Annotated in this window: 102 protein-coding genes, 1 tRNA gene and 4 pseudogenes (1 of these 107 cut by a window edge); 55 read left to right on the forward strand and 52 right to left on the reverse strand. The window is 58.8% G+C overall.

Annotation, left to right across the window (positions count from 1 at the left end):
• Positions 1-2 precede the first annotated feature (2 nt).
• From ACYZT9_RS01635 to ACYZT9_RS01645, 3 genes are all read right to left on the reverse strand, one after another.
• Positions 3-236, reverse strand: a complete 234-nt coding sequence (locus ACYZT9_RS01635) for a DUF7683 domain-containing protein (protein WP_462008265.1) — start codon at positions 234-236, stop codon at positions 3-5.
• Positions 233-1,516 (reverse strand): colicin E3/pyocin S6 family cytotoxin, encoded by a 1,284-nt coding sequence (locus tag ACYZT9_RS01640; protein WP_462008266.1) that lies wholly within the window; start codon positions 1,514-1,516, stop codon positions 233-235. Before ACYZT9_RS01640 ends, ACYZT9_RS01635 begins: the two co-directional genes overlap by 4 nt.
• A gap of 176 nt (positions 1,517-1,692) precedes the next feature.
• Positions 1,693-1,769: transfer RNA gene (locus ACYZT9_RS01645), tRNA-Arg, on the reverse strand.
• A 348-nt stretch (positions 1,770-2,117) separates the two neighbouring features.
• On the opposite strand from ACYZT9_RS01645, the gene gabD reads away from it, so the two are divergent.
• The 3 genes from gabD (at position 2,118) to ACYZT9_RS01660 (ending at position 6,391) form a co-directional block, all read left to right on the forward strand.
• On the forward strand, positions 2,118-3,560 hold the full coding sequence (gabD, locus tag ACYZT9_RS01650) for an NADP-dependent succinate-semialdehyde dehydrogenase (RefSeq protein ID WP_462008267.1): 1,443 nt from the start codon (positions 2,118-2,120) through the stop codon (positions 3,558-3,560).
• A gap of 199 nt (positions 3,561-3,759) precedes the next feature.
• Positions 3,760-5,037, forward strand: a complete 1,278-nt coding sequence (gabT, locus tag ACYZT9_RS01655; protein WP_462008268.1) for a 4-aminobutyrate--2-oxoglutarate transaminase — start codon at positions 3,760-3,762, stop codon at positions 5,035-5,037.
• A 139-nt stretch (positions 5,038-5,176) separates the two neighbouring features.
• Positions 5,177-6,391 (forward strand): HDOD domain-containing protein, encoded by a 1,215-nt coding sequence (locus ACYZT9_RS01660; RefSeq protein WP_462008269.1) that lies wholly within the window; start codon positions 5,177-5,179, stop codon positions 6,389-6,391.
• Positions 6,392-6,514: 123 nt separating this feature from the next.
• On the opposite strand, the gene ACYZT9_RS01665 is transcribed toward ACYZT9_RS01660, so the two are convergent.
• Together ACYZT9_RS01665 and desA are read right to left on the reverse strand one after the other, a co-directional pair.
• Positions 6,515-7,504, reverse strand: coding sequence for a GGDEF domain-containing protein (locus tag ACYZT9_RS01665; RefSeq protein ID WP_462008270.1), 990 nt, complete (start codon positions 7,502-7,504; stop codon positions 6,515-6,517).
• Between the two features lie 245 nt (positions 7,505-7,749).
• On the reverse strand, positions 7,750-8,937 hold the full coding sequence (gene desA, locus ACYZT9_RS01670) for a delta-9 fatty acid desaturase DesA (protein WP_462008271.1): 1,188 nt from the start codon (positions 8,935-8,937) through the stop codon (positions 7,750-7,752).
• Positions 8,938-9,086: 149 nt separating this feature from the next.
• Here desA and dibA point away from each other — a divergent pair, with 149 nt between their 5' ends.
• The 6 genes from dibA to ACYZT9_RS01700 all read left to right on the forward strand — a co-directional run bounded on the left by dibA (position 9,087) and on the right by ACYZT9_RS01700 (position 15,390).
• Positions 9,087-11,006, forward strand: a complete 1,920-nt coding sequence (dibA, locus tag ACYZT9_RS01675; protein ID WP_462008272.1) for a phosphodiesterase DibA — start codon at positions 9,087-9,089, stop codon at positions 11,004-11,006.
• A gap of 288 nt (positions 11,007-11,294) precedes the next feature.
• A complete protein-coding gene (oscA, locus tag ACYZT9_RS01680; RefSeq protein WP_413696102.1) occupies positions 11,295-11,477 on the forward strand; it encodes a sulfur starvation response protein OscA in 183 nt (60 codons plus the stop codon).
• A gap of 69 nt (positions 11,478-11,546) precedes the next feature.
• A complete protein-coding gene (locus ACYZT9_RS01685; protein WP_462008273.1) occupies positions 11,547-12,560 on the forward strand; it encodes a sulfate ABC transporter substrate-binding protein in 1,014 nt (337 codons plus the stop codon).
• 136 nt (positions 12,561-12,696) lie between these two features.
• Positions 12,697-13,515 carry a sulfate ABC transporter permease subunit CysT gene (gene cysT, locus ACYZT9_RS01690; protein ID WP_109627246.1) on the forward strand — a complete coding sequence of 273 codons (819 nt, stop codon included), beginning with the start codon at positions 12,697-12,699 and terminating at the stop codon, positions 13,513-13,515.
• A 12-nt stretch (positions 13,516-13,527) separates the two neighbouring features.
• Positions 13,528-14,397, forward strand: coding sequence for a sulfate ABC transporter permease subunit CysW (gene cysW, locus ACYZT9_RS01695; protein WP_462008274.1), 870 nt, complete (start codon positions 13,528-13,530; stop codon positions 14,395-14,397).
• Between the two features lie 3 nt (positions 14,398-14,400).
• Complete coding sequence (locus ACYZT9_RS01700) at positions 14,401-15,390, forward strand: sulfate/molybdate ABC transporter ATP-binding protein (protein ID WP_462008275.1); 990 nt, start codon at positions 14,401-14,403, stop codon at positions 15,388-15,390.
• 123 nt (positions 15,391-15,513) lie between these two features.
• Here the strand turns inward: ACYZT9_RS01700 and ACYZT9_RS01705 are convergent, their stop codons facing one another.
• Positions 15,514-16,032 carry an Mpo1 family 2-hydroxy fatty acid dioxygenase gene (locus ACYZT9_RS01705; protein ID WP_462008276.1) on the reverse strand — a complete coding sequence of 173 codons (519 nt, stop codon included), beginning with the start codon at positions 16,030-16,032 and terminating at the stop codon, positions 15,514-15,516.
• Positions 16,033-16,116: 84 nt separating this feature from the next.
• On the opposite strand from ACYZT9_RS01705, the gene ACYZT9_RS01710 reads away from it, so the two are divergent.
• From ACYZT9_RS01710 to ACYZT9_RS01725, 4 genes are all read left to right on the forward strand, one after another.
• Positions 16,117-16,803, forward strand: coding sequence for a Crp/Fnr family transcriptional regulator (locus tag ACYZT9_RS01710; RefSeq protein ID WP_462008277.1), 687 nt, complete (start codon positions 16,117-16,119; stop codon positions 16,801-16,803).
• Positions 16,804-16,873: 70 nt separating this feature from the next.
• Positions 16,874-17,239 carry a response regulator gene (locus tag ACYZT9_RS01715; protein WP_462008278.1) on the forward strand — a complete coding sequence of 122 codons (366 nt, stop codon included), beginning with the start codon at positions 16,874-16,876 and terminating at the stop codon, positions 17,237-17,239.
• A 112-nt stretch (positions 17,240-17,351) separates the two neighbouring features.
• Complete coding sequence (locus tag ACYZT9_RS01720) at positions 17,352-17,600, forward strand: helix-turn-helix domain-containing protein (protein ID WP_462008279.1); 249 nt, start codon at positions 17,352-17,354, stop codon at positions 17,598-17,600.
• On the forward strand, positions 17,593-18,822 hold the full coding sequence (locus ACYZT9_RS01725; RefSeq protein WP_462008280.1) for a type II toxin-antitoxin system HipA family toxin: 1,230 nt from the start codon (positions 17,593-17,595) through the stop codon (positions 18,820-18,822). Before ACYZT9_RS01720 ends, ACYZT9_RS01725 begins: the two co-directional genes overlap by 8 nt.
• Here ACYZT9_RS01725 and ACYZT9_RS01730 read toward each other — a convergent pair whose 3' ends face one another.
• Positions 18,823-19,827 (reverse strand): AraC family transcriptional regulator, encoded by a 1,005-nt coding sequence (locus ACYZT9_RS01730; protein ID WP_462008281.1) that lies wholly within the window; start codon positions 19,825-19,827, stop codon positions 18,823-18,825.
• Between the two features lie 101 nt (positions 19,828-19,928).
• On the opposite strand from ACYZT9_RS01730, the gene ACYZT9_RS01735 reads away from it, so the two are divergent.
• The 8 genes from ACYZT9_RS01735 to ACYZT9_RS01770 all read left to right on the forward strand — a co-directional run bounded on the left by ACYZT9_RS01735 (position 19,929) and on the right by ACYZT9_RS01770 (position 27,591).
• Positions 19,929-21,002: a fatty acid desaturase gene (locus ACYZT9_RS01735; RefSeq protein WP_462008282.1), complete on the forward strand. Its 1,074-nt coding sequence runs from the start codon at positions 19,929-19,931 to the stop codon at positions 21,000-21,002.
• A gap of 437 nt (positions 21,003-21,439) precedes the next feature.
• Positions 21,440-22,021: an alpha/beta hydrolase gene (locus ACYZT9_RS01740; RefSeq protein WP_462008283.1), complete on the forward strand. Its 582-nt coding sequence runs from the start codon at positions 21,440-21,442 to the stop codon at positions 22,019-22,021.
• 59 nt (positions 22,022-22,080) lie between these two features.
• A complete protein-coding gene (locus tag ACYZT9_RS01745; protein ID WP_462008284.1) occupies positions 22,081-23,010 on the forward strand; it encodes a sigma 54-interacting transcriptional regulator in 930 nt (309 codons plus the stop codon).
• Between the two features lie 273 nt (positions 23,011-23,283).
• Complete coding sequence (locus tag ACYZT9_RS01750) at positions 23,284-24,066, forward strand: MetQ/NlpA family ABC transporter substrate-binding protein (RefSeq protein WP_008032521.1); 783 nt, start codon at positions 23,284-23,286, stop codon at positions 24,064-24,066.
• Positions 24,067-24,628: 562 nt separating this feature from the next.
• The gene (locus ACYZT9_RS01755) at positions 24,629-25,294 is read left to right on the forward strand and encodes an amino acid ABC transporter permease (RefSeq protein ID WP_462008286.1); all 666 of its coding nucleotides are present in this window, start codon (positions 24,629-24,631) and stop codon (positions 25,292-25,294) included.
• Positions 25,275-25,934, forward strand: a complete 660-nt coding sequence (locus ACYZT9_RS01760; RefSeq protein ID WP_462008287.1) for an amino acid ABC transporter permease — start codon at positions 25,275-25,277, stop codon at positions 25,932-25,934. Before ACYZT9_RS01755 ends, ACYZT9_RS01760 begins: the two co-directional genes overlap by 20 nt.
• Complete coding sequence (locus ACYZT9_RS01765; RefSeq protein ID WP_462008288.1) at positions 25,931-26,713, forward strand: amino acid ABC transporter ATP-binding protein; 783 nt, start codon at positions 25,931-25,933, stop codon at positions 26,711-26,713. The genes ACYZT9_RS01760 and ACYZT9_RS01765 overlap by 4 nt, the downstream gene beginning before the upstream one ends.
• Positions 26,710-27,591: a transporter substrate-binding domain-containing protein gene (locus ACYZT9_RS01770; RefSeq protein WP_462008289.1), complete on the forward strand. Its 882-nt coding sequence runs from the start codon at positions 26,710-26,712 to the stop codon at positions 27,589-27,591. The genes ACYZT9_RS01765 and ACYZT9_RS01770 overlap by 4 nt, the downstream gene beginning before the upstream one ends.
• A gap of 118 nt (positions 27,592-27,709) precedes the next feature.
• Here the strand turns inward: ACYZT9_RS01770 and ACYZT9_RS01775 are convergent, their stop codons facing one another.
• Entirely contained in the window at positions 27,710-28,906 is a 1,197-nt protein-coding gene (locus ACYZT9_RS01775) for an AAA family ATPase (protein WP_462008290.1), read from the reverse strand.
• Positions 28,907-29,209: 303 nt separating this feature from the next.
• On the opposite strand from ACYZT9_RS01775, the gene ACYZT9_RS01780 reads away from it, so the two are divergent.
• Genes ACYZT9_RS01780 through ACYZT9_RS01790 form a run of 3 tightly spaced genes read left to right on the forward strand, consistent with a single transcriptional unit; the run spans position 29,210 to position 34,427 of the window.
• Entirely contained in the window at positions 29,210-30,313 is a 1,104-nt protein-coding gene (locus ACYZT9_RS01780; protein WP_462008291.1) for an efflux RND transporter periplasmic adaptor subunit, read from the forward strand.
• Positions 30,310-31,377, forward strand: a complete 1,068-nt coding sequence (locus ACYZT9_RS01785) for an efflux RND transporter periplasmic adaptor subunit (protein ID WP_462008292.1) — start codon at positions 30,310-30,312, stop codon at positions 31,375-31,377. The genes ACYZT9_RS01780 and ACYZT9_RS01785 overlap by 4 nt, the downstream gene beginning before the upstream one ends.
• A complete protein-coding gene (locus ACYZT9_RS01790) occupies positions 31,374-34,427 on the forward strand; it encodes an efflux RND transporter permease subunit (RefSeq protein ID WP_462008293.1) in 3,054 nt (1,017 codons plus the stop codon). Before ACYZT9_RS01785 ends, ACYZT9_RS01790 begins: the two co-directional genes overlap by 4 nt.
• A gap of 135 nt (positions 34,428-34,562) precedes the next feature.
• Here ACYZT9_RS01790 and ACYZT9_RS01795 read toward each other — a convergent pair whose 3' ends face one another.
• The 12 genes from ACYZT9_RS01795 to ACYZT9_RS01850 all read right to left on the reverse strand — a co-directional run bounded on the left by ACYZT9_RS01795 (position 34,563) and on the right by ACYZT9_RS01850 (position 46,845).
• The gene (locus ACYZT9_RS01795) at positions 34,563-35,189 is read right to left on the reverse strand and encodes a class I SAM-dependent methyltransferase (protein ID WP_462008294.1); all 627 of its coding nucleotides are present in this window, start codon (positions 35,187-35,189) and stop codon (positions 34,563-34,565) included.
• Between the two features lie 195 nt (positions 35,190-35,384).
• Positions 35,385-36,029 (reverse strand): methionine ABC transporter permease, encoded by a 645-nt coding sequence (locus ACYZT9_RS01800; RefSeq protein ID WP_462008295.1) that lies wholly within the window; start codon positions 36,027-36,029, stop codon positions 35,385-35,387.
• Complete coding sequence (locus ACYZT9_RS01805) at positions 36,019-37,140, reverse strand: methionine ABC transporter ATP-binding protein (protein WP_462008296.1); 1,122 nt, start codon at positions 37,138-37,140, stop codon at positions 36,019-36,021. Before ACYZT9_RS01805 ends, ACYZT9_RS01800 begins: the two co-directional genes overlap by 11 nt.
• Before the next feature lie 2 nt (positions 37,141-37,142).
• On the reverse strand, positions 37,143-37,952 hold the full coding sequence (locus tag ACYZT9_RS01810) for a MetQ/NlpA family ABC transporter substrate-binding protein (protein WP_462008297.1): 810 nt from the start codon (positions 37,950-37,952) through the stop codon (positions 37,143-37,145).
• A 47-nt stretch (positions 37,953-37,999) separates the two neighbouring features.
• Positions 38,000-39,358 carry an LLM class flavin-dependent oxidoreductase gene (locus ACYZT9_RS01815; protein ID WP_462008298.1) on the reverse strand — a complete coding sequence of 453 codons (1,359 nt, stop codon included), beginning with the start codon at positions 39,356-39,358 and terminating at the stop codon, positions 38,000-38,002.
• Positions 39,358-40,551 carry an SfnB family sulfur acquisition oxidoreductase gene (locus ACYZT9_RS01820; protein ID WP_462008299.1) on the reverse strand — a complete coding sequence of 398 codons (1,194 nt, stop codon included), beginning with the start codon at positions 40,549-40,551 and terminating at the stop codon, positions 39,358-39,360. Before ACYZT9_RS01820 ends, ACYZT9_RS01815 begins: the two co-directional genes overlap by 1 nt.
• 23 nt (positions 40,552-40,574) lie before the next feature.
• Positions 40,575-41,816 carry an SfnB family sulfur acquisition oxidoreductase gene (locus tag ACYZT9_RS01825; protein ID WP_462008300.1) on the reverse strand — a complete coding sequence of 414 codons (1,242 nt, stop codon included), beginning with the start codon at positions 41,814-41,816 and terminating at the stop codon, positions 40,575-40,577.
• Between the two features lie 331 nt (positions 41,817-42,147).
• A complete protein-coding gene (locus ACYZT9_RS01830; protein ID WP_462008301.1) occupies positions 42,148-42,912 on the reverse strand; it encodes a hypothetical protein in 765 nt (254 codons plus the stop codon).
• 466 nt (positions 42,913-43,378) lie between these two features.
• Positions 43,379-44,134: an L-cystine ABC transporter ATP-binding protein TcyN gene (tcyN, locus tag ACYZT9_RS01835; RefSeq protein WP_462008302.1), complete on the reverse strand. Its 756-nt coding sequence runs from the start codon at positions 44,132-44,134 to the stop codon at positions 43,379-43,381.
• Between the two features lie 4 nt (positions 44,135-44,138).
• On the reverse strand, positions 44,139-44,804 hold the full coding sequence (gene tcyL, locus ACYZT9_RS01840; protein ID WP_462008303.1) for a cystine ABC transporter permease: 666 nt from the start codon (positions 44,802-44,804) through the stop codon (positions 44,139-44,141).
• Positions 44,804-45,598 carry a cystine ABC transporter substrate-binding protein gene (gene tcyJ / locus ACYZT9_RS01845; RefSeq protein WP_462008304.1) on the reverse strand — a complete coding sequence of 265 codons (795 nt, stop codon included), beginning with the start codon at positions 45,596-45,598 and terminating at the stop codon, positions 44,804-44,806. Before tcyJ ends, tcyL begins: the two co-directional genes overlap by 1 nt.
• Positions 45,599-45,846: 248 nt before the next feature.
• Positions 45,847-46,845 carry a D-cysteine desulfhydrase gene (locus ACYZT9_RS01850; protein WP_462008305.1) on the reverse strand — a complete coding sequence of 333 codons (999 nt, stop codon included), beginning with the start codon at positions 46,843-46,845 and terminating at the stop codon, positions 45,847-45,849.
• 190 nt (positions 46,846-47,035) lie between these two features.
• Between ACYZT9_RS01850 and epsC the strand changes: the two genes are divergently transcribed.
• Both epsC and betT read left to right on the forward strand, forming a co-directional pair.
• Complete coding sequence (gene epsC / locus ACYZT9_RS01855) at positions 47,036-47,962, forward strand: serine O-acetyltransferase EpsC (protein WP_462008306.1); 927 nt, start codon at positions 47,036-47,038, stop codon at positions 47,960-47,962.
• Positions 47,963-48,379: 417 nt separating this feature from the next.
• Entirely contained in the window at positions 48,380-50,335 is a 1,956-nt protein-coding gene (betT, locus tag ACYZT9_RS01860; RefSeq protein ID WP_462010139.1) for a choline transporter BetT, read from the forward strand.
• A gap of 2 nt (positions 50,336-50,337) precedes the next feature.
• Here betT and ACYZT9_RS01865 read toward each other — a convergent pair whose 3' ends face one another.
• A complete protein-coding gene (locus tag ACYZT9_RS01865; RefSeq protein WP_462008307.1) occupies positions 50,338-50,598 on the reverse strand; it encodes a hypothetical protein in 261 nt (86 codons plus the stop codon).
• Positions 50,599-50,907: 309 nt separating this feature from the next.
• On the opposite strand from ACYZT9_RS01865, the gene mgrA reads away from it, so the two are divergent.
• The gene (gene mgrA, locus ACYZT9_RS01870) at positions 50,908-51,945 is read left to right on the forward strand and encodes an L-glyceraldehyde 3-phosphate reductase (protein WP_462008308.1); all 1,038 of its coding nucleotides are present in this window, start codon (positions 50,908-50,910) and stop codon (positions 51,943-51,945) included.
• A gap of 145 nt (positions 51,946-52,090) precedes the next feature.
• On the opposite strand, the gene tauD is transcribed toward mgrA, so the two are convergent.
• The 7 genes from tauD to ACYZT9_RS01905 all read right to left on the reverse strand — a co-directional run bounded on the left by tauD (position 52,091) and on the right by ACYZT9_RS01905 (position 60,555).
• On the reverse strand, positions 52,091-52,933 hold the full coding sequence (gene tauD / locus ACYZT9_RS01875; protein ID WP_462008309.1) for a taurine dioxygenase: 843 nt from the start codon (positions 52,931-52,933) through the stop codon (positions 52,091-52,093).
• A gap of 137 nt (positions 52,934-53,070) precedes the next feature.
• Complete coding sequence (tauC, locus tag ACYZT9_RS01880) at positions 53,071-53,904, reverse strand: taurine ABC transporter permease TauC (RefSeq protein WP_462008310.1); 834 nt, start codon at positions 53,902-53,904, stop codon at positions 53,071-53,073.
• Positions 53,901-54,695, reverse strand: coding sequence for a taurine ABC transporter ATP-binding subunit (gene tauB, locus ACYZT9_RS01885; protein ID WP_462008311.1), 795 nt, complete (start codon positions 54,693-54,695; stop codon positions 53,901-53,903). Before tauB ends, tauC begins: the two co-directional genes overlap by 4 nt.
• A gap of 16 nt (positions 54,696-54,711) precedes the next feature.
• Entirely contained in the window at positions 54,712-55,689 is a 978-nt protein-coding gene (gene tauA / locus ACYZT9_RS01890) for a taurine ABC transporter substrate-binding protein (protein ID WP_462008312.1), read from the reverse strand.
• Positions 55,690-55,986: 297 nt separating this feature from the next.
• Positions 55,987-57,570: a glutamate--cysteine ligase gene (gene gshA, locus ACYZT9_RS01895; protein WP_462008313.1), complete on the reverse strand. Its 1,584-nt coding sequence runs from the start codon at positions 57,568-57,570 to the stop codon at positions 55,987-55,989.
• Positions 57,571-57,847: 277 nt separating this feature from the next.
• Positions 57,848-58,231 (reverse strand): PaaI family thioesterase, encoded by a 384-nt coding sequence (locus ACYZT9_RS01900; RefSeq protein ID WP_052193636.1) that lies wholly within the window; start codon positions 58,229-58,231, stop codon positions 57,848-57,850.
• A complete protein-coding gene (locus ACYZT9_RS01905) occupies positions 58,231-60,555 on the reverse strand; it encodes a Tex family protein (protein WP_462008314.1) in 2,325 nt (774 codons plus the stop codon). The genes ACYZT9_RS01900 and ACYZT9_RS01905 overlap by 1 nt, the downstream gene beginning before the upstream one ends.
• Before the next feature lie 360 nt (positions 60,556-60,915).
• Here ACYZT9_RS01905 and ompR point away from each other — a divergent pair, with 360 nt between their 5' ends.
• Entirely contained in the window at positions 60,916-61,656 is a 741-nt protein-coding gene (gene ompR / locus ACYZT9_RS01910; RefSeq protein ID WP_008032260.1) for an osmolarity response regulator transcription factor OmpR, read from the forward strand.
• Between the two features lie 103 nt (positions 61,657-61,759).
• Positions 61,760-63,073: an ATP-binding protein gene (locus ACYZT9_RS01915; RefSeq protein WP_462008315.1), complete on the forward strand. Its 1,314-nt coding sequence runs from the start codon at positions 61,760-61,762 to the stop codon at positions 63,071-63,073.
• Between the two features lie 158 nt (positions 63,074-63,231).
• Here the strand turns inward: ACYZT9_RS01915 and rimK are convergent, their stop codons facing one another.
• The 3 genes from rimK to rimA are packed head-to-tail and all read right to left on the reverse strand — an operon-like array spanning position 63,232 to position 65,409.
• Positions 63,232-64,137, reverse strand: coding sequence for a 30S ribosomal protein S6--L-glutamate ligase (rimK, locus tag ACYZT9_RS01920; protein ID WP_007949201.1), 906 nt, complete (start codon positions 64,135-64,137; stop codon positions 63,232-63,234).
• Positions 64,134-64,613, reverse strand: coding sequence for a retropepsin-like aspartic endopeptidase RimB (gene rimB / locus ACYZT9_RS01925; RefSeq protein ID WP_462008316.1), 480 nt, complete (start codon positions 64,611-64,613; stop codon positions 64,134-64,136). The genes rimK and rimB overlap by 4 nt, the downstream gene beginning before the upstream one ends.
• 16 nt (positions 64,614-64,629) lie before the next feature.
• On the reverse strand, positions 64,630-65,409 hold the full coding sequence (rimA, locus tag ACYZT9_RS01930; RefSeq protein WP_462008317.1) for a S6 modification regulatory phosphodiesterase RimA: 780 nt from the start codon (positions 65,407-65,409) through the stop codon (positions 64,630-64,632).
• Positions 65,410-65,525: 116 nt separating this feature from the next.
• On the opposite strand from rimA, the gene ACYZT9_RS01935 reads away from it, so the two are divergent.
• From ACYZT9_RS01935 to ACYZT9_RS01945, 3 genes are all read left to right on the forward strand, one after another.
• The gene (locus ACYZT9_RS01935) at positions 65,526-65,933 is read left to right on the forward strand and encodes an RNA-binding S4 domain-containing protein (RefSeq protein ID WP_462008318.1); all 408 of its coding nucleotides are present in this window, start codon (positions 65,526-65,528) and stop codon (positions 65,931-65,933) included.
• A gap of 383 nt (positions 65,934-66,316) precedes the next feature.
• Positions 66,317-67,219, forward strand: a complete 903-nt coding sequence (gene hslO / locus ACYZT9_RS01940) for an Hsp33 family molecular chaperone HslO (RefSeq protein WP_462008319.1) — start codon at positions 66,317-66,319, stop codon at positions 67,217-67,219.
• Between the two features lie 179 nt (positions 67,220-67,398).
• Positions 67,399-68,940 carry a phosphoenolpyruvate carboxykinase gene (locus ACYZT9_RS01945; RefSeq protein ID WP_462008320.1) on the forward strand — a complete coding sequence of 514 codons (1,542 nt, stop codon included), beginning with the start codon at positions 67,399-67,401 and terminating at the stop codon, positions 68,938-68,940.
• A 70-nt stretch (positions 68,941-69,010) separates the two neighbouring features.
• Here the strand turns inward: ACYZT9_RS01945 and ACYZT9_RS01950 are convergent, their stop codons facing one another.
• The 6 genes from ACYZT9_RS01950 to ACYZT9_RS01975 form a co-directional block, all read right to left on the reverse strand.
• Entirely contained in the window at positions 69,011-70,282 is a 1,272-nt protein-coding gene (locus ACYZT9_RS01950) for a type II toxin-antitoxin system HipA family toxin (protein ID WP_462008321.1), read from the reverse strand.
• Positions 70,279-70,773 (reverse strand): helix-turn-helix domain-containing protein, encoded by a 495-nt coding sequence (locus ACYZT9_RS01955; RefSeq protein WP_462008322.1) that lies wholly within the window; start codon positions 70,771-70,773, stop codon positions 70,279-70,281. The genes ACYZT9_RS01950 and ACYZT9_RS01955 overlap by 4 nt, the downstream gene beginning before the upstream one ends.
• A gap of 410 nt (positions 70,774-71,183) precedes the next feature.
• Entirely contained in the window at positions 71,184-71,396 is a 213-nt protein-coding gene (locus ACYZT9_RS01960; RefSeq protein ID WP_462008323.1) for a type II toxin-antitoxin system RelE/ParE family toxin, read from the reverse strand.
• Positions 71,397-71,454: 58 nt separating this feature from the next.
• Complete coding sequence (locus ACYZT9_RS01965) at positions 71,455-71,958, reverse strand: antitoxin PaaA2 family protein (RefSeq protein WP_462008324.1); 504 nt, start codon at positions 71,956-71,958, stop codon at positions 71,455-71,457.
• 92 nt (positions 71,959-72,050) lie between these two features.
• Positions 72,051-72,347 (reverse strand): hypothetical protein, encoded by a 297-nt coding sequence (locus ACYZT9_RS01970; protein WP_462008325.1) that lies wholly within the window; start codon positions 72,345-72,347, stop codon positions 72,051-72,053.
• 434 nt (positions 72,348-72,781) lie between these two features.
• Complete coding sequence (locus tag ACYZT9_RS01975; protein ID WP_462008326.1) at positions 72,782-73,057, reverse strand: hypothetical protein; 276 nt, start codon at positions 73,055-73,057, stop codon at positions 72,782-72,784.
• Positions 73,058-73,354: 297 nt separating this feature from the next.
• On the opposite strand from ACYZT9_RS01975, the gene ACYZT9_RS01980 reads away from it, so the two are divergent.
• From ACYZT9_RS01980 to ACYZT9_RS01995, 4 genes are all read left to right on the forward strand, one after another.
• Positions 73,355-73,858, forward strand: coding sequence for a polysaccharide deacetylase (locus ACYZT9_RS01980; protein ID WP_462008327.1), 504 nt, complete (start codon positions 73,355-73,357; stop codon positions 73,856-73,858).
• Between the two features lie 285 nt (positions 73,859-74,143).
• Positions 74,144-76,078, forward strand: coding sequence for a RecQ family ATP-dependent DNA helicase (locus ACYZT9_RS01985; protein ID WP_462008328.1), 1,935 nt, complete (start codon positions 74,144-74,146; stop codon positions 76,076-76,078).
• Between the two features lie 231 nt (positions 76,079-76,309).
• A complete protein-coding gene (locus ACYZT9_RS01990) occupies positions 76,310-77,536 on the forward strand; it encodes a 3-hydroxyacyl-CoA dehydrogenase (RefSeq protein WP_462008329.1) in 1,227 nt (408 codons plus the stop codon).
• A gap of 174 nt (positions 77,537-77,710) precedes the next feature.
• Positions 77,711-78,142 (forward strand): acyl-CoA thioesterase, encoded by a 432-nt coding sequence (locus ACYZT9_RS01995; RefSeq protein WP_462008330.1) that lies wholly within the window; start codon positions 77,711-77,713, stop codon positions 78,140-78,142.
• Positions 78,143-78,211: 69 nt separating this feature from the next.
• Here the strand turns inward: ACYZT9_RS01995 and ACYZT9_RS02000 are convergent, their stop codons facing one another.
• The 4 genes from ACYZT9_RS02000 to ACYZT9_RS02015 form a co-directional block, all read right to left on the reverse strand.
• A complete protein-coding gene (locus ACYZT9_RS02000) occupies positions 78,212-78,691 on the reverse strand; it encodes a glycine zipper domain-containing protein (RefSeq protein ID WP_462008331.1) in 480 nt (159 codons plus the stop codon).
• A gap of 337 nt (positions 78,692-79,028) precedes the next feature.
• Positions 79,029-81,377 (reverse strand): FdhF/YdeP family oxidoreductase, encoded by a 2,349-nt coding sequence (locus ACYZT9_RS02005; RefSeq protein WP_462008332.1) that lies wholly within the window; start codon positions 81,375-81,377, stop codon positions 79,029-79,031.
• On the reverse strand, positions 81,374-82,213 hold the full coding sequence (gene fdhD / locus ACYZT9_RS02010) for a formate dehydrogenase accessory sulfurtransferase FdhD (protein ID WP_462008333.1): 840 nt from the start codon (positions 82,211-82,213) through the stop codon (positions 81,374-81,376). Before fdhD ends, ACYZT9_RS02005 begins: the two co-directional genes overlap by 4 nt.
• Positions 82,214-82,307: 94 nt before the next feature.
• Positions 82,308-83,195, reverse strand: a complete 888-nt coding sequence (locus tag ACYZT9_RS02015; protein ID WP_462008334.1) for a LysR family transcriptional regulator — start codon at positions 83,193-83,195, stop codon at positions 82,308-82,310.
• A gap of 136 nt (positions 83,196-83,331) precedes the next feature.
• On the opposite strand from ACYZT9_RS02015, the gene lysM reads away from it, so the two are divergent.
• The gene (lysM, locus tag ACYZT9_RS02020; RefSeq protein WP_462008335.1) at positions 83,332-83,772 is read left to right on the forward strand and encodes a peptidoglycan-binding protein LysM; all 441 of its coding nucleotides are present in this window, start codon (positions 83,332-83,334) and stop codon (positions 83,770-83,772) included.
• A 101-nt stretch (positions 83,773-83,873) separates the two neighbouring features.
• Here the strand turns inward: lysM and yrfG are convergent, their stop codons facing one another.
• Positions 83,874-84,536 (reverse strand): GMP/IMP nucleotidase, encoded by a 663-nt coding sequence (gene yrfG / locus ACYZT9_RS02025; protein ID WP_462008336.1) that lies wholly within the window; start codon positions 84,534-84,536, stop codon positions 83,874-83,876.
• Positions 84,537-84,626: 90 nt separating this feature from the next.
• Between yrfG and nudE the strand changes: the two genes are divergently transcribed.
• From nudE to ACYZT9_RS02040, 3 genes are all read left to right on the forward strand, one after another.
• A complete protein-coding gene (gene nudE / locus ACYZT9_RS02030) occupies positions 84,627-85,193 on the forward strand; it encodes an ADP compounds hydrolase NudE (RefSeq protein WP_462008337.1) in 567 nt (188 codons plus the stop codon).
• Positions 85,190-86,017, forward strand: coding sequence for a 3'(2'),5'-bisphosphate nucleotidase CysQ (cysQ, locus tag ACYZT9_RS02035; RefSeq protein ID WP_462008338.1), 828 nt, complete (start codon positions 85,190-85,192; stop codon positions 86,015-86,017). Before nudE ends, cysQ begins: the two co-directional genes overlap by 4 nt.
• Positions 86,018-86,238: 221 nt before the next feature.
• Positions 86,239-86,679, forward strand: coding sequence for a hypothetical protein (locus ACYZT9_RS02040; protein ID WP_462008339.1), 441 nt, complete (start codon positions 86,239-86,241; stop codon positions 86,677-86,679).
• 87 nt (positions 86,680-86,766) lie between these two features.
• Here ACYZT9_RS02040 and ACYZT9_RS02045 read toward each other — a convergent pair whose 3' ends face one another.
• From ACYZT9_RS02045 to rfbB, 7 genes are read right to left on the reverse strand one after another with little or no spacing between them, the layout of a single operon-like run.
• Positions 86,767-87,222 carry a thioesterase domain-containing protein gene (locus ACYZT9_RS02045; RefSeq protein WP_462008340.1) on the reverse strand — a complete coding sequence of 152 codons (456 nt, stop codon included), beginning with the start codon at positions 87,220-87,222 and terminating at the stop codon, positions 86,767-86,769.
• Between the two features lie 28 nt (positions 87,223-87,250).
• A complete protein-coding gene (locus tag ACYZT9_RS02050; protein WP_462008341.1) occupies positions 87,251-88,645 on the reverse strand; it encodes a sigma-54-dependent transcriptional regulator in 1,395 nt (464 codons plus the stop codon).
• Positions 88,642-90,450, reverse strand: a complete 1,809-nt coding sequence (locus tag ACYZT9_RS02055; protein ID WP_462008342.1) for a sensor histidine kinase — start codon at positions 90,448-90,450, stop codon at positions 88,642-88,644. Before ACYZT9_RS02055 ends, ACYZT9_RS02050 begins: the two co-directional genes overlap by 4 nt.
• A 36-nt stretch (positions 90,451-90,486) precedes the next feature.
• The gene (gene rfbD / locus ACYZT9_RS02060; RefSeq protein ID WP_462008343.1) at positions 90,487-91,356 is read right to left on the reverse strand and encodes a dTDP-4-dehydrorhamnose reductase; all 870 of its coding nucleotides are present in this window, start codon (positions 91,354-91,356) and stop codon (positions 90,487-90,489) included.
• Complete coding sequence (gene rfbC / locus ACYZT9_RS02065; protein ID WP_462008344.1) at positions 91,353-91,898, reverse strand: dTDP-4-dehydrorhamnose 3,5-epimerase; 546 nt, start codon at positions 91,896-91,898, stop codon at positions 91,353-91,355. Before rfbC ends, rfbD begins: the two co-directional genes overlap by 4 nt.
• The gene (gene rfbA / locus ACYZT9_RS02070; RefSeq protein WP_462008345.1) at positions 91,895-92,770 is read right to left on the reverse strand and encodes a glucose-1-phosphate thymidylyltransferase RfbA; all 876 of its coding nucleotides are present in this window, start codon (positions 92,768-92,770) and stop codon (positions 91,895-91,897) included. The genes rfbC and rfbA overlap by 4 nt, the downstream gene beginning before the upstream one ends.
• Positions 92,767-93,849, reverse strand: coding sequence for a dTDP-glucose 4,6-dehydratase (rfbB, locus tag ACYZT9_RS02075; protein ID WP_462008346.1), 1,083 nt, complete (start codon positions 93,847-93,849; stop codon positions 92,767-92,769). Before rfbB ends, rfbA begins: the two co-directional genes overlap by 4 nt.
• Positions 93,850-94,026: 177 nt before the next feature.
• Between rfbB and ACYZT9_RS02080 the strand changes: the two genes are divergently transcribed.
• From ACYZT9_RS02080 to ACYZT9_RS02095, 4 genes are all read left to right on the forward strand, one after another.
• Positions 94,027-96,939, forward strand: a complete 2,913-nt coding sequence (locus tag ACYZT9_RS02080) for an aminotransferase (protein WP_462008347.1) — start codon at positions 94,027-94,029, stop codon at positions 96,937-96,939.
• Between the two features lie 318 nt (positions 96,940-97,257).
• Positions 97,258-98,136 (forward strand): N-carbamoylputrescine amidase, encoded by an 879-nt coding sequence (gene aguB / locus ACYZT9_RS02085; protein WP_462008348.1) that lies wholly within the window; start codon positions 97,258-97,260, stop codon positions 98,134-98,136.
• A 4-nt stretch (positions 98,137-98,140) separates the two neighbouring features.
• Positions 98,141-99,247: an agmatine deiminase gene (gene aguA / locus ACYZT9_RS02090; RefSeq protein ID WP_462008349.1), complete on the forward strand. Its 1,107-nt coding sequence runs from the start codon at positions 98,141-98,143 to the stop codon at positions 99,245-99,247.
• 244 nt (positions 99,248-99,491) lie between these two features.
• Positions 99,492-99,704, forward strand: a complete 213-nt coding sequence (locus ACYZT9_RS02095; protein ID WP_462008350.1) for a hypothetical protein — start codon at positions 99,492-99,494, stop codon at positions 99,702-99,704.
• 213 nt (positions 99,705-99,917) lie between these two features.
• Here ACYZT9_RS02095 and ACYZT9_RS02100 read toward each other — a convergent pair whose 3' ends face one another.
• Positions 99,918-102,017 (reverse strand): TonB-dependent receptor, encoded by a 2,100-nt coding sequence (locus tag ACYZT9_RS02100; RefSeq protein ID WP_462008351.1) that lies wholly within the window; start codon positions 102,015-102,017, stop codon positions 99,918-99,920.
• A gap of 373 nt (positions 102,018-102,390) precedes the next feature.
• Between ACYZT9_RS02100 and ACYZT9_RS02105 the strand changes: the two genes are divergently transcribed.
• From ACYZT9_RS02105 to ACYZT9_RS02125, 5 genes and pseudogenes are all read left to right on the forward strand, one after another.
• A complete protein-coding gene (locus ACYZT9_RS02105; protein ID WP_462008352.1) occupies positions 102,391-103,677 on the forward strand; it encodes an OprD family porin in 1,287 nt (428 codons plus the stop codon).
• A 527-nt stretch (positions 103,678-104,204) separates the two neighbouring features.
• On the forward strand, positions 104,205-104,426 hold the full coding sequence (locus ACYZT9_RS02110) for a tautomerase family protein (protein WP_192226794.1): 222 nt from the start codon (positions 104,205-104,207) through the stop codon (positions 104,424-104,426).
• Positions 104,423-105,079 carry a DsbA family oxidoreductase gene (locus ACYZT9_RS02115; protein ID WP_462008353.1) on the forward strand — a complete coding sequence of 219 codons (657 nt, stop codon included), beginning with the start codon at positions 104,423-104,425 and terminating at the stop codon, positions 105,077-105,079. Before ACYZT9_RS02110 ends, ACYZT9_RS02115 begins: the two co-directional genes overlap by 4 nt.
• Before the next feature lie 43 nt (positions 105,080-105,122).
• Positions 105,123-105,833: an SDR family NAD(P)-dependent oxidoreductase gene (locus ACYZT9_RS02120; RefSeq protein WP_462008354.1), complete on the forward strand. Its 711-nt coding sequence runs from the start codon at positions 105,123-105,125 to the stop codon at positions 105,831-105,833.
• A gap of 365 nt (positions 105,834-106,198) precedes the next feature.
• Positions 106,199-106,285 (forward strand): annotated as a pseudogene (locus ACYZT9_RS02125) (CopG family transcriptional regulator); the annotation flags it as partial.
• 255 nt (positions 106,286-106,540) lie between these two features.
• Here the strand turns inward: ACYZT9_RS02125 and ACYZT9_RS02130 are convergent.
• A pseudogene (locus tag ACYZT9_RS02130) lies at positions 106,541-107,168 on the reverse strand (hydrolase).
• A gap of 229 nt (positions 107,169-107,397) precedes the next feature.
• Between ACYZT9_RS02130 and ACYZT9_RS02135 the strand changes: the two are divergent.
• Both ACYZT9_RS02135 and ACYZT9_RS02140 read left to right on the forward strand, forming a co-directional pair.
• Positions 107,398-108,294 carry a LysR family transcriptional regulator gene (locus ACYZT9_RS02135; protein ID WP_462008355.1) on the forward strand — a complete coding sequence of 299 codons (897 nt, stop codon included), beginning with the start codon at positions 107,398-107,400 and terminating at the stop codon, positions 108,292-108,294.
• Positions 108,293-108,427, forward strand: a pseudogene (locus ACYZT9_RS02140) (CopG family transcriptional regulator); the annotation flags it as partial. The gene ACYZT9_RS02135 and the pseudogene ACYZT9_RS02140, both read left to right, overlap by 2 nt.
• Positions 108,428-108,507: 80 nt before the next feature.
• Here ACYZT9_RS02140 and ACYZT9_RS02145 read toward each other — a convergent pair.
• A pseudogene (locus tag ACYZT9_RS02145) lies at positions 108,508-109,664 on the reverse strand (AAA family ATPase).
• Positions 109,665-110,118: 454 nt separating this feature from the next.
• Between ACYZT9_RS02145 and ACYZT9_RS02150 the strand changes: the two are divergent.
• From ACYZT9_RS02150 to ACYZT9_RS02165, 4 genes are all read left to right on the forward strand, one after another.
• Positions 110,119-111,534 carry a tyrosine-type recombinase/integrase gene (locus ACYZT9_RS02150; protein ID WP_462008356.1) on the forward strand — a complete coding sequence of 472 codons (1,416 nt, stop codon included), beginning with the start codon at positions 110,119-110,121 and terminating at the stop codon, positions 111,532-111,534.
• A 573-nt stretch (positions 111,535-112,107) separates the two neighbouring features.
• Positions 112,108-112,335, forward strand: a complete 228-nt coding sequence (locus ACYZT9_RS02155; RefSeq protein WP_462008357.1) for a helix-turn-helix transcriptional regulator — start codon at positions 112,108-112,110, stop codon at positions 112,333-112,335.
• 3 nt (positions 112,336-112,338) lie between these two features.
• A complete protein-coding gene (locus ACYZT9_RS02160; protein WP_462008358.1) occupies positions 112,339-113,394 on the forward strand; it encodes a toprim domain-containing protein in 1,056 nt (351 codons plus the stop codon).
• Positions 113,391-113,823, forward strand: the 5' end (the start) of a protein-coding gene (locus tag ACYZT9_RS02165) for a DUF3987 domain-containing protein (RefSeq protein WP_462008359.1). Its footprint extends 1,253 nt past the window's final position; only the first 433 of its 1,686 coding nucleotides appear in the window; its start codon is at positions 113,391-113,393; the stop codon falls past the right edge of the window. Before ACYZT9_RS02160 ends, ACYZT9_RS02165 begins: the two co-directional genes overlap by 4 nt.

The following is a 113,823-nucleotide window of genomic DNA, read 5'->3' on the forward strand; positions in this document are numbered from 1 at the left end:
GGTTAGTCAATGTTGCAGGTGAGCTGAAAAATATGATCGTTATCGTAAAATTGCCTGCGGGCTAATGCCTCAATGGCTGTCGCTTGTTCTGCGCTCAAGTTATAGCCTTCATCGCCACGCTGGGGCATTGTCCAACCCATGACTGCCGCCAGCTGGGTCTCACAACCTTCAGGCAGGTCGATTTCAAAAGCCAGAAACTCGGTGTCTTTGTCGAAAGCTTCAATGATGTATTTCAAGGTTCCACCTCTCGGGTATTGTCCGCTTCTTTGGTTTGCTCGCCTGTATCGGGGTCGAACTCCCCGAGGTGCTTCCCACGCTTGTTGTACTTCTCAACGGCCCCGTGCTGGCTATCCCATTCAAAAATAGTCCCGTCCCTTGTCTTCCATCTTTTTCGTAGACCTCCCCCGCCTTTTATGGGCGTTTTACGAGGGGTAATCCGGGCATCAGGAAAAGCCGTTAGTCCTTTGGGAGCTGGGTGATAGTTGTGATCGCCACCGATAGGTCGTGCAAACACCACATACATCGACTTCAACCCAGTGTCCGCTGGGAACACCAGAATACAGTCGTCAGTGGTGATGTCTTCACCGGGGAGGCCATCGATCTGACTGTCCGTGTTGTCCGGAATCGGATGGACCAGGATGGTGCCAAGCTGTTCGCCGCTGTTGTCGGGGTAGATCAGCGGGGGCATCTGTCCCAGTGGCCCGCGCTGGGGCGTCCACAAGATAGTGATGCCATTGAGCTTGGCCTCCAAGGCGGTTTTATCGGCGTTCCACGTGGCTTGCACCGTGCGCACCGTGTCGTCCCCTGATGCGGTGGTGTGGATTCCGTAGACCTGTAGTGCGCCCTCGGCATCGCCACGAAACTGAAAACGTACGCGGGTAGGTGCATGGGTCATGCTGCGCAACTGATTGTCGGAATGGAGGGTGCCGTCGCCCATCTGAGTTGGGAGCATGCCGAGTATAAAAACACTGGCAGGCCCGCCAGCACCCCGAATCGCCCAGTTAAGACGCTGCTGCAGGATGCCGCCACCGGCCATTCGACCTAGTGCCAGATCGGCGCCGAAGGCCGCCGCTACGGCGGTGCTGGCGGACGGAAAAAGCATGGCGCCCGCGACCATCACCTTGCCGAAGTTCGAAGCAGGCTCCGGAGCGGTGCCGGCGTCGGTGCTACACCAGTTATCCGGGGTACAGGATTTGGCAAAGACCTGATCGTCGCGAGGCTTGGCCTGTGGCCATGGATCTTTTGGCGGGATGTAGACTGGTTCAGGCGCTGGCGCTGATCTAACCATGAGGCCACCGCCTGAGCTGGCAAAGCGTTCCTTTACCAACAGCAATTCACCCTTGCGGACGGCCTCGACAATCTCGCTGTCGCTGCTGATGCGGGAATGACTCCCAAAATTAGCGAGTCCCCCAATGCTATGGCGACCTCGCGCCAACGCGTTCTTTACCAATTGGGCGGCAGTGGCGGGGTTTTCGGTCTGTTCGAGGCCCTTGTCGACATTCCTTATCAAGTGCATGGCGTTCCCTTGGTTAAGTCCTCGGGGGGCATTCTGAAGAGCGTGAAGCGCGCCGGGCAAAAAACAGTTTTGCGGGATTTGTCTGAATGGGGGGGTGTTGAGTAGCGCCCCCTGACGACAACGCCCACAAAAAAGCCCCAGTCCCTAAGGCCTGAGGCTTTCTCGTTTCTACTATATGGTGCACCAGGCGGGATTCGAACCCACGACCCCTGCCTTCGGAGGGCAGTACTCTATCCAGCTGAGCTACTGGTGCAAGCGGGCGCCATGATACTCATATGCACTGCGGGCGTCCATGCTGCTGAATCGACAGCGCTTTTCCTAAGCGTAACCTGCGATTGCTACGCTGATCTGAAATTTGTGGCAAATGCGGCGATTTCGTTCTTTTTTTCGAACAGCCTATTGTCCTTTACCCCCTTTGATCCTAGGATTCGTTTGAGATTTCAAACGCTCTTGTCTGGGTGCTGAACCGCGCGAGTTCATTCCGTGCGCTATTTATGTGCTTCAGCCCGGTGAATGATTTCCCTGACGGCAGCCTTTCAGGCGCCTTTCTACAATCATAATTTGCTCCGCGCCTGTCGCGGTGCTGTTAAGGAAAGCCGACATGCAGCTAAAAGACACCCAGTTGTTCCGCCAGCAAGCCTTTATCGATGGCGCTTGGGTCGATGCGGACAATGGTCAGACGATCAAGGTCAACAACCCGGCAACGGGCGAAATTCTGGGCACCGTGCCGAAAATGGGCGCTGCCGAAACCCGTCGTGCGATCGAAGCTGCTGATAAAGCGCTGCCGGCCTGGCGTGCACTGACCGCCAAGGACCGTGCGAACAAGCTGCGTCGCTGGTTCGAGCTGATCATCGAGAACCAGGACGACCTGGCTCGCCTGATGACGCTGGAGCAAGGCAAGCCATTGGCCGAAGCCAAGGGCGAAATCGTTTACGCCGCTTCCTTTATCGAGTGGTTCGCTGAAGAAGCCAAGCGCGTCTACGGCGACGTGATTCCGGGCCATCAGCCCGACAAGCGCCTGATTGTGATCAAGCAGCCAATCGGCGTGACCGCTGCCATCACCCCGTGGAACTTCCCGGCTGCGATGATCACCCGTAAAGCCGGCCCGGCCCTGGCCGCCGGTTGCACCATGGTGCTCAAGCCTGCTTCGCAAACTCCGTTTTCTGCATTTGCTCTGGCTGAACTGGCTCAGCGTGCCGGCATTCCTGCCGGTGTGTTCAGTGTTGTTTCCGGCAGCGCCGGCGACATCGGCAGCGAGCTGACCAGCAACCCGATCGTGCGTAAGTTGTCCTTCACGGGCTCGACCGAAATCGGTCGCCAGTTGATGGCCGAATGCGCCAAGGACATCAAGAAAGTGTCCCTGGAACTGGGCGGCAACGCGCCGTTCATCGTGTTCGACGACGCGGACCTGGATAAGGCCGTTGAAGGCGCGATCATTTCCAAATACCGCAACAACGGCCAGACCTGTGTCTGCGCCAACCGTCTGTACATTCAGGATTCGGTCTACAACGCGTTCGCCGAGAAGCTGAAAGTGGCGGTGGCCAAACTCAAGATCGGCAACGGTCTTGAAGAAGGCACCACCACCGGTCCACTGATCGATGAAAAAGCTGTGGCCAAGGTTCAAGAGCACATTGCTGACGCCGTTTCCAAAGGCGCCACCGTGCTGTCCGGCGGCAAGTCCATCGAAGGCAACTTCTTCGAGCCGACCATTCTGACCAACGTGCCGAACAACGCCGCCGTGGCCAAGGAAGAAACCTTCGGCCCATTGGCGCCGCTGTTCCGCTTCAAAGACGAAGCCGAAGTGATCGCGATGTCCAACGACACCGAGTTCGGTCTGGCTTCGTACTTCTACGCTCGCGACCTGGGCCGTGTGTTCCGTGTGGCGGAAGCCCTGGAATACGGTATGGTCGGCGTCAACACCGGGTTGATCTCCAACGAAGTCGCGCCGTTCGGCGGTATCAAGGCGTCGGGGCTGGGCCGTGAAGGCTCCAAGTACGGCATCGAAGATTACCTGGAAATCAAATACCTCTGCCTGGGCATCTAAGCTCGAAATACATAAGCCCTGGCAAGGCATTGCTTCAAGCGCAAAGGGCACGAGAGCGCTGACCCTTTGCGCGCTTCAACCGGAATTTTCTCTGTGGCCGGGAACGCTGTGGCAGTCGATCATCGCATGCTGCCGCCGTTGCCTCCCCGCTGCATTTTCCTTGAGCCACGCCGCCCGATGAGCGGTGAATGAGGACTTTATGAGCAAGACTAACGCTTCCCTGATGAAACGCCGCGAAGCCGCTGTACCACGCGGTGTTGGCCAGATTCACCCGATCTTCGCCGAGTCCGCGAAGAACGCCACCGTGACCGACGTTGAAGGTCGCGAGTTCATCGACTTCGCCGGCGGTATCGCCGTGCTGAACACCGGTCACGTGCACCCGAAAATCATCGCCGCCGTGACCGAGCAACTGAACAAGCTGACCCACACCTGCTTCCAGGTGCTGGCCTACGAGCCGTACGTAGAAGTGTGCGAAAAAATCAACGCCAAGGTGCCAGGTGATTTCGCCAAGAAAACCCTGCTGGTGACCACCGGTTCCGAAGCTGTTGAAAACGCTGTGAAAATTGCCCGTGCCGCGACTGGCCGTGCCGGCGTGATCGCGTTCACCGGTGCTTACCACGGTCGCACCATGATGACCCTGGGCCTGACCGGTAAAGTCGTGCCGTACTCGGCCGGCATGGGCCTGATGCCAGGCGGCGTGTTCCGCGCGCTGTACCCGAACGAACTGCACGGTGTGAGCATCGACGATTCGATCGCCAGCATCGAACGCATCTTCAAGAACGACGCCGAGCCGCGTGACATCGCTGCCATCATCATCGAGCCGGTTCAGGGCGAAGGCGGTTTCTACGTCGCGCCTAAAGAGTTCATGAAGCGTCTGCGTGCCCTGTGCGACCAGCACGGCATTCTGTTGATCGCTGACGAAGTGCAAACCGGCGCTGGTCGTACCGGCACTTTCTTCGCCATGGAGCAGATGGGCGTTGCTGCCGACCTGACCACCTTCGCCAAATCCATCGCTGGCGGCTTCCCGTTGGCCGGTGTGTGCGGCAAGGCCGAATACATGGACGCCATCGCTCCAGGCGGCCTGGGCGGCACCTATGCCGGTAGCCCGATTGCTTGCGCCGCGGCCCTGGCCGTGATGGAAGTATTCGAAGAAGAGCAACTGTTGGACCGCTGCAAGGCAGTCGGCGAGCGTCTGGTCACTGGCCTCAAAGCCATTCAGGCCAAGTACCCGGTCATTGGCGAAGTCCGTGCGCTGGGCGCGATGATCGCAGTCGAGCTGTTCGTTGATGGCGACAGCCACAAGCCGAACGCGGCTGCTGTGGCATCGGTTGTGGCCAAGGCGCGCGACAAGGGTCTGATCCTGCTGTCCTGCGGCACCTACGGCAATGTTCTGCGCGTCCTGGTACCGCTGACTTCGCCGGACGAGCAACTGGACAAAGGTCTGGCGATTATCGAAGAGTGCTTCTCGGAGCTCTGATCCCCGAGCTCTGATTGATTTGTGAGCTGATCGACAAAAAAACCCGCTTCGGCGGGTTTTTTTCGTCTACGAAACACACTGCACTGTTTCGAACGCCCCGCATTGACTAAGGTGCAAGCATTGTGAGGGAGCTTGTTGGATGACGGCCGTAGATTTACTCGCTGTACCCCGAGTGCTGATTGCCGAGGCCGATCCCTGGTCGCGCGACCTGCTCAAACAAGTGCTGCTGAGTGTGCGCTGCGACGCACGCCTTGATCTGTGCGCCAATGGCCAGGAAGCGCTGATGCTTTTGGCGGAAAACGTTTACGACCTTGTGATTGCCGACTGGGAGTTGCCCGGCGTCGATGGTTTGAATGTCTTGCGCAATGTTCGTCAGCGCAAACGCAATCCGCTATTGCCCTTCATTCTGATGAGCAGTCGCAACGACAGCGCCAGTGTGCGCGAAGCCTTGCCTCTGGCGCCTCTGGCGTATCTGACCAAGCCGTTGAACATGGAAAGCCTGACCCAGCGTCTGCAGGATTTGCTGCTCAATGCCGGGGAGGAGGTGTTCTGTGATGTACCGGCTCTGGCGCCGGGCATGACCTTGTCGGTATTTCTCGAACGTCGCCGTGAGCTGACTGACGGCGCACCGCTGATGACAGACGTGCAATTGGCGGTCAAACGCAGCCTTAACCCCAACGGACTCGATCTGACGCGGCTGGAAGATGAAATCCGTACCGATCCGCAGATTACGGCCGTCCTGATCGCTGCCGCCAACAGCGCGGCCCAACATCATGGCGTCGCCGTGCAAACCCTGTCCCAGGCGTTGCAGCGGTTGGGTACCGGGCAGAGCATGAATCTAACCCTGGGGCTGGCACTCAAGCGCAGTGCACGGCTTAGCGATCCGTTTTTGGCAGACTATGCCGAGCGCTATTGGGAGCTGTCACTGCACACCGCCGAATATGCCCGGACGCTGGCGCGCTTGCTCGATCTGGATCAGGAGCGTTGCTATTGCGCGGGGATGTTGCATCGCTTGGGTGATCTGGCGTTGCTGCGCTGCTTGCAGGAATGGAAACAGGCCGGTGGCGAGCTGGATGAATGGGAGGAGGTCGGTGATGCCCTCGCTGAATTCGGCGCGGCCTACGGTTCCGCGCTGCGTACCCGCTGGCGCTTGCCTCTGGAGCTGCGCGAGCTGATCGCAGCGGTGTATCACCTCGGTGGCGGGGTTTACTCCCGCGAGGCACTGGTGATGAACATGGCGGCGCAAATGGCACGTCTGACCGAGCATGAGGGCATTGAGGCGCTGGCCAAGAGCCGGACGGCGCGGTTGCTGAAGATCGGGTTGCCGGAATTGATGAGGCTGCGCAAGAAGTAGGTACGACACACATCCCTGTGGGAGCGAGCTTGCTCGCGATAGCGGTCTGCAAGCCAACATCAATGTTGGATGTCAGTACATCATCGCGAGTAAGCTCGCTCCCACAGGTTTTGGGTTAGCTCATCAGCCGGAGATGATCCGGTTCTTGCCCTGACGCTTCGCTTCATACATCGCCGCATCTGCCCTTGCGAACAGGCTCTCGACGCTTTCATCTTCGGCAGTGAGGCTGGTCAAACCCTGGCTGACGGTGATGCCGAACGTCTGGTGGGCATGGGTGAAACTCAATCGCTGAATCTCCCGTTGCAGACGCTCGGCCACTTGCATGGCCATGTCTGGTGCACAGCCGGGGAACACTGCTGCGAATTCCTCGCCACCGATCCGTCCGAACACATCGCCGCGACGCAATGACCCGCGACCGGCCTCGGCGATCCGTTGCAGCACGTTGTCGCCTTCCGGGTGACCGTAGGTATCGTTGATCACCTTGAAGTCATCGATGTCCAGCAGCAGAAACGCCAGCGGTGCGCCTTGTTGGCGAGCCAGTTCGAATTCGCGGTGGGCGCAGTCGAAGAAATGCCGGCGATTGCTGCTCTGGGTCAGGACGTCGGTGGTGGCCAGGCGATGCAACTCACTTTCCATCTGCTTCTTGTCGGTGATGTCTTCGGCAATGCCAACGATGATCACCGGCTCGCCAGGTTCGGCCTGACGGTTGATGAAGCACTTGTCACTGAGCCAGCGCACCTGGCCGTCGGCGGCAATGATGCGGTACTCACGGTCTTCAACGGCACCTTTGACCAGCACTTCTGCGAGGGTGCGCTCGGCGTACTCCAGATCGTCAGGGTAAATACTGTCACGCCACTGGTTGAAGTCGGACAGCAACAGCCCTGCGGAACGGCCGAAAATCCGCTCATAGGCAGGACTCACGTAGACCACCTGACGGGTTTCCCAGTTGAATGCCCAAAGCACCGCGTTAACGCTTACCAGCAGGGAGCTGAACAACTGTTCGCGCTCGCTCAGACGTGCGACCTCGCCTTGGGCATGCATCAATGCCATCAGGGTTTGCGCGGCCTCGGGCCACTGGGGTAGGGATGAGTCTTGGAGGCTCTTATTGACCATCGACACATATCTCAAGGGACGTGCCGCGAGTTCGACAGCGGCCACAGCAAAGCCCGCCGTAGTGGCGAAGTGTCTTTGAGATAGGGGATTTGGAGCTAAGTTCCCGCGTCATGTGGCGAGGGAGCTTGCTCCCGCCGGGCGGTACTGGCGACGCGTTTTTTCAATTGAAACGCGTCGTCAGGTTTTGCGTCTGCTGCGCAGCCGAACGGGGCGATGCGGCGATCCGATAAATCCCCTTGCGACAGTCAGGCGGTAGTGGCAGGGCGCAGGGAGTAGGTCTTCAACTGATCGGCAAAGTCGCGCAAGGATTGAATCCCGCTGGCTTCGGCTTCATGTATCCAATCCTTGATGGCGGCCAGCATGTCGTGACCATTTGAGCTGGTCTTGACCCAGATCTGCTGCAAGGCCAGTCTTTTCTCGTAAATTACCTTCAGCGCCTGGCTGTGCTCGAGCATGGTCTGGATGCGCACATGGTGATTGTCATCGAGCAGGCTGGTTTCCCGCGAGAGCAGGCGTTTGGCCCGGTGGAACTGGTGACGGACCGAGTGATCGACCTTTTCCAGTTCTTGTTTGACCAGCGGCGCGATCACCAATTTGCGGTACTGGGCCATGATCTGGAAGCGGTTGTTGAGGATGGCCATGGCGGTGTCCATGTCCAGACTGCCTTTCCCTTCGACCCGATGGGCAATCGGCGCAACCCGCTGAACCTTGGCCAGGCGCAGGAAACTGAAGACCTGGATCCAGGCCCAGCCCAGGTCGAATTCCCATTTTTTCACCGACAGTTTTGCCGAATTAGGATAGGTGTGATGGTTGTTATGCAGTTCTTCGCCGCCGATCAGGATGCCCCAGGGCATCAGATTGGTCGCCGCATCGCGGCATTCGAAGTTGCGGTAGCCGACGGCATGGCCCAGGCCATTGACCACGCCGGCGGCCCAGACCGGGATCCACATCATCTGGATGGCCCAGATGGTGATCCCGATGGTGCCAAACAGCAGCAGGTCGATGACGGCCATGATCGCCACGCCCAGCAGCGGGAAGCGGCTGTAGAGGTTGCGTTCGATCCAGTCTTCGGGGCAGTTCTTGCCGTAGATGCGCAGGGTCTCGGGGTTCTCCGCTTCGGCGCGGTACAGCTCGGCACCTTTGCGCAGAACGGTGGACAGGCCCTTGATGACCGGGCTGTGCGGGTCATCGACGGTTTCGCATTTGGCGTGATGTTTGCGGTGGATGGCGGTCCACTCGCGGGTGTTCTGCGCCGTGGTCAGCCACAGCCAGAAGCGGAAGAAATGTTTCAGGCCGGCATTGAGCTCGAGCGAGCGATGGGCTGAATAACGGTGCAGATAGACCGTGACGCCGATAATCGTGACGTGGGTCATCAGCAGGGTGACTGCCACCAGTGACCAAGGCGACAAGCCGAGAAAACCTTCGTACCACATAGGCTATTTGGCCCTCGAAAAAAAGAAAAAAACAGCCGTTGCATTATCACCAAGCTCACAGATAAAACCAGTCGCTCTTTCAGATAAGAGTGGCTGGATGTTTCTTTAACCTATAACTCGACTCTTTTTAAAGGGATATGGACGGCCGAATGTCTGCCACCTATCGCGACGCATTGCGTGCAGCGCTGCTTTATCTGTTGCTATCCGTAGTCTGGCTGCAGTTCAGTGGTTACTTATTGAACAGGTTCTTCGATGGGTCGGACGAGCTGTTGCGGTGGCGACTGATCAACGGTTACGCCTGGGTCCTGTTGAGCGCCGGGTTGATCTTTATTGCTCGAGCGCGATTGCTCCGTTGCCTGGGCATCGGCGCCACATTGCGTGAGCGCCATGAAGACCGCGAGCGTTTGCGACAGGCGGCCGCCGTGTTCGATTGCACTCGCGAAGGCGTGCTGGTCACCGATCGCAACGGGTTGATCGTCCACGTTAACCGGGCGTTCATGGAAATCACCGGTTACTCCTTTGAGGAAGTGCTGGGGCAGCGCCCGAGCCTGTTCAAGTCGGGCCATCATCCGGTGGATTTCTACCAGAGGATGTTCGCCACACTCAACAGCATGGGCGAGTGGAGCGGGGAAATCTGGAATCGCCGTAAAAGCGGCGAAATCTACCCGCAGTGGCAGACCATCCGCCTGATTCACGACGACCAGGGTCGGCTCAGCCACTATGTCGCCGTGTTTTCCGATATCAGCGCGATCAAGAACTCCGAGGATGAACTCAAGCACCTTGCTCATCATGACCCGCTGACCGATCTGCCCAACCGTTTGCTGTTTACCGACCGTACCGAGCAGGCATTGTCGTCGGCGCAGCACCACAAGCGCGGCTGTGCCTTGCTGATGATCGATTTGGATCATTTCAAGATGATCAACGACAGCCTCGGGCACACGATCGGTGACGAGTTGCTCAAAATTGTGGCCGAGCGGTTGCAAGCCATGTCCGGCGCGGGAATTACCCTGGCGCGGCTAGGCGGAGATGAATTCGCTGTGCTTGCGGAAAGCTGTCCGCAGTTGATGCAGGCCGCGGCGTTGGCGCAACGGATCATCGACGACCTCAAAGAGCCTTTCATGATCGGGGGGCATCAGCTGTTCATTAACACCAGCATTGGCATCAGCCTGTTCCCAAGCGATGCCTTGAGCGCCGAACAGTTGTTGCGAAATGCCGACTCGGCGCTGTCCAAGGCCAAAAGCGCCGGTCGTGACGGTTACGCGCTTTATACCGAAGAGTTGACCGTGCACGCCCAGAAACGGGTCGAGACTGCCGTTGAGTTGCGCCGGGCGCTCGAACAGCAGGAATTACGCGTGTATTACCAGCCGGTTCATGACCTCAAAACTAGTCGCCTGGTGGGTGTCGAGGCGCTGGTGCGCTGGGAGCATCCGAAGCGTGGTCTGGTGTCGCCGGCTGAATTCATTCCCATCGCTGAGCGCACCGGATTGATCGCGGAAATCGATGTCTGGGTGATGCAGCAGTCGTGTCAGCAAATGTGCCTGTGGCAGCAGGCAGGCGTGGTGTTGTCGTTTATCGCGGTGAATGTTTCGTCTCGATTGTTCGCTCGCCGTGAGCTGTTTCAGCAGGTGGCGAAAGTGCTGCATGAAACCGGTCTGGATCCGTCGTATCTGGAGCTGGAAGTCACTGAAAGCGCGGTGATGGACGATCCGGAAGTGGCGCTGGAGCAAATGCATCGGTTGCGCGAGCTTGGCGTGCGACTGGCCATCGATGACTTTGGCACCGGGTATTCGTCGTTGTTGCGACTCAAGCGTTTGCCGGTGCAGAAGCTCAAGATTGATCAGGGCTTCGTGGCCGGATTGCCGTGGGATGAGGATGATGGGGTCATCGTGCGCGTGATCATCGCCTTGGCGCAGAGCATGGGGATGCAGGTGCATGCCGAGGGGATCGAGCAGGTCGAACAGGCGAGTTTCCTGCTTGAGCAGGGCTGCGATCTCGGTCAGGGATATTGGTTCGGCCGGCCGGTGCCAGCTGATTTGCTGGACTGGATGCGCACACCCGCAATCGATTGACAGATGAGACCGTGTAGGAGCGAGCTTGCTCGCGAAGAATTTGATGTCGGCACATTTGTTACAGGCCGTATGCGTCATCGTTCACGTCCTTCGCGAGCAAGCTCGCTCCTACAGTGATTTTTTGCGTGCCCGAGAGGTAAGCCCGCGCCCTGGCTTGCATTTTCTTTTGGTTATATAAACATTCTTAAATAGTCTTTTTAAGAATATCCGCACCTCTCTACTATTGGCCTCACGCCGCAAGCAGTGCCGGACACTGTCAGGCAACCTCTCAGTCGAAGGAGCAGCACCATGAGCGCATCCCTACGTAGCGTTGACGGTCAAGACGAAGCCACCATCTTGCGTGAGATCCAAAGCGCCCTGCGCGATCTGCGGTTCGGCGCCGTGGAAATCACCGTGCACAACGCTCAGGTGGTCCAGATCGAACGCAAAGAAAAATTCCGTTTGCAGAACCCGAGCAACAAATCGAGCTAGACAACCGGCAACGCGATTTCCGTAACCATAAAAAAAGCCAACACACTAAGAATTCCAGGAGCTTTCACCATGTCGTCGATTCGTCATTTCGCTTTGGCCGCCCTGGCCAGTGCCCTTTTTGCGGGTTCCGCGGTTGCCAAGGATTACGAGCTGCTGAACGTGTCTTACGACCCGACCCGTGAGCTGTATCAGGATTACAACGCTGAGTTCGTCAAGTTCTGGCAGAAAGACCACGCTGGCGACACCGTGAAAATCCAGCAATCCCACGGGGGTTCAGGCAAGCAGGGCCGGGCGGTGATCGACGGGCTGCGCGCTGACGTCGTGACCCTGGCGCTGGCCGGTGACATCGACGAAATCGCCAAGCTCGGCAAGACCCTGCCGGCTGACTGGCAGAAGCGTCTGCCGGAGGCGAGCACGCCTTACACCTCGACCATCGTGTTCCTGGTGCGCAAGGGCAACCCGAAAGGCATCAAGGACTGGGGCGATCTGGTCAAGAACGACGTGTCGGTGATCACTCCGAACCCGAAAACCTCCGGCGGCGCTCGCTGGAACTTCCTCGCGGCCTGGGCCTATGGCCTGAAAGCCAACGGCGGCAACGAAGCCAAGGCCAAAGAATACGTGCAGACCCTGTTCAAGCACGTGCCAGTACTGGATACCGGTGCTCGCGGTTCGACCATCACCTTCGTCAACAACGGTCAGGGCGACGTGTTGCTGGCCTGGGAAAACGAAGCCTTCCTGGCGCTGAAAGAAGACGGCGGCGCGGACAAGTTCGAGATCGTCGTGCCTTCGCTGTCGATCCTCGCTGAGCCGCCAGTCGCTGTTGTCGACAAGAACGCCGAGAAAAAGGGCAACGAGCAGATCGCCGAAGCGTACCTGAAGCACCTTTACAGCCCGGCCGGTCAGGAAATCGCGGCGAAAAACTTCTATCGTCCACGTGACAAGGACATTGCCGCCAAGTACGCCAAGCAGTTCCCGACTCTGGACCTGGTGACCATCGACAAGGACTTCGGCGGCTGGAAAACCGCGCAGCCGAAATTCTTTAATGACGGTGGCGTGTTCGACCAGATCTATCAAGCGCAGTAAGGAATACTGTAGGAGCGAGCTTGCTCGCGAAGAACGCAAGGGTACCGCGGTCCTTCAGAATGGACGCGTTATCGTTGTCCAGCTTCGCGAGCAAGCTCGCTCCTACAGTTGAATTATTCGTTAACCAAGGACTTCTATGTCGCGTCGTATCTCCCCCGTCATACCCGGCTTCGGGCTGACGCTGGGTTACACCTTGGTGTACCTCAGCCTGATTGTGCTCATTCCACTGGCGGCGATGTTCGTGCATGCCGCTCAACTCACCTGGGATCAGTTCTGGGCGATCATTTCGGCGCCCCGCGTGCTGGCGGCGTTGAAGCTGAGCTTCGGCACCGCGCTCTATGCCGCGATCATCAACGGCATCATCGGCACGCTGCTGGCCTGGGTGCTGGTGCGCTACACCTTCCCCGGTCGCAAGATCATCGACGCGATGATCGATCTGCCCTTCGCTTTGCCCACTGCCGTGGCCGGTATCGCGCTGACTGCGCTGTACGCACCCAATGGTTGGGTCGGTCAGTTTGCGGCGGACCTGGGCTTCAAGATCGCGTATACCCCCCTTGGCATCACGCTGGCGCTGACTTTTGTAACGCTTCCATTCGTAGTACGTACGGTACAGCCGGTATTGGCCGATATCCCCCGTGAGGTGGAAGAAGCGGCGGCTTGTCTCGGTGCAAAACCGTTGCAGGTTTTCCGCCATATTCTGGTGCCCGCGCTGCTGCCCGCCTGGTTGACCGGTTTCGCTCTGGCCTTTGCCCGCGGGGTTGGCGAGTACGGCTCGGTGATTTTCATCGCCGGCAACATGCCGATGAAAACCGAGATCCTGCCGTTGCTGATCATGGTCAAGCTTGACCAGTACGATTACACCGGCGCTACCTCCATTGGCGTACTGATGCTGGTGGTTTCCTTCGTCCTGTTGCTGCTGATCAACTTGCTGCAACGCCGCATTGAAACCCCATAAGGAGGCGCACAAATGTCCCAATCGTCTATTGCTGCTGCTTCCTCGAACGCTGCCCGCCGTGGCAGCGCCGGTTCGCGGCGTATCCTCATCGGCCTCGGCTGGCTGGTGTTCGCACTCTTCCTGCTGTTGCCATTAGTGATCGTGGTGTCCCAAGGCCTGAAAATGGGGATCGGCGCGTTTTTCACTGCGATTTTTGAACCCGACGCGCTGTCGGCGCTGAAGCTGACGGTGATCGCCGTGCTGATTTCTGTGCCGCTGAACCTGGTGTTCGGCGTCAGCGCCGCCTGGTGCGTGAGCAAGTACTCGTTCCGTGGCAAGAGCATGCTGGTGACACTGATCGACTTACCGTTCTCGGTGTCGCCGGTGATCGCCGGTCTGGTCTACGTGTTGATGTTTGGTGCCCAGGGTCTGTTCGGCCCGTGGTTGCAGGATCACGACATCCAGATCGTCTTCGCCTTGCCGGGCATCGTGCTGGCGACGATTTTCGTCACCGTACCGTTTGTGGCGCGCGAGTTGATTCCGCTGATGCAGGAACAAGGCACCCAGGAAGAGGAGGCCGCGCGCCTGCTCGGCGCCAATGGTTGGCAGATGTTCTGGCACGTCACCGTTCCCAATATCAAATGGGGCCTGATCTACGGCGTGGTGCTGTGCACCGCGCGGGCGATGGGTGAATTCGGTGCGGTGTCGGTGGTTTCCGGGCACATTCGCGGGGTGACCAACACCTTGCCGCTGCACGTCGAGATCCTCTACAACGAATACAACCACGTGGCCGCGTTCGCCGTGGCGAGCCTGTTGCTGATCATGGCGCTCTTCATCCTGCTGCTCAAGCAGTGGAGCGAAAACCGTATTAACCGCCTGCGCGCCAGCGCCGCGGAGGAATAATTCATGTCGATCGAAGTGCGTAACGTCAGCAAAAATTTCAATGCATTCAAAGCGCTGGACAACATCAGCCTGGACATCCAGAGCGGTGAACTCGTGGCGCTGCTCGGTCCGTCCGGCTGCGGCAAGACCACGCTGCTGCGGATCATCGCCGGTCTGGAAACCCCGGATCAGGGCAGCATCGTGTTCCACGGTGAAGACGTCTCCGGCCACGACGTGCGTGATCGCAACGTCGGTTTCGTGTTCCAGCACTACGCGTTGTTCCGCCACATGACGGTGTTCGACAACGTCGCGTTCGGCCTGCGCATGAAGCCGAAAAACCAGCGTCCGACCGAAAGCCAGATCGCCGGAAAGGTCCACGAACTGCTGAACATGGTTCAGCTCGATTGGTTGTCGGATCGCTACCCGGAACAACTGTCGGGTGGTCAGCGTCAGCGCATCGCATTGGCCCGGGCATTGGCCGTGGAGCCGAAAGTCCTGCTGCTCGACGAACCCTTCGGCGCCCTCGATGCCAAGGTTCGCAAGGAACTGCGTCGCTGGTTGGCGCGGCTGCACGAAGACATCAACCTGACCTCGGTGTTCGTGACCCACGACCAGGAAGAAGCGATGGAGGTCGCCGACCGTATCGTGGTGATGAACAAGGGCGTGATCGAGCAGATCGGCTCACCGGGCGACGTCTACGAAAACCCGGCCAGCGATTTCGTTTATCACTTCCTCGGTGATTCCAACCGACTGCATCTGGGCGAGGACAATCACGTGCTGTTCCGTCCACACGAAGTGTCGCTGTCGCGGCATGAACTGGACGACCACCACGCGGCCGAGGTGCGGGACATTCGTCCACTGGGCGCGACGACCCGGGTGACGTTGAAGGTCGAAGGTCAGAGCGAGTTGATCGAAGCTGAAGTGGTGAAGGATCACGACAGCCTGATTGGGCTGGCGAAGGGCGAAACCTTGTTCTTCAAGCCGAAGGTCTGGCAGAAACTCGCCAACATCTAAAAGCAAAAGCTTCGTCGGAACGCCGCCCGGAGCAAGCCCGCTCCCACATTTGATTGATGTCGTACACATAATTTGTGATCGACGCAGATCTAATGTGGGAGCGGGCTTTCTCGCGAAAGCGGCCTACGCCGCAGCGTTTTTCTGACGCAGACGCACACCCCCAACCCGCGCCTCGATCTGCGCTTTCAGCTCACGCCGCATCCCCAGCAAAAACGCCAATTCCACGACCACAAACAACGGCCCGACAATCAACCCCGTCACATCATCGACAAACGCCGGCTTACGTCCTTCGTAGTGATGCCCGACAAACTGGATCGCCCAGCCGATCACAAACATCCCGATACCGCTTGCCAGCCACACCAGCGTACTCTGCTGCGCCAACACATGACCTGCCCAGACGCACAGGCCCAGTAACACGGTCATCAGCACCCCGAGGCGCACTTCCAGGCGCAGGTAGAACCAGGCCGACGCTAGCGCCGCCAGCACTGCCGGCGAAAACCAGCCTCCGGCCCATTGCGGACGGGACAGTAACACTGCCACCGCCACGACAATCAGCGGAATACCGATAAAATGGCTGGCGATGTTGCGCGGGTCACGGTGGTAGGCGGCGTATTGACTGAGATGGTCAACGAGGCTTTTCATTGTTATTCCTCCTGTAGGGTGATTGATCATGCCCCGGGTTCACCTCTCGCTCTGTCAGCCAGGCGACAATCTCCAGGAGTTTTGATGGACATGCAGGTTTGGCGTTCGCGTCTGATGACGGGGCAATGGTTCAGCCATTTACCTGCACCCTTACAGAATAGTCTGCTGGCCGCCGCCAGGGTGCGGCGCCTGTCGTCGGGGCAGCGGCTGTTCAAGCGCGGCGATCCGCCGTGCGGCCTTTACGTCGTGCTTGAAGGTGCGGTGCGCATCGGCGCGGTGAGCGAGCAGGGCAAGGAGGCGCTGCTGAGTCTGGTGGAGTCGCCGCACTGGTTCGGTGAAATCTGCCTGTTCGACGGTCAGCCGCGGACCCACGATGCGTTCGGCGTGGGTCAGTGCATCCTGTTGCACATCCCGCAAACGGCGCTGTTGGCAATGCTGGATGAGCAACCCGTGTACTGGCGGCAACTGGCATTGCTGATGAGCCAGAAACTTCGCCTGACGTTCATCAACCTCGAACAGTTGAGCCTGATGCCGGCGCCTGCACGGTTGGCGCATCGCTTGTTGATGATCGCCGAGGGTTACGGCGAAATCGATCCGCCGCGACGTGTCTTGCAACTGCCGCAGGAACAGCTGGCTTCAATGTTGTCGCTGTCACGACAGACCACCAATCAACTCCTCAAGGAGTTACAAAGCCAAGGAGTTTTGAATCTGAAGTACGGTGAGATCGAAATTCTGGATACCGAACGGTTGCGGGCGTTGGCGATTTTTTGAAACACAGCGTTAGTGGTGGGCTTTGTCCGCGAAGGCGCCTAGCCTGTGACGACGACAATCGAGGTGTGACATGCGTGTGCTGTTAGTGGAAGACGAACCGGAGACCGCCAGGCTCCTGGCCAACGGCCTGAGCGAGGCGAGTTATTCGGTGGATGTAGCGCTCAACGGCATGGACGGCCGTCGCTTCATCGAGTCCGGCGAATATGAGCTGATCATTCTTGACGTCATGCTACCCGGGTTGAACGGCTGGCAGTTGCAGCAACAGATCCGCAAGCTCGGTGAGACCCCGGTCCTGTTCCTCACCACCAAGGATGGCATCGAAGATCGCTTGCGCGGGTTGGAGCTGCATGAAGACGATTACCTGCTCAAACCGTTTACCGTGGGTGAGCTGGTCGCGCGAGTGCGCAAGTTGTTGCGACGGGATCGGGGGCGGTGACTATTCAAACTTCGGTTAAAAAATGAACTGGACTTCTACTTTGTTCTGCACTAAATACAATGCATATGAACTTTTTGTGGAATTTTGCACGGTATGCGATGCAGGTGAATGAATGGAAAACCTTGGCGAATTGATCCGGTCGCTGCGAAAAGAGCAGAAACTGTCCCAACAGGCACTGGCAAGCCGGTACGGTATGAGCCGCTCCACGATTTCTGGCATCGAGAATAACACCCTCTCCGAAATCGGCCTTCGCAAGGTCGAGGCGATCCTTAACGGCTTCGGGTACGAGCTCACAGCGGTGCCCCGTCAGTCGATGCGTCCCAATCTGGACGCTCTGAAAAAGGCCGGTTTCCATGGCTGAGCCGGAGGACAGGGACCGGTTGTACATCAGCGTCTCTGAGAGGGCTGTTGGCGCTCTCGGTCGTGGTCAGTCTCGCAGCAATTCAGTGTTCAGTTACGCCGCAGACGCGCCTGGGGAAAGCGCCGTTTCGCTGACGATGCCGGTGCGCCTGGAAAGCTACGCGTGGGATCAAGGCCTACCGCCGATTTTTGAAATGAACCTGCCAGAAGGTTCTCTGCGCGAAGAGCTGGTTCGTCGTTTCAGTAAAGCGGTGCGCGGGTTTGATGATTTTTCGATGCTGGCGATCGTAGGTCCGTATCAGCTTGGTCGAGTAGGCATCGCAAACGCGCAAGACGCGTCTCGCCAACCTGAAACCAGCCTCGCGGACCTGCTGGTTCATGACGGTGCGCAAGATTTGTTCGATGACCTGTTGCACACCTATGGCCAATATTCGGGCGTTTCCGGTGTGCAGCCAAAGGTGCTGGTCCGTGACAGTGCGACCACCATAGACCGGCTGACACATCGAGGCGCGACGCACCTGGTCAAATCCTTTCGCCCGGAGGAATACCCTGAACTCGCAGCCAACGAGTATTTCTGCATGCGGGCTGCACTGCATTCGGGCCTTGAGGTGCCGAAGTTTGAACTCAGCGAGCACGGCAAATTTCTGGTCGTCGAACGCTTCGATCTTAATGAAAAAGGGTATTTGGGTTTCGAGGATTTCTGCGTGCTCAATGCCTGGCCGTCGAAGGCCAAATACGATGGCTCATATGAAGGTGCCGCGAGGCAGATCAAAGAATTTGTTTCTCCGCCGTTGCTTAACCGAGCCCTGGAGTCGTTTTTTAAAATTGTTGCGTTGTCGTCCGCTCTAAAGAACGGCGATGCTCACCTCAAGAATTTTGGTGTGCTCTACGAACATTGCGGGGTTGATGCGCAAATCAGGCTGGCTCCGGCGTACGACATCGTCACGACTTCGGTGTACATCAAGTCGGACAGCATGGCGTTGCTGTTAGGCGGATCAAAAGCATGGCCCAAGTACAAAATGCTGATGCGTTTTGGCCGGTCGGCCTGCAACTTGACCGAGGGCCGTTGTAATGAGCTGTTGCAGCAAGTCTCCCACGGGATCGATGTGGCAATGGTCGAGATGGCGAGTTACATCAAGGGCAACAGTGTCTTCGCGAACGTTGGCGAAGCAATGAGGGAGCAGTGGACATCAGGCGTAACGCGCAGCTTGTCAAAAAGCTGATCAACGCATCCCATCCCGAAACTGCCCCGGCGTCATCCCTGTCCAGCGCTTGAACGCACGGCTGAAGCTGCTGGTATCGGCAAACCCCAACAAATAACTGATCTCGCTTAACGAGCATTGCGGGTCGCGCAGGTGCAGCAGCGCCAGGTTTTCGCGGCTTTCATTGAGCAGCGTATCGAATCGGCACCCCTCATCCGCCAGATGCCGTTGCAGGCTGCGCAAACTCAGGTGCAGGGCCTGGGCGATGTGTTCCGCGCTGGGTTCGCCTTCGGGCAATAGCTCTTCGATGGCGTCGCGAACCTTGCGTTCCCAGGTCAGGGGTTTGAGTTGGGCCAGCGTGCGTTTGAGCACGGTTTCGTTGTGTTCGGCCAGTTCCGGATTGGCGTCGTCCAGGTGACTATCGAAGTCCACCAGAGAAAATTCCAGCCGGTCTTCATCGGCCGAAAAGTACACCGGTGCGCGGAAGACTTTGTGCCATTGATGCGCGTCGGCCGGTTCCGGGCGGCGCAGGTACACCGCCAGCGGCGCATAGTCACGGCCGAGGCGATTGCGGCAGGTGCGCACGTAAATCGCGGTGAAGGCGTCGATGGCTTCGAATGCGGGTGCCGGATTGCCTGGCGGGATTTTCAGGCGAAAGCGGTAGCGATCTTCGGCGCGGCTTAATTCAAGTTCCAGGGCATCGCTGACCACCTGGTGATAACGCACGATGCGCTCGAACACTTCCCGCAAACTGCCGCTGGCCACCAGGGCATAACCGAGCGCATGGAACGTGGTCGGGCTGACGAACCGCGACACGCGCAAGCCGATCGCTGGATCGCCACTGACCTGCACGGCGATTTCCCACAGGCGCGTGGTGCCGGACAACGGGTAACGGGCGTTCGGGTCGTCCATCAACTGCGGGTCGAGCCCCGCCTGGTGACACAGGGCGGTGCTGTCGAGGCCCAGCGCATCGAGTTGCTTGCGCAGGGCGCGGGTCCAGCTGGCGAGGGAGGTCGGTTCAGTCATGCTGATTTGGCGCTTCCGGTCAACAGGTTGGCGTCCACAGCTACCGCGTTGTGAGCGTTCACAAGGCAGGATGCGAACATCAATAACCAGAGGATGGAAGCATGGAAGGTACTTCTGCAAGCCCCCAGCGACTGAATGCAGCCCTGCGCTCTGCGCATATCCGCGAAGTGGTGTTGGCCAGAGGGGTCGAACTGCGTAAACGCTACCCGATTCTCAACCATCAGGACGCCTTGGGAGCGGGCATCCTGGCCTTCGCCCTGGCCGGAATGGTCGGCTCTACGGCGCTCTACCTCACCGGGCATATGGCCTGGTGGGTGTGCCTGCTGTTCAACGCGTTTTTCGCCTCATTGACCCACGAGCTGGAACACGACCTGATTCATAGCATGTACTTTCGTAAACAGCGGGTGCCGCACAACGTGATGATGGGCCTGGTCTGGCTGGCGCGCCCAAGCACGATCAACCCATGGATTCGTCGGCATCTGCACCTCAACCACCACAAGGTCTCCGGCACCGAAACCGACATGGAAGAACGGGCGATCACCAACGGCGAGCCTTGGGGCATTGCCCGGTTACTGATGGTCGGCGACAACGTGATGTCGGCGTTCATCCGCATGCTGCGGGCCAAGACCTGGACCCACAAGTTCAGCATCATCAAGCGCGCGTTGAGAGTCTATGCGCCACTCGCGCTGGTGCATTGGGGCGCGTGGTACGTGTTCCTCGGCTTCCACGCCGCTAACGGCATCGCACATCTGCTGGAAGCACCGATTGAATGGTCGGTGACCACGCTTTCGGTGATGCAGGTGATCGACATCGCGGCGGTGGTGATAATCGGTCCGAACGTTTTGCGCACTTTTTGCCTGCACTTCATCAGCTCGAACATGCACTACTACGGCGACGTGGAGCCGGGCAACGTCATGCAACAGACACAAGTGTTGAACGCTTGGTGGCTGTGGCCGATGCAGGCGTTCTGCTTCAACTTCGGCAGCACCCACGGCATTCATCACTTTGTGGTGAAGGAGCCGTTTTACATCCGCCAGATGACGGCGTCGGTGGCGCATAAAGTCATGCGCGAGATGGGCGTGCGCTTTAACGATATCGGAACGTTTGGTCGAGCGAACCGGTTTGTTCGCAAAGAAACCATTGAACCGCGGGAAGTGCGTGCGGCTCGGGCTTGATCGACTGATCCGGAAACTCAAACGCTGGTCATCAATTTGACCCAAAGGGACGCTAAGTTGTGACCTAGAGTGTGATTGGCATATGCGATTCAGGCCTAATAACGCAATTAAACATTCCTTTATTGGATAACCGTTTCCGTCAATCATTGCGCTACAGATTTTGAGTTTCCGGGGCCGTCTCCTTGGCAGGGTGCGGTCCCTTTTTTATTCCGCAGGAACAACATAGATCCAATGTGGGAGCGGGCTTGCTCGCGAAGGCGAAGGTACATCCACCATTCATGTCGACTGACACTCCATGTTCGCGAGCAAGCCCGCTCCCACATGGATCGTCTTCGATATTCGAAATGGATCTTAATAAATAGCTTCTTATTCCTTAACGAATATAACTCTCCTCCTTATAATCGATCAGGAACAGACACGCAGCAGGAGAGTTCCCCATGCGCAACGAATCAATTCGCTACCTGATTGTGCCGGGCTGGCAAGGATCGCCAGAAGATCATTGGCAAAGCCACTGGCAGAACAGCCTGCCGAACAGCGCGCGGGTGGAGCAGGCCGACTGGCTGACGCCGCGTCGTGAAGACTGGGTTGCGGCGCTGGCCGAGGCGATTGCCGCCGATAGCACGCCAGTGATCCTGATTGCCCATAGCCTCGGTTGCATCACGGTCGCGCATTGGGCGGCCACTGCACCGCTGAATTTTCTGCGTCAGGTGCGCGGCGCCTTGCTGGTCGCGCCGGCTGACGTCGAGCGCCCGGCCTGCGTGCCGGCCCTGCGCAATTTCGCACCGATTCCAACCAACCTTTTACCGTTTCCGAGTCAGGTCGTCAGTTCTGACAACGACAGTGCCGTCAGCGCGTCACGTGCCCTGGAACTGGCACGTAACTGGGGCGCCGAGGCGGGGATTCTGTCGGGTGCCGGGCACATCAACGTGAAGTCCGGTCATCAGCGTTGGGAGCAGGGTTTTGCCTATTTGTATCGCCTGCAAAACCGCATGGAACATCACGCTCTGCGCCGCGCTTGAACCTTTACTTCTTTTAACATCGCCCCCCGTCTCCCGGCGGTTTTGGGCGGGAGTCTGCCATGAGTTTTGAAGCCTTCGGTCAGCCGCTGCTGACCTTTCCCGACGCAGAAAAAAGTCCACTGAGCATCCGCGCCAAGGCGCTGGTGTTCGTTGATCCGCGCTCGCGTCAGCTGCGCGAGGAATTGGAGCAACTGGCACCGCGTTCGATCTCCGTGTTGATCCGCGGTGAAACCGGTAGCGGTAAAGAGCTGTTGGCGCGGCACATCCATCGCGCCAGTGATCGTGGCGGGTTATTCGTCTCGGTCAATTGCGGGGCGATCAGCCCGACCTACGCCGACGCCGAATTGTTCGGCTATGCGGCCGGCAGTTACAGCGGTTCGGCGAGCAGTCGCGCCGGTTGGTTCGGTTCGGCCAATGGCGGCACGCTGTATCTGGATGAGATCGGCGACTTGCCGTTGCCGATCCAGATCAAGTTGCTCGCCGCATTGGAAAACCATGAAGTCACTCGTGTCGGCGCGCCTCAACCGAGTCCGGTGGACGTGCGTCTCGTGGCTGCCACCAGCATTGATCTGGCGCAAGCCGTGGCTGCCGGTAAATTCCATGAGCGGCTTTATCACTACCTCAGCGAAGGTCAGCTCGAACTGCCGGCCTTGCGCGATCGGGTTGGCGATATCCTGTCCCTGTCTGAATACTTCCTTGGCATCTACAGCCAGCGACTCGATTTGCCGGTGCCGCTGATCAGCGAAGCTGTGCAACATTTACTGGAGCAGCACAGTTGGCCGGGCAATACCCGAGAACTGGAAAACGTTATTCACTTCGCGTTGCTGGTGAGTACCGGCGACGAGATTTTGCCGGAGCATTTGAATCTGCCTGAGGCGCCGGCGTCGTTGGTGCAGATCGAGCAGCAGCTAACGCAGATTCTCGGCAACGGATCTGCCGCTGAGAAGGAAGCCTTGAAACAGCTCCTGAAAAGCACCGGGCTTCTGTAGGAGCAAGCTTGCTCGCGAAAAACCCAAGGGCGCCGTTGGGCATCCGGTTTCACGCGTTATCGTTCACGACCTTCGCGAGCAAGCTCGCTCCTACAGGGAATGTGTGAGCTGGATCTGTATGAACAAAATGGAATATGAAAGTGAATAAAAGATATTGTTCGGGAATAAAAAATCCCGGTATTGTCCGCTTCACGCCAGCGATAGCACTTCACTGGCACTCGTACTAAACAAGCCGTCGTCGATGGCGACCGTGATTTTCGATAAGGACACTGCATGAAAAAGGTTCTGTTGTTCACCGCATTGGCGGCTGCCCTGACCGCGGGCCTGGCCCAGGCTGGCGAAAAACTGGTAGTAGCGGCGACTCCGGTCCCACACGCCGAGATTCTGGAGCTGATCAAGCCAACTCTCGCCAAAGAAGGCGTGGACCTGGAAATCAAAGTCTTCACCGACTACGTTCAGCCGAACGTGCAGGTCGACCAGAAGCGTCTGGACGCCAACTACTTCCAGACCCTGCCGTACCTGAAAAACTTCAACGAAGGCAAAGGCACCAACCTGGTGACCGTGATCGGCGTTCACGTTGAACCGTTCGGCGGCTACTCGAAGAAGTACAAAAAACTGGCCGATCTGCCAAACGGCGCGACCATCGCTTTGCCGAACGAAGGCAGCAACAGCGGCCGTGCTTTGCTCCTGCTGCAGAAGGCTGGCCTGATCGAACTGAAAGACCCGAAAAACGCTCTGGCCACCCCGAAAGACATCGCCAAGAACCCGCACAACTTCAAGTTCAAGGAACTGGAATCGGCCATGCTGCCGCGCGTTCTGGACCAGGTTGACCTGGACCTGATCAACACCAACTACGCATTGGAAGCCGGTCTGAACCCGGCCAAAGACGCGCTGGTGATCGAAGGTGCCGATTCGCCTTACGTGAACTTCCTGGTGGCGCGTCCGGACAACAAGGACAGCGTGGCCATCCAGAAACTGGCCAAGGCCTTGACCAGCCCTGAAGTGAAAGCGTTCATCGCCAAGAAGTACAGCGGCGCGGTACTGCCGGCGTTCTGATTCGACGCAGCATCGAACCCCTTCAAGTTCAAACGCCGACGGCTAGCAATAGAGTCGGCTTTTTTTTGCGTTTGCATATTTCCATGAGGGAGCGAGCTTGCTCGCGATGACGGCCTCACATGTCGTCTGGCAGTCCGCTATCGCGAGCAAGCTCGCTCCCACAGGGGCCAGATCAGCCCGAGATACGTCAAGCCACCCTGGCCTTCAACGCCCTGCGCAACGCCACCAATAATTTCAATATGTCCTGCGGATCCAGCCGTTGCGGCACTTTTACGTCAGCCATGTTCTCTTCCTTGTGATGGTTTGGCCGGGAGTCTGGCCAAAAGCGGTGCGTCCTTGGAGGGGTAATTCGAAAAAAAGATCCTTCCTACAACTAAAAGGAAAATAGTCGTCTTCTTCCTTCGCAGCAAATTCGCGGGATAGTTTTTTGCGTGATATCAATATGCTTTAACGGTATTTAAATTAAAGTTCTTATGCCTTTAAAGTCGGTGTCTGCCGGGTAATTATCCAGCGCCCATGGACTGCACCACCGTCGCTTATCGAGCGGCGTCCAGGATGTTCAATGAACTTCGATTACGCTTTTATCCTCAGCACCCTGCCGGCGTTTCTCAAGGCCGTGGGTGTGACGCTGCAGGTGGGCTTCATCGCCATCGGCACATCGCTGCTGGTGGCGCTGATCAACACGACGATTCTGGTGTTCCGCACGCCTTACCTGCAACGCTTGGTCGGGCTGTACGTGGAGCTGGCGCGCAACACGCCGCTGCTCATTCAGCTGTTCTTCGTTTACTTCGCCTTGCCGGCACTGGGCATCAAGGTCTCGGGGTTTGCGGCAGCGATCATCACCATGACGTTTCTGGGCGGTGCTTACCTCACGGAAGTGCTGCGAGCCGGTGTGGACGCAGTGCCTCAGGCGCAGCTGGAATCCGGTCGCTCCATTGGTTTGTCCCATGGCCAGTTGCTGCGTTACGTGATACTGCCGCAAGCCGGCATCCTCAGCCTGCCGTCGCTGTTCGCCAATTTTATTTTTTTGCTCAAGGAGACCACCGTGGTCTCGGCCGTGGCGGTGCCGGAGATTCTCTACACCACCAAAAGCTACATCGCGCTCTACTACAAAACCTACGAGATGCTCGCCGTGCTGACGCTGATTTGCGTGCTGCTGTTTTTGCCGCTGTCGCTGCTGCTCAGCCGTCTGGAAAGGAGGCTCCAGTATGGCCAGTTCGGGTCTTGAGTTGTTGTGGGTGTCGTTGCCGCAACTCGGCAAGGGCGCTGCGCAAACGTTGTCGATTTCTTTCTTGAGCATCGCCATCAGCACCGTTGGCGGCGTGCTTTATGGCGTGTTGTGCACGCTGAATGTGAAGTGGTTGAAGGCCATCCTGCGGGTCTATCTGGAGTTGTTCCGGGCGATCCCGGTGCTGGTCTGGTTGTACCTGCTGTTCTTCGGATTGCCGATCTTCTTCGGCCTGAGCATTCCGAGCTATTGGTGCGCGGTGCTGGTGCTGTCGCTGTGGGGCGCCAGCGAGGTCGGCGAAGTGGTGCGCGGCGCGTTGCATTCGTTGCCGCGCGGCCAACGGGAGGCGGGTTTGTCGATTGGCCTGAACGGCCCGCAACTCTACGGCTACGTGTTGTTGCCCCAGGCGCTGAAACGCATGACGCCGCCGACCATCAACGCCTACACGCGAATCATCAAGACCAGCTCACTGGCGGTGCTGATCGGTGTGGTGGACGTGATCAAGGTCGGTCAGCAAATCATCGAACGCACCTACGAATCCGTGCTGATCTACGGCGTGCTGTTCCTGTTTTTCTTTTTCATCTGCTACCCGCTCTCGGCCGCCTCGCGCGTGCTGGAGCGGCGCTGGACGCAAGCATGAGCGCATTGATCGAGTTCGAGGGTTTCAACAAGTTTTTCGGCGAACAGCAGGTGCTGAACGGTATCGACCTGCAAGTGAAGTCCGGCGAAGTGATCGTCATCCTCGGCCCCAGCGGCTGCGGTAAAAGCACCTTGCTGCGTTGCCTCAACGGGCTGGAGGCCGCCCACAGCGGCAGCCTGAAACTGGCCGGCCGCGAGTTACTGGACAAGGGCACCGACTGGCGCGAAGTGCGACAGCAGATCGGCATGGTATTCCAGAGTTATCACCTGTTTCCGCACATGAGCGTGCTCGACAACCTGTTGCTCGGACCGGTCAAGGTGCAGAAACGCGAACTCCGCGAAGCCCGGGATCAGGCCGAAGCCTTGCTGGCGCGCGTGGGCCTGCTGGACAAGCGCGACGCCTTTGCGCGCCAGCTCTCCGGCGGTCAGCAGCAACGCATCGCCATTGTCCGTTCGCTGTGCATGAACCCCAAGGTCATGTTGTTCGATGAAGTCACCGCCGCCCTGGACCCGGAAATGGTCAAGGAAGTGCTGGAAGTCATTCAGGGCCTGGCCCGCGAAGGCATGACGCTGCTGATCGTCACTCACGAAATGGCGTTCGCCCGTGCAGTGGCTGACCGCATTGTGTTCATGGAAGCCGGGCGAATCCTTGAACAAAATCCACCCGAGATTTTCTTTACGAACCCGCAAACCGCACGAGCGCAGCAGTTCCTGGAGAAGTTCTCCTACGTCGCCGCACTACCCAAAACGACTCAAACAAAGGAACTGGAACTGCCATGAAAACTGCCAAGTCTTCTCTACTGCTACTCCCGCTGCTCGGTCTCGCACTGCTGGCCGGCTGCAACAAAACCGAAGAGCCACCGAAGCCGAAAGTTGTCAACGAAAGCACCGCGCCGGCCCGCTACCTGGACAAAATCAAGGCGCGGGACAAGTTGATCGTCGGCGTCTTCACCGACAAACCACCGTTTGGATTCGTCAATGAGGCAGGGCGTTACGTCGGTTTCGATACCGATATTGGCCGCCAATTCGCCAAGGATCTGCTGGGCGATGAAAACAAGGTCGAGTTCGTGGCCGTAGAGCCGGCGAGCCGGATTCCGTTCCTGCAAAGTGACAAGGTCGACCTGATCCTGGCCAACATGACCGTGACCCCGGAGCGCAAGGAAGCGGTGGAGTTCACCAACCCGAATCTGAAAGTCGCGGTGCAGGCGCTGGTGCCGCAGGCCAGCGACGTGAAAAACCTCGATGACCTGGCGACCCGCACCACCATCGTCACCACCGGTACGACGGCGGACATCTGGCTGACCAAAAATCACCCGGACTGGAAATTGCTCAAGTTCGAGAAAAACTCCGAGTCCCTGCAAGCCTTGGCCAACGGTCGTGGCGATGCGTATGCGCAGGACAACCTGGTGCTGTTCAGCTGGGCGAAACAGAACCCGGGTTATCGCGTGCTCAGCCAGACGCTGGGCGCCGAAGCACCGATCGCGCCGGCGGTGAAGAAGGGCAATATCGAGCTGCGCGACTGGGTGAACGCCGAGTTGGCGAAGCTGGGTGAAGAGAAGTATTTGCTCAAGCTGTACGACCAGTATGTGCGCAAGGAATTGAGCGATGACACCAAGCCTGAGAGCGTGATTGTCGAGGGCGGGAAGTGGCAGGGGTGATTTTTTACTGAACTTTGCGGCGGTCTTGCGGCCGCCATCGCGAGCAAGCTCGCTCCCACAGGATTCAGGTCACCCTGTGGGAGCGAGCTTGCTCGCGATTCGGTTTGTCAGACGCCGCTCAGTCCGGCCAATACCACGCCGGCTCGTCCAGCAGCCGCTGCCCTACAATCCCGGTCTGGCCCAGGTTTTTCTCCAGCACGATGCAGTTGCATTCCGGGTCCTCCTGCAACGCCGAGATCAGCCGCCGCGCATGGGACACTACCCACACCTGACAGTGCTCAGACGCTCGGATAATCAAGCGCGCCAGCGCCGGCAACAGGTCCGGGTGCAGGCTGGTTTCCGGCTCGTTCAACACCATCAGCGATGGCGGACGCGGCGTCAGCAGGGCCGCCACCAACAGCAAGTAGCGCAACGTCCCATCGGACAATTCAGCCGCGGACAACGGACGCAACAACCCTTCCTGATAAAACTCGATTGAGAACCGACCACCGGCCAGCGGCTCGATGTGCAGCCGCGCACCGGGAAACGCGTCGCTGATTGCGTTGCGCAAAGCGTCTGGGTCACCAATTTCGATAATCGTCTGCAACGCCGCCGCCAGATCCCTCCCGTCGTGATGCAAGACGGGCGTACGCGTACCCAACTGTGGTTGGCGTACGGGGGCATCCGCGTCGCTGCGAAAGTGATCGTAGAAGCGCCAGCGGCGGATGAACTCACGCATCTCCAGAACCTCCGGCGAGGTACGCAGGCTGCCTACCTGATCGAACAGACTGTCGAAAGTCGGCGTGTGTTGAGCCAGCACGTCCCAGCTGCGGTTGGTTCGGGTGCGGATCATCGGGCCGTCGCGATCCACCAGCAGGCTCGCTGGACGATAGTACGCCCCGGCCCAAAGGCATTCTCGCTTGATTTGCGGGTCGAGGCTGAAACGTGACGGAATGGGTGAACTGTGCCCGGGCAACATGAAATGACCGTTGGAGTAGGGTGACCCCAGGCTGATCGAGTAACCGAAGTCTTCGCCGGCAAACCCCAGGCGCAAGCGCTTAACGCCGTGTCGCACCGTCGCCTCGATCGGCACTTCACCGTTCCGCATGCGTCGGGTGATGTTTTCCGGTCCGGCCCAGAATGTCGAATCCAGCCCACCTTCGCGAGCCAACGCATTCACCACGCCGCCTTGAGCAGTTTCCGCCAGCAAGCGCAAAGCCCGGTAGAGATTGGATTTGCCGCTGCCGTTGGGACCGGTGATCAGGTTCAAGCGACCCAGCGGAATCACCAGTTTATTGATCGAGCGGTAATTGGCCACCGCGAGGGTTTTGAGCATGGGAAGCTTCCTGCTACGTGGTCGCCCAGTTTGCCTTATTGTCGAAAATACTGTGACCCCCTGTGGCGAGCGAGCTTTTGTGGCGAGCGAGCTTGCTCGCGCTGGGCTGCGAAGCAGACCCAAAGCATTCCATGAGGTGTGTCAGGCAAAACGCAATTGCAGGGTTTGTGAGCGCTAAGTACTCGAGCGGGAGCGAGCTCCCTCGCCACAGGGTTCGCCGTAAACCTGTGCACCTGTTGAACCCTGTTCTAAGCTCACAGTCGTATCGGCATTGGCAAGTTCGTACAACGCAAAGGAGTCTGCATGGCTGGTCCCGGATTGAAAAGAGTGGTTGGCCTGAGCCTCCTTGTCCTGTTGAGTGCGTGCGGCGAGAAACCCAAGGTCGAAAAGGACCGTCCGCGGGTTTTCGTGCAGGCCGTCAAATCGGCCGATTACGCCGCATCCGTGACCCTCACCGGCGATGTTCAGGCGCGCGTCCAGACTGAGCTGTCGTTTCGCGTCGGCGGCAAGATCATCCAGCGTATGGTCGATGTCGGTGACCGCGTGTCGGCCAGACAAGTGCTCGCCAAACTCGACCCGAAAGACCTGCAAACCAATGTCGATTCGGCCCAGGCCCAGGTCGCTGCCGAACAGGCACGGGTCAAACAGACGGCTGCCGCTTTCGTTCGCCAGCAAAAACTCCTGCCCAAGGGCTACACCAGTCAAAGCGAGTACGACGCCGCCCAGGCCGCGTTGCGCAGCAGTCAGAGCGCGCTGACGGCCGCCCAGGCGCAACTGGCCAACGCCCGTGAGCAACTGAGTTACACCGCGCTGATTGCCGACGCGCCGGGGGTCATTACTGCCCGTCAGGCCGAAGTCGGTCAGGTGGTACAGGCCACGATGCCGATTTTCAGCCTCGCCCGGGACGGTGAGCGTGACGCGGTGTTCAACATTTATGAATCGCTGCTCGCAGAAGCACCGGAAAACAGAACGATCGAAGTCAGCCTGCTCGACAACCCCGCCATCAAGACCACCGGCACGGTTCGCGAAGTGACCCCGGCGGTTTCCGCGCAGAGCGGCACGGTGCAGGTCAAAGTCACCCTTAACGGTTTGCCGGAAGGCATGCAGCTTGGCTCGGTGGTCAGTGCCACGGCAAAGACGCCGGGCAAATCCGCGGTGGAGCTACCGTGGTCGGCGCTGACCAAAAACCTCAGCGACCCGGCCGTGTGGCTGGTGGATGACGAGGGCAAGGCGCAATTGCACACGGTCACAGTCGGTCGTTACCTGACCGGCAAAGTCATCATCAGCGACGGCCTGAAAGGCGGTGAAAAAGTCATCATCGCTGGCGGCCAGTTGCTTCACCCCGGCGTGAAGGTGGAAATCGCCGAAAACACCTATAAAGACCTGGCTGAAGGAGCCCAGCCATGAAGCGGATGTTGCTGGTGTTCGCCGGTGTGATGCTGGTGGCCTGTTCAGAAAAAGAACCGCCGCCGGAGCCGGTCCGCCCGGTGTTGTCGATCAAGGTCCAGGCGCTTGACGAGGAAAATCTCGGCCGTTTTGCCGGCAGCATCCAGGCCCGTTACGAAACCAATGTCGGATTCCGTGTGCCGGGGCGGATCGCCAGTCGCAACGTCGATGTCGGCGCCGAGGTGGAGAAGGGCGCCTTGCTCGCCACGCTCGATCCCACGGATCAGCAAAACCAGCTGCGCTCGGCCCAGGGCGATCTGGCGCGGGTCCAGGCGCAGCTTATCAATGCCCAGGCCAACGCCCGGCGTCAGCAGGAACTGTTCGATCGCGGGGTCGGTGCGCAGGCCCAACTGGACATCGCTCAGACTGATCTGAAAACCACGCAGGCCTCCATGGATCAAGCCAAGGCTGCGGTCGATCAGGCCAAGGACCAACTCGATTACGTCGAACTGCGCACCGACCACAAAGCCATCGTCACCGCGTGGAATGCAGAAGCCGGGCAAGTGGTGACGGCCGGCCAGCAAGTGGTGACCCTGGCGCAGCCGGACATCAAGGAAGCGGTGATCGACCTGCCCGACACCCTGGTAGACCAACTGCCGGCGGACGTGGTGTTTCAGGTCGCCGTGCAACTGGACCCGAGTATCACCACCACCGCCATCGTCCGCGAAATCGAACCCCAGGCTCAAAGCGCCACCCGCACCCGTCGCGCCCGCCTGACCCTGACCGACACACCCGCCGGTTTCCGACTGGGCACCGCCATCAGCGTGACCCTCAGCTCCGCGATCAAACCACGTATTGAGTTGCCCCTGACCGCGCTGCAAGAGGTCGATGGAAAATCGCGGATCTGGGTCATCGACCCACAGACCCAAACCGTTTCCCCGCGTGATATCAGCCTGATCAGCCGCACTGACTCGACGATGGTCCTGGCCAGCGGCGTGAAATCCGGCGAGCGCGTCGTAAGCGCCGGTGTGAACAGCCTGAAACCCGGGCAAAAAGTGAAAATCGATGAGGACAGCCCACAATGAAAGGGAGTTTCAACTTATCCGAATGGGCCCTCAAGCATCAGTCGTTTGTCTGGTATTTGATGTTCGTCGCGCTGCTGATGGGCGTGTTCTCCTACATGAACCTCGGCCGCGAAGAAGACCCCTCGTTCACCATCAAGACCATGGTGATCCAGACCCGCTGGCCGGGTGCGACCCAGGAAGAAACCCTCAAGCAGGTCACTGACCGCATCGAGAAAAAACTCGAAGAGCTCGACTCCCTCGACTACGTGAAAAGCTACACCCGTCCCGGCGAATCGACGGTGTTCGTCAACCTGCGCGACACCACCAGCGCCAAGGACATCCCGGAAATCTGGTATCAGGTGCGCAAGAAGATTAACGACATTCGCGGCGACTTCCCCAAAGGCCTGCAAGGGCCGGGGTTCAACGACGAATTCGGTGATGTGTTCGGTTCGGTGTACGCCTTTACCGCTGATGGCTTGTCGATGCGCCAGTTGCGCGATTACGTCGAGCAGGTCCGCGCCGAGATCCGTGAAGTGCCGGGGCTGGGCAAGGTCGAGATGGTCGGCGAGCAGGATGAGGTGCTGTACCTGAACTTCTCCACTCGCAAACTGGCGGCGCTGGGCATCGATCAGCGTCAGGTCGTGGAGAGTCTGCAATCGCAAAACGCCGTGACGCCGGCCGGGGTGATCGAGGCCGGGCCGGAGCGGATTTCTGTGCGTACCACAGGGCAGTTCGCTTCCGAGAAAGACCTGGAAAACGTCAACCTGCGGCTCAACGACCGCTTTTATCGCTTGGCGGACATCGCCGAAATCAGCCGAGGATACGTAGACCCTTCGACGCCTGAGTTTCGCTTCAACGGCAAACCGGCCATCGGCCTGGCCATCGCGATGAAGAAGGGCGGCAACATTCAGGTGTTCGGCAAGGCGCTGCACCAGCGCATGACCGACCTGACCGCCGACCTGCCAGTAGGCGTCGGCGTGTACAACGTTTCCGACCAGGCTGACGTGGTGGAAGAAGCCGTCGGCGGTTTCACCAGCGCGCTGTTCGAAGCGGTGGTGATCGTGCTGATCGTCAGTTTCGTCAGCCTCGGCGTGCGCGCCGGATTGGTAGTGGCGTGCTCGATTCCGCTGGTGCTGGCGATGGTCTTCGTCTTCATGGAGTACAGCGGCATCACCATGCAGCGGATTTCCCTCGGCGCGTTGATTATCGCCCTTGGCCTGTTGGTGGACGACGCGATGATCACGGTCGAGATGATGGTCACCCGCCTGGAAATGGGCGAAACCAAGGAGCAAGCGGCCACCTTCGCCTACACCTCGACCGCGTTCCCGATGCTCACCGGTACGCTGGTGACGGTGGCCGGTTTCGTGCCGATCGGCCTGAACGCCAGTTCGGCGGGCGAGTACACCTTCTCGCTGTTCGCGGTGATTGCAGTGGCGATGCTGGTGTCGTGGATCGTCGCGGTGTTGTTCGCGCCGGTGATCGGCGTGCACATCCTCAGCGCCAACGTGAAAGCCCATGACACCGAGCCTGGGCGCATTGGCCGTGCCTTCAATTACAGCATGCTCTGGGCCATGCGCAATCGCTGGTGGGCCATCGGCATCACCGTTGCCTTGTTCGTGGCATCGGTGTTTTCCATGCAGTTCGTGCAGAACCAGTTCTTCCCGTCCTCCGACCGCCCGGAAATCCTCGTCGACCTGAACCTGCCGCAAAACGCCTCGATTGCCGAAACCCGCAAGGTGGTGGACAAGCTCGAAGCCACGTTCAAGGACGACCCGGACATCGTGCGCTGGAGCACCTACATCGGCGAGGGGGCGATCCGTTTCTACCTGCCGCTCGACCAGCAATTGCAGAATCCGTACTACGCGCAATTGGTCATCGTCAGCAAGGGCCCGGAATCGCGAGAAGCCCTGAGTCAGCGTTTGCGCGAGCGCTTGCGCAAGGATTTCGTCGGGATCGGCAGCTACGTCCAGGCGCTGGAAGTGGGCCCACCTGTCGGGCGGCCGATTCAGTACCGGGTCAGCGGCAAGGACATCGACCAGGTGCGTAAACACGCCATCGCCCTGGCCACCGAACTGGACAAGAACTCGCACATCGGCGAGATCATTTACGACTGGAACGAGCCGGGCAAAGTCCTGCGCATCGACATCGCTCAGGACAAGGTGCGGCAACTTGGACTGTCGTCGGAAGACGTGGCCAATCTGATGAACAGCATCGTGGCCGGTGCGCCGGTGACGCAGGTCGATGACGATATCTACCTGATCAACGTCGTCGGCCGCGCGGTGGACGCGGAGCGCGGTACGCCGGAAACCCTGCAGAACCTGCAGATCGTCACGCCGAGCGGCACGTCGATTCCGCTGCTGGCCTTCGCCACCCTACGTTATGAACTGGAGCAGCCGCTGGTGTGGCGTCGCGACCGCAAGCCGACGATCACCGTCAAGGCGGCGGTGCGCGACGAGATCCAGCCGACCGATCTGGTCAAGCTACTGAAGCCAGATATCGATAAATTCGCCGCGTCGTTGCCGGTGGGTTACAAGGTCGCCACGGGTGGCACGGTCGAGCAAAGCGCCAAGTCCCAGGGGCCGATTGCCAAGGTTGTGCCGTTGATGCTGTTCTTGATGGCGACCTTCCTGATGATCCAGCTGCACAGCGTGCAGAAGCTGTTCCTGGTAGCCAGCGTCGCGCCGCTCGGCCTGATCGGCGTGGTACTGGCGCTGATCCCGACCGGCACGCCAATGGGCTTCGTGGCGATCCTCGGGATTCTGGCGCTGATCGGCATCATCATCCGCAACTCGGTGATTCTGGTGACGCAGATCGAAGAGTTGGAGAAAGAGGGACTGGCCCCGTGGGATGCGGTGGCGCAAGCCACGGAACACCGTCGCCGGCCGATTCTGTTGACGGCCGCGGCGGCGAGCCTGGGGATGATCCCGATTGCCCGGGAAGTGTTCTGGGGACCGATGGCGTACGCGATGATCGGCGGGATCATTATCGCGACGTTGCTGACGCTGCTGTTTTTGCCGGCGCTGTATGTGGCCTGGTACAAGATTCGCGAGCCGAAGAAAGAGGTGCATTAAAGCAGAGCGCTACGCGCTCTGTTCGCGAGCAAGCCCGCTCCCACAGGGAACCGCGTTTGCCTGAACAACTCGGTCAACTGTGGGAGCGGGCTTGCCCGCGAAGACGCCGGTACAAACACCGCAAGTCTGAAGGCATTACACCTTACGCCAGACACTCGCCAGCCAAGGCTGCTGCTCTCGCGGCAGCCCGGCTGGCCGGTAGTAATGCTCCAGCTCCACGAAACCCGCCGCGGTCAGCAACGCCTGCCACGCCTGCAAATCGTGATAAGCCCCATACCGCGCCCCATTCCAGCCTTCCTGGTTCTCACCCCGCGGATTGGAGCTGAACAACACACCGCCCGGCTTCAAAGCCCCACGCAACTCCTTCAACACCCGAGGCAATTCCTGACGCGGAATGTGAAACAACACCGCATTGGCGAAGATCCCGTCGAAGCGTTCAGACGGCAGATCAAGCTTCAGAAAATCCTGCTGCCAGACCTCACAACCACTGTCCTCGCGCGCCATCTGCGCAAGTTTTTCCGAGCCGTCAAGCCCGACAGCGGTGTGCCCCATGCGCGTGAACGTCTGCAAATCACGTCCCGGCCCGCAGCCAAAGTCGAGAATGTCGAATGGCGACTCGCCCTGAATATGCCGCAACAGCGCATCGATGTTCTGGCTGACATCATGATCACGCGTCCCTTCGCGAAAACCTTCGGCCACCGAGTTGTAATGGCCCAGGGTGGTGGCGGTGATCTGCTCGAGGTCATCGGGAGTCTGTTTCATCGGTCGGCTGCGCAGGCAATGGGGATTTGCCGAATATACGCCATGAAGCCGGTGGCTGCCGCGCAGCCCCTAAAAAGCTTCGCGAGCAAGCCCGCTCCACATTTGACCCGAGTTGTTCAGGAAAACTCGGTCAAGTGTGGGAGCGGGCTTGCTCGCGAAAGCGGTATCACTGGCAACCAAAAACGTCAGCCGGAATCAACGCTTATTGAGACCCCGCGCCAACCGATCCCCTCCCAACTGAATCATCGCCACCAACACCACCAGCAACACAATCACCGTCAGCATGATCTGGCTATCAAACCGCTGATACCCGTACCGGTAAGCAATGTCCCCCAGCCCACCCGCGCCAATCGCGCCGGCCATGGCGGACGAGTTGATCATCGTCACCAAGGTAATGGTGAAACCGCCGACAATCCCCGGCAGCGCTTCAGGCAACAACACATGCCAGACGATATGCCAGCGCCGGCACCCCATTGCTTGCGCCGCTTCGATCAGTCCGTGATCGACCTCGCGCAAACTGACTTCCGCGATACGCGCGAAGAACGGCGTAGCGGCAATGGTCAACGGCACCACGGCAGCCCAGACACCGTAAGTGGTGCCAACGATCAACCGGGTGAACGGAATCAACGCCACCATCAGAATCAAAAACGGAATCGAGCGGAACAGGTTCACGAACGCGCCCAATGCGCGGTTCAGGGCAGGTGTTTCGTAGATCCCGCCCCTGGAGCTGGTGACCAGGATCACCGCCAGCGGAATCCCCGCCAGCAACGCGATCAATGACGACACGCCCACCATCAAAAACGTGTCGATGAAGCCTTGCAGCAAGCGATCAAACCACATAACCCAGCACCTCCACCCGTTGCGCCCATTGACCGGCACGCTGGCGCAGTTCATCGGCACCGAGGGACGAACCGGCCACCGCTAACAGTAATTGCCCCAGCGCATGGCCCTGAATCCGCTCCACACCGCCTTGCAGCAAGCGCACGCGACCACCGAGTGCGGCGAACAGCGCAGCCAGATCCGGTTCGTCGGTAGCGCTGCCGGTGAATTGCAAGCGCAACACAACAGCGGCGTCCGACGACTGTGGTTGAGCCTGAAGGCGACTTTGCAGCTCTTGCGGCAACGCGTGTTGCAACGGTGCGAGCAAGGTTTTGCTGACGTCGTGTTGCGGGTTGCCAAAGACTTCCCACACTGGGCCTTGCTCGACGATGCGTCCGTGCTCCAGCACCACGACGCGGTCACAGATGTCGCGGATCACCGCCATCTCGTGGGTGATCAGTACGATGGTCAAACCCAAACGCTGATTGATCTCGCGCAGCAGGCCGAGGATCGATTGCGTGGTCTCCGGGTCCAGTGCCGAAGTGGCTTCGTCGCACAGCAGAATCGCCGGGTCATGCACCAGCGCGCGGGCGATGCCGACGCGCTGTTTCTGCCCGCCGGAGAGCTGCGCCGGGTAGGCCTTGTGTTTCTCTTGCAGGCCGACCAGCTCCAGCAGCTCGCGGACTTTCTGCTCGCGTTTTTCCTTTGGCACGCCGGCGACTTTCAGCGGCAACTCAACGTTCTGCCAAACGGTCTTGGCCGACATCAGGTTGAAGTGCTGAAAGATCATGCCGATGCGCCGACGCAGCTTTACCAGGCGGTCTTCATCGAACTCGCCGATGTCCACTTGGTCGATCAGCACGCGGCCGGTGCTCGGTTGTTCGAGACGGTTGATGGTGCGGATCAGTGACGATTTGCCGGCGCCGCTACGGCCGATGATGCCGAACACTTCGCCGCGCTGAATGGCCAGGTCGATGCCATGCAGCGCGGCCACCGGACCTTGCTGGCCGTTATAGGTTTTGCCCAGGCCGATGAATCGCACGTGAGCACGATTCAGGTCCGGGTGTAGTTCGGTCTGTTCGGCTTTTTTAGGCTCTGGAATTTCCAGTCGCCGTTGGATAGCGGCCGTCATTCTCAGCTTTCCCAACCGGCTTGATAGAGTTTGCCGTGCGTCTTGTCGAGGGCTGCTCGAACGACTGGCGAATGCTGGTAGATGTCGATGAATTTGATCAGGCGCGGGTCGGTTTTGCTTTTCGGCTGGATCACGAACTGGATCACGTATTCCTTGTGATCGAGGCCGTCGAACAGCAACGCGGAACCGGCATCGAAGGTCTTCGCCAGTCGGATATAAGCCGGGTAGCCCTGAACCAGATCGGCATCATCGTAGGCACGCACGAGTTGCACGGCTTCGACTTGAAGGATTTTGATTTTCTTCGGGTTGGCGATGATGTCTTCTTCGGTGGCCTTGTAGCCGACACCCGGTTTGAGTGTGATCAACCCGGCCTTGGCCAGCAGTTGCAAGCCACGACCGCTGTTGATCGGGTCGTTGGCGATGGCGACGCTGGCGCCTTGCGGCAGCTCGTCGAAGCTTTTGTATTTCTTCGAGTAGAGGCCGACGTTGTTGATGATGCCCGGTGCGAAGGGCACCAGGTCAAAACCGGAGGCGGCCTTGGCGTTTTCCAGGAAAGGGACGTGCTGGAAGTAGTTCACGTCGATATCGCCGGCGGCGAGGCTGACGTTAGGGGCGATCCAGTCGGTGAACTCGACGAGCTCCACTTTCAGTCCTTGTTTGTTGGCTTCTTCTACAGCGGCCTCCAGCGGAATGGCGAACGCGGCGGTGGTGCCGACTTTCAGGGGCGCGTCAGCGGCGAAGGTGATGGAGCTGAAGAGGCCGAGGGCCAGGGCCAGTGCTTTGACTGGGTGAGAGAGGTAGGTCTTTTTCATGATGAGTTTCCAGTCAGTGCATTAATTTGGGGTATTTGAGCGGGCTTTTAGCGGCGAAATGCCGATCCTGTGTGTTGCTCAGGCAAATGCGCCTCTGCGTGAAACAGCTTTTCCCGCAAGCTGCCATCGTCATAGGCCGTCTTGTACGACCCACGCCGCTGCAGTTCCGGAATCACCAGTTCAATGAAATCCTCATAGCTTTCCGGCGTGACAATCCGCGTCAGGTTGAAGCCATCCAGGCCTGTTTCGGCGATCCACGATTCCAGCTCATCGGCCACTTGTTCAGGCGAGCCGACAGCCGTGATGTAGCGACCACCGAGCGCGTGCTGCTCAAGCAATTTGCGCCGGGTCCAGTCATTGTTTTGCAGGTTTTTGGTGGCCGACTGAATCGCGTTGCTCTTCACGTACTGGATCGGTTCGTCGATGGTGTACTCGGAAAAATCGATCCCGGTCGACGCCGAGAAATGCGCCACGCCTGCCTCGGCACTGGCGTAGCTCAGGTACTCGGCATGCTTCTTCCAGGCAAGCTCTTCAGTGGCGCCGACAATCACGTTCAAGCCCATGAACACCTTGATGTCCTCAGGATTGCGCCCTGCCTCGACGGCGCTGGCGCGCACCTTGTCCACCTGAACCCGGGTCGACGGTTTGTTCTGGCCGCTGATGAACACGCACTCGGCATGCCGCCCGGCGAACAGCAAACCGCGATCCGAACTGCCAGCCTGGAACAGCACCGGCGTACGCTGCGGCGACGGTTCGCAGAGGTGATAGCCCTCGACCTGATAGAACTCGCCCTTGTGCTCGACCTTGTGCACTTTGTTCGGCTGCGCGTAGATCCGTTGTTCGGGATCGTTGATCACCGCGCCGTTTTCCCAACTGCCTTCCCAGAGTTTGTAGAGCACTTCGAGGTATTCGTCGGCCTGGTCGTAACGACGGTCGTGTTCCACCTGTTCGCTCAGACCCATGGCTTTGGCGGCGCTGTCGAGGTAACCGGTGACGATGTTCCAGCCGACCCGACCGCGACTCAGATGGTCGAGCGTCGACATGCGCCGGGCGAACAGATAGGGCGGTTCGTAAGTCAGGTTGGCGGTCAGACCGAAGCCAAGATTTTTGGTGACGGCGGCCATCGCCGAGACCAGCAGCAACGGGTCGTTGACCGGCAACTGGATCGACTCTTTCAGTGGCACGTCTACCGAGTCTTGATAGACGTCGTACACGCCAACGATATCAGCGATGAACAAGCCATCGAACAACCCACGTTCCAGCAACTTCGCCAGATCGGTCCAATACTCGATGGTTTTGTACTGGGTGGAATTGTCCCGTGGGTGCGTCCACAAACCATGGTTGATGTGCCCGATGCAGTTCATGTTGAACGCGTTGAGCAGGATCTTCTTTCTGGCGTCGGCCATCAGATCGTCCCTCGCAACGGCGGGTTTTCATCGTTGAGGTAGTAGTTGCCCACGGCGTGATACTTCCAGCGCACCGGGTCGTGCAGGGTATGCACCCGAGCGTTGCGCCAGTGGCGATCCAGTCCGTGTTCGATCAGGGTCGACTGGCTGCCGGCCAGTTCAAACAGCGTGCTGCCGGCGGCGAGGGAGATTTCGGTGCTGATGGCCCGGGCTTCGGCAACGGCGATTGACGCGGCGGCAACGGTCTCGGCGTTGGTGTGGGCCTGGGCTTTGTCGAGGAATTCACCGGAGCGTTCCAACAGCGCCTCGGCGGCGTGCAGGCGAATGCTCAGGTGGCCGAAGCTCTTGATGGTCAGCGGGTCTTCGGTGGCTTTTTCATGGGTGGCGTCGATCCATGGCCGGGTTTTCGTCCGCACAAAATGCAGCGCATCTTCATAGGCTGCGCGGGCGATGCCGGTGTCGATAGCGGCGTGAAGAATTTGCGCCAACGGGCCGACTGGCGTCGGGCGTTCGAAGGCACTCTGAAACGGGATCACGTCTTCGGCAGCAACGTAGACATCTTCGAAGACCACCGAACCGCTGCCGGTGGTGCGCTGGCCGAAGCCGCTCCAGTCGTCGATGACGGTCAGGCCTTTGCTGTCGCGTGGGACGAATGCCAGTTGCTGCACGCCGTTTTCATCCACCACTGAGGTCGGGATGCGTTGCGCGTAGATCGCGCCCGTGGCGTAAAATTTGCGGCCGTTGATGCGATAACCGTCACCGTCGCGTTTCAGGCTGGTGACGCGGTCGTGAGCGGTTTTTGTACCGAGTTCGGCGAGCGCATTGCCAAAGCGTTGACCGGCCAGAACTTCTGTGTAGAGACGTTTTTTCTGCTCGGTGCTGCCGTTCACGCGCAGCACTTCGAGGGCATAAAAATGGTTCTGAGGAATTTGTCCGAGGGAGCCATCAGCCTGGGCGATCAATGCAATTACCTTGGCCAGCGTGACGTTCGAAACGCCGGCGCCGCCGTACTCCTTCGGCACGCTGATGCCCCACAGGCCCGAGCGGGAAAACACTTCCAGTTCCGGGTGCGGCAAACGGCGTTCGCGGTCGCGCAAAGCGCTGTCGCGTTTGAAATCTTCAGCCAGATCAGTGGCGACGATCAGGGCTTGTTCATCGCTGGTGATGACCGCGACGTGGTGAGAAAGAGTCATGTGTTTCTCCAGAGATCTGGTCGTTAAATCCAGGAGTGGCGAGCCGGTAAAGTACCGTTCAAGTGGTAAGCGCCGACGGCGTGATACTTCCAGCGCACCGGGTCGTGCAGGGTGTGCACGCGGGCATTGCGCCAGTGGCGGTCGAGGTTGAATTCGGCGAGGGTGGCGCGGCTGCCGGCCAGTTCGAAGAGCTTTTCGCTGGCCAGCAGCGAGATCTCGGTGGTCAGCACTTTGGCTTCGGCCACGGCAATCGAGGCGTGCGCGGCGGATTCGGCGGTGAGCGGTGCCGCGTTGACCTGATCCAGCACGTGCCCGGCCTTGCGCAGCAGCGCTTCGGCGGCGTGCAGTTCGATTTTCAGTTTACCGATGTCGGCGATTACGTAGAGGTCATCGCTGGCGCGCTCGACCTTGGCGTCGATCCACGGTCGGGCGCGGGTTTTCACGAATTCGATGGCGTCATCGATGGCGCCGCGAGCGATGCCGGCGTCGATAGCCGCTTGAATCAGTTGCGAGACGGCGCCCTGAATGTTCGGCGTGTCATTGATCTTCCAGTTATCCACCACCAGCTCGGCGTCGACCCGCACGTTGTTGAGTAAAATGGTGCCGCTGGCGGTGGTGCGCTGGCCGAAACCGGACCAGTCATCGACGATGCGCAGACCCGGCGTGCCACGACGGACGAAAGCCAGCACTTGCTTGCCGTCATCGTTCAGCGCCTTGACCGCGACCCAGTGGGCAAACAGGGCGCCGGTGGAGTAGAACTTCTGCCCGCTGATGACAAAACCGTCACCGTCGGCGGTGATCCGTGCCTTGAGTTCGAGGGTGTTTTTGGTGCCGCGTTCAGGCCCCGCATTGCCGATGCGCCAACCTTCGAGCACGCTTTTGAACAGCTGCTTTTTCTGCGCCTCGGTCGCGCTGCCCAGCACCAGGTTGAGAATGCCGAACTGGTTCTGCGGGATCTGTCCAAGTGCCGGGTCGGCCGCGGAAATGATCGCGAACACTTCGGCCAGAGTGACGAACGAAACCTGCGGGCCGCCATATTCGCGCGGGATGGCAATGCTGCCCAGACCGCTGCGGGTGAACTGTTCGATTTCCGACCATGGCAACTTGCGCTGCTGGTCGCGTTTGGCCGCTTGCAGACGAGCGACCTGCGCCAACTCATGGGCGGCCATGACGGCTTGCGCGTCGTTGCGCAAGACCTGCGCGGGCAACAACAAGGGGGCGACGTCCAGATCACTCTGGATGAATGCATCTGCCAGACTGGACATCAGTGCCGCTCCTTGGCTGCACGCAATGCCCTGGCGATCTGCACTGGGGTGATTGTGTTCCGGATCATACCTACCTCACATCTCATGAAACGCCGCGAGGGTTGCGGCGAAGTAAAAACAAGAATGTCCGGTGGTCCGGTGTATATACCCTAAGCGTGTATAAAAAATTAATAAACTAACTTTTTGGAATATGAATAGAAGGGGCTTAAATGGGTCGAGCGCGACCCCTGTGGGAGCGGGCTTGCTCGCGAAGGCGGTAGGTCAAGCGTTGTCAATGTGCATGACACACCGCCTTCGCGAGCAAGCCCGCTCCCACAGGGGCGATGGGTTTTCACTTCTTGTCAGATTCAGCGGCCATTAACATTTCCTTCGGCCGGACCTTCAAATAGGGGTTGGCACACCCAATCTTCAACGTACGTGCCGGCGCCCAGCGCGAGTTGTTGCCCACACGGTCGAGGATGCAGTAGGTCACCTCCAGCCGCAGGTCTTCGCCTGCTTCGAGAATGATGGATGGCGGCACCCAGACCTGAATCGGCTCGCCCACGTCGCTCGCCTTGAGCCGTGGCAGGTCCATGCGCGCATCGCCCCAGCGCAAGGTGATTTCATCGTCGGCGGCCATGTTCAGGTACGGCTCGATGGTCAAGGGAACGCCGCGCTTGACCTGGTTCGGGTTGACACCCTGGCGGCGGATGGTTTCGGGAATGTTCACCGGCGCCAGACTCTGGTTTTCGTCACCACACAGTGCGGATGGCTGGCCACCCGGGCAGTCGAGCTTGATCTGTACGCGGGTTGCCGGTGACAGCGCAGGCCCATGGCCGACCTGCATGAGCCGATAGTGAAGGCGCGAGGAACCATTGGCGATGAAACTTTCCGGCACTCGCAGACTGATCGCTTCACCGACGTCTTGGGCATTCAGCACCCTTGAGGCCACGTAGCAGTTGTCCCAGAACAGCTCGATCAAGTCACCGTCGTCCATGCCGGGGTAAGGTGCCACGTCGATCAGCAGATGAGCCGCCGAGGTGATGTTGATGCCGCTCTTGTGTGATTGCGCCACAGTTGGTGCCGCAAGTTCGGGTCTGTTCGAAGTGTTTTTCATGGGTTTCTCCTTGAAGTCTTGCAGCGAAGTCCGTTTCTGAAAGAGCTGAATTGCCAAGCAACAAACGGCTCATTACTTTCGAATGAAAACAATGATTGATAGTGATTGATTGCATCTGCTGGAGACTAGATAAGAGCGCGCGGGAATAACTGTCAATAGAGCATGTAAGTTAAGTAATGAATCTGATGTTATTCAGAAAGCTCCTACACTTTCAGGTTAAGAAGCCGCATCGTGCTGTCGAACATGACCACTGAATCAGCGGATTTTGGAGGGTGGGGGTGATTTCAGCGCATACACCGCTGGTTAAGTAGCTCCAGGATTTTAGGCGAGGTTTATCTGTAGCAGGACATATATATGTACCGCACACGATATTGAAAGAAGGGTAAATTAATCGAGTGTGCTTAAAGAGGGAATAAAAACGCAGTGTTATTTCCGTCCATGGAAGTTAACACTTTGTTATTGCGGTTCAGTTGTGAGTATTGTTCAGAAACTTGCTGAGAAACTGCTTTGTGCGTTCTTCTTCAGGATTGGCAAACAGTGCCTTGGCTTCGCCTTGCTCGACGATCACACCCTTGTCGAAAAACACCACGCGGTTGGCCACGTCACGGGCAAAACCCATTTCATGAGTGACGATGACCATGGTGCGTCTCTCCTCGGCCAGGCTGCGGATGGTCGCCAAAACTTCACCCACCAGCTCCGGATCGAGCGCTGAGGTGGGTTCATCGAACAGAATCACTTCCGGTTCCATCGCCAGCGCTCGGGCAATTGCCACGCGTTGTTGCTGACCACCGGAGAGGCGTCGCGGGTAAGCGTCTTCCTTGCCCGCCAGGCCAACCCTGGCCAACAGCTTTTTCCCCAGGGCAACGGCGTCGGCGTGCGGGATCTTCTTCACGATGATCGGGCCTTCGATGACGTTTTCCAGGGCGGTGCGATGGGGGAACAGGTTGAAGTTCTGGAACACAAAGCCGACGTGCTGGCGCAAGCGCCGCACCAGACTCTGCTGCTGGTTCAGCGGGCGGCTGCCATCGATTTCGATGTCACCAACCTTGATCCGGCCGCTGGTGGGTTCTTCCAGGAAGTTCAGGCAACGCAGGAACGTGGTTTTCCCCGAGCCGCTTGGCCCGATGATCGCGACGACCTCGCCTTCCTTCACCTCCAGATCGATGCCGTTGAGCACGACTTGACCCTTGAACTGCTTTGTCAGTTTTTCCACGACAATCATTGGGTCAGGACTCCAGATCGTGCCGATTGACCCGGGCTTCCAACTGGTTCTGCAGGTGCGACAGCACCGTGGCCAGAATCCAGTAGATCAGCGCGGCGGCAAGGTACATGGTGAAAATTTCGAAGGTCCGGGCGGTGATCAGCTGTGCCTGACGGAACAGCTCCGGCACCTGAATGGTGGCCGCCAGTGCCGTGTCCTTGACCAGCGAGATGAAGCTGTTGCCCAACGGCGGCAGCGCGGTGCGCATTGCCTGCGGCAGGATGGCCCGGCGCAGGGTTTGCGCGCGGGTCATGCCGATACTGGCCGCGGCTTCCCACTGACCGCGTTCGATGGAGCTGATCGCGGCACGGAGGATTTCGCAGGCGTAAGCCGCCATGTTCAGCGAGAAGCCGATCAGGGCCGCCGGCAGCGGATCAAGTTCGATGCCCAATTGCGGCAAGCCGTAATAGATCACGAACAGTTGCACCAGCAACGGCGTGCCGCGAAAGAACGACACGTAGATGCGCGCAAGCCAGCTCACCGTTTTGAAGCGCGACAGACGCATTAGCGCCAGGCCGAAGCCCATCAGCAGGCCGAAAAACATCCCGCCCAGACTGAGGATTACCGTGTAGTACGCGCCCTTCAGCAGGAAGGGCGCGGAGTCCAGCGCAAGTTGGAAAGCTTCTTCCATTATTGAGTGACGTCAGCGCTGAAGTACTTTTCCGAAAGCTTTTTCAGCGTGCCATCGGCGCGCAGCTTGTCGATGGCCTTGTTGACCGCTGCCAGCAGCTCAGGCTCGCCTTTGCGCAGGGCGATACCGGCTTCCTGGCGGGAGAAAGCTTCGCCGGCGGCGGCAGTGTCCTTGGCCTTCTTGGCGTATTCCAGCGCGGCGAGGCGGTCGATCAGAATGGCGTCGATGCGGCCCACGCGCAGATCCTGGAACTTGGTCGGATCATCTTCGTAGGTGCGGACGTCAGCCTTCGGAACGTTTTCTTTCACCCACTGCTCGTAGTTGGTGCCCAGGCCTACACCGACTTTCTTGCCGGCCAGGTCGGCGGCGGTCTTGATGGTGTCTTTGTTCTTGGTCAGGGTCAGCGCCTGTATCCCGGAAACGGTGTATGGCTCGGAGAAGTCATACTTCTTCTTGCGCTCTTCGGAGATCGTCACCTGGTTGATCACCGCGTCCAGACGCTTGGATTCCAGCGCCGCGAGAATGCCGTCCCATTTGGTCGGTTGCAGTTTGACCTTCACGCCCAGCTCTTTGGCCAGAGCTTCGGAGAACTCGACTTCGAAGCCGGCCAGTTTGCCGTCGGCGTCGACGAAACTGAACGGTGGGTAGGTGCCTTCCAGGCCGACGTTGATCACGCCAGCGTCCTTGATTTTTTGCAGCTGCTCACCGGCAACCGCTTGCCCCAGCAGACCCGCGCTCAGCGCCAGGCCCAGCGAACCCACCAGCAGATTTCGACGTAGTGCGGAAAAATTCATGACAAGCCCCTGTGTTTTCTTATGAAGACGCTATTCGGAATGTTGGCAAAATCGGGATTTGGACGACTGCAATATCCTGCCCTAAAGCAGCGTATGCGTCTCGCTGCAAATTCGCCTGCGGCGTGACTATATGATGGCGCTATTAGATAGGAAAATAATAAATATTCTGTTTGTTATTCTTTAATTGCATATATGGCCAGCGCAATCCCCTGCGGCGAGGGAGCGTGCTCCCTCGCCACAAAAGCACTTCATCCAGCCAGCGAGTCTTTGTACGCAAACAACGCCGGCGCTCCACCTGTATGCAGGAAAATGATCGGCCCTTCATCAAAACGCTGACGACCAATCCCGTCCAGCAAGCCGGCCATGGCCTTGCCGGTATACACCGGATCCAGCAGCAAACCTTCCTGACTCGCGACCAGTTTGATCGCCGACAGCGTTCCGGCATTCGGCTCGCCATAGCGCGGGCCAAAATATTCGTCCCACAACTCGACCTTGAAACTGGCCGGCAGGCTCAAGTTCAACAGCGCCGCGGTGCGTTCGGCCAAGCCCTGGACCTTGGGCCGCTGATCTTCATCGCTGCGCGAAACGGTCACGCCAATCACTGGCAAATCCGGCAATGTTTCGCTAAGCGCGAGTGCCAGGCCGCTGTGGGTCCCGGCGCTGCCCGAGGCCAGCACTACCGCGGCAAACGTCAGGCCGGTGTCCTTGATTTGCTCGGCCAATTCCAGCCCGGCGCGCACATAACCCAAAGCGCCCAACGCATTGGAGCCTCCGATCGGCACCAGGTACGGTTTTTTGCCATTGCTGCGCAGGCGTGCGGCCAGGGATTCCAGTTGTTCGTCAGCGTTGTCGAGGTTTTCCACCAACTCCACCTTGGCATCGAACAGGTCAAGCAACAAACGGTTGCCGTTGCCGACATAGTTGGCGTCATCGGTGCCCAGCGGGTTTTCCAACAGTGCGACGCAGCCCAGGCCCAATTTGGCAGCAAGGGCAGCAGTCTGGCGCACGTGGTTGGATTGCAGCGCGCCGGCGGTGATAAGGGTGTCGGCACCTTGAGCCAGCGCATCGGCGCCGAGGTATTCGAGTTTGCGCAGCTTGTTGCCTCCCATCGCCAGCGGCGTCAGGTCGTCGCGTTTGACGTACACGTCTCGGCCAAGCCAGGCCGAAAGGCGTTCGAGTTTTTCCAGAGGGGTCGGGTGGCCGAGCAGATCGAGGCGGTCAAAACGGGCGAGCTGTTGTTTGATCATGGGTCCGTACTGGCGGAGGAAGATGTCAGGACTATAGGCACGGCTATTAGTACGGGCAACCGCCAATCACATATATCCAAACGTGCTGAGCACAGCACAATCGGTTCTTAATTCGACCTCCAGACCTTGCCGTAAAGTAATCGCCGTTAGCGCGGCCAGACAGTCCGGCCGCCGGTGTGGAGTTTTTACCTTGAGCGAGCGTTCCAGCCATTGGCAATTGCAGACCATCGTCAGCCAACTGCGCACCGCGCGCGACCAGTGGCGTGCCCAAAATGGCCGCGCCAGCGGTGAGCAGGGCGGTCGCGAGTTGCCTTCCCGAGCGGCCATGGCGGAGATTCTTGAAGCCCTCTGCGGTGCTCTGTTCCCGATGCGCCTCGGCCCGGTGGACCTGCGCGAAGAGAGTGAAGATTTCTACGTCGGCCACACACTGGACGTTGCGCTGAACGCGTTGCTGGGACAGGCACGGCTCGAACTGCGTTACGCCGCCCGCCACAGCGCCAAGGTCGACACCGAAGTCGAGGCCAAGACGATCCAGATCATTCAGGACTTCGCCCTCGCCCTGCCAGGCCTGCGCAGCTTGCTGGACACTGACGTCCTGGCGGCCTATCACGGTGATCCGGCGGCCCGCAGCGTCGATGAAGTCTTGCTGTGCTATCCGGGAATTCTGGCGGTGATTCACCATCGCCTCGCGCATCATTTATACCGCGCCGGGCTGCCGCTGCTGGCGCGGATCAGCGCAGAAATCGCCCACTCGGCGACCGGTATCGACATTCACCCTGGAGCGCAGATCGGCCGCAGTTTCTTCATCGATCACGGGACGGGTGTGGTGATCGGCGAGACCGCGATCATTGGTGAGCGTGTGCGCATCTATCAGGCCGTGACCCTGGGGGCCAAGCGTTTTCCGGCGGATGAAGATGGCCAGTTGCAGAAGGGCCATGCGCGGCACCCGATTGTTGAGGATGATGTGGTGATCTATGCCGGCGCGACGATTCTGGGGCGGATCACCATTGGCAAGGGCTCGACCATTGGCGGCAATGTCTGGCTGACCCGCAGCGTGCCGGCCGGGTGCAACCTGACGCAGGCAAATTTGCAGCATGATGACGGGACGCAGAAGTAGGGTTCGAAATCTCTGCTGTTCGATGGACCGCCTTCGCGAGCAAGCCCGCTCCCACAACTGACCGAGTTCTTCCAGGGGAATGCGATCAAATGTGGGAGCGGGCTTGCTCGCGAATGGTTTCAAGGCGAACCGAGATAATGGCATTCAGCCAATTCTCCACTGAACGAATCTACCAAACCCCACGTCATACCCTTCCTTGAGCTAGCGTGGGAAAGATGCCGCTGAGCCCTGCGATTAGTCCTTAGCACCCTATTCATGTTTAACTTGAACGCTCATTCAAGTTAAACCGCCGGTTTGCTGCCCGCTCATAACAGGAGGCTTGCCTTTGCCGAGTCCGTTACTGATTGCCCGGTTTCACCCCTTTGAGGCGCACCTTTCATGAGTGCACCGTCCACCCCCGCCAGCGGTCAGGTCCGCATGAATCCGCCGGTTTTTTACTTCGCGGCGACCTTTATTCTGCTCTTCGGCATCGTCGTCATTGCCATGCCTGAACAGGCTGGTGCCTGGCTGCTGGAAGCGCAAAACTGGGCGGCCAATACGGTCGGCTGGTATTACATGCTCGCGATGACCCTGTATCTGGTCTTCGTGGTGGTCACCGCCTTGTCCGGCTACGGCAAGATCAAGCTCGGTGCCGACCACGACGAGCCCGAATTCAGTTATCTGTCCTGGGCCGGCATGCTGTTCGCCGCCGGGATCAGCATCACGCTGTTTTTCTTTTGCGTCTCCGAACCGCTGACCCACTTGGCGCAACCCCCTCAGGGCGAGGCCGGCACGGCGGACGCGGCACGCCAGGCGATGCAGATTCTGTTTTTGCACTGGGGCCTGCATGGCTGGGGCGTGTTTGCCTTCGTTGGTATGGCGCTGGCCTACTTTGCCTACCGCCACAACCTGCCGCTGGCCTTGCGCTCGGCGCTGTATCCGCTGATTGGCAAACGCATCAATGGTCCGATCGGTTACGCGGTGGACGGTTTCGGCATCATTGCCACGGTGTTCGGTTTGGGTGCCGACATGGGCTTTGGCGTTCTGCACCTCAACGCGGGTCTGGATTATTTGTTCGGCATCGCTCACACCCAGTGGATTCAAGTAGGCCTGATCACGCTGATGATGGGCGCAGCGATCATCGTCGCGGTGTCCGGCGTCGATAAAGGTGTGCGGGTCATGTCCGACATCAACATGCTGCTGGCCTGTGCGCTGTTGCTGTTCGTGTTGTTCGCCGGCCCCACACAGCACCTGCTCAACACCTTGATCCAGAACATCGGCGACTACCTCGGCGCGTTGCCGATGAAGAGTTTCGACCTTTACGCCTACGACAAACCCAGCGACTGGCTGGGTGGCTGGACGGTGTTCTACTGGGCCTGGTGGATCGCGTGGTCGCCATTTGTGGGCCTGTTCATCGCGCGGATTTCCCGTGGCCGGACCATCCGCGAATTCGTCTTCGGCGTGCTGTTGATTCCGCTCGGTTTCACCTTGGCGTGGATGTCGATCTTCGGCAACAGCGCCATCGACCAGGTGCTCAACCACGGCATGAGTGCGCTCGGTATGTCGGCCATCGACAACCCATCGATGACCCTTTACCTGCTGCTGGAAACCTACCCGTGGAGCAAAACCGTGATTGCGGTCACGGTGTTCATCAGCTTCGTGTTCTTCGTCACCTCCGCCGATTCCGGCACCGTGGTGCTATCGACGCTGTCCGCCAAGGGCGGCAACCCGGATGAAGACGGGCCGAAATGGCTGCGGGTGTTCTGGGGCGCGATGACCGCGCTGATCACCAGTGCGCTGCTGTTCTCCGGCAGCATCGATGCGCTGAAGTCGGCGGTGGTGCTGACCTCCTTGCCATTCTCGATGATTTTGTTGTTGATGATGTGGGGGCTGCACAAGGCGTTTTATCTGGAATCGCAGAAGCAGATCGCGCAGCTGCATTCCCTGGCGCCTGTGTCCGGTTCCCGGCGTGGCGGATGGCGTCAGCGCCTAAGCCAGGCGGTCCATTTCCCGTCGCGAGATGAGGTCTATCGCTTCCTCGATACGACGGTACGTCCGGCGATTGAAGAAGTGACCGCGGTGTTCGTCGAGAAGGGCTTGAGCGTGGTCACCCAGCCGGATCCGGCCAACGACAGTGTCAGCCTGGAAATCGGTCTCGGCGAGCAGCATCCGTTCATCTATCAGGTGCAGATGCGTGGCTACTTCACGCCTTCGTTCGCCCGTGGCGGCATGGGCTCCAAGGAGCTCAACAATCGTCGTTATTATCGGGCTGAAGTGCATTTGAGCGAGGGCAGTCAGGACTACGATCTGGTGGGTTACACCAAGGAGCAGGTCATCAACGACATCCTCGATCAGTACGAGCGGCACATGCAGTTTTTGCATCTGGTGCGTTGATTCTAGGTCTCGCTGCTCAACACCATGAACAACACCAACGCCGCCACCGGCACACCAAACACGATGCTGCCGACCATCAGTTCCGTCGTCACGGACTGGCCGGCAGTGACCACGCCGATGGCGCCGTTGATCATCGTCAGGGCCAGCCACAGGACGATGAAGCTGTAGGTCAACGTCTGGCGGCTGAAGCCGATGTTCTCACCGATGAACAGCATCAGCGCCAGAAGGACCAGGCCGAAGGTGATGATGATTGTGGTGTGCATGGTGTGTTACTTCCATTCAGATGTGTGCTGCCCTTGAGACCACTTTCGCGGCCTCGCTGATTCATCCTCTTATATCGAGCATAGTTAAACCCAACTCACCATTGACCCGCAGGATCTGCACGTTGACCCACGCCGAAACCGGCGCAACCAGAAACGTGTATCGGAACGCACGCGGAACGTGGGGGCGATCTTTTATGAAACGTTTCAGCATTTCCTCGAGTCCGGGGTTTATCGGCGTTTGTCTGGGCGTATGCTGGGCAACTTGCGAAGCAGTCGATACCAACTTCAAGACAGACAAGAGAGGATTCGATGACCTACACCGCTGCCGAAAACCGCTACGACTCTATCCCTTACCGCCGCGTCGGTCGCAGCGGTCTGGTGTTGCCGGCGTTATCTCTGGGCCTGTGGCACAACTTCGGCGACAGTACGCCGATCGATACCCAGCGTTCGTTGCTGCGCACGGCGTTCGATCTGGGGATCAACCATTTTGACCTGGCCAACAACTACGGCCCGCCGTACGGCAGCGCCGAGATCAACTTCGGGCGGTTGCTGCGTGAAGACTTCAAGCAGTATCGCGATGAGTTGATCATTTCGAGCAAGGCCGGTTGGGACATGTGGCCCGGTCCTTACGGGCAGGGCGGTGGTTCGCGAAAATACGTGCTGGCCAGTCTTGATCAGAGCCTGCAGCGGCTGGGCCTGGATTATGTGGATATTTTCTATTCGCACCGTTTCGATCCGGAGACTCCGCTGGAGGAAACCGCCAGTGCATTGGCTACGGCGGTGCAGCAGGGCAAGGCGCTGTACATCGGCATCTCGTCCTATTCCGGGGTGAAAACCCGTGAGATGGCGGCGCTGCTGAAAGAGTGGAAAGTGCCGTTGCTGATTCACCAGCCGGCGTACAACCTGCTAAATCGTTGGGTGGAAAAGGACCTGCTGGATGTCACCGACGAACTGGGCACCGGTGTGATTGCGTTCACGCCGTTGGCGCAGGGCCTGTTGACCGACAAATACCTCAACGGCATTCCGAAGGATGCCCGGGTCAATCGCCCGGGCGGTGGTTCATTGCAATCCTCGCACTTGTCCGAAGCCAACATCGCCCATGTGCGCGGGCTCAATGAGATTGCCAGACGCCGCGGTCAGAGCCTGGCGCAATTGGCGTTGGCCTGGACACTGCGTGATCCGCGCGTGACCTCGGCACTGATCGGTGCGAGCCGGCCGGAGCAGATTACCGAAAACGTCGGGGCGTTGAAGAATTTGAGCTTCAGTGCGGAGGAATTGGCGGAGATTGACCGGTTTGCCCAGGAGGGTGGAATCAATCTTTGGGAGAAGCCTTCGACGGCTGAGTAAGTATCAGGCGCCGGAACCTCTGGCGCCTGTCAGATCGCTTTCGCGAGCAGGCTCGCTCCCACAGGATTTGTGTTTGACGCAGATCCACTGTGGGAGCGAGCCTGCTCGCGAAGGGGCCATTACAGGCAACAAAGTAGTCAGGAACTCAGCGGAAGAAAGGCACATCTCCCAACACCGTCGCCCGCTGCATCACCCGCCGCGCCGGCCGGTAATCATCCACCGCGTAATGCTGGGTCACGCGGTTATCCCAGAACGCGATGTCATCCTGCTGCCAGCGCCAGCGGATAGTGAATTCCGGCCGCGTGGCATGGGCGAACAGTAATTTCAGGATCGCCTCGCTCTCGGTCTCCGACAGCTCATTGATCTTCGACGTAAACCCTTCATTGACGAACAGCGACCGGCGCCCGCTCACCGGGTGTGTGCGAATCACCGGGTGCGACAGTGGCGGATTCTTGCGTCGTGCTTCCTCCCACTGAGCCAACGCTTGCGGCGTGTTGCCATAGCGTTCCAGCGGAAACGAACGGGTGAAATCGTGCGTGGCCGTCAGCCCTTCCAGCAAGGTTTTCATCGGCGCGGACAACGCTTCATAGGCCGCGATGCCACTGGCCCATAACGTGTCGCCACCAAACTCCGGCAGCAATTTTGCGCTGAGCACCGCGCCCATCGCCGGGGTCGGCAGGAACGTAACGTCGGTGTGCCAGATAGCGTTGTCGCGCACATCGGTGATCGCGGTGTCGAGGATCAGCACCTCAGGCTGTTCCGGCACGTTCGGGTAGATCGGGTGAATGTGCAGGTCGCCGAAATGAGCGGCGAAACGCGCCTGTTGCTGCGGCGTGATCGGCTGGTCGCGGAAGAACAACACCTGATGCTTGAGCAGTGCCTGCTCGATGGCATCGCGCTGTTCCAGGTTCAGCGGCTGACTGATGTCGATGCCGCTGATTTTGGCGCCGAGGGCCGAGCTAAGGGGGACGATGGTCAGGTTGCTCATGGTCATTCTCTTACTGAATTCGGGGTGCTGTGCTTTTTGTGGGAGCGGGCTTGCTCGCGAATGCGGTGTATCAGTGACAGCAATGTTGCCTGACACTCCGCATTCGCGAGCAAGCCCGCTCCCACATTGGAAAATGTTCAGTGAGCCTGGCCGTGCCATGGCACCAGTTTGCGTTGCAGGGCGCGCAGGCCCATTTCCATAGCGAAGGCGATCAGCGCAATCACCAGAATCCCCAGCACCACCACATCGGTGACCAGGAACTGTGCGGCCGACTGCACCATGAAGCCCAAGCCGCTGGTGGCGGCGATCAGTTCGGCGGCGACCAGCGTCGACCAGCCGACACCCAAACCGATGCGCACGCCAGTCAAAATGTCCGGTAAGGCACTCGGCAAAATCACATGGCGAATCAGTTGCGCCCGGGTCGCACCCAAGGACTGCGCAGCGCGCAATTTCGCCGGGTCGACGGTACGCACACCGGTGGCGGTGGCAATGGCAATCGGGGCGAAAATCGCCAGGTAGATCAGCAAGACTTTCGACAACTCGCCAATGCCGCACCAGATCACGATCAGCGGCAAATAGGCCAGCGGTGGAATCGGGCGGTAGAACTCGATCAGCGGATCGAGAACGCCGCGAGCAACGCGGTTGGCACCGATCGCGATGCCGACCGGCACGGCGGTCAACACCGCGAAACCGAGACCCAAGCCGATCCGTCCCAGACTCGCGCCCAAGTGCTGCCACAACGTCGAATCCATGTAGCCCGTGGTCGCCAGCAGCCAACTTTTTTGCAGCACGGCGGACGGCGGCGGCAGGAACAGCGGCTCGATCATCCCTGTGGCGGTGACAGCCCACCAAAGGGCAGTCAGCGCAACCAGGGTCAGCATGCTGATCCAGCGCGTGCTCAAACTTCGACGAACAGGAATGACCGTCGAAACCTGTTTAACCGTCACGGCCGGGATTTCATAGCTGCTCATGCGCGCTCCTGCCGCGTGGCGGCGCTGCGTTGAGAGAACACTTTAGCGAGTACATGTTCGCGGGTTTCGATAAAGCGCGGGTCGGACTTGATCGCTCGTGCGGATTCACCGGCGGCGTAACGCTGACCAAAATCCAGGCTCAGACGCTCGACGATTTGCCCCGGATTCGGCGCAAGCAGAATCAAGTCTGTGGCGAGAAAAACCGCTTCTTCAATATCGTGGGTAATCAGGAATACGGGTTTGGCGGTGCGCTGCCACACTTGCAACAGCAGCTCCTGCATCTGTTCGCGGGTGAAGGCATCGAGGGCGCCGAAAGGTTCGTCCATCAGCAACACGCGCGGATCTGCGGCGAGTGCGCGGGCCAGGCCAACGCGCTGTTTCTGGCCGCCCGAAAGCTGCCAGATGCGCCGGTATTCGAAACCGGACAGGTCCACCAACGCGAGCATTTCCCGGGCGCGGATTTCGCGTTTGTCGCGTGAAACACCCGCCAGTTCCAGACCGAAACCAACGTTGGCCAGCACGTCTTGCCAAGGCAGCAAGGCATCGTCCTGGAACACCACGCCGCGTTCGGCGCTCGGGCCTTTGACCGGCACGCCATCGAGGGTGATGCGCCCGGCGCTGGGTTCGACGAAACCGGCAATCAGGTTCAACAGCGAAGTCTTGCCACTGCCGGACGGGCCGAGGGCCACCAGCAACTGCTGGGGCCCAAGACTCAGGGAAATATCCGCCAGCACCGGTTCCGGGCTGCCAGGGTACTGTGCGCCGATGCGCTCCAGCTGTAGCAAAGCCATCGCAGTTAACTCCGGATCAATGGGTGATGAACTTGGCGCTGACGTACGGCGCGTAGTCCGGTAGCACGGCTTCGACCTTGCCTTGTTCCTTGAGGAATACGGCGGTGTCGGTGATGGCTTTGGTGGTCGGCGCGCCGAGGGTGATCACCTGATCCGCCGCCAGTGGGAAGACGTTGCCTTGCAGCAGCAACGGAATGTCGCTGGCCTTGGCGCCTGACAGTTTTACAAGCTTGTCGACGTTGGTTTGATTGGCGAGCCAGGCTTTCGGATCCTTGCGGTAATCGGCGTAGGCGTCGAGGGTGACTTTGGCGAACGCGGTGACGATTTCCGGGTGCTTCTCGGCGAAGTCTTTGCGCACGATCCACGCATCAAAGGTCGGCGCGCCGAACTTGGCCAGTTCGCCGGAGGTGATCAGCACTTTGCCGTTTTCCTTGGCCACACCGAGCGCCGGGTCCCAGACGTAAGTGGCATCGATGTCACCGCGTTTCCACGCAGCAATGATTGCCGGCGGCGCGAGGTTGAGGACCGTGACTTTCGACGGGTCGATGTTCCAGTGCTTCAGCGCGGCGAGCAGGCTGTAGTGACCGGTGGAAACGAATGGCACGGCGATTTTCTTGCCGATCAGGTCTTGCGGGGTCTTGATGCCGGAGCCGTCGCGGGCGACCAGGGCTTCAGCGGCGCCGATCTGGGTGGCGATGAGGAAGGTTTCAACCGGGACTTTACGAGTGATTGCAGCCGTGAGAGGGCTTGAACCCAGGTAGCCGATCTGCACGTCACCGGAAGCGATGGCGGCGATGATGTCGGCACCGTTGTCGAATTTGCGCCAATTGATTTTGGCGTTGGTGGCTTTTTCGTAGGCGCCGTCGGCCTGGGCGACTTTTGCCGGGTCCACGGTGGTCTGGTAGGCGACGGTGACGTCAGCCGCCTGGGCAAACACACTTGCCGCAGCCAAAGAAGCAGCTACCAGCAAGCGAAGAGGGGAAGTCAGTTTCATCGGGAAGCTCCTTGTCAGGCGACCGAGAGTCGGCGTGAAAAGGAGACTAAATGATATAAGAATCCAAAAATAAATAACTTTTTAGAATGAGCTTATGAGCGGAAAATTCTAAGGGAGGCTAGTTGCAGATCGCTTTTGTGGCGAGGGGATTTATCCCCGTTCGGCTGCGAAGCAGTCGCAAACCAGTCCATTTGGTATAACTGATATACCGTGTTGACGGTTTTGGGGGCTGCTTCGCAGCCCAACGGGGATAAATCCCCTCGCCACAGAAAAACCCTGTCATCACAGGGATTGCAGTTAGTTGCTAATCGCCAGAATGCTCGCCTGGTACGACCCGACAAAAACATCGAAGTCGCCGACTTCGTTCTGCTCCAGCTCCACTTGCTCAGTCAGCGATGAACGCGCCCGTGCTTCAAACGTCGCCTGGTCTTCGCCACTCAACGGCTCGCTACGGAAAAATTCCGCATGGGTTTGGCTCTGACGCAGGGAGAACTGGCTGAAGCTTTCCTTGCGCTCGGCCATTGCCGCCAGTACCTGTGCCGAGGGCGTCAGGGACGAATCCTTGACCTTGGCCAGTTGCGCATCCAACGCTTTGCTGTGGGCATCGCCGCCATGACTTTGATCCAGCATCGCGGCCAATGGTGCAATCTTCTCCAGCAACTCGCCGGCCCAGTCTTTCAGGTCAACCGGATGACCGTCGCGTTGCAGCTGCAGACCCGGACGGCGGCCTTCCTTGACCACGCTGAGGAAGTTCGAGGTCGCGTTGCCGCAAGACATGCCGGTCAGCAGCGGGCTGTCGTTCAGCGCGCAATACAGCAGGAACGCATCGAGGAAACGCGACTCGGTCAGGTCGATGCCCATCGGCAGGAACGGGTTGATGTCCAGGCAACGCACTTCGACGTACTGAATGCCACGGGCCACCAGCGCCTGGATCGGCCGTTCGCCGGTGTAGGTCACGCGCTTCGGACGGATGTTGGAGTAATACTCGTTTTCGATCTGCAGGATGTTGGTGTTGAGCTGAACCCACTCACCGTCCTGATGCGTGCCAATTTCGACATACGGCGCGTAAGGCGTGGCGACCGCTTTACGCAGGCTGTCGGTGTAGCTCGCCAGATCGTTGTAGCACGGCGTCAGACCGGCCTGGGCGTTGCTCTGGTAACCCAGATCGCTCATGCGCAGACTGGTGGCGTACGGCAGGTAAAGCGTGTCCGGATCCAGTTGTTCCAACTGGTGCGAACGGCCGCGCAGGAAACCGGCGTCCAATGCCGGCGAGGCACCGAACAGGTACATCAGCAGCCAGCTGTAGCGACGGAAGTTACGGATCAGTGCAATGTAGGCCGACGACTGATAGTCGCGGTCGGTGCCGACAAAACCTTCCGCTTCCTTGAGCAGCGGCCAGAGTTTTTCCGGCAGGGAAAAGTTGTAGTGAATCCCGGCGATGCACTGCATGGTCTTGCCGTAGCGCAGGGCCAGGCCTTTGCGGTAGACATACTTGAGCTTGCCGATATTGGATGTGCCGTAATAGGCGATCGGAATATCTTCCTCGGCCGGCAACGGGCACGGCATCGACGGACTCCACAGGTACTCGTTGCCGAGCTTGCTGTAGGCAAAACGGTGAATCTTGTCCAGGCTCGCCAAGGTGTCAGCCGGGTCGGGCAGGGCGGGCGTGATGAACTCCAACAGCGACTCGGAATAGTCGGTGGTGATTTGTTCGTTGGTCAGCGCGGAACCCAATGCTTCCGGGTGCGGCGTTTGCGCCAGGCGACCTTCGCCGGTCACGCGCAGGCATTCACGTTCGATGCCGTGAAGACACTGTTCGAGCAGAGAGAGGTTAGCGCGCTCGCCGAGCAGAGCCAGGCGGCGGTTGAGAAGTTCGCTCAAGTTGGATTCCTTCACGCGTCAGTCGCCCCAATATGGGGGTGGGCAGGACGGTCTACAAGGGTGAAGTTGAAACTGGCGTTTTCGCCTGGTTTGGGAACCCTTGGGACTGTTGTCAGCCGGCCAAGGTTTGAACGCCGCAATCCCCTGTGGGAGCGAGCTTGCTCGCGATGAGGGAGTGTCAGTCAACATTGACCTCGATTGATACACCGCCATCGCGAGCAAGCTCGCTCCCACAGGTTTCGTATTGCCGAAATTAACTCAAATTGATGACTGCTAGCTACAGGACAGCGAACGTGCCTTGTGCTTTTGCGACGAGTTTGTCGCCCTGCATCACGTCGGCTTCGACCACTAACGTGCGGCGGCCCGGGTGAATGACCCGCGCCGTGCACATCACTTCACCGTCGGCGACGGCGCGGATGTAATTGATCTTGCACTCGATGGTCGCGCTCTGTTGGTCAAAGCCGTGGGTGCTGGAACAAGCCAGCCCCATGGCAATGTCCACCAGACTGAACAACGCCCCGCCGTGCAACTTGCCGCCGCGATTGCGCAGTTGTGGTTCCAGCGCCAGGGCGACTTGCGCCACCCCGGTTTCCAGGCTGTGCAACCGGCAGCCCAGCAGCTTGAAAAACGCGCTTTCGGTCAGCCCGGCCGGGATGTCCATCAGCGTTTTTTCAGTTGCTTGGCGTTGGCGAACAGCGAAGCCATGGCGTTGTTGGCCGGGGCCGCCGCCGTGGTTTCCTTGCGCGGTGCGGTGTTCTGGGACTGGCGCGGCGCCGACCCCGGACGCGCGCCACGGGCACCGTCGATTTTCTCGCCCGGCGTGTCGCTCATGCGCATCGACAGACCGACGCGTTTGCGCGGGATATCGACTTCCATGACCTTCACTTTTACGACATCACCGGCCTTCACCGCTTCACGCGGATCTTTAATGAATTTCTCCGAAAGCGCGGAAATGTGTACCAAACCGTCCTGATGCACGCCGATATCCACGAACGCGCCAAAGTTGGTGACGTTGGTCACCACGCCTTCGAGGATCATCCCCAGTTGCAGATCCTTGAGGTCTTCGACGCCTTCCTGGAACTCGGCAGTCTTGAACTCCGGACGCGGGTCGCGGCCCGGTTTTTCCAGCTCTTGCAGGATGTCGGTGACCGTCGGCAGACCGAAGGTTTCGTCGGTGTACTTCTTCGGATCCAGACGCTTGAGGAACGCGGCGTCGCCGATCAGCGATCGGATGTCGCGGTCCGTTTCAGCGGCAATGCGCTGCACCAGTGGATAGGCTTCCGGGTGAACCGCGGACGAGTCCAGCGGGTTGTCGCCGTTCATCACGCGCAGGAAACCGGCAGCTTGTTCGAAGGTTTTTTCGCCCAGACGCGCGACTTTCTTCAACGCCGCGCGGGTTTTGAACGCGCCGTGCTCGTCACGATGGCTGACGATGTTCTGCGCCAGGGTCGCATTGAGGCCGGAGATACGCGCCAGCAGCGCCACCGAAGCAGTGTTCACGTCCACGCCGACGGCGTTTACGCAGTCCTCGACCACCGCGTCCAGGCCGCGCGCCAGTTTCAGTTGCGACACGTCGTGCTGGTACTGGCCGACGCCAATGGATTTCGGATCGATCTTCACCAGCTCGGCCAACGGATCCTGCAAGCGACGGGCAATCGACACCGCGCCACGGATCGACACGTCCAGGTCCGGGAATTCCTTGGAGGCCAGTTCCGACGCCGAGTAAACCGATGCACCGGCCTCGGAGACCATGACTTTGGTCATCTTCATGGCTGGGTATTTTTTGATCAGCTCAGCAGCGAGCTTGTCGGTTTCGCGGCTGGCGGTGCCGTTGCCGATGGCGATCAGGTCCACCGAATGCTTGGCGCACAGGGCGGCGAGAATCGCCAGGGTCTGGTCCCACTTGTTGTGCGGTACGTGCGGGTAAACCGTGGCGTGATCCAGCAGCTTGCCGGTGGCATCGACCACGGCAACCTTGCAACCGGTGCGCAGGCCCGGGTCAAGGCCCAACGTGGCGCGCGGGCCGGCCGGTGCCGACAGCAGCAAGTCGTGCAGGTTGTGCGCGAACACATTGATCGCTTCGGTTTCCGCGCCATCGCGAAGCTCGCCCAACAGGTCGGTTTCGAGGTGGGTGTAAAGCTTGACCTTCCACGTCCAGCGCACCACTTCGCCCAGCCATTTGTCGGCGGCGCGGTTCTGGTTCTGAATGCCGAACTGCTGACCGATCATGCCTTCGCACGGGTGCATGGTGCCCGGCAATTCGTCGCCGACTTTCAGCGCGGAGCTGAGGATACCTTCGTTGCGGCCACGGAAAATCGCCAGCGCGCGATGCGACGGCATGCTTTTCAGCGGTTCATCGTGTTCGAAGTAATCGCGGAACTTGGCGCCTTCCTCTTCCTTGCCGGCGATCACGCGGGCACTGAGGGTGGCTTCCTGCTTGAGGTAGTTGCGCAGCTTGTCCAGCAGACCGGCGTCTTCGGCGAAGCGCTCCATCAGAATGTACTTGGCGCCTTCAAGGGCGGCCTTCACATCGGCCACACCTTTTTCGGCGTCGATGAAGCGAGCGGCTTCGGTGTCCGGGTTCAGGGTGGGGTCGTTGAACAGGCCGTCGGCCAACTCGCCGAGGCCGGCTTCCAGGGCGATCTGGCCCTTGGTGCGGCGCTTCTGCTTGTACGGCAGGTACAAGTCTTCGAGGCGGGTTTTGGTGTCGGCGAGCTTGATGTCGCGTTCAAGCGCAGGGGTCAGCTTGCCTTGCTCCTGAATGCTGGCGAGGATGCTGATGCGCCGTTCGTCGAGTTCTCGCAGGTAGCGCAGACGCTCTTCCAGATGACGCAACTGGATGTCATCGAGGCTGCCGGTCACTTCTTTCCGGTAGCGGGCGATGAAGGGAACGGTAGAGCCTTCATCGAGTAGCGCGACGGCCGCTTCGACCTGTTGTGGGCGGACGCCGAGTTCCTCGGCGATGCGGCTGTTGATGCTGTCCATAAAACCACCTGACAAATTGTGAAAGCAGGCTCGCGGGCATGGGAATAAAGGCCCGGCGAGTCTGGTTGAGCGGCCTGGCCTGCGCCGCTACCTGGATCAACAGGCGTCCCGTTGACCCGTGAAATCGAACAATTGCAGCTGCGGCCATGAAAATAAAAAGCGGCCACCGCAGAAAAGATCAGACGTTGCCTGACACAAAAGGCCGCGCATTATAACCAGCGTTGTGTCATTCGGGGGCATCGCAGGCTGTAGGCACAATGCCCGGATTTCTGGCGGTGAAGGAAAAATCTGCTAACAATGCACACGGTGCGTATAACGGCAGCTACGCCATAATGCGCGCCGAGATCAAAGGAGCATCCAATGAGCAGCACTGCAAACATTGCTGAAGGCGAAAAAATTCTTATCGTTGACGACGATCCGGGGCTCAGCAGCCTGCTGGAACGCTTTTTCGTCAGCAAGGGCTACCGAGCCCGCGCCGTACCGAACACTGAACAAATGGACCGCCTGCTGGCACGTGAAGTGTTCAACCTGGTCGTCCTCGACCTGATGCTGCCCGGCGAAGACGGCCTGACCGCCTGCCGCCGTCTGCGCGGCGCGAACAATCAGATTCCGATCATCATGCTCACCGCCAAGGGCGACGAGTTGAGCCGTATCAAGGGCCTGGAACTGGGCGCCGACGACTACCTGGCCAAGCCGTTCAACCCGGATGAGCTGATGGCTCGCGTCAAAGCCGTCCTGCGTCGTCAGTCCGCTCCGGTGCCGGGCGCGCCGGGCAGCGAAGACGAAAGCGTGACCTTCGGTGACTACGAACTGTCGCTGGCGACTCGCGAACTGAAACGCGGTGACGAAGTGCACATGCTCACCACCGGTGAGTTCGCGGTGCTCAAGGCGCTGGTCATGAACGCGCGTCAGCCACTGACTCGCGACAAACTGATGAACCTGGCCCGTGGTCGCGAGTGGGATGCCCTGGAGCGTTCCATCGACGTGCAGATCTCCCGTCTGCGTCGGATGATCGAGCCCGATCCGTCCAAGCCGCGTTACATCCAGACCGTCTGGGGCGTGGGCTACGTGTTCGTTCCGGATGGCGCCGCCACCAAGTGATCGGCGATTTGTAGGAGCGGGTCGTGCGGATGTTGTTGTCCGCGGACTCGCGATCCGCAATGTGCGAGCATCGCTCGCTCCTGCAAGTGTGTAGCGGTTATCCATGAAAACCCCCGTGTGGTTCCCCCAGAGTTTCTTCTCCCGCACCTTGTGGCTGGTGTTGATCGTCGTCCTGTTCTCCAAGGCGCTGACCCTGGTTTATCTGTTGATGAACGAAGACGTGTTGGTGGACCGCCAATACAGCCACGGCGTCGCCCTGACGCTGCGCGCCTATTGGGCGGCAGATGAAAACAACCGCGACAAAATTGCCGAAGCCGCGACCCTGATCCGGGTCGTGGGTACCGGTGTGCCGGAAGGCGAGCAACACTGGCCTTACAGCGAGATCTACCAGCGGCAGATGCAGGCAGAACTGGGCGCCGACACCGAGGTGCGACTGCGCATGCACTCGCCGCCGGCGTTGTGGGTCCGGGCGCCCAGCCTGGGCGATGGCTGGCTGAAGGTGCCGCTGTACCCGCATCCTTTGCGCGGCCAGAAAATCTGGAACGTGCTGGGCTGGTTCCTTGCCATCGGCCTGCTGTCCACTGCCTCGGCGTGGATCTTCGTCAGTCAGCTCAATCAACCGTTGAAACGTTTGGTCTATGCGGCAAGGCAACTTGGCCAGGGCCGTAGCGTGCGTCTGCCGATCAGCGACACACCAAGTGAGATGACCGAGGTGTATCGCGCCTTCAACCAGATGGCTGAAGACGTCGAACAGGCTGGCCGCGAGCGCGAGCTGATGCTGGCCGGGGTGTCCCATGACTTGCGTACGCCACTGACGCGATTGCGGCTGTCCTTGGAGTTAATGGGCGACCACAGCGACCTGACGGACGACATGGTGCGTGACATCGAAGACATGGACGCGATTCTCGACCAGTTCCTCGCGTTCATTCGCGATGGCCGCGATGAATCGGTGGAAGAGGTGGACTTGACCGACCTGGTGCGTGAAGTCGCCGCGCCGTATAACCAGAATGAAGAGAAAGTTCGCTTGCGACTGGAGCCGATTCAGCCGTTTCCGTTGCGTCGGGTGTCGATGAAACGGCTGCTGAACAACCTGATCGGCAACGCGCTGCATCATGCTGGCAGTGGGGTCGAAGTGGCGGCGTATGTGTCCGGGGACGTGAACGCGCCGTATGTGGTGCTGAGCGTCATGGACCGTGGGGCGGGCATTGATCCGTCCGAGCTGGAAGCGATCTTCAATCCGTTTACCCGGGGGGATCGTGCTCGCGGAGGGAAGGGCACAGGCTTGGGCTTGGCCATCGTGAAGCGGATTGCTTCGATGCATGGCGGGAATGTTGAATTGCGTAACCGGTCCGGCGGCGGACTGGAAGCGCGGGTGCGGTTACCGTTGGGTTTGATGCTGCCGCGGGATGCGGTCTAAACGTCTTACACCACCCCTGTGGCGAGGGAGCTTGCTCCCGCTGGAGGCCGAAGGACTCCCAATCCAGCCAACCGTATTCTTGTAGCTAAAACACGGTTGTCTGGATTTGCGGCTGCTACGCAACCGAGCGGGAGGCTCCTTTGCCACAGGGGACCGGGTTAGCCCTTACCTTTGGTCCGAGTCATATTCGGCCCACCATTTTTCTCCAGATGTTCAATGATGATCCCCGCCACATTCTTCCCGGTGGTGGTCTCAATCCCCTCCAGCCCCGGCGAAGAGTTCACCTCCATCACCAACGGCCCGTGATTGGAGCGCAGGATATCCACACCCGCCACCGCCAAGCCCATCACCTTCGCCGCACGCAACGCGGTCATGCGTTCTTCGGGGGTGATCTTGATCAGACTGGCGCTGCCACCGCGATGCAGGTTGGAGCGAAACTCCCCGGGCTTGGCCTGACGCTTCATTGCCGCGATCACTTTGTCGCCGACCACGAAGCAACGAATGTCCGCACCGCCCGCTTCCTTGATGTACTCCTGAACCATGATGTTCTGCTTGAGGCCCATGAACGCCTCGATCACCGATTCCGCCGCCGTCGCGGTTTCACACAGCACCACGCCGATGCCTTGGGTGCCTTCCAGCACCTTGATCACCAGCGGTGCACCGTTGACCATGTCGATCAGGTCGGGAATGTCATCCGGGGAATGCGCAAATCCGGTGACTGGCAAGCCGATGCCACGGCGTGACAGCAATTGCAGCGAGCGCAGTTTGTCCCGCGATCGGGCAATGGCCACCGATTCATTGAGTGGAAACACCCCCATCATTTCGAACTGGCGCAACACCGCGCAGCCATAAAACGTTACCGACGCGCCGATTCGCGGAATCACCGCGTCGAAACCTTCCAGCGGCTTGCCGCGGTAGTGGATCTGCGGCTTGTGGCTGGCAATGTTCATGTAGGCGCGCAGGGTGTCGATCACCACCATTTCATGGCCACGCTCGGTACCGGCTTCGACCAAACGACGAGTGGAATACAGACGCGGGTTCCGCGACAGCACAGCGATCTTCATGCAACACCTGTGGAGGAGGTAGATACCGGGAACACCGGCTTGTCTTGTACATATTTAATGCCCGGATTGACCACCAACTGGCCGTCGATCAGGGCTTTGGAGCCGAGTAGCAGGCGATATCGCATGGACTTGCGGCAGGCGAGGGTGAACTCGACCCGCCAGACTCGATCACCGAGGGCCAGGGTGGTGCTGACCACGTAGCGCTTCTGCGCCTGGCCGTTGGAGCTTTTAATGGTTTTCATCGTCACCAGCGGCGCTTCGCAGCGGCGGTGACGCAGTTGCACTACCGTGCCCAGATGCGCGGTGAAGCGCACCCAGTTCTCGCCCTCGCGTTCGAACGGCTCGATGTCGGTGGCATGCAGGCTGGAGGTACTGGCGCCGGTGTCGATTTTTGCTCGCAGGCCCGCGACCCCCAGATCAGGGAGCGCCACCCACTCACGCAGACCGATAACGGTCAAATGGTCAAATGTCTTCAATAGGAAAAACCGGCGATTATCGCGTCCAGGCTTCAGGCGATACCTGAGGCAACGCTTTGAATGCAGGTTTGGCGAACCAGTAACCCTGCATCAGAAAAATTCCACAGTCCGCCAGGAAATCCCGTTCTCCGGCGCGTTCAATGCCTTCGGCGATGACTGTAACGTTCAACTCCGCACAGATTGTGACAATCCCTCGAACGATAGCCTGACGAACACGATCGCGGTCGACATCGCGGATCAGCGCCATGTCGAGTTTGATCAGGTCCGGTTGGAAATCAGCCAGCAGATTGAGCCCCGAGTAGCCCGCGCCGAAATCGTCGATGGCGGTCTTGAAGCCGAATTCGCGGTATTCACGCAGAATATTAGTCAAATGGCGATAGTTATCTACGTGCTCGCTTTCAAGGGTTTCGAAAATCAGGCGGTCGATGGGGAAGTCGTATTTTTTCGCCGCCTCCAGCGTGCTGCGAATACACAGCTCCGGGCGGTATACCGCGTTGGGCATGAAGTTGATCGACAAGTGTGTCTGCATGTTTAGACGGGCCGCTCCTTCAATGGCACGAGTCCGGCAGAGCTGGTCGAAGCGGTAGCGATTCGCCTCTGTAATCTGATCCAGCACCGACAGTGCACCTTCTCCGGCAACGCCGCGTACCAGAGCTTCGTGGGCGAAAATCGACTGATCGCGCAAGTCGACGATCGGTTGGTAGGCAAAGGCAAAATCGAAGCCCAGCGGCTCGCTTTGCTGACAGCCCTGGCAACCGCTCTGCGGCGAGGTCAATGAAGACGGAAATATAGTCACTCGATCACTCCATGCCGGGGAACCGGCCAAGTCGACAGTCTATCTGGAGGGCCGGGTTCTTGCGCCCGATAGAAACGGTAGTACAGTTCCGACTATTGGCGGAAAGAGGAATTCAAGTGGCACAAAAACAGGAAGAGGACGACAAGGTCCGTCTCGATAAATGGTTGTGGGCCGCGCGTTTTTACAAAACACGTGCCTTGGCCAAAGCGGCCATTGAAAGCGGCAAGGTGCACTGCCGGGGTGAGCGTTGCAAACCGGGCAAGGAGCCGAGGATCGGCGACGAATTTCAGATTCGAATGGGGTTCGAGGAACGCACGGTCGTGGTCCAGGCGTTGTCGATCGTCCGTCGTGGCGCACCGGAAGCTCAGATGCTGTACGCCGAAACCGACGCCAGCATCGCCAAGCGCGAAGCCGCGGCAGCCATGCGCAAGGCCGGCTCGCTGGGCGTGAGCACCGATGGCAAGCCGAGCAAGAAGCAGCGGCGGGATTTGTTTAAGTTTCGTGGGAGCAGCAACGACGAATGAGGCAGATGTTTCTGTGTCGTCTGGGCCGACGTCTTTGCGGGCAAGCCCGCTCCCACAGTGACCGCGTTGTTCGAATGTTACGCGATCACTGTGGGAGCGTCGCTTGCTCGCGATCGAGTGCGCAGCACTCGCCGAATTGAGCAGATGAAACAGCCACTCGTCGCAAATCACCCACGGCACCCGACCCGTAGGCCATAACCAGAAGGCCGGCAGTACCAGAGGCACAAAATTGCAGAGCGCCAAAAGGCGGGCGTTTCACCTTGCTTGGAACAAAACCCGGATTGTTCATAAAATGCCTCCCTTGGCTGAACATCGCGCACCAATCGGTGCTGCAGAAACGCAGTTTTCACGTTCTTTTGTCATTACTTCAGATACCCAGACCTATGACCGATCTACCGGATACCGACTACACCCAACGCTTCATCTTCGATGACAGCGACACCCGCGGCGAGCTGGTGTCGTTGGAGCGCAGCTACGCCGAAGTCCTTGCCAAGCACCCGTATCCGGAGCCGGTCGCGCAACTGCTCGGCGAACTGATTGCCGCGGCGTCGTTGCTGGTAGGCACCTTGAAGTTCGATGGTTTGCTGATTCTCCAGGCCCGTTCCGATGGCCCGGTGCCACTTTTGATGATCGAATGCTCCAGTGAGCGCGAGATCCGTGGCCTCGCCCGTTACGAGGCCGACCAGATCGCCCCCGACGCAACCCTCGCCGACCTGATGCCCAACGGCGTATTGGCGCTGACCGTCGACCCGACCCAAGGCCAGCGTTATCAGGGCATCGTCGACCTGGATGGCGAAACCCTGTCGGAGTGCTTCACTAACTACTTCGTCATGTCCCAACAGGTGGGCACGCGTTTCTGGCTGTACGCTGATGGCCGTCGTTCCCGTGGCCTGTTGCTGCAGCAATTGCCCGCCGACCGTCTGAAAGACGAAGAAGAACGCGCCGCCAGTTGGCAGCATGTCACTGCACTGGCCAGCACCCTGACCGCCGATGAATTGCTCAGCCTGGACAACGAAACCGTGCTCCATCGCCTCTACCACGAAGAGCAGGTCCGGCTGTTCGATGTGCAAAAACTGCGCTTCCGTTGCAGCTGCTCGCGCGAACGTTCTGCCAATGCGTTGGTCAGTTTGGGTCTGGAAGATGCCCAGGCACTGGTCATCGAACACGGTGGCAACATTGAAATCGATTGCCAGTTCTGCAACCAGCGTTACCTGTTCGACGCCGCCGATATTGCTCAATTGTTCGCCGGTGCGGGCGTCGAGACACCGTCAGATACCCGTCACTAAAACGGTTCAGTGCAGGTAAATTCACTGGTTAGTGCCGGAATAACGCCGTAACGACGGGAGGGCCCTACTTTTTTTGGGCTTTTCTGGCATAATCCGGCCCACTTTTTTCGCGGTAGTAGTGCACGACTTTCTACTACAAAACGTTTGGAGCACTCGGCCACTGGCCGACGGGGAACCTCATGACGCAAGCCAATAACGCCGTGTACACCGATCTGAGTGTTGATGATCTGGTTAAAGAAGCCCTGAATCGCGGTGAAGGCGAGCTTGCCGATACCGGCGCGCTGGTTGTTCGCACCGGTCACCGTACCGGTCGCTCGCCAGTCGATCGCTTCATCGTTGAAGAGCCGACCACTCAGGCCGCTATCGCCTGGGGCCCGATCAACCGCAAGTTCCCGGCCGACAAGTTCGATGCCTTGTGGGCTCGCGTCGAGGCGTTCAACAACGCGCAAGAACATTTCGTTTCCCACGTGCATGTAGGCGCGTCGGAAGATCATTACCTGGCCGTGAAGATGACCACCCAGACTGCCTGGCAGAACCTGTTCGGTCGTTGCCTGTTCATCAATCCGGCCCAGTACAACCCGGCTGGCCGTGAAGAGTGGCAGGTTCTCAACGTTGCCAACTTCGAGTGCGTACCAGAGCGTGACGGCACCAACTCCGACGGTTGCGTGATCCTCAACTTCGCCCAGAAGAAAGTGTTGATCGCCGGCATGCGTTACGCCGGTGAAATGAAGAAAGCCATGTTCTCAGTGCAAAACTTCCTGCTGCCGGCCGCCGACGTGCTGCCGATGCACTGCGCCGCCAACATTGGCGAAGCGGGCGACGTGACTCTGTTCTTCGGTCTGTCCGGCACTGGCAAAACCACACTGTCCGCCGACGAAAGCCGTTACCTGATCGGTGACGACGAACACGGCTGGGGCGAAGGCGTTGTCTTCAACATCGAAGGCGGTTGCTACGCCAAGTGCATCGACCTGTCCGAGAAGAACGAGCCGGTCATCTGGAAAGCCATCAAGCACGGCGCAGTCCTGGAAAACGTCGTGATCGACGACGCCAAGCACGCCGACTACGCCGATGTCAGCCTGACCCAGAACAGCCGCGCCGCCTACCCGCTGGAGCACGTTGCCAAGCGTTCCGAGAAAAACCTCGGTGGCGAGCCAAACGCTGTGATCTTCCTGACCTGCGACCTGACCGGCGTACTGCCGCCCGTCTCGATCCTCAGTGAAGAACAAGCGGCCTACCACTTCCTGTCCGGCTACACCGCACTGGTGGGCTCGACCGAAATGGGTTCCGGCAGCGGCATCAAGTCGACCTTCTCCACCTGCTTCGGCGCACCGTTCTTCCCGCGTCCGGCTGGCGAATACGCAGAACTGCTGATCAAACGCATCCGCGGCTTCGGCTCCAAGGTCTACCTGGTCAACACCGGCTGGACCGGCGGCGGCTACGGCGTCGGCAAACGCTTCAACATCCCGACCACTCGCGGCGTCATCGCAGCGATCCAGAGTGGCGCGTTGATCGGTGCTGAAACCGAACACCTCGACACCATCAACCTCGACGTGCCACTGGCCGTACCGGGCGTTGAGACTGGCCTGTTGAACCCACGTAATACCTGGGCTGACAAGGCTGCTTATGATGAAGCCGCTAAAGCACTGGCTGGGTTGTTTGTTGAGAACTTCAAGAAGTTTGAAGTGAGCGACGCGATCAAGGCGGCTGGGCCGAAGTTGTAAGATTGGTTTGATGGAATGAGAAAGCCGCCCTTTGGGGCGGCTTTTTTGTGAGCGCCAACTAATGTCCGGGTCAATTGCCGGCAAGACGAAACGCCGACGCCATGCTGTCTTGCTCACGTTTCGATAGCCCTAGCGCACCAGCCAGAGTTGGCCACTGGCTGACGACCTCTTTGAAGCTCTCAATAATTTCTTCAGCATCTGCACGGCTTACCCGAAAGTACTCGGCCACTTCGCGAGCGAGCTCAAGGTCCAAAGCGTTGTCCGCATCTGTGACGTTGAGCTTTAAACCATCGGCGTGTGCTACCGGGTTCATGTCGTAGGCATCGGACAGACGCCATCCACGACCTGCATCAAGAATGAAACCATGGTTGCGCATGTGATCGTCGGTATTGGAAACCAGGATGTTGAACACGATACGAGACCACAACTCGCGAAGATCCGCGTTGGCTTCCGAGCCATGCTCCATGAGCACTTCTGCTAACTCAAGGTAGCTGGCTCCTACCGATGCGTCGTCACCGTCAACACGGTCGGTCATGGTCATGGCTGAAGCAAAATGCAATCGGCCACCCTGTTCGGTACGGTCGAAGCGCTTGACCATGAAGCAGTGATGATCACTCGCAAAACGTCGCGCAGTGCCGGTCGCGACCCGCAAGCCACAATGATTTGCCAAGGCATTGACCACCATTTCCCAGCCGCCGACGTCATAGTCATCGCGAGTGCTCGGAAACTTGGCGATCCACAAATGACCACGCTCGTCAGCAACGCTGGCTTTGGGTCTGGCGCCTCCTAGTGAACCACCGGGTGCTATCAGCATCCTCAGCCACTCGCGCCCATCGGGAGATGTGTTGTCCGGATCGCTTTCCAAAGCGCGACTTGCTTCCTCTAATGCGCGTAATTCGACGAAAGGAGGAGCAGCCAAACCATCGCGATCATCCAGAAAGCTGCCTTCGTCATTGAGCTTGTAGCGGAGTGCGCCGACCCGATAGACGTCATGAACGCCTAAAAGGAAATCCGATTCGTAGAGTTTGGTGCCTTGAGGCGCTAACTCTTCACGGATGTCTCGCTCCAGGCGCCGCTTCATTAACAATTGGCCCCATCGATCAGGGCTTGAGTCGGCAAAAACGCCAAACCGGGTTTGATGTTGACCGGGAAACTGTTTGCCTTCGAAGAGCCCGATGCGCGGATCCAGCGATGTGAAATTCAATTCGGGATCGGCTAATGCTGCGGCGTCGTACTCAAACTCGAATACATTGCTGGAGCGAGCCTTTCTGGCATGGAGGAACCCCAGACGCCTCGGGCCATTCAAGGACTCCCAATCGGCATACACCGCGATCCGTGTCATTTTTTACCCATCGTAGGTTTAGGTTTTTTCTTGGTTAATAAACTGGATAAAGAGTGAGTATTCAAAGGGAAATCAGCAGAAAGGTCCGATTTTGAGGTGGGACTATCAGCTGCCCTCGTCTCCCTGTCGCGGATAGGTGGCGATGTCTTTGCGGGAGTCACACTGCGTGCTCGTTGGCGTTTATTGACTGTGAGGTTCGCTCTTGGGATCAATTGAGCGTCTTGCAGTTGGCGGCCCAGCTCATCCACTGCGGCGAGCTTGCTCAAATCTTTCTCCAGCCCCAGCACCTGCATCACTGATAAATAAGCGCCCATCGTCACACCTGATCCACCCGATTCCAGAGAGCGCAGCGTCGTCAGGGACATGCCAGCCCTCTCGGCGACTTGCTTGGCTGTCAGCTTGCGGCGCAGCCGAGCGAGTTTCAGCCGCTCGCCAAACTCAGAGAGCAGCTTGGCTGCTGCGGGCAGGAGTGGCGCTGTTTTATTTGCCATGTGCCGTTATTCCTTCATTTTTCAAACTTAACTGCCAGAATAGTAGCACTTATGTATTGATGTGCTGGGCTAGCTCGATGGATTGCGAAACTGCTATTATTCCAACTGAAATCGTGCTAAACAGCCAGAATAATGGCACTTATGTGTTCGCAAGATGTTTTCCAATGCCTGTGTATCCCACCGTTGCACCTTGATCGCTTTGTAGAGGTGCCGACGGTCAACGGGCTACATGAGCAGGTGCATAGCGTGGTCGTCGGGGAAGTTGGGGGCGAGGTTCATGATGGCGTCCGTTGGAGGAAAGGCTGGCGCTGATGCGTTCAGCGCCTCCTTTCACATAACGTGCAGTTGAGCCGATCCGTCGGAGAGTTCTTTAAACCCTCAAAACTTAGGGTGACTGTTGGTTTACCTAGTTACGGCCATTGTTGTTTTGCATGCAGTATTCGCATTATTTCTACCGTTCTAGCCAAGACCACATAGACCATAACGTAATTTGGTGTAGCGACTATTTCATGAGTGCCAAGAATCCTGCCCTTTCTATAAAGCTTGGGATGCTGGCCTGCTTGCTCTGCTTTGAGGTCAAAGACTTCGTCTAAAGCAATGGCCGCTTCAGGTTGTCCTGGCAAATATAATTCATGATGTTGTCGCGGTCAGTCACTGCCGAGGGACGCCAAACTACCCGCATCAGCGCGCTCGTTGACGTATGGCATCTCGTTTGGCAGCAAAGATTCGGCGGACCTCTTCGTCGCTTACGCTTGGCCGCGGATCATCAATGCTGGCCTGAACCTGCTTCTTGAACCATTCCTCGTAAGCAGCTGCTTCATGAGCTTGCTTCAATGCCTCGGAGCGGTCAGGGCGCGAATAGGTTTTTACTTGTAGAGGGTCATAGTCCGATGTATCGACATCGAAATGACTGATGCCTATTCCTTGCAAATAGATCACCAGAGTTTCGAGTCGCTTAAATAGGCGAATTTGCTGGCTACGTTGCGCTGTCAGGGAATGCAATTTTGATCCATGTCGAACTTGGACCACCCACCCACCTTGCTTGGCGAAAATGTGAGCGGCGTTAACAGCGCCGCTTTCGACCAGTTTGACGAGCGTGCTGTGATCGATCGTTTCGGTAGTCATAAGAAGGAGCCCATGGCTGATCAGTGGCTCACATGCTACGCAATCAATAATAGTTTGCAATCTTCTGCCTCCATTAAGGATGTAGGAATTAATATCCTTTTTCGTGGGCATCCAGCTCTCAGTGAAGATGGATGCCCCGTGATCACGGTGTCTTAGGTTGGTGCTTTCCAGCCCATCATGCGTTGTTGGGCGACTGTGAGCAGGTCGCAGCCGTCTTGGGCCAACAGGTAGAGCGCGTGGGTGATGTGCGGGATGTTTTCGAGATCGCCTTGCTCGAAGCTTTGGCAGTGCAGGGTTCGGAGCAGTTCGCTGGAGGCTCGGACGCGCTGGAGGGCGGCTTCGAGGAGGTCTTGGGGGTTGGCTTCTGTGTCGATGATCAGGGCCGGGGTATCGGTTAGGTTGGTTTTGAGTGGGCGGTAGCGATCGGGGAACGGGTTCAATTTGTTCATTTGGTTGTTCTCTTTTATGTATCTGGAGAACCGCCATCATCGTGACCAAACGACGGGTGGCGGACTGTGTTCAGGTTGGTCAACCAGGGAGAGAAGAACCCAGGTACGCAGAAGCGTCCCAAACACAGCCGCCATATAGCGTGCCGACAAAAAGAAGCCGGCAGCATACAAGGCCATGCGTAAGTTTTCTCGCAAATTCAGGTGACCAAACCCGAGTCGCTGATTTGGCAGCGACGATCCGACTATAGATACGAGCCGCCGGTCGGCGATAGGCGACAAGGTGTCTTCTGTTGTAGGACCGGGATGAAGCTTTGATAGGGCGTTGCCTATGGACTTATCCCCAGGCGAATTTCTCTGGTTTGTTTATACCCAGGTACACCGCGTTATCGTTCATCGCGAGCAAGCTCGCTCCCACAGGGGATTGTGGTGGGGTATTAGCCAGCGGTGATTTTCGGGAGGCGTTGGCGGGCGATTTCGAGGAGTTCGTTGCCGTCCTGGGTTAGCAGGTAGAGCGCACTGACGATGTTGGGTATGTCGCTCGCGTCCGACTGTTTGAAGCACAGACAGTAAAGCGTTTCGAGCAAGTCGCTGGCGGCGCGGATGCGTTGGCGGGCGGCGTCGAGGATTTCGTGCGGATCGGCCTCGGTGTCAATGACGAGGACCGGGGTGTCGCTGTAGCTGCTTTTGAGTGGGCAATAGCGGTCTTGCATCTGGGTCAGTCCTGTAGGAAGTCTGGCAGGCCGACACACTGTTTCAGCCCCGACGAAAACTATGAAGCGGAGGACGCGTTGCGGCAATACGGCCGCAATCGACACAGTTTGTAGGGGGTTTACTGGTCTTCGGGTGTTAGCCCTACACGTTTTCCGAGGTTTTTTTCATCGAAACCCTTACAGCTGAAATTTCCTACGTGTTTGTCAGGCGCGGCGCAGCAAACCTCTGTATCGTGCGCGCCAGAATATGTAGGGCATTTCGAAAATGCCTGTTTAAGCACTTAAAAGGAATTAGGTATGCAGTGGCAACGTATGGCCTCGGTTTTGTTGTTATGGGCGGGTGTTTGTCGTTTGACTGGTGCGGCTGACGCGGGTCACTCGATGGTGCTCGCCAACATGGACCGCACGGGATGGCCGGACGCGCTCACCACTCAGGCGAACATGGACACCGCCTCTCGCGCCGAGGTGTTGATGTTCGGCAAGGCGCTGCTGGCCAGCGAAGCGCTGGACGAACAGGGTCTGAAACAGCGCTTGGGCGTGCAGGCGCTGAAGCTCAAGTCTGTACGCCAGGTGCGTGATGGCTTGTGGGATCGGTTGCTGACCACCTACCGCAACGCCAGTCAAAACTGCGACGGCGAACCGTTCTGCCCGCGTGTGCGAAGCGTCGCTGATTTGCGTCAGTTGGCGGCAGCGTTTACCGGCGAAATCAGCCCAGCCCACGCGGCGTGGGCGAGCAAAAGCCAGGTGTTCCATGAGCAGGCGTTGAATGAGCAGCTGTGGGTGGCGGTGTTGGTGCCGTGAGTCATTTCATGATTATTGTGGTGACTGGGCTGGCGTCATCGCGAGCAAGCTCGCTCTTACAATGGTTCCGGGTCGTATACAAAATCTGAATTCATTGAGGATCAAATGTGGGAGCGAGCTTGCTCGCGATATCGATCTGACAGCCGCCCCATTCCTCAAGCCTTGTAATTCCATCACGCCATCCGCTGTATCATCCCGTATCGTTTTTGCCCCCGACCTTTTCTCGACTCGTTGCGATCACCGGCTAGGCTTTGGGCTTCGCAGCGGTCAACGGAGTGACAGCTTATGCACGACACCCTGGAACAGGTTTTCGGTTATCCACAGTTTCGGCCCGGCCAGGAGGCGGTGGTCAGCGCTGTACTGGCCGGACGCTCGGCGGCCGCGATTTTCCCCACGGGTTCAGGCAAGTCCCTTTGTTACCAGATGTCAGCGATGTTGCTGCCGCACCTGACGCTGGTGGTCTCGCCGTTGTTGGCATTGATGCAGGATCAGTTGGCGTTTCTTCAGCGTCACGGTATCGCGGCGGGCAGCATCGATTCGGCCCAGAGCCGCGACGACGCCAGTGACGTGATGGCCCGCGCCAAGTCGGGAGAATTGAAGATTCTGATGGTTTCCGTGGAGCGTCTGAAGAACGAGCGCTTCCGCAATTTTTTGCAGCAAGTGCCTATCTCGCTGCTGGTGGTGGACGAGGCGCATTGCATCTCGGAGTGGGGCCACAACTTCCGTCCTGACTACCTCAAGCTTCCGGACTACCAGCGTCAGTTCAAAATCCCTCAGGCGTTGCTGCTGACCGCCACCGCGACCCCGAAAGTGATCGCGGACATGGAGGCGAAATTCGCCATCGCCCCTGAAGACGTGGTGACCACGGGTTTCTATCGATCGAACCTCAACTTGCTGGTGGAGCCGGTGCGCGGCCAGGACAAACGCCGACGCCTTGTCGAATGGATGCGCGAACGTCTTGGCCAGCCGAGCATCGTCTACGTCACCCTGCAGAAAACCGCCGAGCACATCGCCGAACACTTGGGGCGCAACGGCATCCAGGCCGAGGCTTATCACGCTGGTTTGCCCCATGAACAACGGGACGCGATTCAAAAGCGCTTTATGGGCGGACAGTCCAATTGCATCGTCGCGACCATCGCGTTTGGCATGGGCATCGACAAGAGCGACATCCGCAACGTGGTGCATTTCGACCTGCCCAAATCCATCGAAAACTACAGCCAGGAAATCGGCCGCGCCGGGCGTGACGGACAGCCGTCGGATTGTCTGGTATTGGCCAACCGCGACAGCCTCAACGTGCTCGAAAACTTCGTTTATGGCGATACGCCGGAACTGGACGGCATTCGCTTCGTGCTAGACGAGTTGCAAGCCTCTGCACCCGAGGAGCAATGGGAGTTTTTGCTGGGACCTCTGGCGGACCAAAGCAACATTCGTCAGCTACCGCTCAAAACCTTGTTGGTGCAATTGGAACTGCGCGGAATCATCGCGCCGCGATATGCCTATTACGCTGAGTATCGCTTCAAATATTTGCAGGAACCGGAAGAATTGCTGGCTCGCTTCGAGGGTGAGCGCAGGGACTTCGTTGCGGCAATCATCCAGACCTCCACTCGCGCGCGGACCTGGGCTACGGTTAATTTTGATGCGTTGTACGAGCAGCATCAGGCCGAACGCAGCCGGGTGGTCAAGGCGCTGGATTATTTCCAGGAGAAAGGATGGGTCGAACTGGAAAGCAAACAAATGACCGAGGTCTACAGCCTGCTGCAAACGGATTTCGACAGTCAGGCCTTGAGTGCCGAACTGCACGCATATTTCACCCGGCACGAACGAACCGAGATCGCGCGGATCCACGCCATGCTGGATCTGTTCGCCACTGATCACTGCCTGGGTTATCGCCTGGCGGAGTATTTTGGCGACGACAACGCGCCGCAGCAGTGTGGGCATTGTTCGGTGTGTCACGGGCACGTGGCGCGGCTGCCCGCACCACCTGAGTTGCCGGCGCTTGTGGATAAAAACTTCGAGGCGCTGTGCGGTGTTTTTATCCACAGGCATGAACAGTACGTAGGCAGTGTTCCCACCGCCGAGCGCGTAACGCGGTTTTTGTGCGGGATCAGCGTGCCGCTGTTTACCAAGCTCAAGGCACGGTCGATTCCGGGGTTTGCGGCGCTGGAGGATTATCCGTATGGCGACGTCCGGATCTGGGCTGAAGCGCATTTGCCAAGTTGAAATTCGTCCAATGTGGAAGCGGGCTTGCTCGCGAAAGCAGTGTGTCAGCCGACATTAATTTTGAATGACACACCGTATTCGCGAGCAAGCCCGCTCCCACAGGGATTCTCACTGCTTAACGGATAGTGCATCCATCCGCTGAATGTCCCCCATCACAGGAATAAATTTCAAAAATGCCCGGTGGCTGACTATGGTGAGGGCTGTCTTTGGATCGCCAACAAGAGAACAACCATGAGCCAGACACCGTTCAACATTCAGCGCGCTGCCGTGATCGGTGCGGGCACCATGGGCCGTGGCATTGTCATGTGCCTGGCCAACGCCGGGCTGCCGGTGCAGTGGGTCGATAATAATCCGCAGATGCTTGAGCAGGCACTGGCGTCGGTCGCTGAGACTTACGCGCACAACGTGCGCCAAGGCCGGTTCGATCAGGTCGAAGCGGACGCTCGTATCGCACGGATTTCGGCGGCCGCCGATTACGCAGCGATCCGCGATGTCGATCTGGTGATTGAAGCGGTCTACGAAAACCTCGAGCTCAAGCAGAAAATCTTCCGCGAACTGGATGCTCTGCTCAAACCCGGAGCCATCCTGGCGAGTAACACGTCGGCGCTGGATATCGATGCGATTGCCGCCGTCACTCGCCGTCCGCAACACGTGCTGGGCCTGCACTTCTTCAGCCCGGCGCACATCATGAAGCTGCTGGAAATCGTTCGCGGTGCACAAACTGCACATGCGGTGCTGGACGCCGCGCTGGAACTGGGCAAGCGCATGGGCAAGGTCAGCGTGGTGTCGGGCAATTGCGAGGGTTTCATCGGCAACCGCATGCTCAATACCTACGTACTCGAAGCGCGCAAGATGTTGCTGGAGGGCGCGTATCCCTATCAGGTGGATGCGGCGCTGCAGGGCTTCGGTTTCGCCATGGGGCCGTTCCGCATGTACGACGTGGTTGGCATCGACCTGGGATGGCGGGCTCGGGAACTGGCGGGCAAACGGCAGGACGCGCCGGAAGTTCAAGTGGATAACCGTCTGTGCGAAATGGGCCGGTTTGGCCAGAAGAGTGGCAACGGTTATTACCACTACGAAGCGGGCAGTCGCCAGGCTGAGCACGATGTGGAGGTGGATGCGCTGGTGCTGGAAGTCAGCGAAGGATTGGGCTTCCAGCGTCGCGAAATCGCACCTGAGGAAATTCTGGAGCGCTGCTTGCTGGCACTGGTCAACGAAGGGGCGAAGATTCTTCAGGAAGGGATTGCCGCATCGGCACATGACATCGATCTGGTGTACCTCAACGGTTATGGTTTCCCGGCGGACAAGGGCGGGCCGATGGCCTGGGCGGATCAGCAGGGCTTGGCGGATATACATCAGCGGTTGATGGCGCTGGAAACCAGGCAGGGTGATCACTGGCAACCGGCGCGGTTGATTGGGGAGTTGGCTGCGGTAGGTAAGGAGTTTTCTGACCGCTGATTGAAGTAGTGCCTCTGATGGCCTCATCGCGAGCAAGCTCGCTCCCACAGTGGATCTCAGGCGAACACTAATGCTGTGCTCACTGAACATCTAATGTGGGAGCGAGCTTGCTCGCGATGAGTACGACGCGGCTTTCGCTTTAGACTGACCATCCAACTCAAGGAACCGACATTGATGTCCAACCCGATGCCCCAACGCACCGACTACCCGCACTTCCAGCCCATCACCACGCGCTGGCACGACAACGATGCCTATGGTCACGTCAACAACGTCATCTATTACAGCTTCTTCGACACGGCGGTGAACACCTATCTGATCGAAGTCGGCGGCCTGGATATTCATGACGGCGAAGTGGTGGGTTTTGTCGTGAGTTCGGCTTGTGATTACTTTGCCTCTATCGCTTTCCCCGACCGGATCGAGATCGGTTTGCGGGTGGGCAAGTTGGGCAACAGTTCGGTGCAATACGAACTGGCGGTGTTCAAGGCCGGTGAGGACGAAGCCTGCGCGGCAGGGCGCTTCGTGCATGTGTTTGTGGATCGGGCGTCGAATCAGCCGGTGGCGATTCCTGCGGGGTTACGCGGGGCGCTGGAGCGGTTGGTGGTTTGACGGGCAAAAAAAATCGCAGCCCGTGGGCTGCGATTTTTTGATCTACCGGTCAACGAGGCGACTCAGGCCTCAGTCGTCGTGGTAGCGATGTTTGTGCTTGTGCTTGCGATGCCCGTAGTGGTGGCCACGATCATGGTGCCCATCACGGTAACGGCGATCGCCACGGCTACGACGATTATCTTCGTCATCGCTCTTGTTACCCATGTAGTTGCCCAGCGCGCCACCGGCGCCGCCACCTGCTGCGGAGCCGATCAGGCTGCCGGTGGTGCCGCCCATGCTGCGGCCGACCACGTTACCGCCCGCTGCGCCCAACGCACCGCCAATGGCTGCTTCGCCACGGCTGCGTTTGTCTGCGCCGACTGCGCTACCACCCGCGCCACCCAAGGCTGCGCCAATGGTTGAACCTGTGTTGCCGCCTAGCGATTGACCGACGACCGAGCCCAAAACCCCGCCCAATGCGCCGCCCACACCTGCTTCGGTGGTGCCTCCGGCAGAAGCGAAGCCACTGACCAGGCCAAGGGACAACAAGAGAATCGAGGAGAACTTCATAGAGGAACCTCAAGGGGATGACGGCGCGATCCTGAGGCTGAGTCCTGGCGCTTACAATCGAAATCCGACGAATGACACGGCTTCAAAAGATATACCTAAGTTGCTGTTTTTTGGGCGGAACTTAAGTGTTTTTTGCCAGTCTTTAGCTACTTCGGAAAGGCCGTTTTTGTGAAAAAACGGCCTTTTTTGTGGGCGCTTGAAAAGTGTTCGATCCGGAAGATTCGTTGGCATTGCTTCCGCCATCGCGAGCAAGCTCGCTCCCACAGTGGATTCGTGCTCGACGCAGATCAAATGTGGGAGCGAGCTTGCTCGCGATGGCGATAGATCAGACGCCGCGTTACGCCGACCTAGCCATGATCAACCCAGTCTCACTCGCCGCTTCCAACCGAATCGCCACAAACTTCGATGTCGGCGTATGGCTGCCGTCCCCGGTGCTCTCCAGCGGCACCAGCGGATTCACTTCCGGGTAATACGCAGCAGCCTGCCCCGCAGGAATATCAAACGCCAGCAGCGTGAAGCCTTTCACCCGACGCTCCCTGCCATCGTCCCAGATTGAAACGATATCGGCTTTCTGCCCCGGCTTGAACCCCAGGCGAATGATGTCCGCCTCGTTCACAAACAGCACATCCCGCTGTCCTTTCACTCCGCGATAGCGGTCATCAAGCCCATAAATGGTGGTGTTGTACTGATCGTGTGAACGCATGGACTGCATGATCAGGTCCGGCAACATGCCTGTGGCGCGCGTGCGCTCGTGCACCAGATCCTTGGGCAGTGCGTTCGGGCGGAAACTGGCGCGACCCGAGGGCGTATTCCAGCGACGAGCGCCGGCGCTGTTGCCGAGGTAGAAACCGCCCGGGTTCTGGATCTTCTCATTAAAGTCTCTGAAGCCCGGAATGGTGTCAGCGATCAGGTCGCGGATGCGCCCGTAATCGGCCACCAGCCAGTTCCAGTCCACCGGTTTGCTGCCCAGTGTCGCCGCAGCGATGCCGGCGATAATCGCAGGCTCGGAGCGCATCTGGTTCGACAGCGGCTGCAGCTGACCATTAGAGGCGTGGACCATGCTGAACGAATCTTCCACGGTCACCGCCTGCGCGCCCTCGGTCTGATAATCGATGTCGGTGCGCCCCAGGCACGGCAGGATCAGCGCGTCTTTGCCGTGAGCCAAATGGCTGCGGTTGAGCTTGGTGCTGATCTGTACCGTCAGGTCGCAATTGCTCAGGGCCTGGAAGGTGCGCGGACTGTCTGGCGTGGCCTGGGCGAAGTTGCCGCCCAGACCGATGAAGACTTTGGCACGACCTTCGGCCATGGCATGAATCGCCTCGACCACGTTGTGGCCGTTGTCGCGCGGCACCTTGAACTGGAAGCGACGCTCCAGGGAATCGAGGAATGCCACCGGCGGACGCTCGTTGATGCCCATCGTGCGGTCGCCCTGCACGTTACTGTGGCCACGCACCGGGCACAGGCCAGCGCCCGGCCGACCGATGTTGCCGCGCAGCAGCATCAGGTTGGCGATTTCCTGGATGGTCGGCACCGAATGGCGATGCTGGGTGATGCCCATCGCCCAGCACATGATCACGTTCTTGCCTTTCGTGTACATGCGCGCCGCTTGCTCGATTTCCACGAGCGTCAGGCCGGACTGCTCGACGATCTGCTCCCACGGGGTGTCGTCGACGGTGCCGAGGTATTCCAGAACGTTGACGCTGTGCTCATTGAGGAAATCGTGATCGAACACGGCGGACTCACCGGTCTTCTGCGCGTCGCGTTCCCATTGCAGCAGGAACTTCGCCATGCCGCGCAACACCGCCATGTCGCCGCCCAATGCCGGGCGGAAGTACGCGGTGTTGGTCGGTTTGTCGCCGTTGGTGAGCATTTCGATCGGGTGTTGCGGGTGCTGGAAACGCTCCAGGCCACGTTCTTTCAGCGGATTGATGCACACCACTTGCGCGCCGCGTTTCACCGCTTCGCGAAGCGGTTCGAGCATCCGTGGATGGTTGGTGCCGGGGTTCTGGCCCCAGACGAAAATCGCATCGGCGTGTTCGAAGTCGCCGAACGTCACGGTGCCTTTGCCGACGCCGACACTTTGCGCCAACGCGACACCGCTAGCTTCATGGCACATGTTCGAACAATCAGGGAAGTTGTTGGTGCCGTAGGCGCGCACGAACAATTGATACAGGTACGCCGCTTCGTTGCTGGCGCGGCCCGAGGTGTAAAACTCGGCCTGATCCGGGCTCGACAAACCGCGCAGGTGCCTGGCGATCAGGGCGAAGGCGTCATCCCAGCTGATCGGTTGGTAGCGATCGGTTTTGGCGTTGTAGCTCATCGGCTCGGTCAGCCGACCCTGATATTCCAGCCAATAGTCGCTCTGTTCCAGCAACGCGCTGACGTTGTGCTTCGCAAAGAATGCTCCGTCGACACGGCGTTTGGTCGCTTCCCAGTTCACCGCTTTGGCGCCGTTCTCACAGAACATCACCATGCCCTTTTCCGGAGAATCGCCCCAAGCGCAACCGGGGCAGTCGAAGCCGCCGTTCTGGTTGGTCTTGAGCATGATGCGGAGGTTTTTCAGCGCGTTGTCGCTGGTCAACCAGGCCTGGGCCACGCTAATCAGCGCACCCCAACCACCGGCCGGGCCTTTGTAGGGCTTGTAGCGGGGGACGGGTTTCTGGTCGGCTTGACGATGTTGACTCACGCTTGATTCTCCAATGCCGGGCTGTAGACCCGCGGCGCATTCTTCTGTGGCAGATGGATAAGGTTCAGGTTGTGACGACGGGCCCATTGCACGGCAAGAACCGTGGGCGCCGACAGGCTGACCAGGGTCTGAATGCCGGCGCGCAAGACTTTCTGGATCAATTCGAGGCTGCAACGGCTGGTGACAATCGCCAGACCGCCGGTGGTCGGGATCTTCTGCCGGATCAGCCCGCCAATCAGCTTGTCGAGAGCGTTGTGACGACCAATGTCTTCGCGGCCTAGCAGCAATTCGCCTTGGCCGTTCATGAACACCGCCGCATGCACCGCGCCGCAATGCTGGCCGAGCGGTTGAAACGCGCCGATGCGTTGGCGCAGACCGTCGAGCCATGCGGCGGGAGGCAAAGGTGCGCCGGGCAGCACGTTGAGATCGGGCAATGCCTGCTCGACCGCTTCGACCCCGCAGAGCCCGCAACCACTTGTGCCCGCCAGTTGACGACGCTGCTGCTTGAGGTTCCAGAAGGCGCGGTTGGCAATGGTCACTTGCGCATACTGCGCCGACCCGAACCCGCTCAGTTGCAGGTCATAAATGTCGGAGGCGTCTTCGATGATGCCGCTGCCGAGGCTGAAACCAACGATGAAGTCTTCCAGGTCCGTCGGCGTCACCAGCATCACCGCCTGACTGATGCCGTTATAGGCAATCGCCAACGCGACTTCCTCGGCCAGCGCGGTGCTGGCCGATTCGGCGTATTGAAGATCGCTGTAACTGTAGGTCTGGCTGGCAGCGGGCGCTGGCGTTTCGAGAGCAGGCGCCGCGCAGGCTGGGCGCTTGGCTTTCATCAGGCATCACCGACGTTTTGGTCAGCTTTAAGCCTAGGCGCGTCAAGATGTCGCGTCTAATCGCTAATACTGATCTGCTGATAGATGACGTCGATCAAGAGTCTGTCGGTGATTTCTGATAGATCGCGAAACAGGCTTCCGCCAGCGCCGAGCGCGGCGCGCTACGACGCATGATCAGCCCTAGCCGGCCGAGGGTCTGGGCGTTTTCGATGGGTTGCAAGCGCAGATGGTCAGTGAGATTTTCCAGGCCACCGTCCAGCGGCATCACGGCGCAACACAAACCACCGTGCACAGCTTGTAACAGTTGATGCACGGCATCGGTCTGCAACAGTGGCTGCGGTGTGAGGCCGCGGCTGTGGAAATTGTGATCGATGGACTGGCGAAAATGCATGCCGCTGGTGAGCATGCCCAGTGGCAGTTCGATCAGCGATTCCCAGCTCAGCGGCGCCTCGCCGAACGTGAAGAAGCGCTGATCATAAAGCAGGCCCATGCGGGTGACGCTGAAGGCCAGGGAATCGAAACGTTCGGCGTCCAGACGATCCAGGTACGACACACCAAGGTCCAGGCGATTGTTCGCCAGTTGTTCGAGGATCTGTTCGGAGCTCAGCGCCGAGAGTTCGAAGCGCAGGTTCGGGTGTTCGGCGTGCAATCGTTGCAGCAAGGGCAGCGGATCGAAACTCGATAATGGCACCACGCCCAGGCGCAACGTACCGACCAGGTTGCCGCGACAGGCGGCGGCTTCTGCCTGCAATCCGTCATACGCCGCCAGCACCGTGCGTGCCCACGCCAATACCCTTTCGCCCGGCGCGGTAAAGCTTTCAAAACGTTGCCCACGGTTGACCAACGGCAACTCGAGTTCTTCTTCGAGGCTGCGCAGGCGCATGGACAGGGTCGGCTGGGTAATGTGACAGCGCGCAGCGGCCTGGCCAAAGTGCCGGGTTTCGTCGAGGGCGATGAGGAATTTCAGCTGCTTGATGTCCATCTTCGCTCCAGGGCGCGGGTAGGTCGGGATTCTAGCGCTTGGGGGCAAGCGGCGTCATTGGTCGGGTGGGAGCCGAGGGTTGCAACCTTGGACTAGGCTTTTGCGTCTGGAACTTTTAAACCAAGGAGAGTGCACCATGAGTATTTTTAGCTTTGTGAAAGAAGCAGGCGAAAAGCTTATCGATCTGCTGACGCCGGGCAATGCCAACGCCAGCGAACAGTTGAAGGAGCACATCAGCAAGGTCGGCCTGGGAAATCCGGATGTGCAGGCCACCGTGGACGGTGACAAGGTCACCGTGACCGGTGAAGTGGCGAGCCAGGAAGAGAAGGAAAAGATCCTGCTGGCGGTGGGCAATATCGCTGGTGTTGGTAGCGTGGATGACCAGATTACTGTGACCGGGCCGGTGGTGAAGGCTGCCACCTTTGTCACGGTGGTGAAGGGCGACACCCTGAGTGCGATCTCCTTGCGCGTGTATGGCGATGCCAACAAGTATCAAAAAATCTTCGAGGCCAACAAGCCGATGCTCAAGGATGTGAACAAAATTTATCCGGGGCAGTCGTTGCGGATTCCAGAGTAAGCCTCTAAACCGGGTGATGGCCTTCGCGAGCAAGCCCGCTCCCACATTAGACTGCGATCAAAATGTGGGAGCGGGCTTGCTCGCGAAGCAGACGACTCGGTCTAAAGCCCTGCGATCAACTCCCGATAATCAACCACCGCTGCAAACTCCGCCGTGTCCTTCGGCCCCTTGCGGCTGTCCGGCTCACTCACTGCCAATAAATGCGTGACCCCGAAATCCCGCGCACTGCGCAGGATCGACAACGTATCGTCGATAAACAGGCTGCGCGCCGGATCGAAGCCGATATCCGCCTGCAATGCCTCCCAGAACTGCGGATTCTCTTTGGGGAAGCCGTAATCGTGAGAGCTGATCAGCCGCTCGAAGTACGGCGCCAATTCAATTCTTTCCAGTTTCAATGACAGTGAATCACGGTGCGCATTGGTGATCATCACCACCCGCTTGCCGGCCTTTTTGATTGCCTCCAGAAACGTGTCCGCATCCGGGCGCAAAGCGATCAGATGGGCGGTTTCCAGTTTCAGTTCGCGCACCGGCAGCTTCAACTCGGCGCTCCAGAAATCCAGGCAATACCACTGCAACTGGCCGGCGTTGCGTTCAAACAGCGGCTGCAATTCCATCTCGGCCATGGCCCGGCTCACCCCGTGCAACTCGGCATAACGCTGAGGCAGATGCTCCAGCCAGAAATGATTGTCGAAATGCAGGTCCAGCAGCGTGCCGTCCATGTCCAGCAGAACGGTGTCGATGTCGCGCCACGGCAGCAGTGACATAAAAAACTTCTCCAACGGTAAAAAAGATATCCGAGGTCAACAATCAGGATAGGCCGGGTATAGTAACCCGCTATCGCCAAGGAGCCGCTCATGCGCCAGAAACCCACCATCCTCGCCCGCGAGATTGTCGCCACCAGCCGTTTGTTCTGCGTCGAAGAGCTCAAGTTACGCTTTTCCAATGGCGTGGAGCGCACTTATGAGCGACTGGTCGGCAAGGGCGCTGGGTATGGCGCGGTGATGATCGTGGCGATGCTCGATGCCGACCACGCGGTGCTGGTCGAGGAATATTGCGGCGGCACCGATGAGTACGAATTGTCGTTGCCCAAAGGCTTGATCGAGCCGGGTGAAGACGTGCTGGCGGCGGCGGAGCGCGAGCTCAAGGAAGAGGCCGGGTATGGCGCGCGACAGTTGGAGCATCTGACCGAGTTGTCCTTGTCGCCGGGTTATATGAGTCAGAAAATCCAGGTGGTGCTGGCCACCGACCTGTACGAAGAAAGTCTTGAAGGTGACGAACCTGAACCGATGGGTGTGGACAGGATCAATCTTCGAGAGCTGTCGGCGCTGGCCCAGAACCCGAAATTCACAGAGGGCCGTGCCTTGGCGGCGTTGTACCTGGCCCGCGATCTGCTGACTCAGCGTGGGGTGTTCCTGCCATGAATTTCCCGCATCCATTGATGGCGCCGGTGGTTGAACTGGCGTTGAAGGCTGGCGACGCGATCCTGCCGTTCTGGCGCACCGGCACTGAGGTGACCGCGAAGGCTGACGATTCACCGGTCACGGCAGCCGACCTGGCGGCTCATCATCTGATTCTGGCGGGGCTGACGGCGCTGGACCCGAGCATCCCGGTGTTGTCCGAGGAAGATGCCAACATCCCTCAGAGCGTGCGTGCCGGCTGGCAGCGCTGGTGGCTGGTCGATCCGCTGGATGGCACCAAGGAATTCATCTCGGGAAGTGAAGAGTTCACCGTCAACATTGCGTTGATCGAGCAGGGGCGAGTGGTGTTTGGCGTGGTGTCGATGCCGACCAACGGACGCTTCTATGTCGGTGGTGCCGACCTGGGCGCGTGGCGTGGTGATAAGGGCGCCGAGCCGCTGCCGATTCAGGTTCGCACCGTGCCCGCCCCGGGCGAGGCCTTCACGGTCGTCGCCAGTCGTCGGCATTCGAGCCCGGAGCAGGAACGCTTGCTGGCTGGGTTGAGTGACAGCCTCGGTGAGCTGCAACTGGCCAATATCGGCAGTTCGCTGAAATTTTGCTTGTTGGCGGAAGGGGCAGCAGATTGCTATCCGCGGTTGGCGCCGACTTCGCAGTGGGATACGGCGGCGGCTCAGGGTGTGCTGGAAGGCGCGGGGGGTGAGGTGCTGGAATTGAGCGGAGCGCCGTTCAGCTATCCGGCGCGGGAATCTTTGCTGAACAATTATTTTGTGGCGCTGCCAGCAGGCGTGTCCTGGCGCGCGAAGTTATTGTCACTAAGTTCAGTTTGAATCAGTGCTTGCCGGGAGAGTTTTAGAGTTAACTACTGTCTGCTTATACACTGTCATGTTTGACAGGTTTCAAATGGCCGGTCGGATGCTAGGATTTCATCACTAACTCGGAAGGGTTAGTTAAGCGGTAAAGTATGTTAGCCATTTATCGGTCGGAAAGCTTTGTTGTGCTGAGTTTATATCTGGCGAGCGTATAAATTGAACAGGCAAGGAGCTTTTAAATGAATTTGAAAAATGCACTATTGTTTGTAGGTTTTTCCTTTTGTACTGGGGTGGCTTTCGCTGGAACGGTAACGATTAATCCCCCCCCGCCGGACTTGGAGTTGCTCTCCAATGACTGGACGTTAAAACACGGCGACCCGCCAAAGGTGCTGACCTCAACTGAACGGGATATTTACGTCAATATCTCGCCGAAGGCCGGTCAAACCATCATAGGTATGGAGTCAATTACTCATTCGCCGCAGCCCACCGGGGTACTGAGTAATCAAACAAGTTGCAGGGTCAACCAGAACGAGGGTTTTGCCGTAACGATTGAACTTGTTGGTGTTAATACAGTGACTTGTAAGGCAGGAGACTACAAGTTGAATCAGCAAAAAGCTGTCGCTGGGGTTAAATCTGCAGATGTGGTCGTTACATACAGCAAGATTCCGCGTGCTGACTAATTTTTAAACTTGACGGAGTCGCCCTGGCATCTAAGATTTCTCGACGGCTCCTAAAGTCATGTTTGCCTGGAATACTGTCATTCCACTTCAACGATGCAACACATACTGGCCAACAAACGTCACCGCATCCTCGTCACTCCCTACATTCACAATCCGCGAATGCAACGTCAGCCTAGCCCTTCCATAGCGCTGATACATCGCCAAAAACCTCTTCCACACCGCCGCACCCGGCGCCTGGCAAATCGCTGTCGCGTCCATGGTCACCGGCAGCGGATAGCTGATCTGCCCTTCGTGAATGACGATGTGCCCGTCCTCAATCCCTTCCTCGCGCAAACGCAAGTGCAGCCAGCCCCAGCCCGCCAGCACCGCGCCGCAATACAGGCTGCCGCCGAACATGGTGCTCTTGTGGTTGACGTTGGCGTCCAGCGGCAAGAACAGGCGCAATTGCTGGTCGTGCCAGTCGAGCACTTTGATGCCCATGGCCTGCGTCAGGGGAATGTCGCGATGGAGGACTGATTCCAGGTGACGACTGTCGCGGTTCATGAATGGGCCTCTAGTTCCAAGTGATGACTCAATCGAGTTCGTCAGTGTGGCTGCTGGCGCCGCTGTCGGCGAAGTTCAGCCCGTGCTTGCGCAGTTTGTCGTGCAAGGTCTTTCGTGGAATGCCGAGGGCTTCGGCGAGGCTGCGCACCGAACTGTGCGAGCGTGCGAGTTCGGCGGCAATCAACGATTTTTCGAAGTTTTCCACCTGCTCGCTTAACCCGCCGCTGACCCATTCAACCGTCGTACTCGCCCCGCCATCCGGCGCGTTGTTGTCCAGCGCCAGTTCCAGGCCCAGGGCAAAACGTTCGGCGGCGTTCTGCAATTCCCGCACGTTACCCGGCCAGGTGTGACGCAGCAGCAACGCCCGTTGCCCCGGTTGCAGTTCATGGGGCGGCAAGCCATGGCGAGCACTGGCTTCATCGGCAAAATGCTGGAACAGCATCAGCGCATCTTCACCGCGCTCGCGCAATGGCGGAATGCGTAGCGGCGCGACGTTGAGACGGTAATACAAGTCGGCGCGGAAGCGGCCCTGATCGGCAGACTGACGCAGGTCTTCCTTGGTCGCGGCGATGATGCGGATGTCCAGCGGGATCAGTTGATTGCCGCCCAGGCGTTCGACCACCCGCTCTTGCAGCAAGCGCAGCAATTTCACCTGCACGTCCAGGCTCATGCTTTCGATTTCATCAAGGAAGACCGTGCCGCCACTGGCGAATTCGAATTTGCCGATGCGGCGCTTTTGCGCGCCGGTAAAGGCGCCCGGCTCGTGACCGAACAACTCGCTTTCCACCACCGACTCGGCCAGCGCGCCGGCGTTGATCGCCACGAACGGGCCGTTACGCCGGTTCGACAAATCGTGCAGCGCCCGGGCCACGACTTCTTTGCCGGCACCGGTTTCGCCGAGTATCAACACATCGGCTTTGGTCGCCGCCAACGCACCGATCTGCTGGCGCAGGCGCAGCATCGGCGCTGAATGCCCGACCAGTCTTGCGCTCAGTTCATTGCGGTCGCTCAGGGCCAGACGCAGGCTGCGGTTATCCAGCACCAACCGGCGCAAGGCCAATGCGCGGCGCACGCTGTCGAGCAGGGCGTCGCTGGCGAAGGGTTTTTCCAGAAAGTCATAAGCGCCGGCGCGCATGGCTTGCACCGCCAGCGGCACGTCGCCGTGACCGGTGATCAGCAGCACCGGCAGCTCCGGGTCTTGCGCGTGCAGTTCGGTCAGCAGTTCAAGACCGTCCATGCCCGGCATGCGGATGTCGCTGACTACCACACCTGGCCAGTCGCGTCCCAATTGCGCGGCCAGGCCCTTGGCTTCGGCGAGCGGCAAAATTTTCAGGCCGGCCAGATCCAGCGTCTGGCCCAGGGCCTGACGCAGATGGGGATCGTCGTCGATCAGCACGACCTGGATGCGGTTGTCGATGGTCATGCACTTCGGTCCTCGGACGGTTGCAGGCTCACGCCCGGCGCGCCTGCGCGCAGTTTCAGGGTGATCAGGGCGCCGCCTTCCTTGTGGTTGGAAAACGACAGTTCCCCACCGAAGGCGCGCATCAGGGTCTCGCAAATCGCCAACCCCAGACCCAAGCCCTGCGTGCGGGTCTTGGTGGTGTAGAAGGGCTCGCTGGCGCGGCCAAGGGCTTCCATGCAAAAGCCCGGGCCGTTGTCGCGAATGTACAGATTGACGCCATCGGCGGTGGATTGGGCACTCAACCAGAGTTTACGCGGCGGACCTTTTTCCGTCAGCGCGTCCAGGGCGTTGGCCAGCAGGTTGCCGAGCACCTGACGCAGACGGGTTTCCCCGGCCTCGACCCACAGCGTGGCGGCCGGCAAGTCGCGGATCAGCTCGACTTCCATGCTCCGTCGACGCTTGGCCAACAGGGCCAGCGCATCATCCAGCGCCGGTTGCAGCGCGACGCTTTCCGGGGCGTGGCGATCGCGACGGGCAAAGGCGCGCAGGTGCGCAATGATCGAGGCCATGCGCCCGGTCAGTTCGCTGATCAGCTTGAGGTTGCCGCGCGCATCGTCGGTGCGCTGATGATCAAGCAGCACTTCGGCGTTTTCCGCGTAGCTGCGGATCGCCGCCAACGGTTGGTTGAGTTCGTGGCTGATGCTCGCCGACATGGTCCCGAGCGCCGACAGCTTGCCGGCCTGCACCAGGTCATCCTGGGCGCGCACCAGTTCCTGCTGTGCGTGTTCGCGCTCCAGGACTTCCTGTTTCAGCCGACGGTTGAGGCCTTCGAGGTCGCTGGTGCGCTCCGCTACGCGGCCTTCCAGTTCTCGGCGGGCCTTGGCTTCGAAGGCGATTCGTTCGAGGTAGTGGCGGCGGCGTTGCATCATCAGGCCGAGCAACAGCATCAACACCAGCAGCGTCGCGCCGCCGATGGCGACCACCGTGCGCACCGGGCGGTCGATCAGCGTGCGCGGCGCAAGGATGCTGACGCTCCAACCGGTTTCGTCAATCTGCCGGGTCTGAGTCAACCACGCGTCCGGATTGAGGTTCAACGGCTTGGGTTCGCGGGTCGGGTACGGCTGAATGGCGGTGATCGCCTCACGCTCCGCGTCGCTTAACGGACGGGTCGCGCGGAACCGCCATTCGGGCCGCGAGGTGAGAATGACCACGCCGTTGTGGTCGGTCACCAGCAATTGTTCCGGGGTTTTACCCCAGAGGCTTTCGGTGTGGTCCAGGTCGACTTTGACCACCAGCACGCCGATGATTTTTTCGCGGTCACGCACCGCTGCCGCAAAAAAATAGCCGCGCTTGCCCGACGTGGTGCCCAGGCCAAAGAAACGCCCCAGGCGCCCGGCCATGGCTTCACTGAAATACGGTCGAAAGGCGAAATTGCGGCCGACGAAACTGTCGTGTTTGTCCCAGTTGGAAGCTGCGATGGTCTTGCCCGTGGTGTCCATCAAATACATGACTTCCGCGCCGGTTTGCGCGCTGATGTTCTTCAGCAGCCGATTGGCGTTGCCTTGCGTTACGCCGTCGTCCGGTGCAGACAGGTCAGCGCGCAGCGCCGGCAGGTCGCCAAGAATCTGCGGCATCACTTCATAACGGTGCAACGTGCCCAGCAGGTTGGCGACGTACAGGTCGAGGGTCTGACGGTTCTGCCCCGCCAGTTCACTGCGGTAATAGCGCTCGGCCAGATGCTCCAGCGGCCACAGCAATGGCGCCAGACACAGTGCGAGCAGGGCCAGGCTGCGCCACCGGGGTCGGCGGGGGAGGGTCGAGTTCATGAGCATCAGACGCCTGTGGGTACAGGCGCATTATGCCTAGGCTTGTCCGGCAAGACACTCGCGCAGTGCGGTTTGCCAGTCAGGCTGACTGACGCCCCATTCGCGGTGCAGGCGGCTGCAATCCAGACGCGAGTTCAGTGGTCGGGCGGCGGCTGTCGGGTAGTCGCTGGTGGTGATCGGCAGCAGGTTTGCGCAAGGCTTGCCCTGTTCCCGCAGCGCTTCGCCGATGGCCTGGGCGAAACCGAACCACGAGGTTTCACCCTGCGCGGTCAGGTGATAGGTGCCCCAGGCGCAGGGCTTACCGGCCTGCCAGCGTTCGATCAGGGCGAGGGTGCTGTTGGCGATGGTGCCGGCCCAGGTGGGCGCTCCGATCTGGTCGGCGACGATGCGCAGCTCCGGTTTTTCTTGCAGCAGACGTTGCATGGTCAGCAGGAAATTGTGGCCATGGGTCGAGTAAACCCAACTGGTCCGCAAAATCAGATGCTGGCCCTGTACCGCCTTGATGGCTTGTTCGCCGGCCAGTTTGCTTTGGCCGTAGACGCCCAGCGGGTTAGGTGCGTCGGCTTCGTTGTAAGGCTCACTTTTGCTGCCGTCGAACACGTAATCGGTGGAGTAGTGGATCAGCGGGATACCAAGCGCCGCAGCTTCTTCAGCAAGGATGCCCGGGGCCTCAGCGTTGACGGCGAAGGCTGCTGCCGCATCGCCTTCAGCTTTGTCGACCGCTGTATAGGCCGCGGCGTTGATGATCAGATCGGGACGAACGCGCCGCACTTGTCGGCGAATCTGCTCCGGTTGAGCCAGGTCAAGCTGATCGCGGCCTGGAACCACCAACTCGCCGAGCGCGCCCAGGCGTTTTTGCAACTCACTTGAAACCTGTCCATGTTGACCGCTGATAAGAATTCTCATGGAAACAGATCGATCTCTTGCAAGGTTTTGCCTAGTTTGTCTTTGGCCGAAAGCTGGGGTGCTTCATCCAGTTGCCAATCGATGCCGAGCGTCGGATCGTCCCAACGGATGCAACGTTCGGCGGACGGGTTGTAATAGTCCGTGGTCTTGTAGAGAAATTCGGCGAATTCGCTCAAGACGACAAACCCATGGGCAAAACCTTCCGGCACCCAGAGTTGGTGACGGTTTTCCGCGGATAAACGCACGGCCACCCACTGACCAAAATGCGGCGAGCTGCGACGAACATCCACCGCGACATCAAGCACTTCACCCGCCGTAACCCGCACCAGTTTCCCCTGAGTGTTTTCCAGCTGGAAGTGCAGGCCGCGCAGCACGCCTTTCTGGGAGCGGGAATGGTTGTCCTGGACGAACTGCCTGTTCAGGCCGGTTGCCGCTTCGAATGCTTTTGCGTTGAAGCTTTCGTAGAAAAAGCCGCGTTCATCGCCGAAGACCTTGGGTTCAAGGATCAACACGCCAGGCAATGCGGTTTCAATCACATTCATCGTTTTTCACCGGCGAGTTTGAACAGGTACTGGCCATAACCGGTCTTGCCAAAATACTGGGCGCGCTCGAGCAAATGCTCGCGGTCGATCCAGCCATTTTCGTAAGCGATTTCTTCGAGGCAGGCCACTTTCAGTCCTTGGCGATGCTCGATGGTCTGCACGTACTGGGACGCTTCAAGCAGGCTGTCGTGGGTGCCGGTATCCAGCCAGGCGAAACCGCGACCGAAACGCTCGACCTGCAGATCGCCGCGCTTTAGATAGGCATTGTTGACGTCGGTGATCTCCAGTTCGCCGCGTGGCGACGGCTTCACGGCCTTGGCGATGTCGATCACATCGTTGTCGTAGAAATACAGGCCGGTCACGGCATAGCTGGATTTCGGTACTTTCGGCTTTTCTTCGATGGACAGTGCGCGGCCTTCGCTGTCGAAATCAATCACGCCGAAGCGCTCCGGGTCTTTGACCCAATAGCCGAATACCGTGGCGCCGGAAGCGCGCTTCACGGCGTTCTTCAATTGGTCGCCAAAGTGCTGACCGTGGAAGATGTTGTCGCCGAGGATCAGGCACACCGGATCATCACCAATGAACTCTTCACCAATCAGAAAGGCCTGGGCCAGCCCATCCGGCGAAGGCTGTTCGGCGTAGCTGAAATTCACCCCGAACTGACTGCCGTCACCCAGCAGGTTGCGGTACTGCGGCAGGTCCTGCGGGGTGGAGATCACCAGGATTTCCTTGATGCCGGCCAGCATCAGTACCGAGATCGGGTAGTAGATCATCGGTTTGTCGTAGATCGGCAACAGTTGTTTGGACACGCCCAGCGTGATCGGGTGCAGACGCGTGCCCGACCCCCCGGCCAAAACAATTCCTTTCATCATGCGATCAGCTCCGCGGTATTGAGGGCGCCCAGTCGTTCACCCTGATAGCTGCCGTCCTGGACACGGCGGCACCACTCCAGGTTTTCCAGATACCACTGGACGGTTTTGCGCAGGCCGGTCTCGAAGGTTTCTACGGGCACCCAGCCGAGTTCACGTTCAATCTTGCTGGCATCGATCGCATAGCGCAGGTCATGACCGGGGCGATCCTGGACAAAAGTGATCAGGTCGGCGAAATGCGCAACGCCCTCGGGTTTGTGCGGCGCCAGTTCTTCAAGCAAGGCACAAATGCCACGGACCACGTCAATGTTCTTCTGCTCATTATGACCGCCGATGTTGTAGGTCTCGCCGACAACTCCTTCGGTGACCACTTTGAACAGCGCGCGGGCGTGATCTTCGACGAACAGCCAGTCGCGAACCTGCAAGCCGTTACCGTAAACAGGCAGCGGTTTGCCGGCCAGGGCGTTGAGAATCACCAGCGGGATCAGTTTTTCGGGGAAGTGGAACGGCCCGTAATTGTTCGAGCAGTTGGTCAGCAATACCGGCAGGCCGTAGGTGCGCTGCCACGCGCGGACCAGGTGGTCGGAGGCCGCCTTGCTCGCGGAATACGGTGAGCTTGGTGCGTAAGGGGTCGTTTCCGTGAACAGGTCATCGACGCCATGCAGGTCGCCGTAAACCTCGTCCGTGGAAATGTGATGAAAACGGAAGGCGCTTTTTTCCGGCTCGGCCAGAGATTGCCAGTAGGCGCGGGTCGCCTCCAGCAAGCTGTAGGTGCCGACAATATTGGTTTGAATGAAATCCGACGGACCGTCGATGGAGCGGTCGACATGGGACTCGGCCGCCAGGTGCATGATCGCGTGGGGCTGGAAACGTGCCAGCACGGCGCTGACGGCGGCCTGATCGACGATATCGGCCTGCACGAATTCGTAGCGCGTGTCGTTGGCGATGCTGGTCAGCGATTCGAGATTGCCGGCGTAGGTCAGTTTGTCCAGGTTGAGCACTTCATGTTCGGTGTTCCGAATCAGGTGGCGAACCAAGGCAGAGCCAATGAAACCGGCGCCGCCGGTGATGAGAATACGCATGTTGGCCAGCCTTTATCTGTAAGACGATTGAAGCAAATGAGCATAGCTTGTCGGCAGGAGCGGGGCGGTGCAATAGGCGTGTGACGGCTATTTGGATTTTGACGCATGAACAGGGGGTTGATTATCGACCGACGCGGTGGCGATATAGGCGCCTAATAACATTTCAGGGGTCGTTGTATGCCGCTCGCCACGTTGATTCATCGCGCCAGTTTGCCCAGCCCGCAAGTGTCTGCGGCGCAAGCGCTCGATCTGCTCGAAGGGCATTACGGGCTGAGCGGACAGTTGCAGGCCCTTGGCAGCCAGCAGGATCTCAACTACCGCGTCGACAGCACGCAGGGGCGTTTCGTCCTGAAAATCTGCCGGGGCGACTATTCGGCGCTGGAGCTGCAAGCCCAGCATGCTGGACTCAAGCATCTGGCCGAGCACTCCGGCGTGCCGGTGCCGCGAGTGATTGCGGCGCAAAACGGCGCCGATCTGCTGTCGCTTGAAGTCGCCGGACAAGCGGTGCATGTGCGCCTGCTCGAATACATCGAGGGCCAGTCGCTTACGCACCTGGATCATCTGCCCGGTCCAGTGGTGGTCGGTTTCGGCCGGCTCTGCGGTGAAATGGACCAGGCGCTGGCGGATTTCAACCATGCGGGTCTCGAACGCACCCTTCAGTGGGACGCCCGCCACGCCAATGCGTTGATCGCGCATTTGCTGCCGGTCATTGAAGATGACGCGCAGCGAATGTTGATCGCGCAAGTGGCCGAACAGGCCGAGCGGCATTTGCAGCCGCTGGTGGACAAATTGCCGGTGCAGGCCATTCATATGGACATCACCGATGACAATGTGGTCTGGCAGCGGGATTCACAACGCCAGTGGCAACTGCAGGGTGTGATCGATTTCGGCGACCTGGTCCGTACCTGGCGCATCACCGACCTGTCCGTTACCTGTGCGGCGCTGCTGCACCATGCCGGCGGAGATCCGTTCTTTATTTTGCCGGCGGTTCAGGCCTATCACGCGGTCAATCCGTTGCAACACGAAGAACTGCTGGCGCTGTGGCCGCTGATCCTCGCGCGGGCAGCGGTGCTGGTGCTGAGCGGCGAACAGCAGGTGAGCATCGATCCGGGTAACCAATACAGTCGCGACAACCTGACCCACGAATGGGAGATTTTCCGCGTTGCCACCTCGGTGCCACTGGCGTTGATGGAAGCGGCAATCCTCACCTCTGTCGGTCAGAGCCTGCCAGGCATCGGCAGCGAAGGCTTCGCGCCGCTGCTGCCGAGCCTGGTCGGGCGTGAATTCGCCTTGATCGATCTGGGCGTCCTCAGCCCGCATTTCGAGGCCGGTAATTGGGAGCAGGAGGGGATCGATCAGCGGCTGTTGAGCGAAGGGGCTGCCGCGCACGGCCTGGCTGCCAGCCGTTACGGACAATACCGTTTGTCCCGCACCCGTCCCGACAGTGCCGACGAACCGGACACTTGCCCGCTGCATGTCGAGTTGCGAGTGCCCCACGGCACAGCAGTGGAATCGCCATTTGCCGGGATGGTCCATCAACCGGCGCCGGGTGTATTGCAACTGGACGGCCCACAGTTGAGCGTGCGGCTGTGGGGCGTGACGCCTTCGCTGCACGTGGGAGCGGCGCTGGTCAAAGGTCAGGTGTTGGGTGCGGTCAGCGGGCCATTGCGGGTGCAGCTGAGTCGAGGCGCTTCGTTCGACGCGCCGTTGTTTTGCACGCCGTCTCGTGCGGCGGCCTGGCAAGCGTTGTGTCCGTCGCCGGCGGCGCTGCTGGGGCTGGCTTGCGATGCTGAAGCGGAGCTTGATTCGCAGACCTTGCTGGCGCGCCGCGACGCCAGTTTCGCCCGAACCCAGAAGCACTATTACGTCGACCCGCCACGCATCGAGCGCGGCTGGCGCAATCACCTGATCGATATGCAGGGCCGTTCCTACCTCGACATGCTCAACAACGTCGCGGTGCTCGGTCACGGTCATCCGCGCATGGCCGCGGTGGCCAGTCGTCAGTGGTCGCTGCTCAATACCAACTCGCGGTTCAACTATGCGGCGGTCGCCGAGTTTTCCGAGCGTTTGCTGAAGTTGTCGCCGGAGGGCATGGACCGGGTATTCCTGGTCAACAGCGGCAGCGAGGCCAACGACCTGGCGATCCGCCTGGCGTGGGCCTACAGCGGCGGTCGCGATATCGTCAGCGTGCTGGAGGCCTATCACGGCTGGACGGTGGGCGCGGACGCGGTCTCGACTTCGATCGCCGACAACCCCAAGGCCTTGAGCAGCCGCCCGGACTGGGTGCATCCGGTGACGGCACCCAACACTTATCGCGGTGAGTTCCGTGGTCCGGACAGTGCACCGGAGTATGTGCGCAGCGTCGAACACAACCTGACGAAAATCGCCGAACAAGGCCGCAAACTGGCCGGTTTCATTTGCGAGCCGGTATACGGCAATGCCGGCGGCATCTCGCTGCCGCCGGGGTATTTGAAACAGGTCTACGGATTGGTTCGCGCCCAGGGTGGCGTGTGCATCGCCGACGAAGTGCAGGTCGGTTATGGGCGTATGGGCAATCTCTTCTGGGGCTTCGAAGAGCAGGGCGTGGTGCCGGACATCATCACCATGGCCAAAGGCATGGGTAACGGCCAGCCACTGGGCGCGGTGATCACCCGCCGCGACATCGCCGAAGCGCTGGAGGCCGAAGGTTATTTCTTCTCGTCGGCGGGTGGCAGTCCGGTCAGTTGCCAGATCGGCATGGCCGTTCTGGATGTGATGGAAGAGGAAAAACTCTGGGAAAACGCCCAGATCGTGGGCGGGTATTTCAAGGAGCGTCTGGAAGCGCTCATCGACAGTCAACCGCTGGTGGGCGCGGTGCACGGCTCCGGTTTTTACCTGGGCGTCGAATTGGTCCGCAACCGCGAAACACTGGAGCCGGCGACCGAAGAAACTACGGCGTTGTGTGATCGCCTGCGGGAATTGGGGATCTTCATGCAGCCGACCGGTGATTTCCTGAACGTCCTCAAAATCAAGCCGCCGATGGTGACCTCGCGCCGTAGTGTGGATTTCTTTGTCGACATGCTGGCGAAGGTATTGGACGAAGGTTTGTAAACGGTATTCCTTGGTGTACACGGTCTAATGTGGGAGCGGGCTTGCTCGCGAAGGCGTCGTGTCATTCGACAATTACGTTGAATGATTAACCGCATTCGCGAGCAAGCCCGCTCCCACAATTAATCGTGTTTAATCCGATTATTATCGGCTTAGGTTGCCGTTTTTTCGACAGGTGGATAACTAATCGCTTCTAAAGTCGATTTTTATCGGCTATAAAGTCGCCGTTGCCCACGGCGTGCTTCGTTACGCCCGGCGCTTCCCTTTCTTGTCATCGGTCGATGCCACCCTCGACCCACAGTACTTGCCCGGAGATGATTCATGAGCCGTATCGTTACTGTCGCCGCCACCCAGATGGCCTGTTCCTGGGACCTTGAAGCCAACCTCGAAACCGCTGAAAGGCTGGTCCGCGAGGCTGCGGCCAAAGGCGCGCAGATCATCCTGATCCAGGAACTGTTCGAGGCGCCGTACTTCTGCCAGAAGCCAAATCCGGATTACCTGCAACTGGCCACGACGGTTGAAGACAACGTCGCCATCAAGCATTTCCAGAAAATCGCCAAGGAACTGCAAGTTGTGCTGCCGATCAGCTTCTACGAATTGGCCGGCCGTGCGCGTTTCAACAGCATCGCGATCATCGATGCCGACGGCTCCAACCTCGGGATTTATCGTAAAAGCCACATCCCGGATGGCCCTGGCTACCACGAAAAGTACTACTTCAACCCGGGCGACACTGGCTTCAAAGTGTGGAACACCCGTTACGCAAAAATCGGCGTGGGCATCTGCTGGGATCAGTGGTTCCCGGAATGCGCCCGCAGTATGGCGTTGCTGGGTGCGGAAATTCTGTTCTACCCGACCGCCATCGGCAGCGAGCCACACGACAAGACCATTTCCTCTCGTGACCACTGGCAGCGTGTGCAACAAGGCCATGCCGGCGCCAACCTGATGCCCTTGATCGCCAGTAATCGCATCGGCAATGAAGAGCAGGACGGCTACGACATTACCTTCTACGGCTCGTCGTTCATCGCCAATCAGTTCGGCGAGAAAGTTCAGGAACTCGACAAGACCGAAGAAGGCGTGCTGGTTCAGAGCTTCGACCTCGACGAACTCGAACACATCCGCAGCGCTTGGGGCTCGTTCCGTGATCGTCGCCCGAACCTATACAATGCGCTCAAAACCCTCGACGGTTCCCTGGAGTCCTGACTGCATGACCACTTTAAACAGCACCCCGCGCGCCGACGGCTTCTACATGCCCGCCGAGTGGGCGCCACAAACCCAGACCTGGATGATCTGGCCGGAGCGTCCGGACAACTGGCGCCTGGGCGGCAAACCGGCGCAAGCCGCACACGTGGCCGTGGCCAAGGCCATCGCACGTTTCGAACCAGTGACTGTGGCGGTTTCCGCCGGCCAATACGAAAACGCTCGCGCCCGTCTCGATGTGCCGAATATTCGTGTGGTCGAGATGTCCAGTGACGACGCCTGGGTCCGCGACACGGGGCCGACGTTCGTTATCAATAACAGTGGCGAAGTCCGCGGTGTGAACTGGGATTTCAATTCGTGGGGCGGTTTTGACGGTGGCCTGTATTCGCCGTGGAACCGTGATTCGCAAGTCGGCGGCAAGATCCTCGAGATCGAGCGCAGCCCGCGTTATCGCACCGAGGGCTTCGTGCTCGAAGGCGGTTCGATCCACGTTGATGGTGAAGGCACGCTGATTACCACCGAAGAATGCCTGCTCAACCGCAATCGCAACCCGCACATGAACCGAGCGGAAATCGAAGCGGTGCTCAGCGCCCATCTGGCTGTGGATAAAATCATCTGGCTGCCCGACGGTTTGTTCAACGACGAAACCGATGGCCATGTGGATAACTTCTGCTGCTACGTGCGTCCGGGTGAAGTATTGCTGGCCTGGACCGATGACCCGCAAGACCCGAACTACCCGCGCTGTCAGGCGGCGATGAAAGTGCTGGAAAGCAGCACCGACGCCAAGGGTCGCCCATTCACAGTGCACAAGATGCCGATTCCGGGGCCGCTGTATGCGACCGCAGAAGAGTGCGCCGGTGTGGACCCCGTCGACGGCACTCAGGAAAGGAATCCGACCGTTCGTCTGGCCGGTTCCTACGTGAATTTCCTCATCGTCAACGGCGGGATTATCGCGCCGAGTTTCGACGACCCGCTGGACGGCCCGGCCAAAGAGATTTTGCAGAGCCTGTTCCCGCAGCACGAAGTCGTCATGGTGCCGGGCCGCGAACTGTTACTGGGTGGCGGTAACATCCACTGCCTTACCCAACAGCAACCCGCACCGCATAAGGAGTGAGTGGAGTTGTAACAGCCTGAGTCGGTTAGGAAATCAGTCAGGCAGAGGTTTCCCCTTGTCGCCTTGCAAGAAGCCCGCAGCCCATCAGGACTGCGGGCTTTTTTGTATCCGCTGGTCGACTGCTGCGACACATTGGCACAGCTCTTGTATCTCTCATGATGTGAAACAGGGAGGGGAGAACTTCGATGTTCTGTCATAAACCTTGGATAAGTTAGCCGCTCACGAACCAGGAGAGAGCGCGGAAATGAACGCCGAAATGAACGTGGTGGGCGAGCGGGCACTGTATCCCCTGGCAGTAAACAATGAATCGCTCCAGATCCTGGCGCACTGGTTGAAGTCCAATGGAACGCGTCAGATCAGAGAACCTGATCCGCGCCGGATGATGATCGAGCGCTACCCCGCTGGTTTATTCAGCGAAGCGGAACTGGATGCGTTGAGGGATGTGATGGAAGGATAAAAAAGAACTACAACGGATTGATAAAAAGCGCTGCCGGGAAGGTGGCGCTTTTTTTATGGGCGAAGAGTTTGTATGGGAATACGGAGCTCTGATCAACACTAAACCCTGTGGGAGCGAGCTTGCTCGCGATGAGTCCATCACATCCAACATCAACGTTGACTGTTAGTCCGCTATCGCGAGCAAGCTCGCTCCCACAGTTTGTTGCGTTGCTTTTTAGAAGCTATAGGTTCCAGTCACCACCAGGCTGCGCGGCTCACCCGGTTGAATCTGCGCCGCGCTGGTGGCCGACGAGTAATACGTTTTATCGTTGATGTTGTTCAGCGCCGTGCGCAAATCCCAATCCTTCTGTCGGAATCCGGCCAGTGCATCCCAACGGCCATAACCCGGCAGAACAGTGGTGTTGAGGTTATCCGCATAACGATCGCCCACCAGGGTCAGACCGGTTTCGGCGTACCAGCCCATTTCCGGTTTCCAGGTCAGGAACAGGCTGCCGTTGTGCTTGGCCACGTTGCTGATGCGCTTGCCTTCAAAGCCGTTGTTGTCCTTTTCGACGGTCGCGTCTTGCACACCCACGCCGCCGCGCACGTACCAGTTGCCGGCAATCTTGCCGGTACCGGTCAGCTCGATCCCGCGGGAGCGTTGCAGGCCACTGAGCAATGTCACGGTCGGGTTGAGCGGATCGCTGGTGCGACGGTTGTAGAGTTCCAGTTCGTAGATCGCCAGCGTGGTGCTCAGACGATCGTCGAGCCAGTCGCTCTTCACGCCGATTTCTTTCTGCTTGGTCAGTTCGGGGCTCAGGTCGTTGGTATTGCCGGCCGCGCCTGGGGTGATGCCGATCAAACCACCGCCGACCGGCGAAAAGGTCTTGGTCCAGGAGGCGTAGAAGGAGTGATTCTGCAGTGGCGTCCACACCAGTCCTACACGCGGACTGGTGCTGTGGCTGTCACGGTCTTCGGAAATATTGCGCAGTTTGTTGGTCGACTCAATGTCGAAAGTGTCGTAACGCAGACCGGCCAGCAATTGCCATTGATCGTTCAGGCGCAGTTGATCCTGCACGTATACCGCACGGCTTTCGACTTCGGTGTGGTTGTCGCTGGACACTTGCATGCGTCCGGTGTGGCGCAAATCCCGATCCGGGTTATACAGATCCAGCGACGGCACGGCCTGGCGGCCAGGCCCGGTAGTGGCCGCTGTGTAGAGCTTCGGATCACGGCGCTGACTGCCGATTTCGACGCCGGTCAGCAGGCGATGCTCAAGGCCGAACGTGTCGAAACCACCTTCCAGCTCAATGTTGTTGTAGACGTTGCGAGTGGTCAGATCCTGCTGCCAGTGCTGACGCGTCACTCGGTTGGTCGCCGGTGTGTAGCCGGTGAGGTAGGTGTTGTCGAATTCGCTGTCGAGCTTGAACACCCCCAGCGTCTGGCGCAGTTGCCAGTCTTCGTTGATGTCGTAGCTGAGTTTCGAGCGCAGCGATTGCGACTTGTCGTCGATGAAATCGTGCTCGCTGCCGTAGGTCGTGTCCCGTCCTACATCTGCCGGGCGTCCGTTGACACCGGGAATACCGCGATCCGGCGTACGGTTGTAGCGGCTGTATTCGTACTGCACCAACCAGTTCAGGTCGGGTGTCAGTTGCCAGCTCATCGACGGCGCAAACAACTGGCGATTGCCGCTGACACCATCACGAAAGCTGTTCTGATCCATGTTGCCCATGTTCAGACGCAGGCTGATGTTCTCGCTGGGATCGGTGCTCAGGTCGGCGTAAAGGCTGCGCAAGTCGTTGCTGCCGCCTTGGGCTTCAATGGAAGAGCGGCGGCCGAATTCCGGCAACTTGCTGACCCGGTTGACGATCCCGCCCTGGCTGCCCCGCCCGTACAACACCGCCGCCGGGCCCTTGAGGACTTCGATACGTTCGATGCTGTGCAGGTCGCGCACGTACTGACTGTCGTCGCGAATACCGTCCAGATAGAAATCGTTACTGGCGTCAAAGCCACGGATGCGCAGGCTGTCGAAGCGGGTATCGGCGCCGCTGCTGACGTTGGGAATACCACTCAGGGCCGTGCCCAGATCGTTGGTGCCGTAGTCGACGACGTTCGAGGTTTTTATCGAGTCGATCGCTTGGGGAACGTAGCGCACCGGTGTGCTGGTGCGGGTCGCGGTGCTGGTTTGTTTTACGCGCGGATCATCCGCTTCTGCTTCCGCTTCGGCACTGATGGAGGTTTCGGGTAGAACCGTAGTTGAAGCGAAGGTAAAACCGGCAGACAGAAAGGCAGAAAGCCCAAGGGTGACGGGCGTAAGGCGGAAGGGGGCAGGCATCTGAAGCGCATCCAAAGGGTGGAAGAATTCGAGGGTGCGAATGATAATGCGTACTATTTGCTTGCGTTAATTATTCCTGAGAAGTCTTACTGCAGGATTGTTTCTAATTGTTTCGATATTGTTACAAGATGCTGGCACGGTCATTCGACCGATTTGCCTATTCACAGACGATTCATGAAATTGACACAGGGTTCAGGGCGCGACTAGGATTCGCCCAACGCCTGTGGCCAACCGCCATGACTCAAAATAATAAATAGGCCCGCCGCGATTGTCGTGGGCGGGCCTTTTTGTTTCGGGTGAAAAAAGAGTGCGATAGCGCCAATTCAGCCGTTCGACACAGCGCGTACCCATCCGTAACAAGGAAAAGAAAAAAATGTTGAACAAGCGAATCAGCCTGATCGCTCTGGGGATGTTGAGCGCGACACAAGCCATGGCTAACGACCAGGCCGAATCCAAGGGTTTTGTTGAAGACAGCAGCCTCAAAGTGTTGCTGCGCAATGCCTACATCAATCGTGATTACAAAGATGGCCGAGCGGACAAAGCAGAGTGGGGCCAGTCGGCACTCGGCACGTTCTCCTCCGGTTTCACCCAAGGCACCGTCGGTGTGGGTGTAGACGCTTTTGGCATGTACGCACTGCGTCTGGATGGCGGTAAAGGTCGCACTGGCGCACAAGGTATCGATTTCTTCAAAAAGGGCGATAGTGGTAACGCGGCTGACGACCTGTCAAAGGGCGGCGCAGCAGTCAAATTCCGCCTTTCCAGCACCACGCTGACTTACGGTGACCAAATGCCGGCCCTGCCGGTGTTGAGCTACGACAACGGGCGCCTGCTGCCGGAAAGCTACACCGGCACCTTGATCACCTCGAAAGAGATCAAAGGCCTGGAACTGAACGCCGGTCGCTTCACCGCCGAATCGCGCAAAAGTGCGGAAGGTCGTGACAGCGGTGGCCTGAAGTCGATCAACGTATTGGGCGGCAGCTACCAGTTCACCGAACAGTTCAAGGCTGCGGTGTACGCGTCCGACGTTGAAGACGTGTTGAAGAAGCAATACGTGAACGCTAACTACGTGTTCCCGATCGACAAGGATCAGTCCCTGACCCTGGACTTCAACGGCTACCGCACCAAGCTGGAAGATTCCTACGTCCGCGAAAGCGGTGCCACCGGCGATGACAACAAGATCTGGAGCCTGGCCGCCACCTTTGCCACCGGCCCGCACTCGTTCACCCTCGCTCACCAGCGCAGCACCGGCGACAGCAACCTGGGCTACGCCTACGGCGGCTACCAGAAAGATCAAGGTCGCGTCGGCGACGGTGGCAACACCATCTACCTGGCGAACTCCTACTGGTCCGACTTCAACGCTGAAGACGAACGCAGCTGGCAGTTGGGCTACGGTCTGGATTTCGGCACTTTCGGCGTTCCGGGTCTGAGCTACAACGTGGCTTACGTGCGCGGCGACAACATCACCACCTCCACCAGCGAAGGCGGTACCGAACGCGAAATCTTCAACCAGTTCAAATACGTCGTACAAAGCGGCCCGGCCAAAGACCTGAGCGTGAAACTGCGCAGCTCGATCCTGCGTGTTTCGCAGAAATCGAGTGAGTACAACGTGAGCGGCAACGAAGTACGGGTGTTTGTGGATTACCCGATCAACATTTTCTGATGATCGTTTGGAGTATCGACGCCTGATTCACGGCTGAGAAGATGAAGCCCCGACGGGTTCGGGGCTTTTTTTCGTCTGTGAATTGGCGAGCTGTTTGTGAATTGGAACGCGAACTGTAGGAGCCGGCTTGCTGGCGATGACGGCCTCGGGATCGCTATCGCCAGCAAGCCGGCTCCTACGAAAAGCGACTTCCACGCTAACTGACTGCTGGAGTCATGTCGCCCAAACGCTATCCGATTATGCGTGTCGCCAATGTGTCGTCCGCGGCGACACGCTCCCAAGACGTGTCGCAAAAAATGAAAAAAAGCGACACGTCCCAAAATGGACTACATCAAAAGGAGCTGAGTCCTACTGCCGGATTGATCGTTTTTGATGCAATTATTTTTTCTCTCAATGCGATGCAACCCATTACACCAAGTAACTAATGATGTTCCCGCCCCCACCTTTATCCCCCCCAGCCAAACGCCTACATTGAGCTCCAACACCTACCCATCATTTCGATGAGCAGGTCACTGGAGATCTTCCTCATGCCTTTCGTAAGCGTCCGCATCACCCGCGACGGTGTTACCTCTGAGCAGAAAGCTCAGGTGATCGCCGAAATCACTGAAACACTGGAACGCGTCCTCAAAAAGGACCCGCACCTGACCCACATCGTGATCGAAGAAGTCGACACCGATAACTGGGGCTACGCCGGCATCACCACCACCCAGTACCGCAAGCAACTGGCTGAGAAGGAGAGCAAGTCGTGAATGCGTCAGTCTCCATCGATTTCATTTCCGACGTGGTGTGCCCTTGGTGTGCATTGGGCACGACGGCGCTAGAGCAGGCGATTGAGAACGTGGCAGGTGAAGTCTCGGTGGAGCTGACCTACAAGCCGTTCGAGCTGAACCCGGACATGCCGCCGGAAGGCGAGAAAGCCGTCGAGCACTTGATGCGCAAATACGGGCGCACCGCCGAAGACGTCGCCGCCGGCAAGGCCATGCAGATCGCTCGAGGCGAGGCCATCGGTTTCACCTTCGACCTGGAAAAGCGCAGCCACTTCTACAACACATTTGATGCGCACCGGTTGCTGTTGTGGGCGTTGCAGGAAGGACGGCAGGTCGCACTGAAGAAGATCCTGTTACGCGGTTACTTCACTGACGGCCAGAACCCGAGCGATCGCGAGACGCTGGTTCGACTGGCGGCCGAGGCGGGACTGGATGCAGCGGCGGCGCAAGAGGTGTTGGCATCCGGAGCATTTGCCGAGGAAGTGCGCGAACTTGAAGCGTTTTATCAGCAGCGCGGTATCAACTCGGTCCCGGCCATGATCCTCAACGGGCGTCACCTGGTGTCCGGTTCGCAATCGGTCGAGTACTACGAACAGATGTTAAGACAAATGGCGAAGGCACCTGCTGAAGCCTGATTAATCACTTTTTTAAACCATCATTTATGAGTAGAGGTTCATCATGAGCAATTCGAAAAAAGTCATCGTAATTACTGGCGCCTCCCAAGGTCTCGGCGCAGGCATGGTTAAAGCATTCCGTGATCTGGATTACAAAGTGGTCGCCACTTCGCGTTCAATCAAACCGTCCACCGATCCGGACATCCTCACCGTGGCCGGCGACATCGGCAACCCGGAAGTCGCTCAGCAAGTCATCCGTGAAGCCATCGCACGTTTTGGGCGCGTCGATACCCTGATCAACAACGCCGGTATCTTCGTTGCCAAACCGTTCACCGAGTACACCGCTGAAGACTACGCCAACGTGCTGTCGGTGAACCTGAATGGCTTCTTCTACATCACCCAACTCGCGATCACAGAGATGGAGAAACAAGGCAGCGGCCACGTCGTCAACATCACCACCAGCCTGGTCGACCACGCGATCGACGGCGTGCCATCGGTACTGGCTTCGCTGACCAAAGGTGGTTTGAACGCGGCGACCAAATCTCTAGCCATCGAATACGCCAAGCGCGGGATTCGGGTGAACGCGGTTTCCCCTGGCATCATCAAGACGCCGATGCACGGCGAAGAAACCCACGCGGCGCTGGGCGCGCTGCACCCGGTCGGGCACATGGGCGAGATCAGCGACATTGCGCAGGCGGTTGTGTATCTGGACAGCGCCAACTTTGTGACTGGTGAAATTCTGCATGTGGATGGTGGGCAGAGCGCGGGTCACTAAGATCTCGTTTATCCAAACTGCGGAAACAACAAAGCCCTCGTACGAGGGCTTTGTTTTGCTGAGTCGAAAATAATCCCGATGCTGTTCTGTGGTTTTTTAGTTGCAGCGTTCTATCCAATGGGGTCGAGGTGCTCCAGTGCACGGTTCACCGAGATTCCCGGCGAAGGAGGCGTGATGCTCGGCGGATGCATTGTCTGCATCCGGGGGATCAGGGGTTACTTTAGGCATCACTATGTTTTCTCTTGGGCGCCAATCTCGTCGGCTACTAAACCAAAAGGGTGGCGGCTGCACGCAGGTTAGCGGACCGGGGAACACAGCAAAGCCGGTGCGCCCAAAGGCGCCCTGCGTACAGCCACCATCGAACGGCAGAGGAAGCAAATCAAGGTAAATTCGCCTCCGATGATCAGGTAGCGGCAATGCGCGCCCGGCGCTGGAGCAGGAATGCGGGTTGAGTGGCTGGAAAAAGCCCTTAAAAACCTGGAAGACGAAGCTAGCTACATTGTGGAATCGAACTCGAGATTTTTTAGATGTCAGCACGGTGTCGGATTGTAGAGCAATGCTCGAGGCGCCGATTGGCAGCTAGACAGGCTTCGCTCCCCACCAGAACAAACTCTATACACGTCATACCAAATTATGAAGGTGGCGCCTGTATTAGCGGGCCCCACCTTCCTCACGTATTAACTGCTTGAGCGTCCCAGGTCGCTTTCTTAAACGGCCTTTTCGGCGTTAAAGCCGTCGGCGTTTTCGAACACGCCCATGAAACCGGCGACAGTCGACTCGCGCGACCAGTCGCGCTGGAGCTCGCAGTACATCTGCACACGGCTGATGAGCTTCGCGCCCGCCTGCTCGATTCGGCGTAGGGCCGCCTCATGCGCGGCGGGCGAAGTACCGCCGACTGCGTCGACCGGCACATAGACCTCATAACCTTCCTGGATCGCGTCCAGTACAGGGAAAGTCAGGCAGGCTTCGGTCCAGAGTGCGGTCATAATGAGCTTCCGGCGGCCGATCGCTTTGACTGCCTGTTTGAATTCGGTGTCCTCCCAGCTGTTAATCGAGGTGCGGTCATAGGTTGGCAGATGACCGATCACGTCCTGCAGCTCCCGAATCGGCGGCTTGTTGCGACCGGTTCCGACGTTGACCGTCGAATGAATGATCGGAAGGTTGTAGTTGATGGCCGCCTTGGCGACGCTCGTTATGTTGAAAACGAGCTCGTCGCGGGACATCGAGCGGATCGAGGAGACCCTGGATCGGCTGATAGTCGATGATGATGAGCATCGAATTCTCAGGCGACAAGAGTTGGTCGGTATGGGGGTTGCGGATAATCTCGCTTGCCATTTGCAGATCCTATTCTCAGTTGTGATGTACGCGTGTGGAGGGTCGAGGCATGCCCGGATGGATGGGCACGGCCGTGACGGCGCTTTTACTGATGTTGTTACTGGGTTGGGTTTTCCGGGAGACGTGCGCCAGCGGCGACGTTGCCAGGAAGCAGGATTGTGCTGTTCCCATACTCGGTGCAGTAGTGCCATCCTGACGCTAGCTGTGTTGCTAAATGGGGAACGCTGACTTGAATATCGAAGAGCTACACACATTCGTAGAAGTTGCTGATGCTGGGGGAGTTTCACCTGCGGCGCTCCGGCTCGGAGTATCCAAATCGATCGTCAGTCGCAGGCTCGCTAGGCTTGAAGCGGAACTTGGCATCCAGCTGCTTTCACGAACCACTCGCGGGGCAGCGCTCACTGAAGCCGGGGCCACGTTCCGAGACTATGCAGCCAGGGTCTGCGCCGAGATTGACGTAGCCAGGGAAACGATCCTGCCCGCCGGTGCCCTTCGCGGCCGTTTGCGAGTTGCCGTGCCGCTTTCTTTCGGCCCGACTCACTTCGCTCCCATGCTCGCGGAAATGGCGCGCCGCCACCCCCAGCTACATATTCAGACCTGCTATAGCGATCGCTTCGTTGATCTCATTGCCGAGGGTTTCGATTGTGCGATACGAGTTGGCTATCTTCAGGACTCAAACTTGATAGCAAGATGCATCGGTCCGATTCATGGCAAGCTCGTCGCGAGTCCGGGTTATGTAAAGGTGCATGGGTCACCTGAGTCCCCGGAGGAACTCGTCGAACATGAGGCCCTCATGCAGGGAACTGAAGCCTGGCAATTCATGGATGGCGAAAAAATCATCACGGTTCGTCCGCAGGGGCGCTTCAAGGCCGACAACGGCACAGCTCTGGTTTCTGCCGCAACGGCGGGACTCGGGATCGCGTACCTGCCAGATTGCCTCACCTATGAACATGTGACATCGGGGGCACTTGTGCCGATCATGACTCGGTATCCACCACCCCCGGCAGGTGCATATGTCGTCCGCCCGCCAGGTCAGCATCCTGCACGGAAGATACGAATCCTCACAGAACTTCTAATCGAGTCTTTCGGACAGTCTCCGCACTTTGCTGGACCTGTCCGTATCTGATCAGACAGCTCACGAAAGGACTGTGACTGCGCACATCAAACTGGCAGTAGAAGAGGCTGACCAAGGTAAATTTGCCACAGATGAACAGATCGCGGTGATGCGGGCCCGTCGTTGGAACAGGGATACGGGTTGAGTGGAAGAGGCCTGCTGACAGTGCCCTTTCAGGGGTGGACACTTTTTGGGCATTTCGGCACTTCATGATCAGCCTGCTCCCTAACTCCCCTCAATCAAAGCCCGCTCTTCCAGCCAAATCTCTTGAACAAACTGATCCGTAATCGCGTAAATCCCATGTCCGCGCCGCATGATGATGTTCTCCGCTACCAGCGCAATGACCACCGGTTGAATCTCTTCAACCCGCACCTCTCGCCCCACTGACTTTGAATACTCAGCCGCTGCGTCGATGGAGAAAATCCCCCGTGCATCGCCTTCCGTAGACGCGATTTTGTTGAAAATGGCTTGAACCAGGCTACCCAGTTGCTCGACTTTTTCCAGCTCAATACTCGCTGCCGCCGAGCGCAAGGTGCTGGCGATTACGGGTAGAAAAAGGTCGGGCTGACCCTCCTGCTGCAAGAGTTGACGTAGGGCCTTGAGCATTTCCTCAGGTCGATTCCCCAAGGTGTTGAACGCTTCGATGGCGACTTCGAGAGACGGTAGCTTTTCCTTCTTCACTGTCATTGCGAGTCGGTTGAGCAGGAACTCCACGTAATCACCTTTCAGCAACGGGTAGGCGGCTGACGTGGCGCCGGAAAACGCATGGTTGCGTTTGGCGGTCAGTTCGCTGACTTGCGCTCTGTGAGAGCCGGTTCCGATAAACAGGAAGTAGCCCGATGTATTCGGACGGGGGTTGATTGCATCGCGAGCGGCCTTGAGTGCCAAGAGCAGTTGATTGCCGTCGTCGGACGAAATGGCGTGCTGCACTTCGTCGATGATCAGTACCAAATCGGTCTTCGCTTGATCGACGACCTCTGTCAGTGCTTGCGCCAGTGTCGGGCCGTCAGCGTTGCCAATGCTGTCGAGTTTGAACCCGAATTTGAATCCCGCAGCGCCTACATCAACATTGCTGACGCGCTTGAGTATTTCCAAGACAGAAGAGCCCGGCGTTTGCAGATCTTTCAGGGTTTTATAGATGGCGTTGTGCACGAGCGTTGCCGGGTTGGCCAGCGTGTCGCTCCATAGGTCGATGTAGATGACCAGAGCACCCGCTTCTTCCAGGGCCGGGATGAGGTCATTTCTCAGAAAGGTCGTTTTGCCTGTACGGCGAAGGCCAGACAGAAACAGACCTGAACGCAGACCTTCGTCGAGTACACCTGGATTGAGAAGTTGGTTTGCCATTGATTCAGCAGTTCAGGGCGCTGAAATATGCTGCTCATGCAATTACCCCTTTTTATGGATACGCCATAATTATTGCCAGTTCATAATTTAGCATAAAGATTGAAATGTGAACTTTTGGGAAAAAGTTGGCGCTTTCAAGATTTTGCAGAGAGAGGAGCGACGAGTCGGTCGAAGTGGGGCGGGGAGGAGTTGCTTTCTAGAGAGGGCGAGGCATTGCCAACGATATCAACACGCCAGAAACAACAAAGCCCTCGTATTTCTACGAGGGCTTCGTTTTGTATGGTGCCGGCACCAGGAGTCGAACCCGTGAACTACTGATTACAAGCGGCTTGTCCCGGCGTTTTTCCATGATTCACTAGGTAACGAAAACAAAACAAATCCTTTGTATTCAAGGTATTTGCCTGATTTCGTTGTTTCGTCTTGTTGCACGTTGTAGTCTAAAGTCATCCAAGAAGCTGTGACCAAAGCTGTGACCAAAGGCGAGGACGACTAATGGCGAGCAACGCATCGAAGACTGTGAATGACCAGAAAGTGCGGGGCATGACTCCCGGCTGCTCACCTCTGGTCGAAAGCCTGCCAGGACGTGGCACGGGGGCACTGGTGTTCAAGCGGGCAAACGAGGGCTCGCCCGTTTGCTACTACCGCTATCACCTAGCTGGCAAGCAAGTGTTGATCAAGCTAGGCGTGTATCGACGTACAGCTCGGGAAGTCGGCTTTACCTTGCCGGAACTGCGCGATCAAGCCGCTGCAATGGCGCAGATAGCTAAAGCGCACGGCGACGTGAAGGCGTACTTGGCAAAACAGGAAGCGGACGCCGAAGCGGCACGTATCGAAAATGAGCGCACTGTCGAGGCTACACGCCTAAAAGCGGAGGAGGGAGCCCGAGAGCGCCAGCACTTAGCCGAAATCGAAGCGTCTCGCGGCACCTTTGGGGAGCTATTTCTCGACTACATCGAATCGCGCCGGGAGAGGGCCACTGCCGGCGTCGTCAAGGAACTGGAGCGGTTGTATCAGACCAATATGCTGGCCCCTCACCCCCGCATCATGGCGATGAAGGCGCGGGACATTCGCCCCGACCACATTCTCGCCATTCTTAATCCGATCTGGGATCGCGATGCAAAGGTACAGGCCGACCGGATGCGTTCATTCTTGTCAGCCGCATTCAATCATGGTCTGCGGGCCGAGAACGCGGTCGGCAGATCGAGCGCCAAGAGCTACAACCTAGAGAACAACCCGGCCATCGTGGTTGCAGTCGAGAAGGTATCGGCCCCCGCTACCCGAGCGCTTTCGGATGCCGAGCTGAGGAAGTTCTGGGGAACAGTCGAAACCACCGAAGGCGTCGGACCGGTCATGGCGCTACTGTTTAAGTTCGTCATTGCCACAGGCGGGCAGCGCATACTCAACATCTGCCAGACCACCTGGGATGACTACGATCTGGAAGCCGGTACCGTACGCTTGATTCACCGCAAGGGTCGCGGAGGTCAAACCATGAGCAGGCCGCATTTGGTCCCGTTGACTGAGCGAGCGGTCGCCATTGTGGAGCGTGTGAAGGAGATCAACGGCTGTCACCCCTGGCCGTGGACCACCACCGGAAAGCAGCACATCGTCGTCAGCAGCCCGCGCCATGCCATAGCCGACTGGCTGAGGTCAGAGCACGCGGTTATTGACGGGAAGCAGACACCGAGCTTCTCACCGCGCGACTTGCGCCGTACCTGCGCCCAACTGATGCAGCGATACGGCATCAGCGATCAACTGTCCGACCTTCTGCAAGCGCACGGCCAGACTGGTGTGGCGAATTTACACTACCGGAATAACCCTGAGGCGGCGTTACCGGAAAAACAACGCGCCATCGAATTGTTCGAACGCGCGCTCACGAAGGTACTGGGGAGACGCAGTTCGACAATGTAGTGCGGCTGTCGAGGACGACGAGAAAGTTGTAAAAAGTTGTAACGAAATTCTATGCGAAAATAAGCAGTCGAGAGCGAAATCAACCACTGCAAAGCAGAACGGTTTGATAAGAAAACCGACCAAAACTGTTTTTAACCAGTTCACCTGAGCGAGCATGGACTTTAAGCCTTATGCACGCCTCGTTACTATGCGGCCACTGGCTAGACGTACAGACCCAGATGAAACGCCCTGCACGCTGTGGCTGGGGGTTGCTGGGAATGCAGTCGCCGCTGGAATGCAGACAAAGAAAAGCCCCCGGCACGCGAATGCCGAGGGCTGATCTGGGGGGACGCGCGAACGTCCTTCTGCATACCGGCAAGCCAGTACACACCCCAAGGGAAGAAGCTTTTGACTGGGCTTCAATATCTACAAGCAGTGCTTATAGACCCAGGGAGTTTAAGCCACCTGAATTTTGCGTCAAACCAAAATTCGTATTGCCGGACCAGCGTAGGTCCTATGACCTGTCGTGCGGCGCTGGTGGCTTTTACTTCGTTCCTGAGGGGCATCCTATGCAGTACGAACAGGAAGCTCATCATGCATCAACGCAACATCAGCTCTACGCCCTCCATTGCAACACCCAATCTGCCGATTCCCGGCACCTTCGGCACCACCGCACAACTCTGCACTCGCTACCAAGTCAGCCGCACGACATGGTGGCGCTGGTCGCAGATGCCTGATTTCCCGCGTGCCGTTCGCTTCGGTCGCTCGGTTCGCTGGCCGGTCGAGGCCGTCGAAGCCTTCCTGACCCAACAGGAGGCGTAACCCATGGGTACCCACCAACCTGCGAATCCACGCGGGCCGGCAGCGTTCGGCCTGAAGAAAGTTGCCCCCAACCTGATCCAGCTTCAGATCCAGCGCATCGCCAATGCTGCCTTGGTCTATATCTACAATCTGCTGACTGACTGGCTGCCGGATGGCACTCGCAAGGGCAAGGAGTATTGGGCGATCAATCCGGTGCGCGGTGACCGTAAGCCCGGGTCATTCAGCATCAACTTGCACACCGGCACCTGGCACGACTTCGCCAGTGGCGACAAAGGCGGCGACCTTGTGTCGTTGCTGGCCTATCTGCGCGGCTGCCGGCAGATCGATGCCGCTCGCATCATCGCCGGGCAACTGGGGCTGCCGTTCGACGGCGACCACAAACGTGACCTGCTCGCCGAGAAAATCGAGCGCCAGCGCATCGCCCGCCAGCGTGAACAACGCCAGCAGCAGGCTGATGTAGAAAGACGGGCCAAGTGGGAGCAGACCGCCACTCGTGCGCGTCGCGACTGGGCGCTTGCCGGACCGGCTGATCCCGATCATCCATACCTGGTCCGCAAGCGCATCAAACCCCACCATCTGCGTCAGTTCGGCAGCGTGCTGCTGGTTCCAATTTGCTGGCGCGGGGAAGTTGTGAACCTTCAACATATTGCGGCCGATGGCAAAAAGCGTTTCCTTCCGGGTGGTCGGATCACCGGCTGCTACTGCCCGTTCGGGCGTGTCGAGCCCGGCGTCGAACTGTTCATCGTCGAGGGTATCGCTACCGCCGCCACGCTTCACGAGCAGACCGGCAAGCCGGTTGCCGCTGCAATGAGCGCCAGTAATTTGTTGCCGGCTGGGTTGGAGCTGAAGCGCCGTTATCCCACTGCTGTATTGATCGTTGGCGGCGACGATGACCGCAGCAAGGAGGCCGAGGGCAAGCCCAACGCGGGCAAGGTGGCTGGCATCAATGCGGCTACGATGCTCGACTGTGGTTATGTGCTGCCGGCCTGGCCGGAGGATGCACCGCTGCATTTGTCCGACTTCAACGATTTGGCAGTATGGCGCGAGGGCCGGGCATGAGCGCGCCGCTGATGACCGAAGTAAAAGTGGCGACTATCGAATGGCGCGTGCCTGACAAGTTGCCCACTGAGCCGCCGCCCAAGCCCTATCCGAGCGACAGCCTGCCACCGATCATGCGGGATGCCGTGCATGCCATCGTCCGATACGTTGACGCGCCGGTAGTGCTGGCAGGTCAGTGCGTCATCGCTGCCGCTGCCTATCTGGCACAAACGCGAATCAACGCGCCACACATGCATATCCCTGAGGGGATGCCTTGCTCGTTGTTTCAGTTGGCCCTGGCCGACTCCGGGGACCGCAAGAGCGAATGCTACCGGCTTGCCTTCAAGCCTATCGAAGAGGCGGAGCGGACCAATCGTGATGAATACACCACGACAATGGTCCAGTACCGCAATATGCAGGTAGGCAAGAGCGGTAAAGCGTTGCAAGAGT

Source organism: Pseudomonas sp. ZT5P21, assembly GCF_054897785.1.

Excerpts from the sequence above, each read along its gene's own strand:
- rfbD (WP_462008343.1), bottom strand. The coding sequence starts at position 91,356 with ATGAGAATTCTTATCAGCGGTCAACATGGACAGGTTTCAAGTGAGTTG.
- ACYZT9_RS01770 (WP_462008289.1), top strand. The coding sequence starts at position 26,710 with ATGAAAACTGCCAAGTCTTCTCTACTGCTACTCCCGCTGCTCGGTCTC.
- ACYZT9_RS01810 (WP_462008297.1), bottom strand. The coding sequence starts at position 37,952 with ATGAAAAAGACCTACCTCTCTCACCCAGTCAAAGCACTGGCCCTGGCC.
- nudE (WP_462008337.1), top strand. The coding sequence starts at position 84,627 with ATGCGCCAGAAACCCACCATCCTCGCCCGCGAGATTGTCGCCACCAGC.
- gabT (WP_462008268.1), top strand. The coding sequence starts at position 3,760 with ATGAGCAAGACTAACGCTTCCCTGATGAAACGCCGCGAAGCCGCTGTA.
- ACYZT9_RS02095 (WP_462008350.1), top strand. The coding sequence starts at position 99,492 with ATGAACGCCGAAATGAACGTGGTGGGCGAGCGGGCACTGTATCCCCTG.
- tauC (WP_462008310.1), bottom strand. The coding sequence starts at position 53,904 with ATGAGCAGCTATGAAATCCCGGCCGTGACGGTTAAACAGGTTTCGACG.
- rfbA (WP_462008345.1), bottom strand. The coding sequence starts at position 92,770 with ATGATGAAAGGAATTGTTTTGGCCGGGGGGTCGGGCACGCGTCTGCAC.
- ACYZT9_RS02120 (WP_462008354.1), top strand. The coding sequence starts at position 105,123 with ATGAGCAATTCGAAAAAAGTCATCGTAATTACTGGCGCCTCCCAAGGT.
- ACYZT9_RS01685 (WP_462008273.1), top strand. The coding sequence starts at position 11,547 with ATGTCGTCGATTCGTCATTTCGCTTTGGCCGCCCTGGCCAGTGCCCTT.
- ACYZT9_RS02000 (WP_462008331.1), bottom strand. The coding sequence starts at position 78,691 with ATGAAGTTCTCCTCGATTCTCTTGTTGTCCCTTGGCCTGGTCAGTGGC.
- cysW (WP_462008274.1), top strand. The coding sequence starts at position 13,528 with ATGTCCCAATCGTCTATTGCTGCTGCTTCCTCGAACGCTGCCCGCCGT.
- ACYZT9_RS02155 (WP_462008357.1), top strand. The coding sequence starts at position 112,108 with ATGCATCAACGCAACATCAGCTCTACGCCCTCCATTGCAACACCCAAT.
- ACYZT9_RS01755 (WP_462008286.1), top strand. The coding sequence starts at position 24,629 with ATGAACTTCGATTACGCTTTTATCCTCAGCACCCTGCCGGCGTTTCTC.
- tcyN (WP_462008302.1), bottom strand. The coding sequence starts at position 44,134 with ATGATTGTCGTGGAAAAACTGACAAAGCAGTTCAAGGGTCAAGTCGTG.
- ACYZT9_RS01900 (WP_052193636.1), bottom strand. The coding sequence starts at position 58,231 with ATGGACATCCCGGCCGGGCTGACCGAAAGCGCGTTTTTCAAGCTGCTG.
- oscA (WP_413696102.1), top strand. The coding sequence starts at position 11,295 with ATGAGCGCATCCCTACGTAGCGTTGACGGTCAAGACGAAGCCACCATC.
- ACYZT9_RS01820 (WP_462008299.1), bottom strand. The coding sequence starts at position 40,551 with ATGACTCTTTCTCACCACGTCGCGGTCATCACCAGCGATGAACAAGCC.
- cysT (WP_109627246.1), top strand. The coding sequence starts at position 12,697 with ATGTCGCGTCGTATCTCCCCCGTCATACCCGGCTTCGGGCTGACGCTG.
- dibA (WP_462008272.1), top strand. The coding sequence starts at position 9,087 with ATGTCTGCCACCTATCGCGACGCATTGCGTGCAGCGCTGCTTTATCTG.
- ACYZT9_RS01830 (WP_462008301.1), bottom strand. The coding sequence starts at position 42,912 with ATGAAAAACACTTCGAACAGACCCGAACTTGCGGCACCAACTGTGGCG.
- ACYZT9_RS01915 (WP_462008315.1), top strand. The coding sequence starts at position 61,760 with ATGAAAACCCCCGTGTGGTTCCCCCAGAGTTTCTTCTCCCGCACCTTG.
- ACYZT9_RS01710 (WP_462008277.1), top strand. The coding sequence starts at position 16,117 with ATGGACATGCAGGTTTGGCGTTCGCGTCTGATGACGGGGCAATGGTTC.
- ACYZT9_RS01640 (WP_462008266.1), bottom strand. The coding sequence starts at position 1,516 with ATGCACTTGATAAGGAATGTCGACAAGGGCCTCGAACAGACCGAAAAC.
- betT (WP_462010139.1), top strand. The coding sequence starts at position 48,380 with ATGAATCCGCCGGTTTTTTACTTCGCGGCGACCTTTATTCTGCTCTTC.
- ACYZT9_RS01980 (WP_462008327.1), top strand. The coding sequence starts at position 73,355 with ATGCAGTGGCAACGTATGGCCTCGGTTTTGTTGTTATGGGCGGGTGTT.
- ACYZT9_RS01800 (WP_462008295.1), bottom strand. The coding sequence starts at position 36,029 with ATGTGGTTTGATCGCTTGCTGCAAGGCTTCATCGACACGTTTTTGATG.
- ACYZT9_RS01865 (WP_462008307.1), bottom strand. The coding sequence starts at position 50,598 with ATGCACACCACAATCATCATCACCTTCGGCCTGGTCCTTCTGGCGCTG.
- ACYZT9_RS02055 (WP_462008342.1), bottom strand. The coding sequence starts at position 90,450 with ATGAACTCGACCCTCCCCCGCCGACCCCGGTGGCGCAGCCTGGCCCTG.
- ACYZT9_RS01785 (WP_462008292.1), top strand. The coding sequence starts at position 30,310 with ATGAAGCGGATGTTGCTGGTGTTCGCCGGTGTGATGCTGGTGGCCTGT.
- ACYZT9_RS01700 (WP_462008275.1), top strand. The coding sequence starts at position 14,401 with ATGTCGATCGAAGTGCGTAACGTCAGCAAAAATTTCAATGCATTCAAA.
- ACYZT9_RS02160 (WP_462008358.1), top strand. The coding sequence starts at position 112,339 with ATGGGTACCCACCAACCTGCGAATCCACGCGGGCCGGCAGCGTTCGGC.
- ACYZT9_RS01780 (WP_462008291.1), top strand. The coding sequence starts at position 29,210 with ATGGCTGGTCCCGGATTGAAAAGAGTGGTTGGCCTGAGCCTCCTTGTC.
- ACYZT9_RS01795 (WP_462008294.1), bottom strand. The coding sequence starts at position 35,189 with ATGAAACAGACTCCCGATGACCTCGAGCAGATCACCGCCACCACCCTG.
- ACYZT9_RS02040 (WP_462008339.1), top strand. The coding sequence starts at position 86,239 with ATGAATTTGAAAAATGCACTATTGTTTGTAGGTTTTTCCTTTTGTACT.
- ACYZT9_RS02015 (WP_462008334.1), bottom strand. The coding sequence starts at position 83,195 with ATGGACATCAAGCAGCTGAAATTCCTCATCGCCCTCGACGAAACCCGG.
- gabD (WP_462008267.1), top strand. The coding sequence starts at position 2,118 with ATGCAGCTAAAAGACACCCAGTTGTTCCGCCAGCAAGCCTTTATCGAT.
- lysM (WP_462008335.1), top strand. The coding sequence starts at position 83,332 with ATGAGTATTTTTAGCTTTGTGAAAGAAGCAGGCGAAAAGCTTATCGAT.
- yrfG (WP_462008336.1), bottom strand. The coding sequence starts at position 84,536 with ATGTCACTGCTGCCGTGGCGCGACATCGACACCGTTCTGCTGGACATG.
- ACYZT9_RS02045 (WP_462008340.1), bottom strand. The coding sequence starts at position 87,222 with ATGAACCGCGACAGTCGTCACCTGGAATCAGTCCTCCATCGCGACATT.
- ACYZT9_RS01950 (WP_462008321.1), bottom strand. The coding sequence starts at position 70,282 with ATGACACGGATCGCGGTGTATGCCGATTGGGAGTCCTTGAATGGCCCG.
- ACYZT9_RS01745 (WP_462008284.1), top strand. The coding sequence starts at position 22,081 with ATGAGTTTTGAAGCCTTCGGTCAGCCGCTGCTGACCTTTCCCGACGCA.
- ACYZT9_RS01740 (WP_462008283.1), top strand. The coding sequence starts at position 21,440 with ATGCGCAACGAATCAATTCGCTACCTGATTGTGCCGGGCTGGCAAGGA.
- ACYZT9_RS01720 (WP_462008279.1), top strand. The coding sequence starts at position 17,352 with ATGGAAAACCTTGGCGAATTGATCCGGTCGCTGCGAAAAGAGCAGAAA.
- aguB (WP_462008348.1), top strand. The coding sequence starts at position 97,258 with ATGAGCCGTATCGTTACTGTCGCCGCCACCCAGATGGCCTGTTCCTGG.
- ACYZT9_RS01790 (WP_462008293.1), top strand. The coding sequence starts at position 31,374 with ATGAAAGGGAGTTTCAACTTATCCGAATGGGCCCTCAAGCATCAGTCG.
- ACYZT9_RS02050 (WP_462008341.1), bottom strand. The coding sequence starts at position 88,645 with ATGACCATCGACAACCGCATCCAGGTCGTGCTGATCGACGACGATCCC.
- hslO (WP_462008319.1), top strand. The coding sequence starts at position 66,317 with ATGACCGATCTACCGGATACCGACTACACCCAACGCTTCATCTTCGAT.
- ACYZT9_RS01825 (WP_462008300.1), bottom strand. The coding sequence starts at position 41,816 with ATGTCCAGTCTGGCAGATGCATTCATCCAGAGTGATCTGGACGTCGCC.
- ACYZT9_RS01985 (WP_462008328.1), top strand. The coding sequence starts at position 74,144 with ATGCACGACACCCTGGAACAGGTTTTCGGTTATCCACAGTTTCGGCCC.
- ACYZT9_RS01665 (WP_462008270.1), bottom strand. The coding sequence starts at position 7,504 with ATGGTCAATAAGAGCCTCCAAGACTCATCCCTACCCCAGTGGCCCGAG.
- ACYZT9_RS02105 (WP_462008352.1), top strand. The coding sequence starts at position 102,391 with ATGTTGAACAAGCGAATCAGCCTGATCGCTCTGGGGATGTTGAGCGCG.
- tcyL (WP_462008303.1), bottom strand. The coding sequence starts at position 44,804 with ATGGAAGAAGCTTTCCAACTTGCGCTGGACTCCGCGCCCTTCCTGCTG.
- ACYZT9_RS01760 (WP_462008287.1), top strand. The coding sequence starts at position 25,275 with ATGGCCAGTTCGGGTCTTGAGTTGTTGTGGGTGTCGTTGCCGCAACTC.
- ACYZT9_RS02110 (WP_192226794.1), top strand. The coding sequence starts at position 104,205 with ATGCCTTTCGTAAGCGTCCGCATCACCCGCGACGGTGTTACCTCTGAG.
- rfbC (WP_462008344.1), bottom strand. The coding sequence starts at position 91,898 with ATGAATGTGATTGAAACCGCATTGCCTGGCGTGTTGATCCTTGAACCC.
- tauA (WP_462008312.1), bottom strand. The coding sequence starts at position 55,689 with ATGAAACTGACTTCCCCTCTTCGCTTGCTGGTAGCTGCTTCTTTGGCT.
- ACYZT9_RS01725 (WP_462008280.1), top strand. The coding sequence starts at position 17,593 with ATGGCTGAGCCGGAGGACAGGGACCGGTTGTACATCAGCGTCTCTGAG.
- ACYZT9_RS01955 (WP_462008322.1), bottom strand. The coding sequence starts at position 70,773 with ATGGCAAATAAAACAGCGCCACTCCTGCCCGCAGCAGCCAAGCTGCTC.
- ACYZT9_RS02080 (WP_462008347.1), top strand. The coding sequence starts at position 94,027 with ATGCCGCTCGCCACGTTGATTCATCGCGCCAGTTTGCCCAGCCCGCAA.
- ACYZT9_RS01815 (WP_462008298.1), bottom strand. The coding sequence starts at position 39,358 with ATGGCCGACGCCAGAAAGAAGATCCTGCTCAACGCGTTCAACATGAAC.
- fdhD (WP_462008333.1), bottom strand. The coding sequence starts at position 82,213 with ATGAAAGCCAAGCGCCCAGCCTGCGCGGCGCCTGCTCTCGAAACGCCA.
- ACYZT9_RS01765 (WP_462008288.1), top strand. The coding sequence starts at position 25,931 with ATGAGCGCATTGATCGAGTTCGAGGGTTTCAACAAGTTTTTCGGCGAA.
- tauD (WP_462008309.1), bottom strand. The coding sequence starts at position 52,933 with ATGAGCAACCTGACCATCGTCCCCCTTAGCTCGGCCCTCGGCGCCAAA.
- ACYZT9_RS01905 (WP_462008314.1), bottom strand. The coding sequence starts at position 60,555 with ATGGACAGCATCAACAGCCGCATCGCCGAGGAACTCGGCGTCCGCCCA.
- ACYZT9_RS01750 (WP_008032521.1), top strand. The coding sequence starts at position 23,284 with ATGAAAAAGGTTCTGTTGTTCACCGCATTGGCGGCTGCCCTGACCGCG.
- ACYZT9_RS01730 (WP_462008281.1), bottom strand. The coding sequence starts at position 19,827 with ATGACTGAACCGACCTCCCTCGCCAGCTGGACCCGCGCCCTGCGCAAG.
- ACYZT9_RS01970 (WP_462008325.1), bottom strand. The coding sequence starts at position 72,347 with ATGAACAAATTGAACCCGTTCCCCGATCGCTACCGCCCACTCAAAACC.
- ACYZT9_RS01775 (WP_462008290.1), bottom strand. The coding sequence starts at position 28,906 with ATGCTCAAAACCCTCGCGGTGGCCAATTACCGCTCGATCAATAAACTG.
- mgrA (WP_462008308.1), top strand. The coding sequence starts at position 50,908 with ATGACCTACACCGCTGCCGAAAACCGCTACGACTCTATCCCTTACCGC.
- ACYZT9_RS02150 (WP_462008356.1), top strand. The coding sequence starts at position 110,119 with ATGGCGAGCAACGCATCGAAGACTGTGAATGACCAGAAAGTGCGGGGC.
- rfbB (WP_462008346.1), bottom strand. The coding sequence starts at position 93,849 with ATGCGTATTCTCATCACCGGCGGCGCCGGTTTCATTGGCTCTGCCTTG.
- ACYZT9_RS02100 (WP_462008351.1), bottom strand. The coding sequence starts at position 102,017 with ATGCCTGCCCCCTTCCGCCTTACGCCCGTCACCCTTGGGCTTTCTGCC.
- ACYZT9_RS01995 (WP_462008330.1), top strand. The coding sequence starts at position 77,711 with ATGTCCAACCCGATGCCCCAACGCACCGACTACCCGCACTTCCAGCCC.
- ACYZT9_RS01705 (WP_462008276.1), bottom strand. The coding sequence starts at position 16,032 with ATGAAAAGCCTCGTTGACCATCTCAGTCAATACGCCGCCTACCACCGT.
- ACYZT9_RS01715 (WP_462008278.1), top strand. The coding sequence starts at position 16,874 with ATGCGTGTGCTGTTAGTGGAAGACGAACCGGAGACCGCCAGGCTCCTG.
- rimK (WP_007949201.1), bottom strand. The coding sequence starts at position 64,137 with ATGAAGATCGCTGTGCTGTCGCGGAACCCGCGTCTGTATTCCACTCGT.
- ACYZT9_RS01975 (WP_462008326.1), bottom strand. The coding sequence starts at position 73,057 with ATGCAAGACCGCTATTGCCCACTCAAAAGCAGCTACAGCGACACCCCG.
- ACYZT9_RS01660 (WP_462008269.1), top strand. The coding sequence starts at position 5,177 with ATGACGGCCGTAGATTTACTCGCTGTACCCCGAGTGCTGATTGCCGAG.
- ACYZT9_RS01945 (WP_462008320.1), top strand. The coding sequence starts at position 67,399 with ATGACGCAAGCCAATAACGCCGTGTACACCGATCTGAGTGTTGATGAT.
- desA (WP_462008271.1), bottom strand. The coding sequence starts at position 8,937 with ATGTGGTACGAAGGTTTTCTCGGCTTGTCGCCTTGGTCACTGGTGGCA.
- ACYZT9_RS01990 (WP_462008329.1), top strand. The coding sequence starts at position 76,310 with ATGAGCCAGACACCGTTCAACATTCAGCGCGCTGCCGTGATCGGTGCG.
- tauB (WP_462008311.1), bottom strand. The coding sequence starts at position 54,695 with ATGGCTTTGCTACAGCTGGAGCGCATCGGCGCACAGTACCCTGGCAGC.
- tcyJ (WP_462008304.1), bottom strand. The coding sequence starts at position 45,598 with ATGAATTTTTCCGCACTACGTCGAAATCTGCTGGTGGGTTCGCTGGGC.
- ACYZT9_RS01735 (WP_462008282.1), top strand. The coding sequence starts at position 19,929 with ATGGAAGGTACTTCTGCAAGCCCCCAGCGACTGAATGCAGCCCTGCGC.
- cysQ (WP_462008338.1), top strand. The coding sequence starts at position 85,190 with ATGAATTTCCCGCATCCATTGATGGCGCCGGTGGTTGAACTGGCGTTG.
- ACYZT9_RS01850 (WP_462008305.1), bottom strand. The coding sequence starts at position 46,845 with ATGATCAAACAACAGCTCGCCCGTTTTGACCGCCTCGATCTGCTCGGC.
- aguA (WP_462008349.1), top strand. The coding sequence starts at position 98,141 with ATGACCACTTTAAACAGCACCCCGCGCGCCGACGGCTTCTACATGCCC.
- ompR (WP_008032260.1), top strand. The coding sequence starts at position 60,916 with ATGAGCAGCACTGCAAACATTGCTGAAGGCGAAAAAATTCTTATCGTT.
- ACYZT9_RS01805 (WP_462008296.1), bottom strand. The coding sequence starts at position 37,140 with ATGACGGCCGCTATCCAACGGCGACTGGAAATTCCAGAGCCTAAAAAA.